The 113,909-nt window shown below is 72.2% G+C and carries 107 protein-coding genes (1 of these 107 cut by a window edge); 47 read left to right on the top strand and 60 right to left on the bottom strand.

Translation table 11 applies throughout. The annotated features are described in order from the left end of the window. From ACFP1K_RS09915 to ACFP1K_RS09905, 3 genes are all read right to left on the bottom strand, one after another. Nucleotides 1-37: the beginning of a YlbL family protein gene (locus tag ACFP1K_RS09915; protein ID WP_380749421.1), read on the bottom strand. Its footprint begins 1,007 nt before the window's first position; the window shows 37 of its 1,044 coding nt (coding positions 1-37); its start codon is at nt 35-37; its stop codon lies beyond the left edge, outside the window. Between the two features lie 69 nt (nt 38-106). Next, on the bottom strand, nt 107-532 hold the full coding sequence (locus ACFP1K_RS09910; protein ID WP_380749418.1) for a molybdenum cofactor biosynthesis protein MoaE: 426 nt from the start codon (nt 530-532) through the stop codon (nt 107-109). Nucleotides 533-646: 114 nt separating this feature from the next. After that, the gene (locus ACFP1K_RS09905) at nt 647-1,717 is read right to left on the bottom strand and encodes an NAD-dependent epimerase/dehydratase family protein (protein WP_380749415.1); all 1,071 of its coding nucleotides are present in this window, start codon (nt 1,715-1,717) and stop codon (nt 647-649) included. Between the two features lie 82 nt (nt 1,718-1,799). Here ACFP1K_RS09905 and ACFP1K_RS09900 point away from each other — a divergent pair, with 82 nt between their 5' ends. From ACFP1K_RS09900 to ACFP1K_RS09890, 3 genes are all read left to right on the top strand, one after another. Continuing rightward, complete coding sequence (locus tag ACFP1K_RS09900) at nt 1,800-3,086, top strand: zinc-dependent metalloprotease (RefSeq protein WP_380749412.1); 1,287 nt, start codon at nt 1,800-1,802, stop codon at nt 3,084-3,086. A gap of 26 nt (nt 3,087-3,112) precedes the next feature. Beyond that, nucleotides 3,113-3,655 (top strand): NUDIX hydrolase, encoded by a 543-nt coding sequence (locus ACFP1K_RS09895; protein WP_380749471.1) that lies wholly within the window; start codon nt 3,113-3,115, stop codon nt 3,653-3,655. 119 nt (nt 3,656-3,774) lie between these two features. Continuing rightward, the gene (locus ACFP1K_RS09890) at nt 3,775-4,791 is read left to right on the top strand and encodes an endonuclease/exonuclease/phosphatase family protein (RefSeq protein ID WP_380749409.1); all 1,017 of its coding nucleotides are present in this window, start codon (nt 3,775-3,777) and stop codon (nt 4,789-4,791) included. Here ACFP1K_RS09890 and ACFP1K_RS09885 read toward each other — a convergent pair whose 3' ends face one another. Both ACFP1K_RS09885 and ACFP1K_RS09880 read right to left on the bottom strand, forming a co-directional pair. After that, nucleotides 4,792-5,382 carry a hypothetical protein gene (locus tag ACFP1K_RS09885; protein ID WP_380749406.1) on the bottom strand — a complete coding sequence of 197 codons (591 nt, stop codon included), beginning with the start codon at nt 5,380-5,382 and terminating at the stop codon, nt 4,792-4,794. Further along, nucleotides 5,376-5,891 carry a M48 metallopeptidase family protein gene (locus ACFP1K_RS09880; RefSeq protein WP_380749403.1) on the bottom strand — a complete coding sequence of 172 codons (516 nt, stop codon included), beginning with the start codon at nt 5,889-5,891 and terminating at the stop codon, nt 5,376-5,378. The genes ACFP1K_RS09885 and ACFP1K_RS09880 overlap by 7 nt, the downstream gene beginning before the upstream one ends. 254 nt (nt 5,892-6,145) lie before the next feature. On the opposite strand from ACFP1K_RS09880, the gene ACFP1K_RS09875 reads away from it, so the two are divergent. From ACFP1K_RS09875 to ACFP1K_RS09865, 3 genes are all read left to right on the top strand, one after another. Further along, nucleotides 6,146-7,261, top strand: a complete 1,116-nt coding sequence (locus ACFP1K_RS09875) for a ThiF family adenylyltransferase (protein ID WP_380749400.1) — start codon at nt 6,146-6,148, stop codon at nt 7,259-7,261. Next, nucleotides 7,258-8,601 carry an ABC1 kinase family protein gene (locus ACFP1K_RS09870; RefSeq protein WP_380749397.1) on the top strand — a complete coding sequence of 448 codons (1,344 nt, stop codon included), beginning with the start codon at nt 7,258-7,260 and terminating at the stop codon, nt 8,599-8,601. The genes ACFP1K_RS09875 and ACFP1K_RS09870 overlap by 4 nt, the downstream gene beginning before the upstream one ends. 390 nt (nt 8,602-8,991) lie before the next feature. After that, complete coding sequence (locus tag ACFP1K_RS09865) at nt 8,992-9,177, top strand: hypothetical protein (RefSeq protein WP_380749394.1); 186 nt, start codon at nt 8,992-8,994, stop codon at nt 9,175-9,177. A gap of 1,185 nt (nt 9,178-10,362) precedes the next feature. On the opposite strand, the gene ACFP1K_RS09860 is transcribed toward ACFP1K_RS09865, so the two are convergent. The 4 genes from ACFP1K_RS09860 to ACFP1K_RS09845 form a co-directional block, all read right to left on the bottom strand. After that, nucleotides 10,363-10,632 carry a WhiB family transcriptional regulator gene (locus ACFP1K_RS09860; RefSeq protein WP_347637101.1) on the bottom strand — a complete coding sequence of 90 codons (270 nt, stop codon included), beginning with the start codon at nt 10,630-10,632 and terminating at the stop codon, nt 10,363-10,365. Nucleotides 10,633-10,757: 125 nt separating this feature from the next. Beyond that, the gene (locus tag ACFP1K_RS09855) at nt 10,758-11,096 is read right to left on the bottom strand and encodes a hypothetical protein (protein WP_380749390.1); all 339 of its coding nucleotides are present in this window, start codon (nt 11,094-11,096) and stop codon (nt 10,758-10,760) included. Nucleotides 11,097-11,213: 117 nt separating this feature from the next. Further along, a complete protein-coding gene (locus tag ACFP1K_RS09850; RefSeq protein WP_380749387.1) occupies nt 11,214-12,089 on the bottom strand; it encodes an acyl-CoA thioesterase in 876 nt (291 codons plus the stop codon). After that, nucleotides 12,086-14,143, bottom strand: a complete 2,058-nt coding sequence (locus ACFP1K_RS09845; RefSeq protein ID WP_380749384.1) for an ATP-dependent DNA helicase UvrD2 — start codon at nt 14,141-14,143, stop codon at nt 12,086-12,088. The genes ACFP1K_RS09850 and ACFP1K_RS09845 overlap by 4 nt, the downstream gene beginning before the upstream one ends. Before the next feature lie 138 nt (nt 14,144-14,281). Here ACFP1K_RS09845 and ACFP1K_RS09840 point away from each other — a divergent pair, with 138 nt between their 5' ends. Both ACFP1K_RS09840 and ACFP1K_RS09835 read left to right on the top strand, forming a co-directional pair. Then, on the top strand, nt 14,282-15,265 hold the full coding sequence (locus tag ACFP1K_RS09840; protein ID WP_380749381.1) for an alpha/beta hydrolase: 984 nt from the start codon (nt 14,282-14,284) through the stop codon (nt 15,263-15,265). A gap of 92 nt (nt 15,266-15,357) precedes the next feature. Continuing rightward, entirely contained in the window at nt 15,358-15,597 is a 240-nt protein-coding gene (locus tag ACFP1K_RS09835; RefSeq protein WP_380749378.1) for a mycoredoxin, read from the top strand. Nucleotides 15,598-15,627: 30 nt separating this feature from the next. Here the strand turns inward: ACFP1K_RS09835 and nudC are convergent, their stop codons facing one another. After that, nucleotides 15,628-16,608, bottom strand: coding sequence for an NAD(+) diphosphatase (gene nudC / locus ACFP1K_RS09830; RefSeq protein WP_380749375.1), 981 nt, complete (start codon nt 16,606-16,608; stop codon nt 15,628-15,630). A gap of 201 nt (nt 16,609-16,809) precedes the next feature. On the opposite strand from nudC, the gene ACFP1K_RS09825 reads away from it, so the two are divergent. From ACFP1K_RS09825 to ACFP1K_RS09810, 4 genes are read left to right on the top strand one after another with little or no spacing between them, the layout of a single operon-like run. Next, on the top strand, nt 16,810-17,979 hold the full coding sequence (locus tag ACFP1K_RS09825) for a siderophore biosynthesis protein (RefSeq protein WP_380749372.1): 1,170 nt from the start codon (nt 16,810-16,812) through the stop codon (nt 17,977-17,979). Further along, a complete protein-coding gene (locus ACFP1K_RS09820; protein WP_380749369.1) occupies nt 17,976-19,529 on the top strand; it encodes an IucA/IucC family protein in 1,554 nt (517 codons plus the stop codon). Before ACFP1K_RS09825 ends, ACFP1K_RS09820 begins: the two co-directional genes overlap by 4 nt. Further along, a complete protein-coding gene (locus ACFP1K_RS09815) occupies nt 19,526-21,235 on the top strand; it encodes an IucA/IucC family protein (RefSeq protein ID WP_380749366.1) in 1,710 nt (569 codons plus the stop codon). The genes ACFP1K_RS09820 and ACFP1K_RS09815 overlap by 4 nt, the downstream gene beginning before the upstream one ends. Continuing rightward, a complete protein-coding gene (locus ACFP1K_RS09810; protein WP_380749363.1) occupies nt 21,232-22,383 on the top strand; it encodes a type III PLP-dependent enzyme in 1,152 nt (383 codons plus the stop codon). The genes ACFP1K_RS09815 and ACFP1K_RS09810 overlap by 4 nt, the downstream gene beginning before the upstream one ends. Nucleotides 22,384-22,452: 69 nt before the next feature. On the opposite strand, the gene ACFP1K_RS09805 is transcribed toward ACFP1K_RS09810, so the two are convergent. Together ACFP1K_RS09805 and ACFP1K_RS09800 are read right to left on the bottom strand one after the other, a co-directional pair. Then, the gene (locus ACFP1K_RS09805) at nt 22,453-23,571 is read right to left on the bottom strand and encodes an NAD(P)/FAD-dependent oxidoreductase (protein WP_380749360.1); all 1,119 of its coding nucleotides are present in this window, start codon (nt 23,569-23,571) and stop codon (nt 22,453-22,455) included. Between the two features lie 50 nt (nt 23,572-23,621). Beyond that, complete coding sequence (locus ACFP1K_RS09800; protein WP_380749357.1) at nt 23,622-24,146, bottom strand: hemerythrin domain-containing protein; 525 nt, start codon at nt 24,144-24,146, stop codon at nt 23,622-23,624. A gap of 113 nt (nt 24,147-24,259) precedes the next feature. Here ACFP1K_RS09800 and ACFP1K_RS09795 point away from each other — a divergent pair, with 113 nt between their 5' ends. Further along, nucleotides 24,260-24,724: a MarR family winged helix-turn-helix transcriptional regulator gene (locus ACFP1K_RS09795; RefSeq protein WP_380749354.1), complete on the top strand. Its 465-nt coding sequence runs from the start codon at nt 24,260-24,262 to the stop codon at nt 24,722-24,724. 410 nt (nt 24,725-25,134) lie between these two features. Beyond that, complete coding sequence (locus ACFP1K_RS09790; protein WP_380749351.1) at nt 25,135-26,748, top strand: sulfatase-like hydrolase/transferase; 1,614 nt, start codon at nt 25,135-25,137, stop codon at nt 26,746-26,748. Between the two features lie 151 nt (nt 26,749-26,899). Here ACFP1K_RS09790 and ACFP1K_RS09785 read toward each other — a convergent pair whose 3' ends face one another. The 3 genes from ACFP1K_RS09785 to ACFP1K_RS09775 all read right to left on the bottom strand — a co-directional run bounded on the left by ACFP1K_RS09785 (nt 26,900) and on the right by ACFP1K_RS09775 (nt 34,416). Further along, complete coding sequence (locus ACFP1K_RS09785) at nt 26,900-27,469, bottom strand: hypothetical protein (RefSeq protein WP_380749348.1); 570 nt, start codon at nt 27,467-27,469, stop codon at nt 26,900-26,902. Nucleotides 27,470-27,563: 94 nt separating this feature from the next. Further along, on the bottom strand, nt 27,564-30,857 hold the full coding sequence (locus tag ACFP1K_RS09780; protein WP_380749468.1) for a UvrD-helicase domain-containing protein: 3,294 nt from the start codon (nt 30,855-30,857) through the stop codon (nt 27,564-27,566). A 151-nt stretch (nt 30,858-31,008) separates the two neighbouring features. Continuing rightward, nucleotides 31,009-34,416, bottom strand: a complete 3,408-nt coding sequence (locus tag ACFP1K_RS09775; protein ID WP_380749345.1) for an ATP-dependent helicase — start codon at nt 34,414-34,416, stop codon at nt 31,009-31,011. Nucleotides 34,417-34,664: 248 nt separating this feature from the next. Here ACFP1K_RS09775 and ACFP1K_RS09770 point away from each other — a divergent pair, with 248 nt between their 5' ends. Then, nucleotides 34,665-35,597, top strand: coding sequence for a DMT family transporter (locus ACFP1K_RS09770; RefSeq protein ID WP_380749342.1), 933 nt, complete (start codon nt 34,665-34,667; stop codon nt 35,595-35,597). Nucleotides 35,598-35,601: 4 nt separating this feature from the next. On the opposite strand, the gene ACFP1K_RS09765 is transcribed toward ACFP1K_RS09770, so the two are convergent. The 10 genes from ACFP1K_RS09765 to ACFP1K_RS09720 form a co-directional block, all read right to left on the bottom strand. Then, nucleotides 35,602-36,447, bottom strand: coding sequence for a GNAT family N-acetyltransferase (locus tag ACFP1K_RS09765; RefSeq protein WP_380749339.1), 846 nt, complete (start codon nt 36,445-36,447; stop codon nt 35,602-35,604). Nucleotides 36,448-36,598: 151 nt separating this feature from the next. Beyond that, entirely contained in the window at nt 36,599-39,565 is a 2,967-nt protein-coding gene (locus tag ACFP1K_RS09760) for a CDP-glycerol glycerophosphotransferase family protein (protein ID WP_380749336.1), read from the bottom strand. A 72-nt stretch (nt 39,566-39,637) separates the two neighbouring features. Continuing rightward, nucleotides 39,638-39,940 (bottom strand): MGMT family protein, encoded by a 303-nt coding sequence (locus ACFP1K_RS09755; protein ID WP_380749333.1) that lies wholly within the window; start codon nt 39,938-39,940, stop codon nt 39,638-39,640. A gap of 15 nt (nt 39,941-39,955) precedes the next feature. Beyond that, nucleotides 39,956-40,327, bottom strand: a complete 372-nt coding sequence (locus ACFP1K_RS09750) for a hypothetical protein (protein ID WP_380749330.1) — start codon at nt 40,325-40,327, stop codon at nt 39,956-39,958. Nucleotides 40,328-40,422: 95 nt separating this feature from the next. Then, nucleotides 40,423-41,607, bottom strand: coding sequence for a S8 family peptidase (locus ACFP1K_RS09745; RefSeq protein ID WP_380749327.1), 1,185 nt, complete (start codon nt 41,605-41,607; stop codon nt 40,423-40,425). 8 nt (nt 41,608-41,615) lie between these two features. After that, the gene (locus ACFP1K_RS09740; RefSeq protein ID WP_380749323.1) at nt 41,616-42,533 is read right to left on the bottom strand and encodes a hypothetical protein; all 918 of its coding nucleotides are present in this window, start codon (nt 42,531-42,533) and stop codon (nt 41,616-41,618) included. A gap of 9 nt (nt 42,534-42,542) precedes the next feature. Next, entirely contained in the window at nt 42,543-43,820 is a 1,278-nt protein-coding gene (locus tag ACFP1K_RS09735; protein ID WP_380749320.1) for a S8 family serine peptidase, read from the bottom strand. After that, nucleotides 43,814-44,458, bottom strand: coding sequence for a hypothetical protein (locus ACFP1K_RS09730; RefSeq protein WP_380749317.1), 645 nt, complete (start codon nt 44,456-44,458; stop codon nt 43,814-43,816). The genes ACFP1K_RS09735 and ACFP1K_RS09730 overlap by 7 nt, the downstream gene beginning before the upstream one ends. Before the next feature lie 252 nt (nt 44,459-44,710). After that, nucleotides 44,711-45,889, bottom strand: coding sequence for an adenylyltransferase/sulfurtransferase MoeZ (gene moeZ, locus ACFP1K_RS09725; RefSeq protein ID WP_380749314.1), 1,179 nt, complete (start codon nt 45,887-45,889; stop codon nt 44,711-44,713). A gap of 118 nt (nt 45,890-46,007) precedes the next feature. Next, nucleotides 46,008-46,988, bottom strand: a complete 981-nt coding sequence (locus ACFP1K_RS09720) for an alpha/beta fold hydrolase (RefSeq protein WP_380749311.1) — start codon at nt 46,986-46,988, stop codon at nt 46,008-46,010. A gap of 323 nt (nt 46,989-47,311) precedes the next feature. On the opposite strand from ACFP1K_RS09720, the gene ACFP1K_RS09715 reads away from it, so the two are divergent. Next, nucleotides 47,312-47,800, top strand: coding sequence for a hypothetical protein (locus ACFP1K_RS09715; protein ID WP_380749308.1), 489 nt, complete (start codon nt 47,312-47,314; stop codon nt 47,798-47,800). A gap of 306 nt (nt 47,801-48,106) precedes the next feature. Here ACFP1K_RS09715 and ku read toward each other — a convergent pair whose 3' ends face one another. Beyond that, nucleotides 48,107-49,003 (bottom strand): non-homologous end joining protein Ku, encoded by an 897-nt coding sequence (gene ku / locus ACFP1K_RS09710; RefSeq protein ID WP_380749305.1) that lies wholly within the window; start codon nt 49,001-49,003, stop codon nt 48,107-48,109. 172 nt (nt 49,004-49,175) lie between these two features. Between ku and ligD the strand changes: the two genes are divergently transcribed. The 4 genes from ligD (at nt 49,176) to ACFP1K_RS09690 (ending at nt 51,524) form a co-directional block, all read left to right on the top strand. Continuing rightward, nucleotides 49,176-50,054 carry a non-homologous end-joining DNA ligase gene (gene ligD / locus ACFP1K_RS09705; RefSeq protein WP_380749298.1) on the top strand — a complete coding sequence of 293 codons (879 nt, stop codon included), beginning with the start codon at nt 49,176-49,178 and terminating at the stop codon, nt 50,052-50,054. Nucleotides 50,055-50,157: 103 nt separating this feature from the next. Further along, nucleotides 50,158-50,391 carry a hypothetical protein gene (locus tag ACFP1K_RS09700; protein WP_380749295.1) on the top strand — a complete coding sequence of 78 codons (234 nt, stop codon included), beginning with the start codon at nt 50,158-50,160 and terminating at the stop codon, nt 50,389-50,391. 165 nt (nt 50,392-50,556) lie between these two features. Next, the gene (locus ACFP1K_RS09695) at nt 50,557-51,177 is read left to right on the top strand and encodes a TetR/AcrR family transcriptional regulator (RefSeq protein ID WP_380749291.1); all 621 of its coding nucleotides are present in this window, start codon (nt 50,557-50,559) and stop codon (nt 51,175-51,177) included. 116 nt (nt 51,178-51,293) lie between these two features. Next, complete coding sequence (locus ACFP1K_RS09690) at nt 51,294-51,524, top strand: DUF3107 domain-containing protein (protein WP_380749288.1); 231 nt, start codon at nt 51,294-51,296, stop codon at nt 51,522-51,524. A 337-nt stretch (nt 51,525-51,861) separates the two neighbouring features. On the opposite strand, the gene ACFP1K_RS09685 is transcribed toward ACFP1K_RS09690, so the two are convergent. Continuing rightward, nucleotides 51,862-52,542, bottom strand: coding sequence for a ferritin-like fold-containing protein (locus ACFP1K_RS09685; protein ID WP_380749285.1), 681 nt, complete (start codon nt 52,540-52,542; stop codon nt 51,862-51,864). Nucleotides 52,543-52,936: 394 nt separating this feature from the next. Between ACFP1K_RS09685 and ACFP1K_RS09680 the strand changes: the two genes are divergently transcribed. The 3 genes from ACFP1K_RS09680 to ACFP1K_RS09670 all read left to right on the top strand — a co-directional run bounded on the left by ACFP1K_RS09680 (nt 52,937) and on the right by ACFP1K_RS09670 (nt 57,170). Further along, nucleotides 52,937-54,814 carry a DEAD/DEAH box helicase gene (locus tag ACFP1K_RS09680; protein WP_380749282.1) on the top strand — a complete coding sequence of 626 codons (1,878 nt, stop codon included), beginning with the start codon at nt 52,937-52,939 and terminating at the stop codon, nt 54,812-54,814. Nucleotides 54,815-54,979: 165 nt separating this feature from the next. Further along, nucleotides 54,980-55,858 (top strand): alpha/beta fold hydrolase, encoded by an 879-nt coding sequence (locus ACFP1K_RS09675; protein WP_380749280.1) that lies wholly within the window; start codon nt 54,980-54,982, stop codon nt 55,856-55,858. Between the two features lie 73 nt (nt 55,859-55,931). Further along, on the top strand, nt 55,932-57,170 hold the full coding sequence (locus ACFP1K_RS09670; RefSeq protein WP_380749277.1) for a Fic family protein: 1,239 nt from the start codon (nt 55,932-55,934) through the stop codon (nt 57,168-57,170). Here the strand turns inward: ACFP1K_RS09670 and ACFP1K_RS09665 are convergent. From ACFP1K_RS09665 to ACFP1K_RS09640, 6 genes are all read right to left on the bottom strand, one after another. After that, nucleotides 57,112-57,459: a type II toxin-antitoxin system PemK/MazF family toxin gene (locus ACFP1K_RS09665; RefSeq protein WP_380749274.1), complete on the bottom strand. Its 348-nt coding sequence runs from the start codon at nt 57,457-57,459 to the stop codon at nt 57,112-57,114. The two genes, ACFP1K_RS09670 and ACFP1K_RS09665, sit on opposite strands and share 59 nt — an antisense overlap. Then, a complete protein-coding gene (locus tag ACFP1K_RS09660; protein ID WP_380749271.1) occupies nt 57,446-57,676 on the bottom strand; it encodes a ribbon-helix-helix domain-containing protein in 231 nt (76 codons plus the stop codon). Before ACFP1K_RS09660 ends, ACFP1K_RS09665 begins: the two co-directional genes overlap by 14 nt. A gap of 67 nt (nt 57,677-57,743) precedes the next feature. Next, nucleotides 57,744-58,031 (bottom strand): ArsR/SmtB family transcription factor, encoded by a 288-nt coding sequence (locus ACFP1K_RS09655; RefSeq protein WP_380749268.1) that lies wholly within the window; start codon nt 58,029-58,031, stop codon nt 57,744-57,746. Nucleotides 58,032-58,375: 344 nt separating this feature from the next. Continuing rightward, nucleotides 58,376-58,621, bottom strand: coding sequence for a type B 50S ribosomal protein L31 (locus tag ACFP1K_RS09650; RefSeq protein WP_380749265.1), 246 nt, complete (start codon nt 58,619-58,621; stop codon nt 58,376-58,378). Next, complete coding sequence (gene rpmG / locus ACFP1K_RS09645) at nt 58,618-58,782, bottom strand: 50S ribosomal protein L33 (protein ID WP_380749262.1); 165 nt, start codon at nt 58,780-58,782, stop codon at nt 58,618-58,620. Before rpmG ends, ACFP1K_RS09650 begins: the two co-directional genes overlap by 4 nt. An 86-nt stretch (nt 58,783-58,868) precedes the next feature. Further along, nucleotides 58,869-59,405, bottom strand: coding sequence for a DUF6879 family protein (locus ACFP1K_RS09640; protein ID WP_380749259.1), 537 nt, complete (start codon nt 59,403-59,405; stop codon nt 58,869-58,871). 404 nt (nt 59,406-59,809) lie between these two features. Between ACFP1K_RS09640 and ACFP1K_RS09635 the strand changes: the two genes are divergently transcribed. Both ACFP1K_RS09635 and ACFP1K_RS09630 read left to right on the top strand, forming a co-directional pair. Then, a complete protein-coding gene (locus ACFP1K_RS09635) occupies nt 59,810-60,289 on the top strand; it encodes an ATP-binding protein (protein ID WP_380749256.1) in 480 nt (159 codons plus the stop codon). 173 nt (nt 60,290-60,462) lie between these two features. Then, on the top strand, nt 60,463-61,377 hold the full coding sequence (locus tag ACFP1K_RS09630; RefSeq protein ID WP_380749253.1) for an oxygenase MpaB family protein: 915 nt from the start codon (nt 60,463-60,465) through the stop codon (nt 61,375-61,377). Here ACFP1K_RS09630 and ACFP1K_RS09625 read toward each other — a convergent pair. The 3 genes from ACFP1K_RS09625 to ACFP1K_RS09615 form a co-directional block, all read right to left on the bottom strand. Further along, nucleotides 61,322-62,458, bottom strand: coding sequence for a RecB family exonuclease (locus tag ACFP1K_RS09625; RefSeq protein ID WP_380749250.1), 1,137 nt, complete (start codon nt 62,456-62,458; stop codon nt 61,322-61,324). The genes ACFP1K_RS09630 and ACFP1K_RS09625 overlap by 56 nt on opposite strands. 75 nt (nt 62,459-62,533) lie before the next feature. Continuing rightward, entirely contained in the window at nt 62,534-63,250 is a 717-nt protein-coding gene (locus ACFP1K_RS09620; protein WP_380749248.1) for an MBL fold metallo-hydrolase, read from the bottom strand. 76 nt (nt 63,251-63,326) lie between these two features. Next, entirely contained in the window at nt 63,327-63,962 is a 636-nt protein-coding gene (locus ACFP1K_RS09615; RefSeq protein WP_380749246.1) for a DUF6758 family protein, read from the bottom strand. Between the two features lie 72 nt (nt 63,963-64,034). On the opposite strand from ACFP1K_RS09615, the gene ACFP1K_RS09610 reads away from it, so the two are divergent. Beyond that, a complete protein-coding gene (locus tag ACFP1K_RS09610) occupies nt 64,035-64,436 on the top strand; it encodes an NUDIX hydrolase (protein WP_380749243.1) in 402 nt (133 codons plus the stop codon). A 99-nt stretch (nt 64,437-64,535) separates the two neighbouring features. Here ACFP1K_RS09610 and ACFP1K_RS09605 read toward each other — a convergent pair whose 3' ends face one another. Both ACFP1K_RS09605 and ACFP1K_RS09600 read right to left on the bottom strand, forming a co-directional pair. Next, nucleotides 64,536-68,117, bottom strand: a complete 3,582-nt coding sequence (locus tag ACFP1K_RS09605; protein ID WP_380749240.1) for a hypothetical protein — start codon at nt 68,115-68,117, stop codon at nt 64,536-64,538. A gap of 271 nt (nt 68,118-68,388) precedes the next feature. Next, nucleotides 68,389-69,279, bottom strand: coding sequence for a CPBP family intramembrane glutamic endopeptidase (locus tag ACFP1K_RS09600; RefSeq protein ID WP_380749236.1), 891 nt, complete (start codon nt 69,277-69,279; stop codon nt 68,389-68,391). Between the two features lie 534 nt (nt 69,280-69,813). Here ACFP1K_RS09600 and ACFP1K_RS09595 point away from each other — a divergent pair. Next, nucleotides 69,814-70,485 (top strand): hypothetical protein, encoded by a 672-nt coding sequence (locus ACFP1K_RS09595; protein ID WP_380749233.1) that lies wholly within the window; start codon nt 69,814-69,816, stop codon nt 70,483-70,485. A gap of 15 nt (nt 70,486-70,500) precedes the next feature. Further along, nucleotides 70,501-71,118 carry a DUF6529 family protein gene (locus tag ACFP1K_RS09590; RefSeq protein ID WP_380749230.1) on the top strand — a complete coding sequence of 206 codons (618 nt, stop codon included), beginning with the start codon at nt 70,501-70,503 and terminating at the stop codon, nt 71,116-71,118. Nucleotides 71,119-71,125: 7 nt separating this feature from the next. On the opposite strand, the gene ACFP1K_RS09585 is transcribed toward ACFP1K_RS09590, so the two are convergent. Continuing rightward, nucleotides 71,126-72,058 carry an HpcH/HpaI aldolase/citrate lyase family protein gene (locus tag ACFP1K_RS09585; protein WP_380749227.1) on the bottom strand — a complete coding sequence of 311 codons (933 nt, stop codon included), beginning with the start codon at nt 72,056-72,058 and terminating at the stop codon, nt 71,126-71,128. Nucleotides 72,059-72,204: 146 nt separating this feature from the next. On the opposite strand from ACFP1K_RS09585, the gene ACFP1K_RS09580 reads away from it, so the two are divergent. Continuing rightward, a complete protein-coding gene (locus ACFP1K_RS09580; RefSeq protein ID WP_380749224.1) occupies nt 72,205-72,774 on the top strand; it encodes a biotin transporter BioY in 570 nt (189 codons plus the stop codon). A gap of 296 nt (nt 72,775-73,070) precedes the next feature. Here the strand turns inward: ACFP1K_RS09580 and ACFP1K_RS09575 are convergent, their stop codons facing one another. Further along, nucleotides 73,071-74,084, bottom strand: coding sequence for an EamA family transporter (locus ACFP1K_RS09575; protein WP_380749221.1), 1,014 nt, complete (start codon nt 74,082-74,084; stop codon nt 73,071-73,073). Between the two features lie 154 nt (nt 74,085-74,238). Here ACFP1K_RS09575 and ACFP1K_RS09570 point away from each other — a divergent pair, with 154 nt between their 5' ends. The 3 genes from ACFP1K_RS09570 to ACFP1K_RS09560 all read left to right on the top strand — a co-directional run bounded on the left by ACFP1K_RS09570 (nt 74,239) and on the right by ACFP1K_RS09560 (nt 77,217). Then, the gene (locus ACFP1K_RS09570) at nt 74,239-75,510 is read left to right on the top strand and encodes a magnesium transporter MgtE N-terminal domain-containing protein (protein WP_380749218.1); all 1,272 of its coding nucleotides are present in this window, start codon (nt 74,239-74,241) and stop codon (nt 75,508-75,510) included. Further along, nucleotides 75,503-75,985, top strand: coding sequence for a DUF1003 domain-containing protein (locus ACFP1K_RS09565; protein ID WP_449329149.1), 483 nt, complete (start codon nt 75,503-75,505; stop codon nt 75,983-75,985). The genes ACFP1K_RS09570 and ACFP1K_RS09565 overlap by 8 nt, the downstream gene beginning before the upstream one ends. 92 nt (nt 75,986-76,077) lie before the next feature. Next, entirely contained in the window at nt 76,078-77,217 is a 1,140-nt protein-coding gene (locus ACFP1K_RS09560; RefSeq protein ID WP_380749212.1) for an Mrp/NBP35 family ATP-binding protein, read from the top strand. Between the two features lie 60 nt (nt 77,218-77,277). Here ACFP1K_RS09560 and ACFP1K_RS09555 read toward each other — a convergent pair whose 3' ends face one another. The 6 genes from ACFP1K_RS09555 to sigE all read right to left on the bottom strand — a co-directional run bounded on the left by ACFP1K_RS09555 (nt 77,278) and on the right by sigE (nt 82,837). Further along, nucleotides 77,278-77,595 carry an ATP-binding protein gene (locus ACFP1K_RS09555; RefSeq protein WP_380749465.1) on the bottom strand — a complete coding sequence of 106 codons (318 nt, stop codon included), beginning with the start codon at nt 77,593-77,595 and terminating at the stop codon, nt 77,278-77,280. Nucleotides 77,596-78,233: 638 nt separating this feature from the next. Continuing rightward, entirely contained in the window at nt 78,234-78,881 is a 648-nt protein-coding gene (locus ACFP1K_RS09550; RefSeq protein ID WP_380749209.1) for a hypothetical protein, read from the bottom strand. Between the two features lie 343 nt (nt 78,882-79,224). Next, nucleotides 79,225-79,590 carry a sec-independent translocase gene (locus ACFP1K_RS09545; RefSeq protein ID WP_380749206.1) on the bottom strand — a complete coding sequence of 122 codons (366 nt, stop codon included), beginning with the start codon at nt 79,588-79,590 and terminating at the stop codon, nt 79,225-79,227. 123 nt (nt 79,591-79,713) lie between these two features. Then, entirely contained in the window at nt 79,714-81,492 is a 1,779-nt protein-coding gene (locus tag ACFP1K_RS09540; protein WP_380749203.1) for a trypsin-like peptidase domain-containing protein, read from the bottom strand. A gap of 155 nt (nt 81,493-81,647) precedes the next feature. Continuing rightward, nucleotides 81,648-82,181: an anti-sigma factor family protein gene (locus ACFP1K_RS09535; RefSeq protein WP_380749200.1), complete on the bottom strand. Its 534-nt coding sequence runs from the start codon at nt 82,179-82,181 to the stop codon at nt 81,648-81,650. Continuing rightward, nucleotides 82,178-82,837: an RNA polymerase sigma factor SigE gene (sigE, locus tag ACFP1K_RS09530; protein WP_380749197.1), complete on the bottom strand. Its 660-nt coding sequence runs from the start codon at nt 82,835-82,837 to the stop codon at nt 82,178-82,180. Before sigE ends, ACFP1K_RS09535 begins: the two co-directional genes overlap by 4 nt. A gap of 190 nt (nt 82,838-83,027) precedes the next feature. On the opposite strand from sigE, the gene ACFP1K_RS09525 reads away from it, so the two are divergent. After that, a complete protein-coding gene (locus tag ACFP1K_RS09525; RefSeq protein ID WP_380749194.1) occupies nt 83,028-83,678 on the top strand; it encodes an O-methyltransferase in 651 nt (216 codons plus the stop codon). A gap of 12 nt (nt 83,679-83,690) precedes the next feature. On the opposite strand, the gene ACFP1K_RS09520 is transcribed toward ACFP1K_RS09525, so the two are convergent. Both ACFP1K_RS09520 and ACFP1K_RS09515 read right to left on the bottom strand, forming a co-directional pair. Next, nucleotides 83,691-85,127, bottom strand: a complete 1,437-nt coding sequence (locus tag ACFP1K_RS09520; protein WP_380749191.1) for a leucyl aminopeptidase — start codon at nt 85,125-85,127, stop codon at nt 83,691-83,693. Nucleotides 85,128-85,232: 105 nt separating this feature from the next. Then, nucleotides 85,233-85,400, bottom strand: a complete 168-nt coding sequence (locus tag ACFP1K_RS09515; RefSeq protein ID WP_114033903.1) for a DUF3117 domain-containing protein — start codon at nt 85,398-85,400, stop codon at nt 85,233-85,235. A gap of 179 nt (nt 85,401-85,579) precedes the next feature. Between ACFP1K_RS09515 and ACFP1K_RS09510 the strand changes: the two genes are divergently transcribed. Together ACFP1K_RS09510 and ACFP1K_RS09505 are read left to right on the top strand one after the other, a co-directional pair. Further along, entirely contained in the window at nt 85,580-86,368 is a 789-nt protein-coding gene (locus tag ACFP1K_RS09510) for a PaaX family transcriptional regulator (protein ID WP_380749188.1), read from the top strand. Continuing rightward, complete coding sequence (locus tag ACFP1K_RS09505) at nt 86,368-87,210, top strand: enoyl-CoA hydratase-related protein (RefSeq protein ID WP_380749185.1); 843 nt, start codon at nt 86,368-86,370, stop codon at nt 87,208-87,210. The genes ACFP1K_RS09510 and ACFP1K_RS09505 overlap by 1 nt, the downstream gene beginning before the upstream one ends. A gap of 34 nt (nt 87,211-87,244) precedes the next feature. On the opposite strand, the gene ACFP1K_RS09500 is transcribed toward ACFP1K_RS09505, so the two are convergent. The 3 genes from ACFP1K_RS09500 to ACFP1K_RS09490 all read right to left on the bottom strand — a co-directional run bounded on the left by ACFP1K_RS09500 (nt 87,245) and on the right by ACFP1K_RS09490 (nt 88,985). Continuing rightward, complete coding sequence (locus tag ACFP1K_RS09500; RefSeq protein ID WP_380749182.1) at nt 87,245-87,622, bottom strand: VOC family protein; 378 nt, start codon at nt 87,620-87,622, stop codon at nt 87,245-87,247. 146 nt (nt 87,623-87,768) lie between these two features. Beyond that, entirely contained in the window at nt 87,769-88,332 is a 564-nt protein-coding gene (locus tag ACFP1K_RS09495) for a DNA-3-methyladenine glycosylase I (protein WP_380749179.1), read from the bottom strand. Nucleotides 88,333-88,370: 38 nt separating this feature from the next. Continuing rightward, nucleotides 88,371-88,985, bottom strand: coding sequence for a hypothetical protein (locus ACFP1K_RS09490; protein WP_380749176.1), 615 nt, complete (start codon nt 88,983-88,985; stop codon nt 88,371-88,373). 119 nt (nt 88,986-89,104) lie between these two features. Here ACFP1K_RS09490 and ACFP1K_RS09485 point away from each other — a divergent pair, with 119 nt between their 5' ends. From ACFP1K_RS09485 to ACFP1K_RS09470, 4 genes are all read left to right on the top strand, one after another. After that, nucleotides 89,105-89,389 carry a hypothetical protein gene (locus ACFP1K_RS09485; protein ID WP_380749173.1) on the top strand — a complete coding sequence of 95 codons (285 nt, stop codon included), beginning with the start codon at nt 89,105-89,107 and terminating at the stop codon, nt 89,387-89,389. 171 nt (nt 89,390-89,560) lie between these two features. After that, nucleotides 89,561-90,202: a GOLPH3/VPS74 family protein gene (locus tag ACFP1K_RS09480; protein WP_380749170.1), complete on the top strand. Its 642-nt coding sequence runs from the start codon at nt 89,561-89,563 to the stop codon at nt 90,200-90,202. Nucleotides 90,203-90,234: 32 nt separating this feature from the next. Further along, nucleotides 90,235-91,704: an APC family permease gene (locus ACFP1K_RS09475; RefSeq protein ID WP_380749167.1), complete on the top strand. Its 1,470-nt coding sequence runs from the start codon at nt 90,235-90,237 to the stop codon at nt 91,702-91,704. Continuing rightward, nucleotides 91,701-92,288: a GNAT family N-acetyltransferase gene (locus ACFP1K_RS09470; protein WP_380749163.1), complete on the top strand. Its 588-nt coding sequence runs from the start codon at nt 91,701-91,703 to the stop codon at nt 92,286-92,288. Before ACFP1K_RS09475 ends, ACFP1K_RS09470 begins: the two co-directional genes overlap by 4 nt. Nucleotides 92,289-92,350: 62 nt before the next feature. Here the strand turns inward: ACFP1K_RS09470 and ACFP1K_RS09465 are convergent, their stop codons facing one another. The 6 genes from ACFP1K_RS09465 to ACFP1K_RS09440 all read right to left on the bottom strand — a co-directional run bounded on the left by ACFP1K_RS09465 (nt 92,351) and on the right by ACFP1K_RS09440 (nt 100,413). Further along, entirely contained in the window at nt 92,351-92,944 is a 594-nt protein-coding gene (locus tag ACFP1K_RS09465; protein ID WP_449329148.1) for an LOG family protein, read from the bottom strand. A 28-nt stretch (nt 92,945-92,972) separates the two neighbouring features. Beyond that, nucleotides 92,973-94,643: a sulfatase-like hydrolase/transferase gene (locus ACFP1K_RS09460; protein ID WP_380749160.1), complete on the bottom strand. Its 1,671-nt coding sequence runs from the start codon at nt 94,641-94,643 to the stop codon at nt 92,973-92,975. 229 nt (nt 94,644-94,872) lie between these two features. Continuing rightward, complete coding sequence (locus tag ACFP1K_RS09455; RefSeq protein ID WP_380749157.1) at nt 94,873-97,245, bottom strand: discoidin domain-containing protein; 2,373 nt, start codon at nt 97,243-97,245, stop codon at nt 94,873-94,875. 197 nt (nt 97,246-97,442) lie between these two features. Beyond that, nucleotides 97,443-98,240, bottom strand: coding sequence for an LOG family protein (locus ACFP1K_RS09450; RefSeq protein WP_380749154.1), 798 nt, complete (start codon nt 98,238-98,240; stop codon nt 97,443-97,445). Nucleotides 98,241-98,513: 273 nt separating this feature from the next. After that, nucleotides 98,514-99,584: a succinyl-diaminopimelate desuccinylase gene (gene dapE, locus ACFP1K_RS09445; protein ID WP_380749151.1), complete on the bottom strand. Its 1,071-nt coding sequence runs from the start codon at nt 99,582-99,584 to the stop codon at nt 98,514-98,516. Continuing rightward, complete coding sequence (locus ACFP1K_RS09440) at nt 99,577-100,413, bottom strand: 2,3,4,5-tetrahydropyridine-2,6-dicarboxylate N-succinyltransferase (RefSeq protein WP_380749148.1); 837 nt, start codon at nt 100,411-100,413, stop codon at nt 99,577-99,579. The genes dapE and ACFP1K_RS09440 overlap by 8 nt, the downstream gene beginning before the upstream one ends. 56 nt (nt 100,414-100,469) lie before the next feature. On the opposite strand from ACFP1K_RS09440, the gene ACFP1K_RS09435 reads away from it, so the two are divergent. Continuing rightward, nucleotides 100,470-101,300, top strand: a complete 831-nt coding sequence (locus ACFP1K_RS09435) for a hypothetical protein (protein WP_380749145.1) — start codon at nt 100,470-100,472, stop codon at nt 101,298-101,300. A gap of 42 nt (nt 101,301-101,342) precedes the next feature. Here ACFP1K_RS09435 and ACFP1K_RS09430 read toward each other — a convergent pair whose 3' ends face one another. The 3 genes from ACFP1K_RS09430 to fdxA form a co-directional block, all read right to left on the bottom strand. After that, complete coding sequence (locus tag ACFP1K_RS09430; protein WP_380749142.1) at nt 101,343-101,990, bottom strand: DUF4178 domain-containing protein; 648 nt, start codon at nt 101,988-101,990, stop codon at nt 101,343-101,345. A gap of 11 nt (nt 101,991-102,001) precedes the next feature. Next, nucleotides 102,002-103,081, bottom strand: a complete 1,080-nt coding sequence (gene dapC, locus ACFP1K_RS09425; protein ID WP_380749139.1) for a succinyldiaminopimelate transaminase — start codon at nt 103,079-103,081, stop codon at nt 102,002-102,004. 123 nt (nt 103,082-103,204) lie between these two features. After that, the gene (gene fdxA, locus ACFP1K_RS09420; protein ID WP_380749136.1) at nt 103,205-103,531 is read right to left on the bottom strand and encodes a ferredoxin; all 327 of its coding nucleotides are present in this window, start codon (nt 103,529-103,531) and stop codon (nt 103,205-103,207) included. A gap of 97 nt (nt 103,532-103,628) precedes the next feature. Here fdxA and ACFP1K_RS09415 point away from each other — a divergent pair, with 97 nt between their 5' ends. The 7 genes from ACFP1K_RS09415 to cysS all read left to right on the top strand — a co-directional run bounded on the left by ACFP1K_RS09415 (nt 103,629) and on the right by cysS (nt 113,785). Further along, complete coding sequence (locus tag ACFP1K_RS09415) at nt 103,629-103,850, top strand: putative acetyltransferase (RefSeq protein ID WP_380749134.1); 222 nt, start codon at nt 103,629-103,631, stop codon at nt 103,848-103,850. 88 nt (nt 103,851-103,938) lie between these two features. Then, nucleotides 103,939-105,024, top strand: coding sequence for an ABC transporter substrate-binding protein (locus ACFP1K_RS09410; RefSeq protein WP_380749132.1), 1,086 nt, complete (start codon nt 103,939-103,941; stop codon nt 105,022-105,024). A 157-nt stretch (nt 105,025-105,181) separates the two neighbouring features. Further along, nucleotides 105,182-105,964 carry a class I SAM-dependent methyltransferase gene (locus tag ACFP1K_RS09405; RefSeq protein ID WP_380749130.1) on the top strand — a complete coding sequence of 261 codons (783 nt, stop codon included), beginning with the start codon at nt 105,182-105,184 and terminating at the stop codon, nt 105,962-105,964. A gap of 67 nt (nt 105,965-106,031) precedes the next feature. Further along, nucleotides 106,032-108,251 carry a hypothetical protein gene (locus ACFP1K_RS09400; protein WP_380749128.1) on the top strand — a complete coding sequence of 740 codons (2,220 nt, stop codon included), beginning with the start codon at nt 106,032-106,034 and terminating at the stop codon, nt 108,249-108,251. 11 nt (nt 108,252-108,262) lie between these two features. Further along, nucleotides 108,263-110,332: a UvrD-helicase domain-containing protein gene (locus ACFP1K_RS09395; protein WP_380749126.1), complete on the top strand. Its 2,070-nt coding sequence runs from the start codon at nt 108,263-108,265 to the stop codon at nt 110,330-110,332. 71 nt (nt 110,333-110,403) lie between these two features. Continuing rightward, on the top strand, nt 110,404-112,266 hold the full coding sequence (locus ACFP1K_RS09390) for a sigma factor-like helix-turn-helix DNA-binding protein (protein ID WP_380749124.1): 1,863 nt from the start codon (nt 110,404-110,406) through the stop codon (nt 112,264-112,266). Nucleotides 112,267-112,393: 127 nt separating this feature from the next. Further along, the gene (cysS, locus tag ACFP1K_RS09385; protein ID WP_380749122.1) at nt 112,394-113,785 is read left to right on the top strand and encodes a cysteine--tRNA ligase; all 1,392 of its coding nucleotides are present in this window, start codon (nt 112,394-112,396) and stop codon (nt 113,783-113,785) included. Nucleotides 113,786-113,909: the final 124 nt, after the last annotated feature.

The raw sequence follows: 113,909 nt of genomic DNA, 5'->3' as shown, positions 1-113,909 counted from the left end.
AGCCGGCGACGACCAGCGTCAGACCTCGTCGGGACATGTAGGAACTCTATGCGCTCCGGGCGACGGTGCAGCAGCGGACACTCATCGGACGATCATCGGCCCGGGGTCAGTCGCAGGCGCCGACCCACTCGGTGGTCCCGTCGTCGAACGCCTGGTTCTTCCAGATCGGGACCTCCTTCTTGAGGTCGTCGATGAGGCGCCTCGCGGCCTGGAACGCCTCGTCGCGGTGCGGGGCCGCCGCGGCCACGATCACCGCGGCGTCGCCCAGCCGCAGGTCGCCGACCCGGTGGACGGCGGCGAGGGCGGTCAGCGCGAAGTCGGCGGCGACCTTCTCGGCGACCCGGCGCAGCTCCGCCTCGGCGCTCGGATGCGCGGAGTAGGACAGCGAGGTGACCGGCCGGCCGTGGTCGTGATCGCGCACGGTGCCCACGAACAGCGTGGTGCCCCCGGCGGACCGGTCGGCGACGGCGGCGAGCACCTCGTCGGCGGACAGCGGAGTGTCACGGATGGCGAGCAGACGAATCACGTTCACTCCACGAGATTACTCGGCACCTCGATCGCGCACCGGTGCCGGTCCACAAGCTGTGGACAACCCCGTCCCCCGTCCTCCCCGTGAGCCCCCGCGTCCCCGTGCTTTCCGGCCGTGCTAGGTGCGCCGCTTGCGGCGGGCCCTGCGCACGATGGCGGCGGTGCCGATGACCGCGACGGTCGCCCCCGCGGCCGTGATCGTGGCCTCCTTGCCCGACAGCCTGCGTCCCACCACGGCGTGCCGGCCCTCGCGCAGCTCCAGGAGCTGCTCCAGCGCGCTCTCGTTGGTCCAGGCCGGCTTCCACCCGGCGGCGCGCAGCGCGGAGCAGTCGACCACCCAGGGGTACACCACGTAGTGCAGGTCGGTGGCGGGGCCGGGGGTGACGCCGAGCCGGTGCAGGCGCTGGGCGGTGCCGAAGGTCAGCCCGGCGGGCAGCTCGAAACGCCGCAGGCCGGACAGCTCCTCGACCTGCTCCATCTCCAGCCAGCCGTCGCAGCCGACGCTGACCACCCCGGACACCGTGCCGAGCGCCGCCATGTGGAGCGCGGACAGCAGGTCGTCCACATGGCAGAACTGGAAGCGCGGCTCGGAGCCCTTGACGGCCAGCAGGCGCGGGGCCTCGAAGTGGCGGGTGACCACGGTGTCCATCCCCGGCCCGACCACGGCGGCCGGCCGCAGCACGGTGACCTCCAGCCCGGGATGGCTGCGCGTGGCCCGGCGGGCGAGCGCCTCGACCTCCAGGTGGTCGCCGACGATCCCGGAGTCGGGCTCGGCGGCCACCGGGGAGTCCTCCGGGAGCGGCACGGGGTTGTCGGGCGCGGCGCCGTAGACCATGGCGCTCGTCACGAGCACCGTGCGGCGCACCCGGGCGGCGGCCGAGGCGGTGAGCACGGTCTGTGCCGCGCGGACGTTGTAGGCCCGGCGGGCGCCGGGCTCGGAATCGAGCCCGCAGTCGGTGCCGAGATGGACCAGGACGTCCACATCGGAGATGCGGTTCGCCAAGAGCGGATCTCGGACGTCGAGCACCCGCCAGGTGACGTCGGGGACGTCGCCCCGTTGGTCGTCGATGGCCACCACACGGCGGAAATCCGCAGACGAGGCGACCCGGGAGACGAACTCCCTCCCGAGGCCCGAGGCCGCGCCGGTGACGGCGACGACCGGGGGCCTGGGGCGTTTCGAGGTAGTCACGAGGTCCTCACTTTGCACTGATCCGCCCTACGACGGATAACGTGGCGGATGTGGACTCCTCCATCCTGCACGAGGTAGAGCGGTGACTGACCTGCCAGGTCGCGAAAACGACCCCAACGAGAATCCGTTCGCGATGTTCGGGGATCCCGAGCAGATGGCGGCCGCCATGCGGCAGTTCGCCGACATGCTCTCGACCCCTCAGGGCTCCGGACCGGTCAACTGGGACATGGCCAAGAACATCGCGCGCCACGCCGTGGTCGCCGAGGGTGATCCGAGCGTGATGGAGGGTGAGCGACGCCAGATCGTCGAAGCCCTGCGCCTGGCCGACCTGTGGCTGAACGAGGCCACCGCGCTGCCGAGCGGGCTGAGCGCGCCGGAGGCGTGGAGCCGTTCGGAATGGATCGAAAAGACCGTCCCGGTCTGGAAGCAGCTGTGCGACCCCATCGCCGAGCGCATGGTCGAGACCATGAGCGGCACCCTCGGCGGGCTCGGCGGGGAGAGCGGCGCGGCGATGGCCCAGCTCGGGCCGCTGGTCGGCATGATGCGCCAGATGGGCGGCATGATGGTCGGCAGCCAGATCGGCCAGGCCCTCGGCGCGCTCGCCCCCGAGGTGATCGGCTCCACCGACATCGGGTTGCCGCTGTCGCCCACGGCCGCGCTGCTCCCCGCGGGCATCGCGGCGTTCAGCCACGGCCTGGAGATCCCGTCCGAGGAGATCCGGCTGTACCTCGCGCTGCGGGAGGCCGCACACCACCGGCTGTTCCAGCACGTCCCGTGGCTGCGGTCGCAGCTGCTCGGCGCGGTCGAAGAGTACGCCAAGGGGATCACCGTGGACGTCTCCGCGCTCGAGGAGCAGATCCGCGGCCTGGACGTCAACAACATGGAGCAGATCCAGGAGGCGCTGAGCGGCAGCGCGCTGCTCAAGCCCGAGGAGAGCGAGCGCCAGAAGGCCGCGCTGACCCGGCTGGAGACCCTGCTCGCGCTGGTCGAAGGCTGGGTCGGCACGGTCACCGACACCGCGGCCTCCGGCAAGCTGCCGTCCGCTGCCGCGCTGTCGGAGACCGTACGGCGGCGGCGCGCGACCGGCGGCCCGGCGGAGCGCACCTTCGCCACGCTCGTCGGCCTGGAGCTGCGCCCGCGGCGGCTGCGCGAGGCCGCGGCGCTGTGGCAGGCCCTCGCGGCCGGCCGGGGCGTCGAGGGGCGGGACGCGGTGTGGTCCCACCCCGACCTCATGCCCGACGCCACCGACCTGGACGACCCCGAGGCGTTCGTCCAGGGGGACACCGGTGACCCGGGGCTGAACATGTCGGCGTTCGAGGACTCCGAGGACGGTAAGAAGCCCGGCGACGACGGTCCCGGCGCCGGATGACGTCACGCCCCGCCCCGCCGCGTCACATGCGGTTGCGCGAGGACGCGGTGGCGTCGCTGACCGGCTGGACCGCGCCGACCGGGCCCGAGGAGGCGCTGCGGGCCGAGTTCCTCACCCACCTGGCCGCGTACGACGACGCGATGTGGCGGTCGTGCGCGCCGGGGCACCTGACGGCGACCACCGCGGTGTTGTCGCACGACGGGGCCCTGGTGCTGCTCACCCACCACCCCAAGGCGCGCATGTGGCTGCCGATGGGGGGCCACTGCGAGCCGTCCGACGACTCCCTGGCCTCGGCCGCGCTGCGCGAGGCCACCGAGGAGTCCGGCATCCCCGGGCTGCGGCTGCTGCCCGGGCCACTCGCCCTGGACCGGCACCGGGTGTGGTGCCATCCCCCGCACAGCTGGCATCTCGACGTGGAGTACGGGGCGGTGGCGCCCCCCGGGGCCGAGTTCGTACGCAGCGACGAGTCGCTGGAGCTTCGGTGGGTGCCGGTGGACGACATCCCCGAGCCCACCGACGAGGCCACCCGCCGCCTGGCGCGGCGGGCCCGGGCCGTCCTGCTCGGCTGACCCGCGCATACCGTCGTCCGGTCCGGGAAGATCGACCCCGGTCAGGGGCGTTTTCTCACGCCCGCCCTATCAGGCGGTGGATAGGGTCGATGGCGTACGACCTAGGCACGTGGAGTCAGGTGGACACTTCGACCGACACACCGGTGGGCGGGGTCATCACGACGCCGCCGTCGTTCCGCTGGCGGAAGGTGCGCGTGCCGGGCACGCTCGCCTGGCTGGCGGTGACCCCGTTCGCGGCCTGGGCCGTCGCGCGGGTCGCGGGGCTGGAACGTGGATCGTTCCTGGCGCAGATCATCACGGCGACGCCCTACGCCGCGGCGGGCTCGCTGCTGCCGGTGCTGTTGTCGTTGCTGTCGCGCCGGAAGGCGGCGACGGCCGTGGCGCTGGCGACGACCGCGGCGCTCGGCGTCAGCGTGCTGCCCCGGGCGTTCGGGGACACCCCGGCGTCCGCGGGCGGGGAGCCGTTCACGGTGCTCACCTCCAACCTGCTGTTCGGGCACGCCGACACCCAGGCGCTGGTCGACCTGGTGCGACGGCACCGGCCCGACGTACTGAGCACCCAGGAGCTGACGCCCGAGGCGGTGCAGGAGCTGGACGCGGCGGGACTGAAGGAGCTGATGCCGTACCGCGTCCTCGAGGACGAGTGGAGCGCGGCCGGCAGTGGCATCTTCTCCAGCCATCCGCTCACCCGGGTGGACGGGATGTTCCAGGTGATCGGGCACAACATGCCGGCGGCCGAGCTGACCACGCCCGGCGGCGCCCGCCTGCAGATCGTCGACGTGCACACCCTGCCCCCGCTCGGCCGCCAGACCGTGCTGTGGACCGCCGGGCTCCGGGCGCTGCCCTCGGCGCCGTCCTCCGGCCCGTTCCGCGTCCTGGCCGGCGACTTCAACGCGAGCCTGGACCACGCCGAGATGCGCCGCCTGGTCGGCCGGGGCTACCACGACGCCGGTGACATCACCGGCAAGGGACTCATCCCGACGTGGCCCGCCAACAAGCGCGTCCCGCCGCTGATCACCATCGACCACGTCCTCACCGACCAGCGCGTCGCCGTACGGCATTACAACGTCTACGACATCCCCGGCACCGACCACCGCGCCGTCCTCGCCGAGTTGTCCGTCCCGCCCGCCGGCTGATCAGGCGCTGAGCAGGGCGCGGGTGTTGTCCCAGCCCTCCAGGCCGGGGTCCAGGCGGACGAGGTCGGCGGGGGTGCGCAGGCGGTGCCAGCCGGGGGCGGTGGCGACCATGCGGGGGCCTGGGGCCTCGGCGCGCAGGCGGGCGACGACGCCGGGGGTGTCCAGGCCGGCGGTGGCCCAGTCCGGGTAGGGCAGGTGGGCCGCGACGGCGACGGCGGTGCCGTCCTCGGCCGGGGTGACGGCGAGTGCGGAGCGGCCGAGTTCGCGGAAGAGCTTGCCGATGAGCAGGGGCGGCAGGTCGGGGGCGTCGCCGCTGATCACCACGGCCTGCTCCCCGTACGGGCGCAGCGCGGCGAAGACCTCGGCCAGGGTCGCCCCGTGGGGCAGCTCGACGACGCGGGTGCCCGGCCAGGCGATGTCGTGCAGGCCCTCGACGCCGGCGCCGACGATCACGGGTTCCACCAGGTCCAGGCCGGCGACGATCTCGTAGGTGTCCTCGGCGAGGGCACGCGAGAACTCACCGGGGTCGACGCCGGGTGGTGCCCCACCACCCAGATCCGGCGTGACCAGGACGGCCGCGAGTCTCAGCACTCGTCCGTGGTGCCGTTGGCGGCCATGGAGTATCCCTCCAGGAAGCCGCGGGCGCGCTCGGCCTTCGGGTAACGCTCCACCAGGGCCCAGAAGCGCGGGCCGTGGCTCGGTACCAGCAGGTGAACCAGCTCGTGCATGATGACGTAGTCGACCACCCAGGACGGCATGCCCTTCAGGCGGGTGGACAGCCTGATGGTGCCGTGGTCGGGGGTGCACGAACCCCAGCGGTGCCGCTGGTTGTCGACCCAGCGCACGCTGGTGGGCAGGGCCTCGTCGCCGAGGTAGCGTGCCGACAGGTCTTTGGCGCGTTCGAGAAGGTCGTCGTCGCTCGGGCGTCTGCGCTGCTCCTTGGCCGCGAGCCGGTCGAGCATGCGGCGCACCCATTGTTCCTCGTCCGTGCTGCTCAAACCGGCAGGTAGAAGCACGATGGTCTTGTCGCCATCGCGGTACGCGGATACGGTTCGCCGTCGGCGTGCACTCCGACGGACCTCCACTGTCTCGGGGGGCACATAAGCACGGTAGCCGAGAGCGCCCGGATTCCACAGGGGGTGGTCCGCGTTTTCGCTGGTCAATCAGTGTTCGCCAGGTGTTCAGCAACCACACCCCTAACTTGCGACACATCGCCCGGTGAGCTTGCCGTCACATACCCCGGCCGGGGCGCGGGATCGGGGTCGTCCACAGGGGTGCGCTTCCGCGGGGAGGTTATCCACAGCCGGGACCTGACTCGCTCCGCGCCGTGCGCGGCTGTGCGAGGCTCGCGCACATGACCCAGACGCGACCTTCCACCAGGCCACAGCCGGTGCGGCCCCGCCTCAAGCCCGCGCTGCGCCGTGTCGACCGCGACGACCACAACCTGCAGCTCGGCGTCCATCCGCTGCGCGCGGTGGTGCTCACCGGCCTGGAACCGCCGATGCGCGGATTCGTGGAGAGCCTCGACGGCACCCGCACGCTGGACGAGCTGATCGCCGCCAGCGACCTCGGCGAGCAGGCGGTCCGCGAGGTCGTGCGGCTGCTCGCCGACGGTGGCCTGCTGGACGACGCGGCGGTGCGGCCCGACGCGTTGCGCGGGCTGCCTCCCCCCGAGCGCGAGCGGCTCGGCCCCGATCTCGACGATCTCTCGTTGTCGCGGGCCGACGCTGGCGACGGCGGGCTGAGCGCGTTCGACCGGCGGCGCCGGGCCCAGGTCCGCGTGTACGGCGCGGGGCGGGTCGGCGCGCAGATCGCCGTGCTGCTCGCCGCCTCGGGCATCGGGCATCTGTGCGTCGTCGATCCCGAGCCCGCCCGGCACGAGCACGTGGTGCCCGGCGGGCTGACGTACGCGGACGTCGGACGGCCCCGGGAGGAGGGCGCGGCGGCCGCGGCGCGCCGGATCGCGCCCGGGGTCAACGCGTGGACCGGGCGCACCGCCTCACGTCCCGCCGACGGCGGGGCCCGGCCGGCCCTGGTGATCCTGGCGCCGGTGGGGCCGCTGGACGCGCTGATCGCCCTGGAGCTGGTGTCGCAGGGCATCCCCCACCTTCTGGTGAGCGCGGGCGAGGGGGTGGGGTCGGTGGGCCCGCTGGTGCTGCCCGGCCGCACGCCGTGCCTGCGCTGCCTGGAGCTGATCCGGCGGGACCGCGACCCCACGTGGCCCACCGTCGGCCGCCGGCTCGGGGGCTATCCGGCGGGCGAGATCGCGTGCGGCACCACGCTGGCGGCGCTGGTCGCGGCGCAGGCGACCGGGCACGCGCTGGCCCATGTCGACGGTCTGGAGCCCGTTGTGACGAACCGCACAGTGGACGTAACCCCTGACTGGCAGTGGAAAAAGCGCTCCTGGGCTGCTCATCCGCGCTGTGCGTGTAGTCGGGAACGTGAGGATCCGTTAACAATGGTCGCGTGACTGAGTTCCCCCGAAATGCCGTGACGCGCTCCGCCAAGCTGGCGACGCTCCCTCTCGGGTTCGCCGGCCGCACCGCCCTCGGAGTGGGCAAGAGGCTCGGGGGGAAATCCGCCGAGATCGTCGCCCAGGAGATACAGCAGCGCACGTCCGAACAGATCTTCAAGGTCCTCGGGGAGCTGAAGGGCGGCGCGATGAAGGTCGGGCAGGCTCTGTCGATCTTCGAGGCGGCGCTGCCGCCGGAGATCGTGGGGCCGTACCGCGCGGCGCTCACCAAGTTGCAGGACGCGGCGCCGCCGTTGCCCGTCGCCACCGTGCACGCGGTGCTCGGTGAGCAGCTCGGCGACGACTGGCGGGAGAACTTCCTCGAGTTCGAGGACACCCCCGCCGCCGCGGCCTCGATCGGGCAGGTGCACAAAGCCGTCTGGCACGACGGTCGCCAGGTGGCCGTGAAGATCCAGTATCCCGGCGCGGGCAAGGCCCTGCTCGGGGACTTCAACCAGCTGGCCAGGCTCGGCAAGCTCTTCGGGATGCTGATGCCCGGCCTGGACATCAACGCCGTGATCGGCGAGCTGCGCGAGCGGGTCGCCGAGGAACTCGACTACCTGAAGGAGGCGGAGGCCCAGCACGGTTTCGCCGTGGCGTACCGCGACGATCCCGACTTCCGCGTGCCGGAGGTCATCGCGGCCAACGAGCAGATCCTGGTCACCGAGTGGATCGACGGCACCCCCCTGTCGAAGATCATCACCTCCGGCACCACAGAGGAACGGGATCAAGCCGGCCTGCGGTTCGTGCGGTTCCTTTTCAGCTCCCCCGCCCGCGCCGGGATGCTGCACGCCGACCCCCATCCCGGCAACTTCCGCGTCCTGCCGGACGGACGGCTCGGCGTGCTCGACTTCGGCGCGGTCAACCACATGCCCGACGGCTACCCCGAGGTGTTCGGCACCCTCACCCGGATCTTCATCAAGGGCGACATGGACACCGTGATCCAAGGCCTACGCGACGAGGGCTTCATCCGCCCCCACATAGACGTCGACCCCGAAGCCCTGCGCGCCTTCCTGGCCCCCTACGTCGAACCGACCCGCGTCGAAGAGTTCACCTTCAGCCGCGAGTGGCTCCAACGCCAAGCCGCCACCGTAACCGACCTCCGCCCCACCAACGTCGTACGCCAGCTCAACCTCCCCCCGTCCTACGTCCTGATCAACCGCGTCCACATCGCCGGCATCGGCGTCCTCTGCCAGTTGGGCACCACCGCCCGCTTCCGCGACGAGATAATCCACTGGGTCCCCGGCTTCGCCGACGACCCCCCCGAAGACCCCACCCCCGCCCTAGCCACCACCTGACCCGCCCCCCTCGCGCGCCAAGGAACACGACGGCACCCACCCCCCTTCCCCGCGAGGCTTCGCAGTGGGTTTATCGCCGTACGCTGGCGCCGATTTCGCTATATCCCGCCTCACCGTCACGGCGCCGGAGAAGACCCGCCTGGACGAACCGATCGTGCGCCCGAGCCGTCCGGCCATGACGGCCATGACGGCACCCGAGCCGTCCGGCCATGACGGCACCCGAGCTGTACAGCCATGGCGGGAGCACCCGGGTTGTGCGGCAATGGCAAGGGCGCCCCGAGGTGAGCGGCCACGGCTGGAGCACCCGAACTGTACGGCCATAGCAGGGGCGCCCGAGTTGTGCGGCCCGCCCCCGCTCCCGCGCCCGCCCCCGCTCCCGCTCCCGCGCCCGTGCCCGCTCCCGTGCCCGTCCCCGCGCCCGTGCCCGTCCCCGCGCCCGTGCCCGTCCCCGCGCCCGTCCTCGTGCCCGCGCCCGTCCTCGTGCCCGCGCCCGTCCTCGTGCCCGCGCTCGTGCCCGCGCTCGTGCCCACGCTCGTGCCCACGCTCGTGCCCACCCGCGCCCACTCTCGCGGGTGACGTCCGCGTGCGGTGGTGGATATCCCCGGAATCGGGTGGGCTGTGCTCGACATGGTGGGAATCGACAACGGGTGGGGCCATCCACCCCAACCGCAGAAGGGTTTGACGTTGTTGATCCCTTAACGTCAGCCCCCTGGTGAGCCATGGTGGGTTTCTCACCGTACGACGGCGCCGATTTCGCCGTACCACGTCTCACCGTCGCGGCGCCGGAGAGGAGCACCAGGTATACCGCCACAGCCGGAGCGCACGAGCTGTATCGCTTTGCGGGCGCCCACGCTCGCGGGGTGACGTCCGCTTGCGGTGCTGGATATCCCTGGAATCGGGTGGGCTGTGCTCGACATGGTGGGAATCGACAAGGGGTGGGGTCATCCACCCCGGCCGGAGAAGGGTTTGAGGTCGTTGATCCCTTGACGTCGGCTGTCCCTGGTGAGCCATGGTGGGTTTCTCGCCGTATGACGGCGCCGATTTCGCCGTACCGCGTCTCACCGTCGCGGCGCCGGAGAAGAGAACCGCCTGGACGAACCGATCGTGCGCCCGAGATGTACGGCCATGGCGGAGCGCCCGAGCCGTGCGGCCATGACGGCACCCGAGCATGGCGGAGCGCCCGAGCCGTGCGGCCATGACGGCACCCGAGCATGGCGGAGCGCCCGAGCTGTACGGCCTTGCGGGTGCCTGCGCTCGTGGGGTGACGTCCGCTTGCGGTGGTGGATATCACCGGAATCGGGTGGGCTGTGCTCGACATGGTGGGAATTGATAACGGGTGGGGCCATCCACCCCAACCGCAGAAGGGGTTGACGTTGTTGATCCCTTAACGTCAGCCACCCCTGGCGACCCATGCCGGGTTTCTCCCCCGTGGGGTGTCGGGTGGGATGGGGAAAGGCGGCCCCCGGGGAGGGGCCGCCTTTGGGTTGTCGGGAATGGGCCGGTGTGGCTGCCGGGGGTTAGACCAGGCGGGCTATGGCGTGGCGGAGGCGGGTTGAGGCGCGTTCTGCCTGCTTGCGGGCGCGGTTTACTCGGCGGAGGCCGGATACGAGGCGTTGGTGCTCGGCCTCGCGGTGGAGGGTTCGTATTCGGTCTCGAACCAGTTCTTCATGCATAAAGGGTGTGTCGACGTTCCAAGTCGGCAGGAAACTCATCGGAATCGGGTCCTTTCGAGGTGCCAGGAAGTGGCTTCGGGTGTGTTTGTCAGGCCGCGACAGGAGTCTTACGGGGACGCCCGCGGGGGCGCTTCTTCGGGACGACGACTCCCCGGAGGACCAGTTCGCCGCCCCAGACACCCCAGGGCTCCTCGCGCTCAAGCGCGCGCGCCAGGCAGGCCTTCTGGATGGGGCACCCTCCGCAGAGGGCCTTCGCGAACTCGACGTCGTCAGGGGACTCGGCGAACCACAGGTCGGGATCGGTACGACACGGGATATCGGCTTCGTCGACCAGGTCCATGGTCGTCCAAACCGCCATCTGCGTCACCTTTCTATGCTGGACTTGATCTTGGTGGTTACCTCGTGGCGGTGATCAGCGGCGGTACATCAAAAAGGCCGCGGATCCCGGTGCGGATCCGCGGCCTGAAGGCTGGTATTAACCGGTCAGGTTATGACCGGATGCCTCCAGGGTGGCGGACCCTGCACCACGCCATTAGCGGTGCTCGTGGTCTGCGGGTCGACGACCGGACGACGCCCAAGGGCGTCGGCGTAGCCGAAGACCATGTCGATGGTGGTGCTGCGGTGGCCGAAGGCGGCCTCACCCAGGCGGGCCTGGATCAGGGCAGTCTTCTCCTGGCGGAGTTTGGCCGAGGCTCCGGCGGTGATGCCGGCGGTGCCCCGCCAATCGGCCGGGGCGATGACGGTCCGGATGCCGGTGGCGACAGCGGAGTCAGCGCACGAGAGGGCGAGCCACGGCGTGGTGGTCTGCTTCGTGATCTCCACTGTGGTCACCTCCCTCTCGGATGTTGACGGTAGGTCGGACAGGGCTCGTCCGACCGGCTTGAGCATGACTCTAAACGTGGACCGGGGACCCCGGCAACAGATTTTCTACCTGCGATTTCACGAATTCGAGACACGAATCATGACCTCCTGCACGACCGATACCGCGAGGTCGCCAGTCGGAGTGAACATCTGCCCCCGCGCGAGCCCGCGAGCGCCGCCTGACCACGGCGACTCCTGGGCGTACAGCACCCAGTCGTCGACCCGCAGCGGGCGGTGGAACCACATGGCGTGGTCGAGCGAGGCACCGGTCATGTTGGTGGCGCCCCACGCCAGCCCGTTGGCGAGCAGCACGGTGTCCACCAGCGTGTAGTCCGAGGCGTAGGCGGCCAGCACGACGTGCAGTATCGGGTCGTCCGGCAGGTCGGCGTCGTAGCGGAACCACACCTGCGTCTCCGAGCTGCGCAGCGAGGGGTCGGCGACGGCCTCCCAGGTGAGCGGCGTGACGTACCGCGAGTCGACCGGCCGGGGCCGCGACAGCCACTCGCGCCACGGCTCCTTGTCCCCGACGGCCGCGCGCATGCGGTCCTGGAACAGCGGCAGCGTCTCGGGCGCGGGCACCTGCGGCATGACGACCGCCTGGTGCGTGACGCCCTGCTCGGCGATGTGGAAGGACGCGGACATGGTGAAGATCGCCTTGCCGTGCTGGATGGCGGTCACCCGCCGGGTCGTGAAGGACCGCCCGTCCCGGACGCGCTCGACGTTGTAGACGATCGGGATGGCCGGGTCGCCGGGGCGGATGAAGTAGGCGTGCAAGGAGTGGACCGACCGGTCGTCGGCGGGGAGCGTGCGGCCCGCGGCGACCAGTGCCTGCGCCGCCACCTGCCCGCCGAAAACTCTCTGGATGCGCTCCTCCGGGCTGCGTCCCCGGAAGATGTCGTTCTCGATCTGCTCCAGGTCGAGTAGGTCGAGGACCTCCTTGAGCGCCTCGTTCACGTAATTTCTCCTCCGCGGCAGATGTTGAGCACGGCTTCGCCGTATCGCTCTAGTTTGACCCGCCCGATGCCCGCGATGGCGAGCAGGTCGTCCTCGGAGGTGGGAACGCGCTCGGCCATCGCCTGAAGGGTGACGTCGGTGAAGACCACATAGGCCGGCACCTTGGCCTCCTTGGCGGCCGTGGCACGCCAGTCCTTGAGCCGCCCGAGCAGCTCGACGTCGAAGTCCGCCGGGCAGGTGGCGCAGCGGCCGAGCTTCTGCTCGGTGGCGGCGGTGAGAGTCTTGGCGCAGATCCGGCAGTGGATCGCCGGGGACTGCCGCGGCGTGACGGCGGTCCGCTCGCGGGGCGCGGACACCCGGGTGGGGGCGACGCCGGTGAGGCCGTCCAGGAACCGGGACGGCCGCCGGGCCTTGCGGCCGCCGGGCGAGCGGGCGAGCGCCCACGACAGGTGGAGGTGCGCGCGGGCCCGGGTGATGCCGACGTACAGCAGGCGCCGTTCCTCCTCGACCTGCTCGGGGGTCTCGGCGTAGATGATCGGCAGCATGCCCTCGGTGAGGCCGATCAGGAAGACCGCGTCCCACTCCAGGCCCTTGGCGGCGTGCAGCGACGCCAGGGTGACGCCGTCGATCGGCGGGGCGTGCTGCTCGGTGGCCCGGCGCTCCAGCTCGGCGACGAAGCGGGACAGGTCGCCGCCCTCCGCCGCGATGTCCTCGGCCAGCTCGGCGAGCGCCCGCAGCGACTCCCACTTCTCCCGCGCGGTGCCGCCGCCGGGCGGCTCCGGGGTGAACCCGATGCCGCCGAGGACGTCGTGCACGGTATGCGCCAGCGGCTGGTCCTGGTTGGCCGAGCGGGCGGCGCCGCGCAGCAGCACCACCGCCTGGCGCACCTCGGGCCGTTCGAAGAACCGCTCGGCGCCGCGCAGGAGGTACGGCACGCCGGCCTGGGCGAACGCCTGCTCGTACGCCTCGGACTGGGCGTTCACCCGGAACAGCACGGCGATCTCGCGGCTCGGCGTGCCGCGCGAGATCAGCTCCTTGACCCGCCGGGCCACGAGCGCCGCCTCGGCCGCCTCGTCGTCGCACTCGGCGAACACCGGCTTCGGTCCCTCGGGGCGCTGGGCCACCAGCTCCAGCCGGTGCGGGCCGCGGGAGCGGGCGAGCACGCGGTTGGCGAGGTCGACCACCTGCGGCGTGGAGCGGTAGTCGCGCACCAGCTTGATCACCGTGGCGGAGGGGTGTTCGACGGCGAAGTTGGTGAGGTAGCGCGGTGTGGCCCCGCTGAACGAGTAGATCGTCTGGTTGGGGTCGCCGACCACGCACAGGTCGTCCCGGCCGCCGAGCCAGGTGTCGAGCAGCAGCTTCTGCAGCGGGTTGACGTCTTGGTACTCGTCGACGACGAAGTAGCGGTACTGCTGGCGGATCTGCGCGGCAACCTCTCGGTGCTCGGACATGACCGCGGCGGTGAGCTCCAGGATGGTCTCGAAGTCGACCAGGTGGCGCTCGCGGCGCAGCGTCTCGTACGCGTCGAACAGGTGGGCGACCTGGTCGGGCGGGATCGGCGGGGTGCGGCCGGCCTTCACGGCGGCGGCGGGGTAGTCCTCGGGCGCGATCTGGGTGACCTTGGCCCATTCGATCTCGGCGGCGACGTCGCGCAGCTCCGCGCGGTCGGAGCCGCGGCGCAGCGTACGGGCGGCCTCCATGAGCACGGGCAGCTTGGACTCGATCACCCGGGGCGGGTCGCCGCCGATGACGCGGGGCCAGAAGTAGGTGAGCTGGCGCAGCGCGGCGGCGTGGAAGGTGCGCGCCTGGACGCCGTGCGCGCCGAGCACCCGCAGGCGCTGCTTGAGCTCACCGGCGGCGCGTGTGGTGAAGGTCACAGCGAGCACGCTCTGCGCGTCCGCGGCTCCGGTACGTACGGCGTGGGCGATACGGTGCGTGATCGCCCTGGTCTTCCCGGTGCCGGCCCCTGCCAGAACGCATACCGGACCGCGCACGGCCTCGGCCACCTGGCGTTGTTCCGGGTCGAGATCCGCGAGGGCGTCGTCGCGCTCCAAGTCGCCTCCTGGCATCCGATCGGGGCAGGTGTGCCATCATCCTTCCAGTAGCGCCTGCCACACGTGGCATCAGGCGTGCACAACGACGGCGTTTTGCCCCACAATGAGGGCCATGATTGCGGGGAAGGAAAGATCGAAGTGAGAAGTTCGGTGACCCTGGGAGCGCTCGCTCTGGCCGCCGCCCTCCTCATCCCGGCCACCGCGTCGCCCGCCGGGGCCCAGATCGCGCCGACGCCCACGCCGACGCCGAGCTCGCTGCCCCAGCCGGACGTGCTGGCCTCCACGGTCATCCAGACCTTCTCGTACGGCAAGCACCGCCGCCAGCGCATGGACGTGTGGTGGCAGCCGGACGGCGCCCGGCGCCCCGCGGTGTTCCTGCTGCACGGCGGCTGGTGGAGCGGCGGCGACAAGAAGTACATGACCGCGGTCAGCCAGTCGTACGCCGAGCTGGGATACACCGTCTTCAACATCAACTACCGGCTGTCCCAGGACGCCGCGTGGCCCGCGCAGCGCACCGACGCGCTGGACGCCATCGCCACCGCGCGCAGGCACGCCGCGCGTTTCTCCTTCGACCCCGACCGGTACGTCGTCATCGGGTTCTCCGCGGGCGGCCACATCGCGACCGCCGTCGGCACCTACCGCGACGGCGTGCCCGGCCTGCGCGGGGTGGTCGGCATCTCGCCGGTGGTCTCGCCGCTCACCGCGTACTCCGACGGCGACGAGGGCGCCGACCCCGACCAGCGCAAGCTGCGCCAGGCCGCCATCGCGCTCGCGGGCGGCTGCCGCCCGACCGGCGCCTGCGCGCGGGTGTGGTCGAGCATGGAGGTGCCCTGGCACGCCAGCCCGCACGACGCCCCGGTGATGAGCGTGCACTCCTCCGACGAGTTCGTCCCGGCGTACCACAGCGAGCTGCTGAAGGAGCAGCTCAACCAGGTGGGCGTGGCGATGAACATCCGGGTGGTGCCGGGGTATTTCCACAGCTCGCCGCTGTACCGCGAGCCCGGCGTGGCCGAGGCCGTGCAGGAGTGGGTGGCCGGCAAGGTGGCCCTCCCCGTCCGGACGGCGCAGAAGAAGCGGACGGCCCACGCCCTGCCCTCCCTGCGCAAGGTCGAAATCCGCTGACCCCGCGCGGACGGGCCGGGAACAACCGGCACGGACCGGGATGTTGCAGGCTGATGCCGATGGTGCTCAGTGGGAAGGGAACAGGTCATCTCATGGCCCTCAAGGTGTACACCACCAGTTGGTGCGGCCCCTGTAAGCGACTGAAGAGCCAGCTCACCAGGGAAGGCATCGCCTACGACGAGATCGACATCGAGGCGGACGACGACGCCGCCCGGTTCGTGATGAGCGTCAACGGCGGCAACCAGGTGGTGCCGACCGTCGTCCTGCCCGACGGCAGCGCGTTGACCAACCCCTCCGTCATTCAGCTCAAGGCCCGGCTCGCCGCCGTCTGACGCGTCCGGCGTTCGCCCGCCGTCCGGGAATCACCAGTCCCCGGGAAGGTAGGAGCCGTACCACGTCTCGATGAGGCGGCGGGCGATCGAGACACCCGGCGGGAGCCGGATCTCGCCGTTCTCGACGGCGGCGCCGAGTTCGGTGCGGGTCAGCCAGCGGGCCTCGACGATCTCTTCGGTGTCGGGGATGAGGTCGGTGGTGGTGGCGCGGGCGAAGAACCCCAGCATCAGGCTGCGGGGGAACGGCCACGGCTGGCTGCCGAGGTAGCGCGGGGCCGTGACGGTGATGCCGACCTCTTCCAGCACCTCGCGGGCGACGGCCTGCTCCAGCGACTCGCCCGGCTCGACGAAGCCCGCGAGCACCGAGAACCGCCCCTCCGGCCACTGCGGGCCGCGGGCGAGCAGGCAGCGGTCGTCGCCGTCGTGGACCAGCATGATCACGGCGGGGTCCACCCGGGGGAAGTGCTGGCTGCCGTCCACGGGGCAGACGCGCGTGTGGCCGCCCGCGACGATGGTGGTGCCGGCGCCGCACCGGGGGCAGTGCTCGTGCGCCGAGTGCCACGCCTCCAGGGCGACGGCGTTGACGAGCAGCCCGGCGTCCCGGTCCCCCAGCACCGCGCCGGCCTTGCGCAGGCCCTCGGCGGCGATGTCCGCCCAGTCGGGGACGTCCTGGACGGCCCCGGCGACCTCGGTGCCCCGGGGCAGCTGGACGCCGGTGGGCAGCGGGGCGGTCACCGCGACCGCGAAGTAGGCGATGCCGTCGGAATCGACCCCGAGCAGGTAGCGCTCGCCGGGCGGGGTCTGGTGGGGGGACAGGAAGACGAGCTCGGCGGTGCCGTTCAGCCGGCGCACCAGGGTGTGGCCGTCGCCGATCAGCAGCACGCGGGTGGCGGGGTCGGCCCAGGCGGTCTTCAGCCAGGCCTCGTCGTTGCGGTGGACCGCGGATCTGTCGACCCCGCCCCTGGCCAGTAGCAGCGGCCCCAGCAACGCCTCACCGTGCAGGCTGTCCACGCGACGCCTCCTCCCACCTGGTTGCCCATCTTATGCCGCCGCCTTCTGGCGCCTGGAAACGCGGCACCTTTCCGGTCACCGCCGCACCCCCTGCAACACGGACATTTCCTCTAATTAGCATGTCCGGCAGCAGGCTGATCTTGTGGGGGGCTACCATTCTTCGGGTTGTTAGGTAAGCCTTACCTGCTTTAGCATCCGGGGGTGCCTCGCGTGCGGCTCTACCTCACCGCGCTCAACCCGACCGACTCGGTGACCGGCGGATTCCTCCCGGCGGCCCGCGCGCTCGGATACGAGGTGACTCTCCTCACCGACCAGCCCGAGCGGTACAGCGACGTCGACACCCTGCGCACCGACGTCCGCGACGCCCGCGCCGTGATCGACACCATCGCCCGCCACCACCCCCCGGACGCGATCTTCTCCGACTCCGACCACATCCAGCCCGAGACCGCTCTGGCCGCCGCCTACTTCGGCCTCCCCGGCAAGGACTGGCGAGCCTGCCTCACCACCAAGAACAAGTACCTGACCCGCCGCGCCCTGGCCGCCGCCGGCGTCGAACAGGTCCGCACGACCCTCCTGACCCCCGGCGCCCCGCCACCCCCCGGCCTCCCCTACCCGGTGGTGGTCAAGCCCCGCGAGGGCGTCGCCAGCGAGGACGTCGTCCTCGTCCACACCCCCGGGGAACTCGGCCGGGTGACGTCCGCCATAGCCCGGCGCCGCCCCGGCGCCCCCCTGATCGCCGAGGAGTACCTGCGCGGCCCTCTCCACACCTTGGAGACCCTCGGCGACGGCCACGACCTACGGGTCCTCGGCGGCTTCCGCACCACCCTCGGCCCGTTGCCCCACTTCGTGGAGGAACGACTCGACTGGCACGCCGAGCCGGGGCGGGACAGGGATGTGGAGCATGTGTTGCGGGCGCTCGGAGGGGTGGGGGTCGGGTTCGGGGCGTGTCATACGGAGTATGTGCGGACCGAGGAGGGGCCGCGGATCGTTGAGATCAACTATCGGCTGATCGGGGACACGTGTGACTTTCTGCTGGCCGAGATCCTCGGGGTGCCGCTGTTCGAGTGGGTGTTGCGGGTGCACCTCGGGGAGCGGGTGCCCGAGGTGCCGGCGTCCGGGAGGCATGGGGCCGCGGTGAGCCTGGTGGCGGCGCGGCCGGGGGTGATCACGCGGACGCCGGGGGACGTGGCCGAGACGATCGGCGGGGCGCGGCTGCGGCACCGGCCGTTGCGGGCGGCCGGGGAGAAGGTGGAGCTCACCCACACCAACCGCGACTACTTGGGGGTGGTCCGGGCGGTGGGGCCGGACCCGGCGGCGGTGGACCAGGCCATCGAGACCTTCCGTGCCCGTACGCCGTGGGTGGTCGAGTGACCGCGCGGGACGGCGGCACGGGGCTCGCGGCCCGCGTGCTCGACGCCCTGCTGCGCGAGGACTTCGGCGGGCTGGCCTCCCGGGTGACCCGTTCCAAGAACGGCGTGCTGCTGGTGCTGCCCTCCGGTCGCCAGGTGCCCCTCGGGCCCGGCGGCCTGTTCCAGGACTTCGCGGTGCTGCCGGGCACGGCGCCGCCGCTGACGGAGGTGCTGTCGGCGGTCGCCGAGATCGCCGGGCCGGGCGGCGCGCGGCGGGCCGCCGCGTTCGCGCAGGAGTGCCGGGCGGCGTGGCGGGCGCGGGAGCTGCACGACACGTACCGGGACGGGGTGCTGACCCGGCTGCGCGCGGAAGGATCAGGCACGCTGATCGCCCGCGAGACGGTGGCGGCGTTCCTCGACCACCCGGTCCACCCCACCTCAAGGGCCAGACCCGGTCTGTCGGACGAGCAGCTCACGGCGTACGCCCCCGAGTTCGCGCCGCGCTTCACGCTGCGCTGGGCCGCCGTCCCCCGCGACCGGGTGGCCGCGCACGGCGAGGAGCCCGCCTGGTGGCCCGAGCCGGGCCTGTTCCCCGTGCACCCGCTGGCGCTCCCCGAGGTGCGCCGCGTCCCCGGCGTCGAGATCAGGGACACGCGGCCGGTCACCGTACGGCCCACGCTGTCGATGCGGACGGTCGAGGTGGCCCCGCGCGTCCATCTCAAGCTTCCCCTGCCCACCAGCACCCTCGGCGCGCGCAACCGCCGGTCGATCAAGCCGGGCACCCTGGCCGACGCCGCCAGGGCCGAGCTGCTGCTGCGTCAGGTGCTGGCCAGGGAACCCGGCCTGCCCGTGCTGGTCGCCGACGAGCAGACCTACGCCGACGGCGGGCACGAGTACCTGGGATGGATGGTGCGGCGCCTGCCCGAGGGCGAGATCGTGCCGGTCGCGGCCCTGCTCGCGCCGTCCCCCGGCCCCGGTCCCCGGGTGCTGGACGAGGTGGCCGCCCGGTACCGCGGCGGGGACGCCAGGGCGCTGCTCGCCGACTACCTGCGGGTGCTGCTCGGGTGGAACGTGCTGCTGTTCGTGCGGTACGGCATCGCGCTGGAGGCCCACCAGCAGAACCTCGCCCTGGTGTTCGGCCCAGGCGGCGGGCCGTCCCTGCTGGTCAAGGACAACGACGGGCTGCTGTGCTCGCCGGACCGGCTGGCCGGATCGGGCCTCGCGGCGCCGGAGTTCGCCGACCGGCGGCTGCTGACCGACGACCCGCACCGGCTCGCGGACGTGTTCGTGACGATCACGCTGCACCTGGCCGCCGCCGCGGTCGCGTTCGGCGCCGGGTACGGCGGGCTGGTCGCCGAGATCCTCGGGGCGGCGCTGGCCGAGCACGGCGACCACCCGATGGCCCGCCTGCTGCGGGCGCGCACCCTGGACGCGGCCCGGCTGGTCGGGAAGTCGATGGTGGGCGCCGGGACGCTGCTGGACCGCTCGCGGGTCGCCGCGGACGTCAACAAGCATTACGGCACCAGCGGCCCCAACTACCTGCGCCACCTGAACGGAGAGGCGGTCCGATGAGCGGCGTCGCGGTCGACCCCCCGGCGGAAATGGCCGGGACACCCGGCTCCGTGGACGAGGTCGTCCCGTCCTGCGCGGACGCCGAGGAGATCGCGGAGGGAGCGGCACTGGCCGCGCTGCTGCGCTGCTGCGTGCGGGAGGTCGCCGGGCCGCGTGGCCAGGTGTGGACGGCCGGGCCGTACCTGCTGCTGCGTCTCGCGGACGGCCTGATCCGCGTGCCCGCCTCCGGCGGCCCGGCCCTGCGCTTCGACGCCCCGCCCAGCCTGCGCGACCAGGGCACCTGGCGTCCCCTCACGCTCGAACGGCTCATCCGGCTGGTCCAGGCGCAGCTGGGCGGTCCGGAGGCGGGGAACGACGAGTTCGCCGGGCAGGTGCTCGGCAGCCGGGCGGTGGTGGCGGCCGTGGTGCGGCGGCGGGCGGTGACCGTGCCGCCGGAGGACGAGTGGCTGGCGTCCGAGCAGGCTCTGGTGTTCGGGCATCCGTTCCATCCCTCGCCGAAGGCGCGCGGCGGGCGGGGGTGGCTGCGGTACGCCCCCGAGGCGCACGCCAGGTTCCCGCTGCGGCTGCTCGGCGTGCGGGACGACCTGGTGGCGACCGGTGGCGACGCCGGGGCGCTGGACGGGCTCGGGGTCGCACCGCCGGGGTACACCCTGCTGCCTGTCCACCCCTGGCAGCTCGGCCTGCTCGGCGCGGAGCTGGCCGGGCCGCTGGCGGACGGACGGCTGGTGGACCTCGGGGAGACCGGCGAGCCCGCCGTGCCGACGTCCTCGGTGCGCACGGTGTACGAGCCGCAGACCGGCCGGTGCCTGAAGTTCAGCCTGGACGTGCGGATCACCAACTGCGTGCGCAAGAACGCGTGGTACGAGCTGGTCGCGTCCGCCGAGCTGAGCGGGCGCCTGGAACCGGTGTTCGCCGACCTCGCGCTGCGCTTTCCCGGCACCCGCTGGCTGCCCGAGCCGGGGTGGCGCTCGGCGTCGCTCGGCACGCGCCTGCTGGAAGGCCTCGGGGTGATCGTCCGCGCGTCCCCCTGGCAGGTCGCGGGGCCCGGCGTCACACCCGTCCTCGCCGGGGCCCTCGCCGCGCCCGGCCCGCTCACCGGGCTCGGCGCGCAGGGACGGATCGGGGCGGCGCTGCGGGCCGTGCGGGCGGACCCGGCGGCCTGGTGGGCGGCGTACGTGGACCGGGTCGCGCCGCCCGTGCTGGAGGCGTACTTCCGGCACGGTGTGGTGCTGGAGCCGCACCTGCAGAACGTGCTGATCGGGCTGGACTCCGGCGGCATGCCGGTGCGGGCGGTGTTCCGGGACCTGGAGGGCACCAAGCTCGTCGCCGGGCGGCACGACCTGTCCGCGCTGCCCGGCCTGGTCGCCAGGACGTCCACCTATGACCCCGCGCGCGGCTGGGACCGTGTGATCTACTGCCTCATGGTGAACCACCTGCCCGAGATCGCCGCCACCGTGGCCGAGACCGCCTGCGACGGCCCCGCCGCCCCGCGCGCCACCGCCGAGCTGCTGCGGGAACTGTGGGCGGTCGCGCGTTCCCGCCTCGCGCGGTACGCCGCCGGGCACCACCGGCCACGCCTCGCCGCCCTGCTGGCCGGCGCCCCGCTGCCCGCCAAGGCCAACCTCTCGGTCCGCTGGACCCGCTCCGCCGACCGCGACGCCTCCTACGTCCCGGTGGCGAGCCCGTTCACGGGGATGACGGCGTGACCACGCCCGGGGACGCCTCGCCCGAGCTCCGGGCCGCTCACATGGACCTCCCCGATCGGGTGCGGGAGCGGGCCGAGCGTCTCGGTGAGGCCCTGCCGGCCTACGTGTACGACCTGGCGGGGCTGGACGCGCACGCGGCGGCCGTGCGGCGGGCGTTGCCGGACGTCGAGCTGTACTACGCGGTGAAGGCCAACCCCGATCCCGCCCTGCTGCACACGCTCGCGCCGTACACCGACGGGTTCGAGGTGTCCTCCGGCGGTGAGGCCGCACACGTGGGTTCGGTGCTGCCCGGGGCGCGGATGGGGTTCGGCGGGCCGGGGAAGACCGACGCCGAGCTGGCGCTGCACGTGCACCGCATGCACGTCGAGAGCCCGGGGGAGCTGCGCCGCCTGATCGGCGTCGGCGGGCCGGTCGACGCGCTGCTGCGGGTCAACCTGGACGTCCCGGTGGAGGGCGCGTCGCTGACCATGGGCGGCGGCGCGACGCCGTTCGGCATGGACCCGGGCGGGGTCGCCGAGTGCCTGGGGCTGCTGCGCGGCCAGAACCGCGTCCGTTCGCGGGGCTTCCACGCCCACCTGGCCAGTGGCCTGGACGCCCCCGAGCTGCTGCGGCTGGCAAGCGCCGTGCTGGAGTTCGCCAGGGAGCACGGCGGCGGGGAGGTCAACGTCGGCGGCGGGATGGCCGTGTCGTACCGGCGGCCGGGCGAGAGGTTCGACTGGGACGCCTACGGCAAGGGGCTCGCGGCCCTGCGCGGGCCGGGCGAGACGCTGCGCGTGGAGCCGGGCCGCGCGCTCACCGCGTACTGCGGCTGGTATCTCACCCGGGTGCTGGACGTGAAGCGGGTGCACGGCGAGGTGTTCGCCGTGGTCACCGGCGGCACCCACCACCTGCGCACACCCGCCGCCAAGGGCCACGACCAGCCCTTCGCCGTGCTGCCCACCGGGGACGGCACGACCGGCGTGAGCGAGGAGCCGGTGACCGTGGTGGGCCAGCTCTGCACGCCCAAGGACGTGTTCGCCCGCCGGGCCGTCACCACGGTGCGGGTGGGCGACATCGTGGCGTTCGGCATGGCGGGGGCTTACGCCTGGACCATCTCCCACCACGACTTCCTGATGCACCCCCGGCCCGGTTTCCACTACCTCACCTGAGGACGGGGGCCGCTCACGCCGGTGAGCGGCCGCCTGCCTCAACCTCGGACCGGGCCGGGGCTGCTCGCGTCAGCGGGTGGCCGCCTCCGGCAGGCCGAGGGTCTCGGCGAGGCGGCCCACCATCAGGTCGCGGCCCTTGATCTCGGCGATGGTCTCGCCCTCGACGACGCCCTCCACACCCGGGAGCTGGCCCGCGCCGCGGCGCGGGCCGATCGGCACCGCGATGACCGGGGGCATCGGGACGTACGCCACCTGCTCGCCCTCGCCGGTGATGGCCGCGCGGATGTTGCCCGCGACGACCTCGGCCTGCATGCCGGCCCGCCCGGCCATCGGGCTGTCGCGCGCGACGATGTCACCGACCGCGAAGACGTTCTTCCCGCCGGTCACCCGCATCTCGGCCGTGACGTCGATGCGGTTCCCGGGGGTGCGGGCCGGCGCCAGGTCGCCCGTGAGGTAGCCGGTCACGGGCGTGACGCCGTAGCAGCGGAACCAGATGTCGGCGGTGAACTCACCGCCGTCCTTGGTGGCGACGCCGAAGGTCTTGGCCGTGCCGGGCTCCACCGGCGGCTCCTCGCTCAGCTGTCCTCCGAACAGGAGCTCGACGCCCAGCTCGTCCAGGTGGCGGCGCAGCGCGACGCGCAGCTCGGGCATGAACGGGCCGGGGAGGATGTCGTCGCCGAGCTCGGCGATGGTGACCTTTTTGTCCGGCCAGACCTCCTTGATCTCACCGGCCAGCTCGATGCCGACCGGGCCCGAGCCGAGCAGCAGCACCCGGTCGGCGGTGGCGAGGGCCTCGTGCGAGATGCGGTACAGCTCGTGGGCGGCCTCGGTGTCGAAGACGCCGGCCTTGCCGGGGAAGGGATAGCGCGAGCCGGTCGCCAGCACGATGTAGTCGGCGGCGATCTCCTGGCCGGAGCCGAGGACGACGCGCCCGCTCTCGACGGCGACGGCGTGGTCGCGGACCACCCGGCCGTGGGTCAGCAGGTTGTCGTACGGCAGGTAGACCTTGGTCAGCCAGGACGGGTCCACCAGGGCACGCAGGCCCGCGATGCTGTGCTCGAAGGATTCCTTGGGCTCGACGAGCACGACGTCTGCCACGTCGTCGAGCTTCTTGGCGACGGCGACGCCGCCGTACCCGCCGCCGATCACCGCCACTGTGGGCCTGCGCGGCGGCATGGAGTTGCTCATAACGGTCCCCGATCTGGGTCGGTCTATTGGTTGGGGTTCGACGGGCCGGGTCAGAACGGCCAGCTGTGCCAGCCGCGCAGCGTGGGGCCGATCGCCTCTTCCTCGAAGTCGAGGTGGGTGAGGAGGTGGGTGCGCAGGTCGGTCAGCGCCCCGACGAGGTCGTGCCGGGTCGTGGCGGAGGAGTCGCCCGCCTCGCTCAGGTGGTCGGCCAGCGTTTCGATCCGGGTGAGGAGGTCCGCCACCTCGCGGTGGTCGGACTCCAGCCTGTCGACGGTCGCCGACAGCGCCGGGTCGGCGCGGCGCAGCGCGGGGAACAGGGTGCTGCTCTCCAGGCTGTGATGGAGGTGGACCACATGGCAGTAGCGCAGGCAGTTGACCTTGAGCTGCCAGAGCGGGCCGTTGGTCTGGAGTGACCGCACGGCGGCGCCGATGTCGTGAACGGGGGCACCCTCGTCGACCTGCTGGGCGAGCTGGTGCACGAACCGCAGGTCCCTGCGGATCATGTCGTGGATCCACTTCAGCTCGGCCACCAGATGTTCGCCGGGAGCCTCGCTCACATGCCCGGTTTCCGTCATACCGTGGAGGCTAGCATATCGTTGAGAGGCGTCAATCATTTGGTGATACAGGTGATTGAAGAGCATCGGCCATTGAAGCCTGTTGGTGATTGGGAGCGTGTTATGGTATGAGCATGGTGGCCGGATACACGCAGACCCCGAGGACCCTCGATCGGCTCGGGCTGCTCCTGGCGCATCACGGCGCGCACACCAACGCGCGGATCCGCCAGGCACTCACCGCCACCGGGCTCCCGCTACGGCACGCCGTGGCGCTCATGCACCTCTCCGAGGGCCCGATGGGCCAGCAGGCGCTCATCGAGACGCTGGCCGTGGACCCGAGTGTGCTGGTCTCCATCCTCAACGACCTGGAACGCGACGGGCTCGCCGTGCGGCGCCGCGACCCCGCCGACCGCCGCCGCCACATCGTCGAGGTCACCCCGCTGGGCTGCACGACGATGGCCGAGGTGGACCTCGCGTTCTCGGTCGTCGAGAGCGAGATCTTCGCCGGCCTCGACAGCGACGACCTCGCCGCCCTGCGCCGCATCCTCGACCGCATGAAAGAGGGCACGGACGCCGCTCCCTGCACGGCCGCGGACTGACGCCGGCCTCAGGCAGCCCCGCCGCGTCACCCCTCGGGGGCGATCCCGGCGCTCCGAACACCCTCGCCGCGCTCACCAATCGGTGGAAGCCGGCCCGCTCGTGCTCGGCATCCCACCAGAATTCCCTTCAGGAATCCTCCGCGCCCCATCCCGGCGGGGGGAACCGCCGCGTTGGCCCTGTCCACCACCTCTGAACCGGCGGCCGCCGCCACCCGTAGACCAAGTAGGTGCCGCCGACCCCCCGCGACCGGCACCACCCGACCACCCACGAAAGGGCTCTCGGTTTGCCGTTCTTCACGGGCTTTCGCCGGCCGCCATCCACAGGAGGAGCCACCCCGGAGGACGACGCGGCGGCGACCGGCCCCATGGAACCCGCCGGAGCCGCACGCCGCCCCAGAGGATGGCGCGCCGTGGCGAACCCGCTGGTCACCGTCCTGGCCTTCCTCCTGCTGGCGTTCGCCCTGGTCGCGCCGAACCAGCTCGACCTGCTCACGCCGGGAGCGTTCCTGCGCATCCCCGTGGAGGGGCTCCTCGGCGCCGTCCTCGTCCTGGTCCTGCCCGGCCGGGCGCGCCGGGTGGCGGCGGTGCTCGCGGGGGTGGTCCTCGGCCTGCTGGCGATCCTCAAGGTCTTCGACATGGGCTTCTTCACCGTCCTGGACCGCCCGTTCGACCCGCTGCACGACTGGAGCTTCGTCGACGCCGCCGTGGAGTTCCTGAACGGCTCCGTCGGCCACGCGGGCGCGATCGGCGCCATGGCCGCCGCCGCCCTGCTCGCCGTCGCCGTCCTGGCCGGCATGACCTTCTCGGCCCTGCGCCTGAGCCGTGTCGTCGCCCGCCACGGCACCGCGGCCACCGGCACCGCCGCCGTCCTCGGCGCCGCCTGGGTCGTCTGCACCCTGCTCGGCGCGCAGATCGTCCCCGGGGTCCCGGTCGCGGCCCTCGCCAGCGGGCGCCTGCTCCAGATCCCCGCGAGCCTGCGGGACCAGAAGAACTTCGCCGCCGAACTCGCCGTCGACCCCTTCCGCGACGCCCCCGCCGACAAGCTGCTCACCGCCCTGCGCGGCAAGGACGTCGTCCTCGCCTTCGTGGAGAGCTACGGCCGCTCCGCCGTCGCCGACCCCCGCTACGCCCCGAAGGTCGGCGCCGTCCTTTCCGAGGGAACCCGCCGCCTGTCCGCCGCGGGCTTCTCCTCCCGCAGCGCCTTCCTCACCTCCCCCACCGCCGGCGGCGGCAGCTGGCTCGCCCACAGCACCTTGCTGTCCGGCCTGTGGGTCGACAACCAGCAGCGCTACGAGAACCTCGTCAAGACCGGCCGCCTCACCCTCAACCGCGCCTTCCAGCGCGCCGACTGGCGCACCGTGGGAGTGATGCCCGGCGTGACCCGAGCCTGGCCCGAAGGAAAGTTCTTCGGCTACGACCAGGTCTACTCCGCCGAGAACCTCGGCTACCGGGGCCCCCGCTTCAACTGGGGCACCATGCCCGACCAGTACACCCTGAACACCTTCCAGCGCACCGAGCGGACCAAGAAGACCCGCTCCCCCGTGATGGCCGAGATCCCCCTGGTCTCCAGCCACGCCCCCTGGGCCCCCGTCCCCACCCTCGCCGACTGGTCCACCGTCGGCGACGGCTCGGACTTCAAGGCCACCGGCGACTCCCCCGACGTCGTCTGGCGCGACCCCGACCGCGTCCGCAACGAGTACCGCCGCTCCATCGAGTACTCCCTGAACACCCTGATCTCCTACGTGGAGACCTACGGCGACGACGACCTGGTGGTCATCTTCCTGGGCGACCACCAGCCGGCCCCCATAATCACCGGCCCCAACGCCTCCCGCGACGTCCCCATCACGATCATCGCCCACGACCCCGCCGTCATCCACCAGATCACCGACTGGCACTGGCAGCCCGGCATGACCCCCGGCCCCCAGGCCCCCGTCTGGAAAATGAACACCTTCCGCGACCACTTCCTGACCACCTTCAGCCCCGACCTCCACCCCACCCACCTGAAGGCCCACGCGGCCCCGTGACCGCAGGCCTCATCGCGAATCGCCGTGTGACGCGATGGCCGACGGGTAAGATACGACTGCCGCCCCCTGCTAGGGGGAGAGGAAGTGAGCCCGGGTTTACTGCCGGAATTGACAGGACCCCGGGCTTTGCGCTTTCCCCAGGCTGTCCGCTTCACGCGCAGCCGAGCCGGTCGATGACCAGACCGTCGCTAAGGATCTCCAGCAACTCTCCGTGCCCGGTCACCCCGCTCGCGACGACACCGGCGATGATGTCCGGCAGCCAGAGGAGTGCTTCCTTCCGGGGATCCCCCCAGGCCACATGAAGATCGTTCGCCAGCATCCGCCGCGCCCGCAGAGCGTTCACCATGTCCAGATCCTCTTTGTTTCCGGCCGCCCCACGACTTTCCATGATCACGCGATGGACGTCCCGACGGCCGAGCCGCCAGTAAAGCCTCTCCATGCATTTGCGGCGGGCCCGCTTCTGTTTGGATGCCGGCATTTCCGTACCCACGACCGCGATCGTGTCGAGCGACAGGTCGGTGAGGGCGTACGCGATCTCCAGTCGTCGCTTCGGTCCTTCGTCTCGCCAGTGCAGGCGTGGTTGCCTGCCCATCAGCAGTCCCTGAAGCGCCGCGCGGTATGGGGCGGCAGACCGGTCGGGAACCAGAACGGCGGCCAGTACGTAGATTCCGGCTTCTGGACGCATGGACTCGTCGAGATACGCACATGACCCGGAGTTCACGCTCAGTCACGTTAAGCCATCGAAACCGTTGCGTGGGCGGGATTCAACGATGGTGCGGCCCAGGCGCCGCGGTCGGTGTCGCGCCGGTCCTCGATCAGGTGTCGGGGATGAGGGGGACGGATTCGATCAGGTGGGTCAGGGATTGGGCGTCCAGGAGGTCTACGGGGCGGATGGTTTCGTTGGTTCGGACGTAGTGGAAGGCGGCGCTTACCTTGGAGAGGGGGACGGCGGCTAGGTGGGACCAGGCGAGGCGGTACGCGGCTAGTTGGATTGAGGCGGTTTGGGCTGACTTGCCCTTGGGGCGGTGGCCGGTTTTCCAGTCGACTACCACGTAGCCGTCTTCTTCTTTGAAGACGGCGTCCATGCGGCCTCGGATCAGGCGGTCGGCGATCATGGTTTCGAAGGGGATCTCCAGGTCGAGGGGGCGTTTGGTGGCCCAGGGGCTTTCCTCGAAGCGGGTCTGGAGTTCGGTCAGTTCGGTGTCGGCGTCGGTGAGGTCGTCGGAGGCGCCGGGGAGGGACAGGTCGTCGATCAGGCGTTGTTGTTGCCAGCGGCCTTCCAGCCAGCGGTGGAAGGCGGTGCCGCGGCGGGCGAGGGGGGCGGGGCGGTGCGGGAGGGGGCGGCGGATCTGGCGGGCCAGGGCGGCGGGGTCGGCGGCCAGGGTGACCAGGGACGAGACGGTCAGGCGGGCGGGGAGTTCCACGGTGGTGCGGCCTTGGCGGTGGTACTGGTCGCGTTCGCGGAGGAGCAGCTCGGTGTCGCGGGCCCAGGCGCGGACGCGGTCGCGTTCCCAGTCCTTCAGGGGGGGCTGGTCGTCCGGGGCGGTGGCGGTGCCGTCGATGGCGTCCAGGACGAAGTCGGCGCCGCCGCGTATGGCCTCGTAGCGCTCCCCGGCGGGGGCGGCGGGCCACTGCGCGGTGGCGGGCTCGACGAGGAGGGGGTTCACGTCGCCCTCTTCGAGGTCGGGTGCCCAGTGGGCGATCTGGCCCGAGGTCTCGCTGATCTCCAGCAGGAACTCCGACGGCTCCAGCGGACGGGCGGCGGTTCCCCAGCGATAGCCGGAGGCGATCAGCAGGTAGTGCGCCCGGGTGACCGCCACGTACGCCAGGCGCCGTTCCTCCAGCAGGTCGCGGTCCCGGCAGAGCTCCTCGAACTCGGCGAGGTCGTCCTTCTCCAGCCCGGCGAGCCGCGGCAGGTCGGCGTGGTCGCCGCGCAGGGAGTACGGCAGTTTGCGGGGGTTCTCGGTCCAGCGGGAGTTGGTCATGGGGGTGGCGGGGAACATGCTGCCCCTGGCCAGGCCGCCCTTCTGGGTGGTCACCTGGGACAGGCCGGGGATGACGACCACCGGCCACTCCAGGCCCTTGGAGGCGTGCACGGTCATCAGCTTCACGCTGTTGGTCTCGCCGACCCGCCCGGCCTCCAGCCCGAACTCCTCGCTCTCCGCGGCCTGCAGGTAGGCGATGAACGCCCCGAGGGTGGGGTCCTCGGCGTCGCCCGCGAAACGGGAGGCCGCGTCCAGGAAGGCGTCCAGGTCGGCGCGGGCGGTCAGCGGGCCGCCGCCGCGGGCGGCGACCTCGACGTCCAGGCCGGTGCGCCGTTCGATCTCGGTGATCAGGTCGGGCAGCGGCTGGCCCGTGTGGGCCCGCAGCACGCGCAGCTCCTGGGCCATGCGGGGCAGCCGGGTGCGGGCCTTCGGGGAGAAGCGCTCCAGCAGCTCGGGACGGTCCGGCAGCTCGTCGAGGGCGTCGATGAGGCTGCCGCGTTCCTGCGCCATGTCGGCGACGACCTGTTCCAGGGGGTCCTCGGGGCCTGAGCCGCCGCGGTCGGCCACGGTCAGCTCGCGGGCGAGGTCGCCGAGGGCCTTGAGGTCGGCGGGGCCGATGCGCCAGCGCGGCCCGGCGAGCAGGCGGACCAGCGCGTCCCCGGCCGTCGGGTCGTACACCACGCGCAGGGTGGCCACCAGGTCGGCGACCTCGGGCACGGTGAGCAGGCCGCCGAGGCCGACCACCTCGACCGGGATCCCCCTCGCCGCCAGCGCCCGCCGCAGCACGGGGAACTGGGCCCGTTTGCGGGCCAGGATCGCGACGTCCTGCGGCTGGATCGCGGTCACGCCGCCCCAGACGCCGGTCCTGACCTTGTCGCGCAGCCGGTCGCGTTCCCCCTCGCCCCACGGCAGGCCGTCGGGGGCGAACTCGCGGCCCAGCATGCGGGCGACGCCCTCGGCGATCCACTCGGCCTCGTCCTCGGCGGTCTCGTGGAAGGCCGCCACCACGCGGCCCCGGCCGGTGCGGTTGTCGCCGGGCACCAGCACCGGCACCTCGCGGGCCTGCTCGCGCAGCGGCGCCTGCACGCGGGCGGCGACCTCCAGCACGCCCTCGCCGTTGCGGAAGCTGACCGCGAGCCTGCGTACGGCGGCGGGCTCGCCGGACGCCTTGGGGAAGTCGGTGGCGAAGCGGCTCAGGTTGCCCGAGGACGCGCCGCGCCAGCCGTAGATGGACTGGCAGGGGTCGCCTACGGCGGTCACCGGGTGGCCGTCGCCGAACAAGGCCCGCAGCAGGACGAGCTGGGCGTGGCTGGTGTCCTGGTACTCGTCGAGCAGCACGACGGAGAACCGGCCGCGCTCTATGGCGCCGACCTCCGGGTGGCGGTCGGCGATCCGCGCGGCGAGGGCCATCTGGTCGCCGTAGTCGATGACCTCGCGACGGCGTTTGAGCCCTTCGTACTCCTTGACCAGCGGGAGCAGCTGCTCGCGGATCTCCTGGGTGCGGACGGGCCTGCCCTGGGCGAGGGTGGGGCGGGCGGTCAGGCCGTCGAACCGCTGCGCGAGCCACCGGCCGACCTCGCGCACCTCCTCGGGGGTGCGCAGGTGCTCGGCCAGCTCACCGGCCAGCTCCAGGACGGCGGCCGTCACCGAGGGCGGCGCCAGGTCGACGCGGTCCATCGGCCCGTCGTACCCGCCGACGATCCGGGAGGCCATCTGCCAGGCCACGGCCGGGCTGACCAGGCGCATGGTCGGCTCCATCGCCTCGCGCACCGCGTGGTCGGTGACCAGCCGCGCGGCGTACGCGTGGTAGGTGGACACGGAGGGCTCGGCCTCCAGCAGCTCCGCCGGCGCCCGGTCGGTCTCGGCGAGCTGGGTGAGCCGCTTGCGCACCCGCGCGGCCAGCTCGGCGGCGGCCTTGCGGGTGAACGTCAGCCCGAGCACCCGCTCCGGCCGCACCAGCCCGTTGGCGACGAGCCACACCACCCGCCCCGCCATGGTCTCGCTCTTCCCCGACCCCGCCCCGGCCACGACGACCATGGGCTCCAGCGGCGCCTCGATCACCTCCGCCTGCTCCGGGGTGGGCGCCGGTATCTTGAGCAGCTCCGCCAGCTCATCGGCCCCTATGAGCGCGGGCCGCGCGCTGTTGCTCGGCGAAACCTCCTCGTCCCCGGCCTCCGTCGGGCCTAGCAAAGCCCGCTCCCCGCCGTACGACGGCGCCGGCCTCGCCGTGCCGGGTGCTCGACGATGCGGTGCGGTGTCGCGGTAGGGGAGGCGGTCAGCACACCTGGCCTCCGGATTCGTTCACCGGGCAGCTGACCCTGGCGACGCAGGTGCGGCAGCCGTCGTTCACCTGGGCCACGAAGACGCCGGCGGCCATGCCGGTGGCCACGGTCTCGACCATCTCTTCGGCCCACTGGGGCTCGGGGTCGTCGGACAGCGCCTGCTGGCGTTGTTCGCGGGGGTCCTTGCCCGCGGCCTTGCCCACCTGGACCAGCGCGGCGCCGCCCGGCTCGGTCAGGCCGTGGCGTTCGAAGGCCCCCAGCAGGGTGGCCAGCTGGTAGACGCCCAGCTGGGGGTGGCGGTCCAGGTCGGCGTCGGAGGGCTTGGTGGTGCCGGTCTTGATGTCGATGATCACGGCGCGGCCTTCGCCGTCGCGTTCCACGCGGTCCACCCGGCCGCGGATCTGGACGCCCTCCGACAGGACGGCGGTGAAGGACTCCTCCACGCCGACCAGTTCCCGGGGGTTGTTCTCGTGCCAGGTCAGGAAGCGGCCCACCATCTGCTCGGCGACGACCCGCTGTTTGCGGTTGAACCACACGCCGCCGAAGTCGAGCTCGTCCCAGACCTCGTCGAGCCGCTTGCCGAGCTCGTCGGCGGCCCGGCCGGCGGTGGCGAGTGCCGCGAGGGCGTGGATGACGCTGCCCAGGCTGCGGGACATGTCGGTGCCAGACGCCCCGACGGCGGTCTCCAGCAGCCAGCGCAGGCCGCACTTGCTGAAGTTCTCCACCGCCGAGGGCGACACCCGCACGATGTTCTCCGGCCAGCTCAGCGGCCGGTCGTCGGACAGGGTGGTGAGGGCGTACCACTCGTCGGGGTGCGCGCCGGGCACGCCGGCCCGGGCGAGGCGGGCCAGGTGGCCGGCCGCCGCCCTGCGCACCGGCTCGGGGCGGGTGCCGTCGCACACGGCGGCCCGCAGGTCGGCCACCAGGGCGGACATGCTGAGCCACCGGGCACGCTCGTCGATCGCGGCCTCCTCGACGGCGCCGGGCAGCAGCTCGCCCAGGAACCGCGACGGCCGTTCGTCGGTGTCCTCGCCGCCGACCGCGGTGACCACCAGGCGCCGTCCGGCCCGGGTGGCGGCGACGTAGAACAGGCGCCGCTCCTCGGCCAGGAGCTTGGAGGCGAGCGACGCGGCGGCGGCGTCGGTGGCGTCGGGCACCGAGCCGTGCGCCACCTCGACGAGTTCGTCGATGCCGAGCAGCGAGCCGCGCAGCCGCAGGTCGGGCCACACCCCCTCCTGCACGCCGGCGACCACGACCACCTCCCACTCCAGCCCCTTGGACCGGTGGGCGGTCAGGACGCGCACGGCCTCGGCGTCCGGGGCGTGCGCGGCCAGGGTGTTCGCGGCGATCTCCTGGGACGCCAGGTCGTCCAGGAAGACGCCGGGCCCGGCGTGCGGGAGGCGGTCCACGAAGCGGGCCGCCTCGTCGAACAGCGTCACCACGGCGTCGAGGTCGCGGTCGGCCTGCGCCCCCCGGTGGCCGCCCGCCACGCTGGCGTCGGTCCACCGGTCGGCCAGCCCGGACGCCTGCCAGATCTCCCACAGCACCTCTTCCGGGGAGTCGCCCCGGCGCAGGGACTCGCGGGCCACGCCGATGAGCTTGGCGACCCGCTCGGCGGGCACCGCGATGTGCGGCTCGACGGGGACCAGCTCACGGACGTCGCGGACGGCGGCCACCAGCAGCTCGTCGGACGTGCGGGCGGGCAGCGGCAGCGTGCCGTCGTCGGCCGCCGCGGCCTCCAGCTCGGCGGCGCGCAGCGCCCGGCGCAGCCGCCGCACCCCGATGGTGTCGGTGCCGCCGACGGCGCCGGTGAGCAGTTCCTCGGCCGTGACGACGTCCAGGGTGGACGGGCGCAGCGCCACGCGCAGCACGGTGATCAGCGGCCGGACGCCGGGCTCCTGGCTCAGCGGCACCTCGTCGCCGTTGACGATGACCGGCACGCCCGCGGTGATCAGGGCACGGCGCAGCATCGGCACCTGGCGCTCGGCCGAGCGCACCAGGACGGCCATGCGCGACCAGGGCACGCCTTCGAGCAGGTGGGCCCGCCGCAGCGTGTCCGCCACCACGGCGGCCTCCTGCGTCTCGCTGTCGGCCAGCAGCACCCGCACCTCACCGGGATCGGCGTCCGGCACGGCCACGAGCCCCCGGTGGTTCTCCCCGCTGAAACGCCCGGAACCGCCGGCCCCGTTCGCGCCACCGGCACGACCCACGCCGCCGGAGGGGCCCGCGCCACCGGTCCCGTTCGTCCCCGCGGGCCCTTCCGTGCCGCCCGGAGTGCCCGTACCGGTCTCGGTGCCCGGGGTCGCCCAGTCGAGCAACGGCCAGTCGGGCTCGCCGAGGACGCCGGCACCGGCCGTGCCCGCCGGTTCGGGGGTGGCGGACGGCATGGGCGGGACGGGGAGGCGGGCGGCGACGCGGCGGGAGGCGGTGAGCAGGTCGGGGCCGCTGCGGCGGCAGACGCGCAGGGCGATGACGGGGGCCTCGCCGCCGCCGGCGGTGCGGAAACGGCGGGGGAAGTCGAGGATGCCGCGCACGTCGGCGCCGCGGAAGCCGTAGATCGACTGGTCGGGGTCGCCGACCGCGACCAGGTCGCGGCCGTCGCCGGCGAGGTGGCGCAGCATGGCCTCCTGCGCCGGGTCGGTGTCCTGGTACTCGTCCACGAACACCACGTCGTACGCCGCGCGCTCGCGCCGCCGCACCTCGCTCCCGGCGAGCAGGCTCGCGGCGGCGCGGATCAGCTCGGCGTAGTCGAGGGTCGGGGTGGGGTCCAGGTCGAACCGGTCGGCGTAGCGGTGGGCGAAGTGCCCCGCCGCCACCCAGTCGAGCCTGCCGTGCTGCCGGCCGAGTGCTTCGAGGTCGTCGCCGTCCAGCCCGCGTTCGGCGGCCCTCGCCAGCAGGTCGCGCAGCTCCTCGGCGAACGCCCGGGTCTTCAGCGGCTCGCGCATGGGGGACGGCCAGTGGGGCGCGCCGTCCTCAAGCTCGCCGTGCAGCAGGCGCCGGATCTCCAGCAGCTGCTCGGGGCCGGTCAGCAGGCGCGGCGGCTGCTCGCCCGCGAGCACGGCCTCGCGGCGCAGCAGCGCGTAGGCGTACGCGTGGAAGGTGAGCGCGAGGGGCGTTCTCGTGGTGCGCCGCATGCGGCCGGTGATACGCTCGCGCAACTCCTGAGCCGCCTTGCGGCTGAAGGTGAGCACGAGCACCCGCTCGGGGTCGGCGCCGCGCCGCTCCACGCGGTCGACGACGCTCTCGACGATCGTGGTGGTCTTGCCGGTGCCGGGGCCCGCCAGCACGAGCAGCGGCCCGCCCTCATGGGCCACCACCGCCCGCTGGTGCTCGTCCAGCGCGGGAGGCGACGTGCGCCTCTCAACTCCCCGCCGCACCAGCCGGTAGGTCTGACCACTCACAGCACGCTATTCCACCAGACCACACCCGAAGATCGTGCCGACTCGACCGGTCCGGCGCGTCACGAGTCTCCCTCCGAGGCCGTTTCCGGATGCTTTGGACCTCAGGGGCGCGCCTCTTTTGGACCTGTCTCGGCTCGGCCCGGCGCTGTCAGCATGCCTACTGACGAGCGGAAACAGCGGAGGGGACGACGGTGGGCGCACGAGCGGCGGGTCGGGCGGGCGGGGTCGTGGTGAGCACGCCGGGAGAAGTGGAAGTCACATCGGCGGCCGGGGTGTCCGGACGGGCGCGCGGGGTGCCGGAGGGGGTGCGCGGGGCGCTCGGGGCGGGCACGGCGATGTTCCTGATGGGCACCCTGCCCGCGGTGTCGCTGGTGCTGCACGAGTACCCGGTGTACGGCGGGCAGGCGCTCCGGTACGCGGGGGCGGCGGTGCTGCTGCTGGCGTTCATGCGGGCCCGCGGGATCGCCCACCTGCGGCTGAGCGCGCGGGAGCTGGGGCTGATCGCGCTGCTGGCCGCCACCGGGCTCGCGGCGTTCAACGTCTTCGTCATCGAGTCGACCCGGTACGCCGACCCGACCACCGCGGGCACCGTCGTGGCGACCGTGCCCATCGTGCTCGCCCTGCTCGGCCCGCTCCTGGCCCGGCGGCGGCCCACCCCGCACATCGTGGCGGCGGCCGTCCTGGTGGCGGGCGGCGCGGCCGTGGTCACCGGCCTCGGCGGCGGCTCCGCGCTCGGGATGCTGCTCGCGGCGGGGGCGCTGGCCTGCGAGGTGGGGTTCTCGCTGCTGGCCGTGCCGCTGCTGCCCCGGCTCGGCGCGATCCGCGTGTCGGCGTACACGACGGCGGCGGCGGTGCCGATCCTGCTGGCCGCCGGGCTGGTGGCCGACGGCGGCGGCGTGCTGCGCGTGCCGGACGCCGTGGAGGCGACCGCGCTGATCTACCAGGCGGTGGTGGTGACGGCGTTCGCGTTCTTCTGCTGGTACGACGCGCTGCCCCGCCTCGGCCCCGAGCGCGCCGGCCTGTTCTCCGGCTTCCTGCCGGTCGGTACGATCCTGTGCGGCCTGGCGCTCGGCCTCGGCGGCCCCACCTGGCCGGACCTCGCCGGCACGGCCCTGGTCGTGGCGGGCCTGCTGCTCGGTCTGCGCCGCGGCACGCGGTCAGCCGGCCGCGGCGCGCCGTGAAGGCTCAGCCGAGGGCGACCATCACCGGGGCGAACAGGTGGTGCCGGTCGCCCGGGAGGGAGCCGCCGTGCACCATGAGCGCCGTGGAGAACGCCGGGATCAGGCCCCTGCGCTGGGCCCAGGCGGTCAGTTCGGTGTGGCGCGCGTCCAGGTCCAGCCGGACGGGGCCGTGCAGGCCGGAGGCCAGTTCGGCGATCAGCGCGACGGCCGCGGGGGTGCTGTCGGCGAGGATCGGGCCGAGCACGTGGTTCTCGACGTTGCGCCAGACGGCGCCGAAGCCGGTGATCCGCCCGCCGCGCTCCACCACCCGGGTCCGCGCCGCGAAGCCGGGCAGCCGTCTCATCAGGTGATCGCGGGGCGCGCCGCTGGTCCGCGTGTCCAGCCGCATGATGCCGGGAAGGTCGGCCTCGCTCGCCGGCCGCAGCCCCTCCAGCTTGACATCGTCCGGCACCGGCGTCAGGTGCCCGGTGTGCGAGACGACCTGGCCGACCGTGGTGAACCCCACCCGTTCGTACACCGGCCGCCCGTAGGGAGTGGCGGTGAGGAAGAGGGTCGCCCCGGCGGCCCGCTCGATGACGTGCAGCATCAGCCGCCGTCCGAGCCCCTTGCGGCCGTGGCGGGTGGCCACCAGCACCATGCTGACCGCGGCGAGACCGGGCCCGTACCGGGCGAGCACCACCGTGCCCGCGAGGCCACCCGAGGGGTCGTCCACCCCGTAGACCTCACCGATCTCGAACAGCAGCCGCCACTTGGCCTCTTCCGGCAGCCACCGGCGGTCGATGGCCAGCATCAGGCACTCGCGCAGATCTTCCGGCCCGAGCCGCCGGACCGGCAGATCCGTGACGCTCACTTCGCCCACAGGCGTGGAAACCACGTACACCCCCCCGCTGACGTCCCCGGGCCGAGTCGGCCCCGTCCACGTCCCGCATCATCAACCACATTTACCGATATATCCAATGGATTTCGGTGTCGGTGAACACCGGAGGCCGCCCCGGCGGGGATCAGCGACCGGCGGTGTCGGTGAAGACGTGGTCCACGAGGCGCGCGGTGGCCTTCCCGTCGTCGCGCGGCGTGTAGGTGCGGACGAAGGACTCGTAGCGGTCGGCGTAGTCGCCGGACAGCGCGTCGATGAGGCGCACCGCCTCGATCACGTCCCCGGCGTCGGACAGCACCGGCCCGGGCGCCTGGGTCCGCAGGTCGAGGTACATCCCCCGGGCGTTGCGGTAGCGCTCGGCGTCGTAGCCGAAGAACACCATGGGACGGCGGGTCACCGCGAAGTCGAACATCACCGAGGAGTAGTCGGTGACCAGCACGTCCGCGATCAGCAGCAGATCGGCCATGTCGGGATACGTGGTGACGTCGATGGCGAACACCGACTCGCGCGCCATCGGCCCCGGCCGCACCACCGACGCGGGCCCCGGCACCGTCAGCCCGGCCGCCACCGGGGCGGCCTGCATCATGTGGCCGCGCACCAGCAGCACGTGGTCGCGCCCGAGCACCCGCCGGGCCTCGGCGAGGTCCAGCTTCACCGAGGAGTTGCGGCGGTCGTAGTCGCGCCAGGTGGGGGCGTACAGCACCACGCGCTTGCCCGCGGGCACGCCGAGGGCGCGCCGCACGGCCGTGGCGAGGTCGGCGCGTTCGCGGTGGGCGAGCACGTCGTTGCGGGGGTACCCCGACTCAAGGATCTCCCCGCCGTACCCGAAGGCCCGGCACAGCACCTCGGACGCCCACGGGCTCTGCGTCACCAGCAGGTCCCAGTTGGCCACCTCGGCTGCCTGCCGGTACCACGCGGGCGGTCGCGGGTCGCGGGACATGTGCCGCTGGTCGCCGCCGACCTTCTTCAGCGGCGAGCCGTGCCACATCTGCACGCAGATCTGGTCCTCGCGGGCGCGGAACCACTGCGGCAGCAGGGTGTTGGTGATGATGTGGCGGGACCGGGCCATCGCGGTGTAGTGCTCGCGGCTGCCCTCGCGCACCACCGTGGGCACGATGCCGGAGCCGAGGCCGAGCGCGGCGGCGTCCGGCGGGACGAACGCGCCGTCCCGCACCACCCAGATGTGCTCGCGGTCGTCGCCGCGCCGCAGCCGCTCCTCGTAGACCGCGCGGGCGCTGTCGGAGTAGGACCGGCCGTCGAAGGAGACGTACACCGTCGCGTCCCGTAGCGCCTCGCGCCGCTGCGCGGGGTAGTGCACCCGGCGCATCGACCAAAGGCCGCCGGCGCCCTTCTCGTCGTCGGGGCGCTCCTCGGCGGCGACCAGCACCGGTACGTCGAACCTGGTGGCCACCAGGCGGTACGACCGGCCGTCCACGACGCGGGGGTCCTCGTCCAGGGCGGCGAGCAGCTCGTGACCGACCCGCAGCGGCGCGGTGGTGCCCTTGCCGCCCGCCAGCGACAGGCTCCAGGTGCCGGACGCCAGCGGCACCGCGCCGCCGAAGCGGTACATGGCGCCCGGTGACAGCCGCACCGTGAACTCGGGGCCCGACCGCTTGACCGGCACGCGGTAGGTCTGGCCGGTGCGCTGGCGCAGCACCAGCTCGCGCTGGCCGGGGTCGGTGTCGGGATAGGAACCGGCCAGGCTCAGCGAGCCGTCCTCCTCCCACACGGCGGAGGTGATCACCGGCCACACCCGGTGCGCCGACAGCACCAGCCGGTCGCGCCGGTCGCGCAGCACGGTGACCTCGCTGCGGCCGATCGGCACATGGATCTCGGCGGCGTCCTCCATCAGCACCGGCGCCGCGGGGTCGCCCTTGGGCTCGATCCACAGGCGCCGCGCGTCCCGTTCCTTCAGCAACGCGGTGACGGCGAGCTGGACGGTGAACCGCGTGCCGCCCTCCACCGGGGTGAAGTCCGCGGCCATGCGGTGCCCGCCGAGCCGCGCCCGCCCCTTGGTCGCCTTGGCGCCGGGCAGCAGGCCTTCCAGCTCGACCTGGTCGCCCACGTGGCGCACGGCCGTCAGCGCGGCCCTGGTCGGCTGGAGCACGATCTGGAAGACGCGGTCGGAGGTCCACGTGGGCCGCATCCAGAGCCCCGGCCTGACCCGCAGGCCCTCCGGGCGCTCGGTGCGGCCGATCACCGGGCCGCGCACCGCGCCGGTGGCCCGCGCGCCCCGGCTCCAGATCACGATGTCGGCGTGCCACGTGGTGGTGTCGCGGACCACGGGACGGCCGCGCACCAGCCGCTTGACGCCGTGCCCGAAGGCGCGCAGGCCCGCGCGCCAGCGCAGCGACCACGGCCGGACCTCGGCGACGAACCCGGCCCAGTCGTAGTTGCAGCCCGGCTCGGCGGCCTCGTGGGTGGCCTCGGGACGGTGGACGCGCCGGGTGCGCACGGAGATCGGCGGCACCCAGCGGGGGCCCCGCAGCACCACGGTGGCGCGGTTGAGCCTGCGGCTGCGCACCGACAGCCCGACGAGATAGGCGTGCCCGCTGAGGACCAGCCGCCCGTCCCGCCAGGAGACGTCGGAGACCTCGGTGACCGGCACCAGGTCGGAGCGGCGCAGCCGGAACAGCTCGGGCGGCGCGTCGACCGGGAGGTCGGCGTACCAGGCGAGGCCGCGGCGCACCCGCTTGGACGGCTCGGAGGCGGCGGCGACCAGCCCGGCCAGCTCGTCTCCCTGGGCGAGCGCGGCGGGGTCGCGGTGCTCGACGAGGTGGAACTCCAGCCGCCTGGCCACCGGCAGGCGGCGCTTCACCTGGTCGTCCACCCCGGCGAGGTAGTCGCGCAGCAGGTCGATGGCGTGGCGCAACCGGGTGGCGTCCCGCCGCGCGGCGGCCTCCAGGCGCAGGCCGAGCGGACCGCTCAGCACCTCGGCGTGCATGCGCCGCCGCTGCGCGCGCGAGAGACCGCCCGGGTGGACGGCCGCGATCACGGCGTCGAGCGGCTCACCCCGGTCGTGAAGGTCCTGGGCGGCCCGCAGCCGGTCGGCGACGATGTCGCCGGTGGGCGCGGGCGTGGCTCCGGTGGCCATCGGGGAGGCACCGCCTTTCCAGTCCGACCGCAAAGGGCGTTAGCTGGAATGGTAATGCGCCTTACTGAGAAATCACTGGTGATCACCATGCCACCGCGCGTTGCGCATGTCGGCGCGCTCCCCCCGCATCGGGGTTCCCTCCGCGCGCCACCTGGCCAGGCACCGGCTCTCGTGGCCGATCACCGGCGCGCCGTCCGCGCGCACGACCCGCCACCAGGGAACGCCGCCGCCCCAGGTCGACATCACCCTGCCGACCTGCCGGGGACCGCCCTCGGCGAGGTATTCGGCGACGTCGCCGTAGGACATCACCCTGCCCGGCGGGATGCGCTCGACGAGGTCGAGCACCCGCTCGGCGAAAGGCGTCGGATCGTTCAACCCGTCTTCTCCCGGTCAGGTGCTCCACTGGGCGGGGCCGAAGCCGAGGATCTCCTCGAGCTTGCCGAACTCGTACGTCGCGTCGCCGTTGACCTGCTCGACGATACCGTCCCTGACGCCGTACGACTCGCCGTCCTCGCCGACCAGGCCCGCGCCGAGCAGCCCGGCGAGCCGGGCCAGCTGGGCCACCTCCCAGTCGGAGGCGGGGTGCCCGAACAGGCGGCCCTGCCACGTCGCGACGGCGTGCTCGCCGTCGCCGTGCCGGGCGAGGACCTCACCGGCCTCCGCCGTGCCCCGCAGCGTGAAGCCGGCGTCGCCGCCGGTCGCCTCGGTGAGCTCGGCGTAGGCGAGCGGTGGTTCGCGGTGTACACGCAACTCGTATCCCACGAGACGGGTACCATAGCGAACCTTTACCGGTCATCGGGACAAGAAATACCAATATCTGTCGGACCTCGGTCGAAAGGACACAGGAGAGCGTCCCGTCAGCGGCCCGCCGTCTGGCGCTCCGACCTGCGGGTCAGCACGATCACGCCCGCGCCGAAACCGATCAGGCCGAGGACCACGCCCCCGCCGAACACCCACATGCGCAGCGGGTCGGGACCTGGCGGCGTGGGCGGCGGGGCGGTGGTGCCGTTGCCGAAGTGGAGGTCGTCGCGCACCGGCAGCGAGACGCGGTACCCGGCCAGCCGGCCGGCCCGGTCGAGGGCGGCGGCGGCGTCCACGACGCCGAAGCCGACCTTGTCGTTGTAGCGGGCGGCAGGCTTGCCCCGGGTCGTGGAGGTCAGCGCCTGCGCCACCAGCTCGGGCCGCAGCGTGGGGTATTTGGACTTGATCAGCGCGGCCACCCCGGCGACCAGGGCCGTCGACACGCTGGTGCCCTCGATCCGCCCGTACGACCCGCCGGGGAACACGGCGGGCACGCCGTCGCCGGGCGCAGCCACCATGACCGACAGGTTGTCGCTGCTGAAGCCGGTGGGCTTGCCCTTCTTGTCCACCGACCCCACGCCGATCACGCCGGGGAAGCCCGCGGGGAAGGTCCAGAACGAGGTGCCGTGCTCGCGGGCGTACACGCTGTCGCCGTCGTTGCCGGACGCCGCGACCAGCACCACGCCGCGCGACAGGGCGTACGCGACGGCCTCGCGGTCGGCGCGCTCGCTGCCGTACGCGCCGAGTGACATGCTGATGACCCGGGCGCCCTGGTCGGTGGCGTAACGCAGCCCTCGCGACAGCGGGCTCTCGCCGGCCTGGCCGAAGCCGTCGTCCGGCTCGACCTTCTCCTCGTCGCGCTCGTCGTCCGCGATCACCGGCACGGACAGGATGCGCGCGTCGGGCGCCACGCCGCGCAGGCCGCCGTCGCGGCCGGAGCCCGCGATCACCGAGGCCATCGCCGTGCCGTGCGACCCGTTGCGCGGCGCGTCGTCGAACATGCTCGACTGCATGTCCGGCGCGACGGTCACCTTGCCGCGCAGCTCGGGCACCGAGGGGTCGACACCGCTGTCCAGCACCGCGACGGTCACCCCGGCACCCCGGGTGACCTCCCACGCCTTCTCGGCGTTCAGCGCGTCCAGCACCCACTGCTGGTCGCCGCGCACGTCCAGGGCGGACGCCGGCCCGGCCACCAGGCAGGCGAGCGCCAGCGCCGACCCCGCGGCACCCAGCCGCGTCACGGTGCGCCTCAACACACGTTGCCCTGGGTGCAGCGAGGGATCTCGGGGGGTTCGGCCAGCACGCGGGCGATGCGCCCGGCGACGGTCTGCGCGGTGGACCACAGCTCGCTGTGCAGGGTCTCCTCCAGGGGGATGGATTCGCGGGTGCGGCCGTCGGTGTACCCGGCGGTGGAGAATACGATGTAGGGGCCCGCGCCGACCCAGCCGGTGCGCTGGCGCTGCGCCGCGCCGAACCGCTCGGTCACGGTGCCGGGGAACGCGACGGGGCGCACCCCCACGCGGTCGTCCACCGGGAGATCGCTCCCGGTGCCGACGCGGGTCTCCTCGTCGGGGAAGACCGCCACCCCGACGGTCACCACGAACGCCGAGGACTGGTCGACGTAGGTGGCGCGCAGCATGGTGCGGCAGCGGTGCTCCCGCAGCACCGTGGCGACCGGGGCGTCCACGACGGACGGGCACGGCGCCTCGGCGGCGATGCCGACCCGGCGGGCGAGCTGCCGGGTGCGGTTGAGGCCGGCGTACTCGACCTCGGCGGGGAAGACCGAACCGGCGCGCAGGGCGTGCCAGCGGCGGGCGATGTCCTGTGCGGCGTAGTGGTCGCGCTCGGCGACGGTGAGGGGGCGGGAGCGGGTCTCCTGGAGCACCCCGACCACACCGAGCAGGACGTCGGTGGCGGCCAGGGCGAGGATCGTGCCCATGATCAGCAGGAAGTAGGTCCGAAAGCGGATCCCGCGTTCCAGGCGGACGCGTTCCCGCGCGGCGTCGGCCTCTCCGGCGCGCTCGCGGGCGCCGGCCCACGGCCGCCCGACCCGGGGACCGCGGCGGGGGGCGGAACCACCCGAGGGAGACAGACCTGTGCCCCGCGCGGTCCGCGCACGCGCGGGCCAGGGCGACCCCGGCCGCGCCCGTGGCTCTTCAGGCGACATACCTTGATGCTACGTCGGCGCCCGGCGGCGTCGGTCCGCTTGGGGATTTTCGATCATCACGTGTTCGCGCCTGCGCCTGGCCCGGCGCACAAGGACGATCAGCACGACGAGGCACCCGGCCGAGCACCCGGCCGCCCCCAGCGCGACCGCCCCGTACATCGTGACCAGACCGGTGTCCCTGGCCACCACCTGCACCGGAGCAAGCTGGGGACGCCCGTCCGCGCCCCCGGCGGCGATCGGCAGATCGGGGTCCTGCACGCCCGCCCCGGAGGCGGTGTGACGGTATCCGGCCAGCCGGGCGGCCTCGGCCAGGGCGCGGGCCGCGTTCACCACACCGAATCCCATTCCAGGGTCGTAGCCGCGCGCCGTCCGGCGCCGCGCGCTGGACGTCAGGGCCTGGGCGACCAGGGCTGGGGTCATCCTGGGGTACTTGGCCTTGATCAGCGCGGCGACCCCGGAGACCAGGGCCGTGGCCTGGGAGGTGCCGCGGCCCACCCAGTACTGGTCGCCGGGGCCGGCGCCGAAGACGTCCACGCCGGGCGCCGCGACCAGCACCAGGGAGTTGCGGTTGGAGAACGACGCCTTGTGCAGGGCACGATCGGCCGCCGCCACCGAGATCACGCCGGGCAGCGAGGCCGGGTAGGAGTACGGGCCGTCCGCCTTGCCCGCGCCGTCGTTCCCGGCCGCCGCGACCAGCACGACGCCCTTGGAGATCGCGTACCTGATGGCCGCGCGCTCCTGCCGGGTGGGCCTGTCCTTGGAGATCGACATGTTGATGACGTCGGCGCCCTTGTCGACGGCGTAGCGGATGCCGCGCGCGACGACGTTCTCGAATCTCGCCTCGGAGTTGAAGTGCCGGAACCCCGGCTCGTCGTCCTCCAGGATGACCCGCACCGAGAGGATCCTGGCGGCCGGGGCGACCCCGATCACCCCGTCGGCGCGCCCCGGGCCGTGGCCGTGCCCGGCGATCAGGGAGGCCATGTAGGTGCCGTGCAGGCGGCCCGGCCTCACGCCCCGGGGGTTGGCGCCCCTGGTGAGGTCGGGCCCGGTCACCACCGACCCGGCCAGGTCATGGTGGCGGGGATCGACCCCGGAGTCCAGCACGGCCACCACCACCCCGGCCCCCCGGGTGACCCGCCACGCCGCGTCGACCCCGAGGGTGCGCAGCACCCGGCTCTGACTCCCCCGCACCTGGTCGGCGGACGCCGGCGGCGCGGACGGCACCAGCACGGCCATCGCGGCCAGCAGCCCGGCCAGGCCCCGTACGACGACGCGAGTGGTCAGCACTGCCAGTCCTTGCCCGCGCAGTCCGGGTGGGCGGGGGTGGCCATGGTGGTGAGGACGCGCTCGCGCAGGTCGGCGGTGAAGGTGAAGATCGAGGCGCGCTGGTGGCCGACGGAGCGGGCCGGGCGGCCGTCCACCTGGCCCGCCGTGGTGAGCACGAGGTAGGGCCCGGCCTGGCCGAGTGAGGCCGACTGGCGGGCGGCGGCGGTGAAGCGGTCGGCGACGGTGCGCGGGAAGGCCAGGGCGCGCAGGCCGGGCGACGGCGCCCCCGCGCGGGGGAACGCCTCGCGCGCGCCGGACGCCGACGCGGTGTCGGGGAAGGCCGCCACCCCGATGGTCACCACCACGCCCTGCAGCGCGTCGAGGTAGGTGGCCCGCAGCACGGCACGGCAGCCCGCGGTACGGAACGCGGGCCGCAGCGCGGCGTCCACCGCGGCCGAGCAGTCGGTGCGGGTGGAGACGCCGACCCGGCGGGCGTACTCCTTGCCGCCCTGCTCGGCGACGTAGGGGAGCCGCTCGGGGAAGATCTTGCCGGCCGGCCAGGACTGCCAGCGCCGGGCCAGCTCGACGGCCGAGGCCTGCCGCAGCTCGGCCGGGGTCGGGCCGCGCGTCAGCTCGCCGCCGGCGGAGCCCGCGGCCACCCCGGCCACCACGGCGCAGAGCAAGGTAAGCGCCGAGGCCGCCACCAGGGACGGCCAGACACGCGACTCACTCACGAGCCGACCTTAACGCCCCAGACCGGGAGACATCCGGCGTTCCATCAGGACCGATCCGATCGCGGCGGTGCCCGGAACCCCTTCCCGGCTGTTCCGCGGCGCCGGAACGCCCGCGGCCGGCGCCCTCCGGAGAGGACGCCGGCCGCGGGACAGCCGAAGCACGGACCGGCGGGCCGGTCAGTAGGTGGGCAGCGAGGGGTCGACGGTCCTGATCCAGCTCAGCACCCCGCCGCCGACGTGCACGGCGTCGGAGAACCCGGCGCTCTTCAGCACCGCGAGCGCCTCGGCCGAGCGGGCGCCGGACTTGCAGTGGAGCACGATCTTCCGGTCGTGCGGCAGCCGCTCCAGCGCGGTGCCCCGCAGGAAGTCGCCCTTCGGGATGAGCACCGCGCCCGGGATGCTGACGATCTCGTACTCGTTCTGCTCGCGCACGTCGACCAGGAAGATGTCGTCGCCGCGGTCCTGCATCTCCTTGAGCTCCTGGGCCGTGATGGTGGAGCCGGTGGCCGCCTGCTGGGCCTCCTCGGAGATCGTGCCGCAGAACGCCTCGTAGTCGATCAGCTCGGTGATCGAGGGGTTCTTGCCGCACAGCGGGCACTCGGGGTCCTTGCGGACCTTGACGTCGCGGTACTTCATCTCGAGCGCGTCGTAGATCATCAGGCGGCCGACCAGAGGGTCGCCGATGCCGGTGATCAGCTTGATGGCCTCGTTGACCTGGATCGAGCCGATCGACGCGCACAGCACGCCGAGCACGCCGCCCTCGGCGCAGGACGGCACCATGCCGGGGGGCGGGGGCTCGGGGTACAGGCAGCGGTAGCAGGGGCCGTGCTCGGTCCAGAACACGCTCGCCTGGCCGTCGAAGCGGTAGATGGAGCCCCAGATGTAGGGCTTGCCCAGCAGGACGGCCGCGTCGTTGACCATGTAGCGGGTCGCGAAGTTGTCCGTGCCGTCGACGATCAGGTCGTACCCGGCGAAGATGTCCATCACGTTGTCCGTCGTCAGCGCGACGTTGTGGATGATCACCTCGACGTACGGGTTGATCTCGCGCACGCTCGCGGCGGCGCTCTCGGCCTTGAGGCGGCCGATGTCCGATTGGCCGTGGATGATCTGACGCTGCAGGTTGGACTCGTCGACGACGTCGAAGTCCACGATGCCGAGCGTGCCCACCCCGGCGGCGGCGAGGTACATGAGGGCTGGGGAACCGAGGCCGCCGGCGCCTACACAGAGCACCTTGGCGTTCTTCAGCCGCTTCTGCCCTGCCATGCCCACGTCGGGAATGATCAGGTGGCGAGAGTAGCGGCGCACCTCGTCAACGGTCAGCTCGTCGGCCGGCTCTACCAGCGGTGGCAACGACACAGTTCTACGCTCCCGTTTCAGGGCCTGCTCCCGGATTGGCGGCTCGCCGTCAGGCCTTGCGACCCCGCCGTCCTTCACAACCTAACCCGGTCTCCCCCGCATTCCCGAATCGGCGATCTTACCCGACCGAGGTGGAATCGACCTGATTCTTCGCACTATGCAGGACGCTTCGCCCCCGCGCATCATCCGAAAGGGGCAACATCGCCGCCGCGTCCCGGATCAGCACGCGCACGTGGTGGGCGACCACGGCCGGGTACTCCATCTGGGCCACGTGACCGGCGTCGGGCAGCAGCGCCAGCCGCACGTCGGGGAAGGTGCGCCCGGCCCGGCTCGCCATCCGGGGGTCCACCAGGCGGTCGTGGCGGCCGTGGACCACCAGGGTGGGCGCCGCCACCCGGGCGGCCTGGCGCCAGAGGTTCTCCTCGCCGCGGCGGAAGTATTCGTTGACCAGGGCCCGCGCGGAGCGCAGCAGCGCCGGGCCCGCGTACGGCAGCGCGTCGCGGCGGCGCAGCTCGGCCACGGCGTCCTCCAGCCGCAGCGGGTGGACCCGGCCGGTGTCGGCGTAGCACATGGCCATGGTGGCCCTGATGCGCCGCTCGGGGGGCAGGGTGCGCAGCCGGTCGACGGCCCACTCGCCGAGGCGGGGGGTGGCCGAGAACGCCACCCGGGCGGGGCCGTACCGGGGGAACAGGTCGGGCAGCGCGGGCGAGACCAGTGTGAGGGTGCGCACGAGGTCCGGTCTGGTGGCGGCGACGCGGACCGAGACGGCGCCGCCGAGGGAGTTGCCGAGGAGGTGGACCGGGCCGCCGACGTGCTCGATCAGCGCGGTGACGGCGGCGGCGTGCGCGTCGACGGAGTAGTCGCCGCCGGACGGGGCGGGGGAGTACCCGGCGCCGGGCAGGTCGAGGGCGTAGCCGCGCGCCGAGGGGCGCAGCTCGGACATCAGGTCGGTCCAGTTGGTGGCGGAGCCGGCCAGGCCGTGCACGTAGACGGCCTTATCGTCCGGGTCGCCGGGGCCGGAGGGGGTCGCGCGGACGTGGAGCGTGTGCCCGTCCAGCTCGACGAGTTCCCCCGGCCAGTGCGGTATCGGTTCCTCCACGGTCGCGCCCCTTCCGTTAACCGTCCGTTCCGACGATAACCCCCCGCCGTACTCCCGCACCTCCGGCACCCGCCATGGCAGGGGATGGCTGGGGACACTGCACAAGATCACTCGAAAAATCGGACAAATAGGGAAATATCGAACTGAAAGACATAAGGGCGGGTTAAGGAGCTGCCAAAAGGGAGTGATCCTCGTTTGTCGTATGGGTCGCCAGGATAACTAGACAAGTGGGAACGCTCTTACTGAGCAATCCCCGGCATTTACCGGGAAATTCCGGTAAATGCCTCCGCTGGGCAACCCGATGCGTCAAGGGGGAAAACGCAATGCCCGACGTTAAGAAATACGCCGCAATGCTGACCATCACCGCGGCACTCACCGGTGGCATGGCCGGCGTGGGGGCGATCACCGCCACCAGCGCCAGCGCTTCCGCGGCCGTCACCACCAACTTCGGCTGGGGCGACGACTTCGGCGGCTTCGGCGACTTCGGCGGCGGCGGCGAGGGCGGCGGGGGCCACCACTGCCATCACCACCACCACGGCCACCACCACCACGGGGACCACGACTACGGCTACGGCGACGACGACGACTGGGGCGGCAAGGGCTTCAAGAAGCACCGCAAGCACCACCGGAGCCACGGCGGCCACCACCGCAACTGCTACTTCAAGATCGTCGAGGCCCGGTTCTTCCGCGCCATCATCGGTCACCACGACCACCACGGCGGACACCACAACTACTTCCGCGACGACAAGCGCTTCATCCCGCACTTCCACCACCACAAGAAGCACCACCACGGTGGCAAGCACGAGCGCTGATCTCGTCTCGCCGGGCGGCCCTTCACAGCCGTCGCCGGCCCGGTGAACCCGGTCGCCCGGCGGTGAGATGTCACACCGGAGGCCCCGGAGCGGAACCCGCTCTGGGGCCTCCTCCCACTATTTCCACTCATTTACTGTATTTCCCCGCCGGGGGCCGTAATTTCCGCAGCGCGGCGCCCGGCGTTCACCCGTGTCCGCGTTTCTCCCGCCCGGCCACCCCGCCTCGCACGGCCGATTCCACGACGCCTCCCACGGCCGATTCCGCGACGCCGTGAAACCGGCCCCCGCGCACCCGGGAAATCGGCGTCACGCCGTTTTCCTGGTACGCCGCTTCTTCTCCGGCTTCTCGGCCTTCTCCGCCTTCTCGGCCGCCGCGCCGGCCTCCGCACCCGCCTTGGCGGCCGGCTTCCGCGCCCGCGGGGCGCCCTCGCGTTCCTTCTTGGCCGCGTCGACGCTCGCGCGCAGCGCCGCCATCAGGTCGACGGCCGGCTTGGCCTCCTCGGGCGCCTCCGGCCGGACGATCTCCTTGCCCGCCACCTTGGCCTCGATGACCTGCTGGAGCGCCTCGCGGTAGGCGTCGTGGTAGTCGGCGGGGTCGAACTCCCCCGCCATCGTCTGGATCAGCGACTCGGCCATCTGCAGTTCCTGGGGACGGACCTCGACGTCCTCGTCCTTGAACTCGAACCCGGGCTCGCGCACCTCGTCCGGCCACAACATGGTCTCCAGCACGAAGACGCCGTCGCGGACGCGCAGCGCGGCGAGCGACTCCCGCTGCCGCATCGCGATCTTCACGATGGCCACCTGCCCGGTGCGCTCCAGCGCGTCGCGCAGCAGGATGTACGGCTTGACGCCGGTGGTCTCCGGCTCCAGGTAGTAGGACTTGTTGAACATGATGGGGTCGAGCTGGTCGGCCGGGGTGAACTGCAACACGTCGATGCGGCGCGAGGTGGACAGCGGCAGGTCGGCGAAGTCCTCGTCGGTGAGCACCACGATCTCGCCGCCGGGCAGCTCGTAGCCCTTGGCGATGTCGGCGTAGGAGACCTCCTCGCCGTCCACGGTGCACACCCGCTTGTACTTGATGCGGCCGGCGTCCTCCCGGTGCACCTGGTGAAAGGTCACGTCCTTCTGCTCGGTCGCCGAGTAGAGCTTCACCGGGATCGTGACGAGCCCGAACGAGATGGCACCTTTCCAGATGCTGCGCATGGCCTCTCCTCACCTCAAGCACCACTATCGAACACATGTTCGGTAGCGACAAGGGCGCAATGCGGTATCTAAATGGGCAGATACCCACTGTGGATTGCCGTATCCGGTCACAGCCATGCCGGACCGAAGGCATAGGGGTGAACCGGCGGCGGACGGGCGCGGAGGGACACAGGTGGCGGAGAAGGTCCGGGTGCGGGTCGGGGACCGTGAGCTGACGCTGACCAACCTCGGCAAGGTGCTGTACCCCGCGCAGGGGTTCACCAAGGCCGAGGTCATCGACTACTACAGCCGGATCGCGCCGGTGATGCTGCCGCATCTGCGCGGACGGCCGCTCACCGTCAAGCGCTACCCCGGGGGAGTCGCCGCGCCGTTCTTCTTCGAGAAGAACCGCCCCGCGCACACCCCCGCCTGGGTGCGCACCGTACGGCTGCCAGCGCCGGGCAGCACCAAGAACCGCTCGACCATCGACTACGCCGTCGTGGACGACCTGCCGACCCTGGTGTACTTCGCCGGGCTCGCCGCCCTGGAGTTCCACACGCCGATGTGGCGCGTGGACGAGGAGGGCCGGCCGCTCCCCCCGGACATCATGGTCTTCGACCTGGACCCCGGCCCCCCGGCGACCGTCGTCGAGTGCTGCCGGGTCGCCGTCCGCCTGCGCGAGGTGCTGCGCGACCACGGCCTCGAAGGTCACCCGAAGACCAGCGGCAACAAGGGGATGCAGGTCTACGTCCCCTGGGCGGGCCGCGCCGAGGACCCCTCGGACGTCGCGAAGGCGGTCGCCGAGCTGCTGGAGTCCCAGCGCCCCGGCGAGATCGTGAGCAAGATGGCCAGAAAGCTGCGCCCCGGGAAGGTCTTCATCGACTGGAGCCAGAACAACCCGGCCAAGACCACCGTCACGCCGTACTCCCTGCGCGCCAACCCGGCGCCGACGGTGTCCACACCGCTGACCTGGGCGGAGGTGGAGGCGTGCACCGACCCTCGCGAGCTGGTCCTCACCCCCGAGGACGCGCTGGAACGCGCCGCCGCGCACGGCGATCTGATGGGGCCGTAGGCGGTGCCGGAACCGGGCGCGGCAAAGGAGGGGCCTTAGGCTTGACCCAGCGGGGTATGGAGGCGGCGAGCCCGGCTCGCCAGCTATTCGGAGGGGACGCACCATGTCGGAGATGGACGTGACCGGGGACGGCCGCCCGCTGGACGCGCTCGACCCCCTGGACGAAGTGGCGGACGAGCTCGAGATCGAGGTCCCCGAGGCCGACGCCGTCGAGCAGCACCGGGTCATCCGCGCCGACCAGCGGGAATGGCCCCTGGAGATCCGCTACGACGTGGATCCCGCCGACGCCGTCGACCAGGAACGCGAGGTCGACCTCGGTGACGACGACTATCGCTGAGCTGGTTACCGGTGCGTAGGATGTGTACCCCCGGACCCGGATCCGCGGGGAGACAAGGGGCAGGCGACGGCCTGGCCGGCAACGGGCCGGCGGCAACTCGACCAGCATGAACCGCCAGCGCGCCTACCGAGGGCGTGGCGCGTGAACCGTCCCAAGGAGAATCCCGTGACCGCTACTCCGGACGCGAAGCCCCGGGGCACCCGGCTGCCCCGGATGGCCCGACGCCGACAGTTGCTCAACGCGGCACAAGAGGTCTTCGTGGAGAACGGCTACCACGCGGCCGCCATGGACGAGATCGCCGAGCGGGCCGGCGTCAGCAAGCCGGTGCTCTACCAGCACTTCCCCGGCAAGCTCGAGCTCTACCTCGCCCTGCTCGACCTCCACGTCGAGGACATGACGACCCGCTGCCGCGAGGCCCTGGCCTCCACGACCGACAACAAGCAGCGCGTGCAGGCGGCCATCGGCGCGTTCTTCGACTTCGTCTCCAGCCAGGGCGAGGCGTTCCGCCTGGTCTTCGAGTCCGACCTGCGCAACGTCGCGCCGGTGCGCCAGCGCGTGGAGCGCTCGCTCCAGGAGAGCGCCGAGATGATCAGTCAGGTCATCCAGGAGGACACCGGCTGCTCCAGCGACGAGGCCCACCTGCTCGGCGTCGGCCTGGTCGGCATGGCCGAGGTCAGCGCCCGGTACTGGCTGACCCAGCACGGCTCCATCCCCAAGGACACGGCGACACAGCTCATGGCGCGCCTGGCCTGGCGGGGCATCAGCGGCTTCCCCCGCACCACCTGACGCCTCACGAAAGGCCCGCCCGCGTTGTTCGCTTGACGCGATCAGTGCGGGCACGGGAGCCCACATGGGGACACGATGGGATCGACACCCCATGTCGAGGCTCGAAGGGAACCCCGATGGAAATCAAGATCGCCGTACGTTCCGTGCTCCGCGAGCTCGTCGTCGAGACCGATCTGTCCGCCGAAGAGGTGGAACAGGAGCTGCGCAACGCGCTCGCCGCCGACCGCGGGGTCTTCACCCTCACCGACGTCAAGGGACGACGCGTGATCGTGCCCGTGCTGTCCCTCGGCTTCGTGGAGATCGGCGAGGACGAGAACCGCGTCGTCGGCTTCGGAGGCACCATCTGAGCTGACCCCCACCCGGCCTCAGGATCTTGAGAGCCGGGGCGGACGGATCACGATGTCACAGGCCGGTACAGTCGTCCCGCCCGCCTAGTGAACACCCGCAGGGGCGCCGGAATCTCCTCCCGCCGTCCCGCTTGCGGGCGGCGGCGGGACAGTCCGCGCACTCCCTGCGCAGCACGGGCCGCGAGGTCCAGCGATTGGGTCCACATCTCATCAAGGAACTGCCATAGCGGCGCGAGGCCCTCATGCCTCGACGCTACAACCGCCGGGGGCGTTCGCGCCGCTCGATCAGCCGGTCAATCGCCGGCAATCCCCTCCGGACGGGCCCGCGCCGCGTCTTTCAGGGCGCCGGGACGAGACCGAGCGCCGACATGCGCTTGCCGTGCTCCTCGGTGAGCCGGGAGAAGAGCCGCCCGATGCCCACCAGCCCGGCGTCCCCGGCGCCCTCCGCCGCGGGGTCGGCGGCCACCAGCAGCAGGGCCAGCTCGGGCCGGGTCGCGGCGAGCCTGTGCGCCTGGCTCAGCGCCTCGCCGACCAGGCGCCGCGACCACAGCGCCAGCCGCCCGGCGTCCTTGGGGTTCTCCGCCAGCGCCGCGCGCACCCTGTCGACGGCGAACTCCGACCTGTTCTCCTCGCCCAGCACCTCGTCGACGAGCTTGCGGGTCTCCGGCTCCACGTGCCGCGCCGCCTCCCGGTAGAAGTCGCCGGCGATCCCCGTGCCGACGTACGCCTTCACCAGGGCCTCCAGCCAGTCCCCCGGCTTGGTCTGGGCGTGCCAGTCGTCCAGGGGCGCCACGAACGGCGCCATGGCCGCCTCGGGGTCGACGCCGAGCCATGCGAGCCGGTCGCGCAGGAGACGGAAATGGGCGTACTCGGCCGCGGCCAGGTCGCTGAGCGCGGCGCGGTCGGTGAGCGAGGGGGCGAGGGCCGCGGCGTCCTCGGCGAGCTTGAGGAAAGCGGTCAGCTCCGCGTAGGCGAGCACGCCGAGCAGGTCGACGACACCGGGAGGGGAATCACTCATGAGGGCAGCGTAGTCCGGGGCGGAGCCGCCGCACCTCGGCCGAAGACACGCCGGACGACGACCCCGTACCATGTGGAACACGAAGAAATCGGCTCGCAGTTGTGGTATCGAGTACACTGCTCTGTAAGAGTGCGACCGCAGTATGTTATCCAGGGCGAATTCGCCCGCTTGATAGCCCCCCGCGAGATGTCCGCGGCGGTCGCCCAGACGAGATGAGGGTTGGCTTGTCCGCGCGGACCGGCCCGGAGACACTCCGGCCTGCGGTCCCGGAGCCCGCCTTCGCAGGAGACTTAGGCAGGCTGAGCTGACCACGTTCCGAGACCTTGGAGTCATTCCCGAGATTGCCGATGCCCTGGAGACAGAAGGCATCGTCTCTCCCTTCCCCATTCAAGAGATGTCCCTGCCGATCGCGCTCGGCGGCCACGACGTCATCGGCCAGGCACGCACCGGCACGGGGAAGACCTACGCCTTCGGTGTGGCGATGCTGCAGCGGGTGGGCAAGCCACGCAAGAACCGCAAGAAGCCCCGCGGACTGGTCGTCGTGCCGACCCGCGAGCTCGCCCTCCAGGTGACCGAGGACCTCCTCGTCGCCGGTGGCAAGCTGGGCTCTCGCATCCTCACCGTGTACGGCGGTCGCGCCTACGAGCCGCAGATCGAGTCGCTCAAGCAGGGCGTCGACGTGATCGTCGGCACCCCCGGCCGCCTGCTCGACCTCGTGAACCAGAAGCACCTCGACCTCAGCCAGGTGTCCATGCTTGTGCTGGACGAGGCCGACCGCATGCTCGACCTCGGCTTCCTGCCGGACATCGAGCGCATCATGAAGCTCATCCCGGCGGAGCGGCAGACCATGCTGTTCTCCGCGACCATGCCGGGCGAGATCGTCACCCTGTCCCGCCGCTACCTGTCCCGGCCCACGCACGTCCGGGCCGAGAACGCCGACGCCGACAGCGACAGCCCGTCCAAGACCACCCAGTTCGTCTGGCGGGTCCACCGGATGGACAAGATCGAGATCCTGGGGCGGGCCCTCCAGTGCGAGGGCCGTGGGCTGACCATGGTCTTCTGCGAGACCAAGCGGGCCTGCGACATGGTGTCCGAGCAGCTCAGGGAGCGCGGCTTCGCGTCGGCCGCCGTGCACGGCGACCTCGGGCAGAGCCAGCGCGAGCAGGCGCTGCGGGCGTTCCGCAACGGCAAGGTCGACGTGCTGGTGGCCACCGACGTGGCGGCCCGCGGCATCGACATCGACGACGTCACCCACGTCGTCAACTACGACTGCCCGCAGGACGACAAGACCTACGTCCACCGCATCGGCCGCACCGGCCGGGCGGGCCGTACCGGCGTCGCGGTGACCTTCGTCGAGTGGGAGGACCTCGCCCGCTGGAAGGTCGCCAACAACGCGCTCGGCCTGGACTTCGCCGAGCCCGTGGAGACCTACTCCACCTCCCCGCACATCTACACCGCCCTCGGCATCCCCGAGGGCACCAAGGGTGTGCTGCCGCGCGCCAACCGGTCCCGGGCGGGCCTCGACGCCGAGCGCATCGAGGACCTCGGCGAGACCGGCCGCCACCGCTCGCGCCGTGGCGACGAGCGCGAGGAGCGCAAGGACCGGGAGGAGCGCAAGGAGCGCCCGTCCCGGGGCCGTCAGCGCCGCCGCACCCGCGGCGGGCAGACCCTCGGCGCGGAGGAGACTCCCCTCGCGCCGGACACGGCTCCGGCCAGGGCCCTGCCCGAGCCCGAGCCCGTCCACGAGGAGCCGGCGCTCGACATGCCGGTGCTCGACATACCCGTTCACGACGTACCGCTTCGTGACGTGCCCGCCCAGGAGGCTCCCGTCCACGACATTCCCGTCCAGCTGGCTCCCGCCGAGGCACCGGTCACCGTCACCCGCCGGGTGGCGCGCCGCCGGGTCGCGCCGGTGGAGGGCGACGTCCTGGCTCCCGGCACCGTGGCGGCCCCGGCCGTCCGCCGGGTCCGCAGGGGCGCCAACCGCGCCGCGCTGTCCGGCGCGCTGTCCGACGTCGCGCCGGACACCCCGGTGGCCGACACGGGCGACTGGGACGACTACGACGAGGGGTACGACGAGATGCCGGAGGCACCCGAGGCGCCGCGAGCCGTGATCCCCCGGCCCGAGCCGGAGCGGATCATCCCGTCCTCCCCCTTCATGGTCGTCTTCCGCTCGCCGGACCTCGCCTCAGAGGACGAGGAGGTCGCGCCGTCCGCCGCCTCCGAGGTCAAGCAGCGCCGCCGTCCGCCGCAGCGGGGCCGCAGAGGGTAACGCGGAATGAGCGAGCACGGCCGGGGCCGTCCGGGCGAGGGGTCCGGCGGGTCCGGCCGTGACGGGTGCCAGCTGATCAGGTGGGAATGTGGAAAGCCAGCCACGCGACCGACGTAGGTCCTTCGACGGTGTTGCCAGCATGAATCCCCAGTATCGTGGTGCCGTGTGAGCACGCCGCGCTTCCTTACGCTGCCTCCCGGTGTCCGTTCCGAGCAGATCGAGACGCCGGTGGGGACCTTCGCGGCGCTCGAAGCCCTGCCGATCCACGGAGTCCCCGAGCGCCTGCCCGCGCTGCTGGTACCCGGCCTCACCGGCAGCAAGGAAGACTTCATCGCCATCCTGCAGACGCTCGCCCAGGCCGGGCGCCGCATCGTGGCCATCGACATGCGCGGCCAGTACGAGACCAAGGGTCCCGACGACCCCGCCGCCTACACCTGTGAGGCCCTCGGCGAGGACATCGACCACGTGGCCGCGGCCGTCGGCGGCGGCGAGCCCGTCCACCTGGTCGGCCACTCCTTCGGCGGCCTCGTCACCCGCGAGGCCGTCATCGGCGGCGCCACCAAACTGGCCTCCAACACCCTCATGAGCAGCGGCCCCGCCGGCATCATGGGCCAACGCGAAAAGCTCTGCCGCGCCCTGCTCCGCACCCTCCCCGAGGTCGGCCTCGACTACCTCTGGACCAACCGCCTGGAGCCGGACGCCATGGCCGCCGGCGTCCCCGACGACATCCTCGCCTTCCTCCGCACAAGGATGTTCGCCAACTCCCTGACCGGCCTCACCACCATGGCCGCACAGGTCCTGGAAGCCGTCGACCGCATAGACGACCTCCGCCAGGTGGACGTCCCCACCCTGGTCCTCTACGGCGAACACGACGACGGCTGGACCCCCATCTCACAGGCGGAAATGGCCGACCGCCTGGAAGCCGACTGCTTCGTGGTCCCCGGCGCCGTCCACTCCCCCGCCGTGGAGGCCCCGGAAACCACGGCCCACACCCTCACCCGCTTCTGGAACCAGTCAGAACGCCACCTCCCGCACAACCTGTGACCCAGGCGCGCGTGCTCTCCGCGCGGCGATGGATGTTTAGTTGAAGTAGCCATCGCGCGGGTAGAATGTTTAGATGAAGCATTCATCGCATCATCGGCCGATCTACGAGACGCCTCCCTTGAGCGGGGACGACCGTGCGGTCCTGGGTGAGATCCACCAGATGCGCAAAGAGCTTCGTCACGTCCTGCGCACACCCAAGCGCTGGGAGGGCGGCCTGCGGCGATCGGCCCTCGCCCGCGCCATCAGGGGGTCCAACAGCATCGAGGGGTACCAGGTCGCCGAGGACGACGCCGCGGCGGCTCTGGACGACGAGGGGCCGATCGGCGCCGACGAACGGACGTTCCTCGAGATCCAGGGATATCGCTTCGCCCTCGGCTACGTGCTGGCGAGGGGCGAGGACGACTACTCGGGCTTCGACGCCACCGAGATCCGCGCGATGCACTACATGATGCTTCGCCACGACCCCGCGAAGTCACCGGGCCGGTACCGCAAGGGCCCCGTGTTCGTGCACGACGAGCGCTCGGACCGGGTGGTCTACGAAGGTCCCGAGGCGGCAGAGGTCCCGGCTCTCGTGGAAGCGCTCGTGGAGAGCCTGCGCTCCGGCTCGGACGTCGATCCCGTCGTCCGTTCGGCGATGGCGCACCTGAACCTCGTGATGATCCATCCCTTCCGCGACGGGAACGGCCGCATGGCACGTGCCCTAGCGACATCCGTGCTGACCAGATCGGACATCGGCGAGCCGGAGTTCTCCAGCATCGAGGAATGGCTCGGCGCCAACACCGAGGACTACTACGCCGCCCTGGCCCTCACCGGCCGCGGTTCATGGCGCCCGAGCGGCGACGCGCGCCTCTGGATCTCGTTCAGCCTGCGCGCGCACCACATGCAGGCCCAGACCGTGGCCCAGCGCGTCCAGCAGGCCGGGGAGACGTGGGCCGAGCTCGACGACCTCATCGCCCGGCACGCACTGCCGGAGCGGGCTATCGACGCGATGTTCGAGGCCGTCCTCGGCTACCGGATCCGGCGGGCCGGCTACCTGAAGCGCACCGGCGTGGAGGACCAGACCGCCACCCGCGACCTGGCCGCGCTCGCCGGCCCCGGAATCCTCGTGCCCCACGGCACCGGAAGGGGCCGCTACTACACGGCCGGCGAACCGCTCCAGCGGATCCAGGACAGCCGTCGCGCCGGCCGTAAGCCCCTGACCGATCCCTACCCATGGATGCGGCCCCGGCTCGCCGAGCCGCCCGGCGACGCGCCTACAGCGCCAGGTGGAGACGGAGGGCCGCGTCGAGGCGGTCGAGGGTCGCCGGGGTGAGACGGCCGGCCCGGGGACCGAGGCGCTCGACGTCGACGGCGCGGAGTTGCTCGGCCTGGGCCTTCGAGTCGTTCTTGAGGCCGCATTCGGCGGCGCGCAGCAGGACCTGGAACGCGTAGACACGGTCGACGGCGGAGGTGACGGGAACCACCGTCACCACGCCGCGGCCGTTACGCGCGGCGCCGCGGTTGGCGGCGTCGTTGCTGACGATGACCGCGGGGCGGATCTTGTTCGTCTCCGAGCCTTTGACGGGGTTGAAGTCGACCCAGTAGATGTCACCGCGCCGCATCGGCGAGACCGTCAGCTGTCGTGGCCTTCCACATCGCGGCGTCCCCTCCGGACTCCCAGTCCGCGAAGGAGGCGGCGTAGTCGTCCTCCAGACTGGCCGACCGGAGCAATTCGATCGCGACGTGCAGCGCGGCGGACCGCGACGGGGCATCCCCCCGCGCGACGGCGCCGTCGAGAAAGTCGACGTCCTCTTCGGGCAGGCTCACGCTCAGTTTCATACTCCCCATGCTACCGGCGGTGCTACCAGAACGTCGACCACGTCCACACCTGACCGATTCCCTGGTATCACTGCGGGGCGGCGGGCTTCTCCCCGAGCACCAGGGCCAGGAGGCCGGGAAAGCGTGCGTCGAATTCGGCACGGCGCAGCCGGTTGAGACGGCGGGGACCGCTGTCGAGCTGTTCCAGAAGACCCGCCGCGCGGAGGACGGCGAAATGGTGGCTGGCGGTGGCCTTGGAGACGGGAAGGTCGAAGGTGCCACAAGCGCGGGAGAAATCCGGCTCGGTGGAGAGTTCGCGCAGGATGGAGCGCCGCACCGGGTCGGCCACGGCGTCCAGCGCGTCCTGAAGGCTCACCTCCGCCGGGTCGGTATGGACCAGCGTGCGGGCACGACGCGCGGGGGGCGGCTTGGCGATGGTGGACCTCCCATCGGCTCGGGGGGCGAGACCGAGATCGTATCCGGCACCGTCGGCCCCTGAAGCGAAGTTCCGGCGACCCACCCGCCCCGTAGCGTAAGGACATCGACGCGGCGGCCGGCACGCCATGAGGCCGCCGGCCGCCCACAGTGCCACGATCACGCCCCCGGCGAGCCGCCGGGCCCCGGATCGCCCACGCTCACCGGCTCGCCTTCGTGACGCCGGGGAGCTCGCCGCGGTGGGCCGTCAGCCCTTCTCTCCCCGCGTGTCGCGGCCGGCGGACGTCAGGACCTTCCGTAGCGCTGGTTGAACCGCTCGACCCGGCCGGCGGTGTCCAGGATCCGGCCACGGCCGGTGTAGAAGGGGTGGCTGGCCGAGGAGACGTCCACGTCGACCACGGGGTAGGTGTTGCCGTCGGCCCACTCGACGGTGCGGTGACTGGCGATCGTGGAGCGGGTGAGGAAGGCGAAGTCCGCACTCGGGTCACGGAAGACGACGGGGCGGTAGTCGGGGTGAATGTTCTTCTTCATCGGTCCTCCCGGAAGGTCACGTGCCGGCGCGCGACCGGGTCGTACTTGCGCAGAGTCAGCCGGTCGGGGTCGTTGCGGCGGTTCTTGGTGGTGACGTAGGTGTAGCCGGTCCCAGCGGCCGAACGAAGCCTGACCACCGGCCGGAGGCCGTTTCCTGCCATCCGAGCTCCTCTCATCTGACGAACTCGTACCACCACAACGACAACCGTTTTCATTTTCTTCCCGAGAATCGCCCGCCAGGCAGGGATCAGGCCGAGCCCAAGTCGGGGGTGTAGAAGCCGTGGTCGCGGGCTCGTCGCCAGACGGCGTCGAATGCTGTGGAGCACAGCTCGCTCAGGGCCGGGTTGTCGTCGATCAGGGTGAAACCGGTCGGTTCTCCGTCTCCGCTCTGGAAGACGAAGCACACGAGTTCGTCGTCGAACTGCCAGAAGTCGCAGCCGGGCAGTGCCAGGTCGTACGCCTGCGTCCGGGGCAGCCACCGCACCTGCTCGCCGGCCCTGAGGTTGGCGGCAGGAGTGATCGCGTGTTCGTAGCGCATGTAGTCGCTGAGCGGTTCGGACACCACCCTGGCACGGCGGAAGGACACCCCTCGCTTGACGTGTCCGCGAACCATCTCCACCCACGGCAGGAGGTGGTCGTACCGCCGGATCTCCTCGATCGGGACGCCGTCCCGCCAGGCCCGGTAGCCGATGCCACTGGTTCCGTAGGTGTCACGCAGCACGAGGTGCGTGACCGAGCGCTGGGTCTTTTCGAAGAGTTCCGTCAAATCGGGGATCAAGGTCACCGCACACCTCTCAGATGCTCCCGCGCATGGTCAATCTCGTGTCCGTTGTGCAGACAGCGAGCCTGTTCGGAGCGGAATTCGTAGGCCGCCGGTTCGAGGAAGCCGGCGCCGGCTGCCCGAAGAGGCCGGGGTCGTACCTGCGAGCGACGCCTGCGAGTCGCCTGGGCATTTCTTGTTGTGTCCAAAACGTGTCATGCCGGGAGGGCGCGAAGGCGTATCGCGCGGGGCGGGACGCCACTCATATACATGCTCCTCGGAGACATGAGAACCGTGGGTCTTCCTCAGTCTCCCGCATTCGCAATGGCAGCGGATGGATACGGAGCGGTGTGATGGCTGGTGCCGCAGGGGGCGGCCGGCACGGGGCTGGGTCCGTGCTGCTGAAGCACACTTCGGAGGTGTGATCCGTGACAAGTGCTGAGAGAGTTCCGCCTCGGTACGGGGGCGACGGGCGTGGGAGTTTGGCCGGGGTCATCGATCTGGTCGCGGTGCCTCGGTCGGTGGCGCGGGCTCGGGAGTACGTCAGGGAGAGGCTTGGGGACGCGCATCCGGTGGTGGGTGATGTGACGCTGCTGGTTTCCGAGGTGGTCACCAATGCCATCGTGCATTCCGACTCGGGGGACGGGGGGTGGGTGACCCTGGTGGTGGTTGATTGCGGTGACCTCGTTCATGTCAATGTCGTGGACGCGGGGGGTGCGGCTGTGCCGCAGGTGCGGGGGGACATGTCGGGGGAGGGTGGGCGAGGGCTTCTGCTCGTGGAGATGATCACGTCACGGTGGGGTGTTCAGGAGAACGACGCGGGTCGCGCCGTCTGGTTTCAGGTCAGGTACAGGACCGACGACGGCGTGGAGGGGCTTTTCTGTCCTCGGCCGCGGGAGGCGATGTGATGGCGAGGCGGACGTTAGCCTGTGCGGCGAGGTCGCCTTGAGAGTAATGCGCCGAAGGCACCGTTTCGAAGGCGGGGAAACCGCGTGCTGCGCCGCGGACCTGGGGATGTGCGGCGAGAGTCGCACTGATAGAACTGCGCCGAAGGCACCATTTCAGGGGGGATGGAGGCGTTATGGGGGAGCTTGGTGGGGTTGTGGTGCAGGGGCCTGGAACGGTGAGTTGGGTGGTGCATGTGGGGAAGGCGATGTGGGTGGGGGGTGTGCGGGGGTTGATGTTGCAGGCTTTGCATCCTCGGGCTATGCGGGGGGTTTGGCAGAATTCGGATTTTCGGGAGGATCCGGTGGGGAGGTTGTTGAGGACGGCGGATTTTGTGGGGCGGGTTACGTTCGGGAGTCCGGACGAGGCGGAGGAGGTTGGACGGCGGGTTCGGCGGGTGCATCGGGGGCTTCGGGTTCGGGAGCCTGGGGGGTTTGTTGGGCGGGTGGATGAGCCGGAGCTTTTGTTGTGGGTGCATTGTGCGGAGGTGTCGTCTTATTTGGAGACGGCTTTGCGGGCGGGGGTGCGGTTGAGCAGGGGGCAGGCTGATCGGTATTTCCTGGAGCAGCGGCGGAGTGCGGCTTATGTGGGGTTGGCTGAGGAGGATGTGCCGGGGTCGGTCGGGGAGATGCGGGAGTATTTCCGGGGGGTCCGGGGGCGGCTTGAGGTGACGCCTGAGGCGGCGGCCGCGGTGCGGTTCCTGATTTCACCCGCGCTGCCGGAGAGGTTGCGGCATCTGCGGGTGGGGAAGCCGTTGTACTGGCCGTTCGGGGCGTTGTGTTACTACACGCTTCCGGGGTGGGCGCGGCGGATGTACGGGGTGTTGCCGGAAGTGCCGGAGGCGTTGGTGACGGCGGGGTTGCGGGGGTTCCGGGGGGCGCTCGAAATGGTGCCTGAGCCGGTGTACGAGCGGGTGTTCATGCCGAGCACGCGGGAGATGCTCGACGGGGCGCGCGAACGGCTGGGGGCGGCTGGGTACGACGTGAGCAAGGGGCTCAGGGGGTTGCGGGACCCCCGCCGGTGGCCCCGCCGTCCCCGGCGGGAGCCTTGAAGCCCTCGTTCCCGGGGGTGGTCTTGAAGTTCTCGTTCCCGGCGGTGGCTCTGTAGTTCTCGTTCCCGGCGGTGGCCTTGAGGTCGCCGTCCTCGCGGAGGTCCACCAGGGCGTCCCAGGGCTGGCGGGGGGTGCCGGCGGCCTGGCCTTCAGGGCAGTGCTGGCGGTAGTCGCACCAGGAGCAGATGGGGCCGGGGTGGGCGGGGAAGCGTTCGTCCAGCTTCGCGCGGAGCTCGCCGCCGCGGGGGCTCGCCGTGGCGGAACCGGTCGCGGAGGGTGTGCCGGGAGCCGGCGGGGCCACGGCGGGTGCCTCTGTCGTGGACGACGTGCTCGAAGCCGTGGTCCGTGTCCTCGCGGGGGCCGTGGAGTCGCGCAGGGCGCGGTAGTCCTCGTCGGCCTGGGAGGCCTCCTGGGCCAGGTCTTCGGCGCGGGACAGGTGGCGTTGGAGGGTGGCGTCGGTGTGCTGCCAGGTGGCTGTCGACGCGGTGGGGAGGTGGTGCAACTCGACCTGGCGGCAGGGGCGGTGGAGGACGCGGGAGGCGCAGATGGCGTAGAGGGCCAGGGCCAGGGAGGAGCGGGCGTCGTCCTCGGTCAGGGGGCGGCGGCCGGTCTTGTAGTCGACGATCACCAGCTCGTCGCCGCGGCGGTCGATGCGGTCCACGCGGCCGGAGACGGCGATGACCGACGTGCGGGTGGCGACGGTGCGTTCGACGCCCACGGGCTCGTCGGAGGGGTCCAGGGTGCTCGTGTATCCCATGACCAGCTCACGGGAGCGGTCGCGCCACTCGGTGGACTGGTCCTGGTCGCGGAAGCCCTCGGTGATCCAGCCACGGGTCAGCAGGATGCCGGCCACGGCGGGCGTGCGGCGGTCGTACGGCTCGCGCCACCACGCGGCGAGGGCGTTGTGCACCGAGGCGCCCACGCTGTTGTGCGCCCACGGCGGGCCCTTGGGCGGTGCGGGCCGGTCGAGGTACGTGAAGCGGTAGCGCCTCGGGCAGTCGAGCCAGGTGTTCAGCCTGGACGGCGTGCACGAGTAGAGCCGCTTGGGCATGCCTTCTAGTTCGAGACCGAGTTGCCGCACAGCGGGCCTGACTCCTCTCCCCGGGGGGGTGGCGGGTACCGCCGGGCCCACGGCACGTGAGGGCCCGGCCGGTGATCAGGGTCGGTCGTCGTCGAGGTCGAGCTTGATTCCGGCGACCTTGGTGCCGTCCGAGAGCGGGCCCTCGGGGGCGGTGGTCTCACCGGTCAGGGACCCGGACAGCCAGTCGTCGAACCGGGGTTCCAGATCGCCGATCGTGGTCTCCTCGCCGTGCGCGGGCAGCACCCTGGTGTCGTGCGGCAGGGTGAACAGCCGCTCGCCGATGGCGGTCAGCTGGTCGGCCAGCGCGGGGTACTCCCCCGCGACCTTGCCGGGGCCGTCCGCCTGCAGCGTCTTGCCGGTGAAGACCACGCCCAAGGCCTCCACGTACAGGCACACGCAGCCCTGGGTGATCCCGGGCGTGGCGATGACCTCGATCTCGACGTCGGCGACGCCGAACAGGCCTTCGTCCTCCATGTCGATGTCGGGATAGGTCTCCTGCCAGGTCTCCCGCCACACGCGGCGGTCCTTGCGGTTGAGGGCGATCACGGCCTCGTCGCGGGCGGCCACCTCGATGGCGCCGCCCACGTGATCGGGCAGGCCGCACGTGCACACGACGGCCAGCACCTCGCGTTCGCCCACGCTGGAAAGGATCGTCTCCGCGTCGCGCGCGGGGTCGATGACGATGACCTCCGCGTCGTCACCGATGATCCAGGTGTTGTTCTCGACCTTGTGCTCGGCGCCGTCGACATTCACGACGCCCTCGGTCACCACTCGCTCGATACGCGCTGTCACGGCCACGACCTTACCGAACACTCGTGCCCGTCAGGGCGGGCAAATCGATGACGTTCCGCGGCGGCAGGTCCCTGCGTCACGGTTCCTCGCCGAGTCGTGGGGAGAAGGCGCCGAACGGAAGATCAAGTTCTTGGTCCCGGTCGGTCAGATCGCGCAGCAGGAACTCGGCGAGCGTGAGCAGCAGTCCCGCCTCGGCGGGCCAGCCGATGATCCACAGCCAGTTGCCCATGGCCTCGCCGACGTACGCCGCGCGGTCCGGCAGGCCCTCCACCCACCACAGCGGGGTGGGGTGGCCGTTCGCTTCGATCTTGGCGTTCGGCGGGCCCTCGTCGAACCCGGGGCCGGGGTCCGGCCCGTCCAGCCCGGCGAAGGCGGCGCCGAGGCCCATCCCGGGCTCCTCGGCCACGATGAGCAGGTCGGCGGGCCCGTGGGTGACGGACGGCCCGGACAGCGCCACCACGCCTCCGCGGGCGCCGGTGCGCTCGTCGCCGGCATCGCCGAAGCCGGTGACCAGCCAGCCGGCCGGCAGCGGCCAGGGCAGCCAGAACGGCACCCTGGCCTGTCTGGTGACCAGGTCGAGCGCCTCCGGAGAGGGGCGTCTCGGCTGGTACGGAAAGACCGATCCGTGGACGGCGCACCGCCACTCGCTGGACCACGCGCTGGGCGGGCGCAGGCCGCCGAAGCAGCGGGGGCAGGTGGGCGCGGCTCTCACAGTTACCCACGGTGCTTCCGCCGGTGCGGTGAAGTCAAGGGCCCACCCGTTATCTCGGCGTAATCTTGGTACATGCGGGTGAGGTGCGTGGGTGGCGTCGTGCTGGACGACGCGGGCAGGTTCCTGCTGGTCCGGCGCGGGCGCCCGCCCGGGGAGGGCCTGTGGTCGCTGCCGGGGGGCCGGGTGGAGGACGGCGAGTCCGACGCCGAGGCGCTGCGGCGCGAGCTCCGCGAGGAGACCGGCGTGCCGGTCACGGTGGGTGCCCTGGCGGGCATGGTCGAGCGGCCCGGTCCCGGCGGCGTGGTGTACGAGATCTACGACTACCTGGCCGCGCCGGGGGACGGCACGCCCCGGCCCGGGGACGACGCGGCCGACGTGGGCTGGTTCACGCCAGCCGAGCTGGCCCGGCTGCCGCTCACCACCGGCCTGCTGGACGCGCTCACGTCCTGGCGCCTGCTGGACGGCGACGGCTGACGGGCCGGTTCCGCGGCGACGCCACCCGGAGCACCGGTACCGCGTTCGCGGTTGATGGCGCCGTGGACGAGGCCGTTCCGGGGCAGCGGCGGGCACCTGTCAGCGGCTGAAGGTGGTGCGCCACAGGGTGAGGTGGTCGGTGGTGTAGGTGGTGGAGCGGCCCACGGCGACGACGCGGTCGTCGATCACGGCGATGGCGCCGAGCCATTGGGCGCCGTCGCCGGTCATGCCGTCGCCGGTCAGCGCGTGCCGCTGCCAGTCCAGGCCGTCGCGGGACGTCCACACGGTGGCGTCCTGGGTGGCCGGCGCGCCGTAGGAGCCCACGGCGACCAGGCCGGACGGCGACGAGGTCATGTCCAGCACGGCGGCGGTGTCGTCGGCGGGCAGCCAGGAGTACTCCCAGCTCTCCCCGTCGTCGCCGGACACCGCGGCGAACGGCCGCTCGACGCCCTTGTCGGTCGTGGCGGCACCCACCGCGATCACGTCGCCGTCGCGGACCACCACCCGGCGCAGGCTCGCCGACCGCGCGCCGTCCGGCACCACCCGCTTGCGGGCGGTCCAGTTCAGGCCGTCCTGCGACACCCACACCACGCCGGACGTACGGCCGGTGCTGCCCGAGCCGCCGACCGCCAGGTAGCCCTCGGCGGTGGCGGTGACGTCCTCGATGTGCACGTCGGCGCCCCCGGCGGGCAGGCTCTGCGGCGCGGAGCGGGAGAAGCGTTTGAGGTCGGCGGTGAACCACAGCGCGGCGACCACCCCGCCGGGGCCGCTGTCGTCGCCCGCCAGCACGTACCCCTTGGGCCCTGCGGTGACCACCCGTGGCACCACGGCGTACCGGCCCGAGGCGCCGAGAGCGGGTGACTGCGGCGCGGGACGCCAGTCCTTCCCGTTGGAGGAAACGGCCAGCAGCGGCCGGATGAACGCCGAGTCGGCCGTGGCGCTGCCCACCGCGAGCCAGCCCTGCGGGCCGTGCGCGACGTCGTTCAGCGACTGCCGTCCCGCGCCGCCGAGGGACGGGGAGCGGGCCGGTGTCCAGTTCTGGCCGGTGGGGCTGGTCCAGATCCCGGCGTCGCCCTTCACCGAGCCGACCGCGACGAACGACTCGCCCGCCGCGACGAGGGCCGCAGTGTCGCGGGCCTGGCGGGTCAGGCCGTCGACGTCGGCCAGGGGGACGGGCGCGGCGGCCTTGCCCTTGCCGGCGGTCATCAGGACCGCCAGGTTGTCCAGGCCGTCGGCCCGCTGGTCCCCGGCGGCGACCAGGGTCCCGGCGTCGGTGATCGCCAGGCCGCGCAGGGTGCCGGGGATCTGGCCGAGGTCGGTGCTCTCGGTCCATTTCTTGCCGTCGTCGCTGGTGAAGACGGCGTACCGCTCCCAGCCGGACTCGGCGACCGCCGCCACGCCCGCCTTGGACGAGGCCAGGCCGCGCACGCCGGTCGCCTCGCGGCCGAGGCCCTCGATCACGCCGCAGTGGCGCCATTCGTCGCCGAGGTCGGAGCAGTACACCTTGACCTCGCCGGCGTCGGACTTCTGCAGGGTGGGCACCAGCACGAAGCCCTTGTCGGCCACGGCGAGCGCGCCGGGCTCGGGCCGTACGCCGGGCAGCGCGGCGGCGGTGCGCAGCCAGGTGCGGCCCCCGTCGGGGGAACGCAGGATGACCGAGGTGCTGTCGCCCTTGCCGGGGTCGGCGAGCGCGACGACGGCGTCGCCGCGGGCGGCCACGGCCCGGATGGCGCGCACCTTGTCGGTGGTGCCGATCTCCCGGGTGTCCACCCGGCTCCAGCTCTGGCCGTCCGGCGAGACCCAGGCGACCGGGCCGTACCCGCCGTCGGGCAGCGCGGTGGACCCCACCGCGACGAAACCGCCGGCGGTGCGGGCCAGGTCGATGATCCGGTCCCCGCTCCAGAACGGCGTGAGTCTGGCGGGGTCGACGGCGGTCCAGGAACGGCCGTCGGTGCTGGTCCACATGCCGCGCGCCGCGGGTCCCGCCGCGCCGGGGGCCTCGGTGCCCGCGGCCAGCCACAGGCCGTTCCCGCCGGCGACCCGGCCCGCCGACCTGGCGGACTGGTATCCGGTGGCCCCGGAGACCCGGCCGAGCTCCCAGGTGGCGCCACCGTCGTCGGACACCAGGAACAGGGGGCGCGGCACGGGGCTGGTGGTGTCGCTGCCGACCGCGACTACGGTCGAGCCGACCGAGGTGACCGCGCTGAGCACCTGGCGGGAGCCGTTCCCGCTGGTGCCCTCCGGGGCCACGAACGCCTGGTCGCCCGAGCCGCCGTCTCCGGCGGCGAGCCGCAGGCCCGAGCCGGTCGGGGAGTTCACCCAGTTGACGATCACCAGGCCGAGCCCGGCCGCCGCCAGCAGCACGACCACGACGAAGACGGGTGTCAGCAGCCCTCGCCCCGAGCGGCGCGGCACGACGGTCCTGCGTGGCGCGCGTGCCGGGCGGGTGGTGGTCTGGTCGCGGTGGTGCCGTCCGCGGCCGCCCCTGGCCGTCCTGGGCGGGCCGGAGGCCACGAGCACGTCGGGGGGCGGGGCGGGCGGACGGGAGCCCAGCGGGCGCCTGGGGGTCGCGGGACGGCCCCCTGGCGGACGGCCGATCCGCTCGCCGGTGGGGGTCTCCTCCAGCGGGTCGCCGTTCCCGTAGGTGATCTCCGGCTCGGCGTTGATGTTCGGCCCGACCCGGATCCCGGACGGCCCGTTCGGATGCCTGGGATCCTCGGCCGCGTATCCGGGTTCCTCGGCCGCGTATCCGGGATCTCCGGCCTGGTATTCGAGGTCCCCGGCCTGGTATCCGGGGTCCTCCGCCGCGTACCCGCCGGCCCCGGGCCGGTATCCGGCTTCCTCCGCCGCGTATCCGGCTTGGTATCCGGTGTCTCCTGCCGCGTACCCGGTGTCTCCTGCCGCGTACCCGGTGTTCCCGGCCGCGTACGCGGCTCCGGCGGCGGGTGCGGCCTCCTCGGCGTGACCCGGCTCCTCGGTCCTCTCCTCCCGGACGGCGCCGCCGGCGTGCCGCGGGGGCTTGCGGGGCGGGCCGGAGGCGACGAGCTTGTCCGGGCGGTCCACGAGGCGGCGGGGAGGCGGCGAGGGCTCGGTGGTCTCCTGGTATGGCTCATAGAGCTCGCCGGCCTCGGAGTACGGCTCCGCGTACGGGTCGGCCGTGTACGGCCCAGGGCCCGCGGAACCCGGACCGAACGGGTCGGACGCCGCGGAACCCGGACCGTACGGGTCGGACGCCGCAGAGCCGGGACCGTACGGGTCGGACGCCGCGGAGCCCGGACCGTACGGGTCGTGGGCCGCGGGATCGAGGCCGTAAGGGTCGGGCGGCGGGGAGTCGGGGGGTAAGGGGGCGCGGGCGGGGTGGTCGGCGCTGTGGCGGGGTTCGGAGTAGGGGCGCGCGTAGGGGTGGCGGCCCGGGGTGGCGGGGCGGGGCGGGTCGGCGGGGGCGCCGGTGTCCGGGGAGCCCTCGCCGGGGGTGGGGGCGCCGAAGGGGGGCAGGGCCCAGGGCGAGTCGAGGGGGGTGCCCCGGGAGTGACCGCCGGGCGGGCCGGGCGGGGAGTGGTGAAGGGTCGGCGGGGATGCCTGGGCCGGGTGGGATCCGGATCGGCGTGACGTGCTCCCATGGTCGGCGGCGTCGTCCGGCGACCATCCTGACGAGCGCGGGTCGTGAGGGCCCGAGGCCACGCTCAGCACCTCCTCGTCGGCAGCCTAACCCAGTTTGATGGGCGTGAATCGGGACCGTTCCACCGAACCTCCGCGCATCCGGTGTGTAGCCCACAGATCCGTTGTGATCGTACCGATACCCACCCATGCCCGGTGATCACACGACCGGAGGGGATCACGGCCCGTCTCGCCCTCGCCGCCAGCGCGCACCTCCCTGGGGCCGACCGCCGACCCGTACACATTCCAGGGCAACACGCCGAGGGCCTTTCTGGCGAGACCTCTCTAGTCAGATTTATCTAGAGAGCGTCGGAATTGCCCGCTTTTGGGCGATTATCACGACACCTACCGCGAAAACCACCAACTGGACGGCCGTCCCGGCGACCGCCTGCCACGGCACCGACCCCTGCCGCAGCGCGTCGCCGAGGTCCCCGGACGCCGCGGAGGGCAGGAAGCTCACGATGTTGTTGAGCACGTGCAGCGCGATCGGCGCCTCCAGCCCGCCGGTCCGCACCGCCAGCCAGCCCATCAGGGCACCGAAGGAGAACACGTCGAGGATGCCCCAGTCGGTGTAGGCGTGCAGGGACGTGAACGCCGCCGCCCCGATCACGATGCCGGGCCACGGGGTGGTGAAGAAAGTGCCGAACGCCTGGAGCAGCCAGCCGCGGAAAAGGTACTCCTCGGCCGCCGCCTGGAACGGCACCAGCACCAGGATCATCACGAGGGCGGGCAGGAACCGCTCCCAGCCGACCCAGCCGAACATCCCGGTGAACCCCTCGCCGGTCAAGCCGAACGCCGCCATCATCGCGAGCTGCCCGAGGATCAGCGACACCAGCGCCACCCCGGAGCACATCAGCAGCCAGCCCCACCGCAGCCGCCCCAGCACCGACGACAGCGTGCCGGGCCTGCGGCGCTGGATCAGCCAGGCGACGCCGAACACCACGGGCAGCACCAGAGCGATGGACAGCAGTGTCACGGCCAGCTCGAACACCGGATCGCCGAACAGCCGCTCCTCCGCCATCACCACCGGGACGCCGACGATCCCCGCCACCACCGCCCCCGCCGTGATCACCAGGACGCCGATCGCCAGGTACGCCACCGCGAGCACCACCGTCCCGAGGACCGGCCGCCACCAGCGATGCCACGGCGTACGCCCCAGATGGTCGTACCGCGTGCCACTCGGCACGGGCGCCGTCCACGGCACCGGCTCCGGCGGCCGTCCCCACGGCGCCGGTCCCGGGTAGTGACCACCGGGCGGCGGCCCGCCCGGCCCGTACGCCGGAGGCCACGCGGCACCGGGCGGCGGAGGCTGCCCGGGACCAGACCCAGAGGACTGCCCGGGACCATACGCGGGGGGCTGCCCGGAACCCTGCGCGGGGGGCTGCCCGGGACCGTCCGCAGGGGGCTGCCCAGGTCCGTGGGCCGGAGGCTGCCCGGGGCCGTGCGCGGAAGGCTGCCCGGGGCCGTGAGCCGGGGGTTGCCCCGCGCCTTGCGCCGGGGGCCGCTCCTGTCCCGGGTGGTCGCCCGGAGGGGTCCACGGCTGGTGCGGCTGAGCCCCGTGTGACGGTTCGTGCATGTCCGTCATTCTCCCCACTCAGACGGTTGACCGCGCCGGTTCGAGCACGCGGAACGGCAGCTCATTGTGCGCATTTCTTCATAGACGGCCGCCCGGCGAAGGCGCACCCTGCAAGGCAGAATCCGAATTCATCAGGAGTAGATCATGAAACGGCTAGGCCCATTCCACACGCTGGCCGCGGGAGTGGTGTTCACGGCCGCCCTCGCCGCCCTCACCGTCGGCACCACCCCGGCGTCCGAGCCCACCGCCGCCAACGTGGAGGCCCCTAGGGCCGAGCCCACCACGGCGAGCACGGACCGCGTCGTGCCGGAGCCCACGGCGACCCCGACGGCCGCCGCCGACCCCACCCCGAAGCGCGCCGACTACGCGGGCGTCGCCCAGCGCAACGGCGGCCTGATCGCGATCTCCGTCAAGAACGGCAAGGCCGTCGCCTACTTCTGCGACGGCCGGATCGAGGCCTGGCTCAAGGGCACGGCACAGGACAACACCATCACGCTGACCGGCAAGAACTCAGTGATCACCGCCGCCCTCGGCGACGGCAAGGCCCAGGGCCGGGTGCAGGTCGGCTCGGGCAAGTGGCGCTTCGCCGCCCCGCTGGTCAAGAAGCCGTCCGGCCTGTACCGCGCCACCGCCGTCGTGCGGGGCGCCCGGGTCGTCGGCGGATGGATCAAGCTTCCCGACGGCCAGCAGGTCGGCGTCGTGAACATCGCGGGCACCCCGTCCCCGGCCCCGACCCTCACCCCCGGCTCCCCGGTCACGGTCGGCGGCGAGCAGATCGTGCCGCAGGACACCGACGCCTTCATCGACGAATTCTGAACGAGGACCCCACCCATGACCATCCCTCAGCCGCACCCCGCCGCCCAGCCCGCCGAAGAACCCGCCGGGCCCGCGCAGCCCGCCGGCCCCGCGGCGGCGAAGCAGTCCGCCGCTCCCTACCTCGTGCCGTTCCTCATCGGCGCCCTGGTGTCCATCGCGCTCGGCGTGTACGGCCGCGCGCACACCCCCACGGGCTACGCCGTCGGCCTGGCCGGTTTCTCCGGCGCCCAGGCCATGAAGTCATGGCTGACGACCGGCACCCTGCTCCTGGTGATCGTGCAGATCGTCTCGGCGCTGGTGATGTACGGCAAGATCCCGGGCGTGCGGGGGCCGTCCTGGATCGGCGGCCTGCACAGGTGGTCGGGCCGTGCCGCGTTCCTGCTGTCGGTCCCGATCGCGTTCCACTGCCTGTACGCCCTCGGCGCGCAGTTCGACGTGCCCCGGGTGATGATCCACTCGCTGCTCGGGACGTTCTTCTACGGCGTGTTCGTCGCCAAGATGCTCTCGCTGCCCAAGAAGAACCTGCCCGGCTGGGTGCTGCCGGTCCTCGGCGGCCTGGCGTTCACCGCGCTCGTCGGCCTCTGGCTGACCTCGTCGTTCTGGTTCTTCACGACGTTCGGCATCACGCTGTGACCAGGGGTCAGGGCGGTGGGGCGGCGGCCGGCCGCATGCCCGCCGCCCGGCCCTTGGCCGCCACGACCAGCGCCATCTTGCGGGACGCCTCGTCGATCATCTCGTCCCCCAGCATCACCGCGCCCCGGCCGTCCACCGTGGTGGCGCGCTCGTAGGCGGCCAGGATGCGCTCGGCGTGGTCGTAGTCGTCCTGGTCGGGGGAGTACACGTCGTTGGCGGCGTCGATCTGGGACGGGTGCAGCACCCACTTGCCGTCGTAGCCGAGCGCGGCCGACCTGCGCGCCACCTCGGTGAAGCCGTCGAGGTCCCTGATCTGGAGGTACGGCCCGTCGATGGCCTGCAGCCCGAACGCCCTGGCGGCCATGAGGATGCGCATCAGCACGTAGTGGTAGGCGTCGCCCTCGGTGTACCCGGGCGGCTGGCGGCCCACCACGAGGGTCTTCATGTTGATTGAGGCCATGAAGTCGGCGGGCCCGAACACCAGGGCCTCCAGCCGCGGCGACGCGGCGGCGATGGCGTCGACCTCGACCAGGCCGCGGGCGCTCTCGATCTGCGCCTCGACGCCGATGCGGCCGGCGGGCAGCCCGTTGGCGCGTTCGATCTGGGTGAGCAGCGTGTCCAGCCAGGCGACCTGCCGGGCGTCCTCGACCTTGGGCAGCATCAGGCAGTCCAGGGCGTCCCCGGCCCCCTCCACGACCTCGATCACGTCGCGGTAGGTCCACTGCGTCGACAGGTCGTTCACCCGTACGACGCGGGTGCGGCCGGTCCAGTCGCCGTCCCGCAGGGCCGCGACGACGTTCTTCCTGGCCTGCTCCTTGGCGCCGGGCGCCACCGAGTCCTCCAGGTCGAGGAACACCTCGTCCACGGGCAGTCCCTGGGCCTTCTCGATGAACCGGGGGTTGCTGCCGGGCACCGCGAGGCAGGAGCGACGGGAACGCATGCGATCACCGTAACCCCTTCGCGCGGACGGGCCGGTCTGTGGGTGCGTCACAAAGCCTGTGCCCGGTTCTTGGCGCGGACCGCGCAGGGATTTATCAGTACATGTCCGGACAATGGAAGTCTGAATCTGCCATAGAGAAGAGATAGATGATGAGCAACGCGCACGTGGTGGCCAGGCCCGCCGTACTGTCCGATCTCATCCCCGGCAAGCTGGTCAGGGACATCGCCCTGGTGGTGGGCTTCGTGGGGCTGACCGGTGTGGCGGCGCAGGTGAGCCTCCCGTTGCCGGGCACTCCCGTGCCGTTCACCCTGCAGACCTTCGCGGTGCTGCTCGGCGGCGCCGCGCTCGGCCTGCCGAGGGCCTTCACCGGCATGGCGCTCTACCTCCTGGTGGGGCAGCTTGGGGTGCCGTGGTTCGCCCCGTCGGGCGGCAACGCGACGCTCGGATACGTCGTGGGGTTCGTGCTGGCCGCCTCGGTGACCGGCGTCCTGGCGAGCCGGGGAGGTGACCGCACGCCGCTGCGCACCGTCGCGACGATGACCTTCGGCACCCTGCTGATCTACGTGGTCGGCGTGCCATGGCTGATGGTGGCCACCGGCATGGACCTGCCCGCCGCGATCGGCGCCGGGGTCGTGCCGTTCCTGATCGGGGACGGCCTCAAGGTGCTGGTCGCCGCCGGGCTGCTCCCGGCCGCCTGGAAGCTCTCCGGGCGCTGATCGCCTCGCCCCGGCCGGAGGCTCCGGCCGGGGCGGCCCGAGGCGTACATTGCTCTTGTGAGCCTCGCACTGATCGAAGAGGGGGCCCGCAAGTCGGGCATCCTGTGGATCTCCGTGGCCGGCCGCGACCTGGCCGCCTGGCACGTCTGGCACGAGGGCGCGATCTACGTGGTGACCGGCGGCGGCGAGCAGTCGCTCCCCGGCCTGGCGGACGCGTCCAGGGTGCGGGTGACGCTGCGCAGCAAGGACAACGGCGCCCGGCTGGTGGTGTTCGACGCCGACGCCGAGGTGGTCGATCAGGCGTCGCCCTCGGTGGCCGCCGCGCGGGCCCTGCTGGCCAAGGAGCGGCTCAACGCCGTCGACTCGGCCGGGCTGCTCGCCCGCTGGGCCGCGGGCACCTCGGTCGTCCGGCTGACGCCCGCCGTGGCCGACTGAGCCAGCAGCGCCCCGCCGAGCACGATGGCGCCACCCACGATCTGCGGCACGCCGAGGTGCTCGCGCAGCAGGAACCACGCGACCACCGACCCGGTGACCACCTCCAGGGACGCGAAGGTGGACCCGATGGCGGCCGACAGGCGCCGCACCGCGTAGACGCCGGTGACGTACGCCACCACGGTGGCGACCGCGATCAGCACCACCGTGGGCAGCATGGCCGGGACCGTGAGGCCGGACAGGGTGACGGCGTCGCCGAACGAGGCCCAGGGGATCTGCCACGGCGAGGCGAGCGGCGTGAGCACCAGCGCGGCGCCGGCGAGGCCCCAGGTGATGAGGCCCACCGGCTCGACGTCCGCCGAGTAGGCATCGCTCATCAGGAAATATCCGGCGCAGCACGCCGCCGCGACCAGCCCGAGCGTCAGCCCGATCCCGTCCAGCGCCAGCCCGTGCCACACCTCCACGACGACGCAGAGCCCGGCCACGACGATCGCGGCCCCGCCGTAGGCCGCGCGCGGCAGCCGCAGCCGCCGGACGAACCGCACCCACAGCACCACCATGACCGGCGAGCTGTACTCCAGCAACAGCACGACGCCGACCGGCAGCCGGGTGATGGCCAGGAAGAACAGCGCCTGCACGCCCGCCACCGCGACCAGCGCGTAGACGGCGAAGAAGGGGCCCTGGCCGCGCGGGACGCGCAGCGCGGAGGGCCGTACCACGGCGAGGATCACCGCGAGCAGCACGGCCGCGCCCGCCATGCGCACCCACACGGCCTGCAACGGGGTCAGGCCGATCTCCCCCACGAACTTCGCCGCCGTCCCGGAGAAGCCGAAGCACCACGCCGAGACGACCGCCGCCGCCAGTGCCGCGCCCCGCATGCGCCACCTCCAGGTAATTACCGTTCAAGGCTTTTGATGCTGTCACAGTCCGTCAGAAGGCGGCAACCGACTTCCGAGGGCTGAGACGGCAGGTTGATACGGCTTTTAGGAGGGTCCGTGGCGCGCGATCCACCCCGCCTCGTACGCTGCCAAGGTGAGGATCTTCATCGCCCGGCTGGCGGGGACCGCGGTGTTCGATCCCGCCGGCGACCGGATCGGCCGGGTCCGGGACGTGGTCGTGGCCATGCGGCCCAACGACCCGCCGCGCGTGCACGGCCTGGTCGTGGAGGTACAGCCGCGCCGCAGAGTCTTCCTGCCCATCACCCGGGTGCGCGGCATCGAGGCCGACGCCGTGGTGTTCACCGGCGCGCTCAACGTGCGGCGCTTCGAGAAACGGGCCATCGAGACCCTGGCCCTCGGCGAGATCCTCGACCTGGCCGTCGAGGTCGGCGGGGAGAAGGTGACCGTCCTCGACCTCGCCATGGAGCAGACCAGGACCGGCGAGTGGCTGATCACCAAGGTGGCCGTGCGGCGCGGCGGCCGGGGCCTGCGGCGGCGCGGGGAGACGTTGGTGGTCGACTGGGCCGAGGTGCGGGGGTTCGAATCGGTGCAGGCAGACCAGGGGGCCGCCAACCTGCTCGCCGCGTTCGAGGAGACCCGCCCCGCAGACCTGGCCAACGCGCTACGCCACCTGCCGGACAAGCGGCGGGCCGAGGTCGCCGCCGCCCTGGACGACGAGCGGCTCGCCGACGTGCTGGAGGAGATGCCCGAGCGGGACCAGATCGGCATCCTCAGCAAGCTGGACGCCGACCGCGCGGCCGACGTGCTCGGCGAGATGGACCCCGACGACGCGGCCGACCTGCTCCAGGACCTGCCGCCCACCCAGGCCGAGGCCCTGCTCGCCCGGATGAAGCCGGACGAGGCGGCCCCGGTGCGGCGGCTGCTCACCTACCCGGAGAACACCGCCGGCGGCATGATGACCAGCGAGCCGATCATCATGCCGCCGCACGCCACCATCGCCGAGGCCCTCGCCGCGATCCGGCGGCAGGACCTCACCCCGGCGGTCGCGGCCGTCGTGTACGTCACCCGGCCGCCGGTCGAGACGCCGACCGGCAAGTTCCTCGGGGTGGCGCACTTCCAGCGGCTGCTGCGCGAACCGCCGTCCTCGCTGCTCGGCGGCGCCATCGACACCAGCATCGACCCGATACGCCCGGAACTTCCGCTGCGCGGGGTGACGTTCTACCTCGCCACCTACAACCTGGTGGCGGTGCCCGTGGTGGACGAGAACGGCCGCCTGGTCGGGGCGGTCACGGTGGACGACGTGCTCGACCACCTGCTGCCGGAGGACTGGCGCGAGCACGACGAGCAGGCCCCCGAGGGCGAGACATCCGGCCACGCCGGGCCGGAGGTGCGCGGTGGTGGTTAACCGGCTCGACCAGCCGAGGGAGCTGCGCCGCACCTTCCGCCCGCACTACGACCCCGAGGCGTTCGGACGGCTGTCCGAGCAGTTCGCCCGGTTCCTCGGCACCGCCAGGTTCCTGGTGTACATGACCGTGTTCATCACCGTCTGGGTGGCCTGGAACTGGACGGCCCCGCCCCACCTGGTGTTCGACCACTACCCCTTCATCTTCCTCACCCTGATCCTGTCGCTGCAGGCGTCGTACGCCGCCCCGCTGATCCTGCTCGCGCAGAACCGCCAGGCCGACCGGGACCGGGTGCAGGCCGAGCGGGACCGGCTGGCGTCCGAGCGCAACCAGGCGGAGGTCGAGTACCTCACCCGGGAGATCGCCGGGCTGCGGCACGCCCTGGGTGAGCTGGCGACCCGCGAATTCATCCGGGACGAGCTGGAGCATTTGCTGGAGGATCTGCGCCGCCCCGGCGAACGCGGGCCGGACCGGTGAGTTTCGCGGCACACCGCCACAATGGTGTCTCTTGAGCGTCACGAGAGGAGCCACGGTTCGTCGGATCGGCCCTGGGTTCGTAGCATGGATCCATGGCACCAACCCCAGATTTGGTGACGGCCGCCCTGGCGACGGTCAACGACCCGGAGATCCGCCGGCCGATCACCGACCTTGACATGGTCAAGAGCATCGATATCTCCCCCGATGGGGTGGTGCGGGTCGGTGTGTACCTCACCGTCGCGGGCTGTCCCATGCGCGACACCATCATCCGTGACGTCACCGCCGCAGTCGGCAAGGTCGAGGGCGTCAGCCGCGTCGAGGTGGACCTCGACGTGATGAGCACCGACCAGCGCAAGAACCTCCAGACCAAGCTGCGCGGCAACCGCGGGCCGGAGAAGGAGATCCCCTTCGCCAAGCCCGGTTCGCTCACCCGCGTCTTCGCGGTCGCCAGCGGCAAGGGCGGGGTCGGCAAGTCGTCGGTCACCGTCAACCTCGCGGCGGCGATGACGGCGAACGGCCTCAAGGTGGGGGTGCTGGACGCCGACATCTACGGCCACTCGATCCCCCGCATGCTGGGCGTGGCCGACCGGCCCACCAAGGTCGAAGAAATGATCATGCCCCCCGTGGCGCATGACATCAAGGTCATCTCGGTCGGCATGTTCAAGCCGCCGGGCAACAACGCCGTGGTGTGGCGCGGCCCCATGCTGGACCGCGCGCTGCACCAGTTCCTCGCCGACGTCTTCTGGGGCGACCTCGACGTCCTGCTGATGGACCTCCCCCCCGGCACCGGCGACATCGCCATCTCGGTGGCCCAGCGCATGCCCACCGCCGAGATCCTGGTCGTCACCACCCCCCAGCAGGCCGCCGCCGAGGTGGCCGAACGCGCCGGCTCCATCGCCTCCCAGACCCACCAGCAGATCGCCGGCGTCATCGAGAACATGGCCTGGCTCCCCTGCCCCCACTGCGACGAACGCATAGCCGTCTTCGGCGAGGGCGGCGGCCAAGCCGTGGCCGACGGCCTCACCCGCACCCTGGGCACCCGGGTCCCCCTCCTCGGCCAGGTCCCCATCGACCTCCGCCTCCGCGAAGGCGGCGACAACGGCAAGCCACTGGTCCTCACCGACCCCGACGCCCCCGCCGCCGCCGAACTCCGCCGCATAGCCGCCACCCTCAGCAAAAAACCCGGCACCCTCAAAGGCATGCGCCTGAACCTCTCCCCCACCGCCCACTGACCCCACCCGCCCGCGCCGCCCCCATCCCGGCGGCGCGGACACCTCGGGTCCCCACCACCTTCACCAACGCCTGACGAACCACACGCCCTTGCCACCGTCCGGCTGGGGGTCCATGCCCCAGTGGGAGCTCAAGGCCGCCACGATCCGCAGGCCACGGCCGCATTCAAGGTCTTCGAGGACGCGTTGCTGAGGGACGAATAGCGGCCCGGGATCTCTGATGTCACCGCCCAGGCAGCGGCCGGCCAGGCGGAGCCGCAGAGTTATCGGGCCAGGGGGAGCGTGTTCGATCGCGTTGGTGTAAATCTCGCTGACGATCAGGACGACCTCATCGACGAGGCCGGAGACCCCCCACCCGCAGAATGTCCGCGACCATGTCACGGGCTTGGCGACCGCCTCGGGAACCTTCCTCCGTGCAGCCACATTGCAGTCACAGGTCAATCGGCGCCCCCCTCCCTCGGGAGGTCCTTGCCCTCACCCGCCGGCTGCCTGACGAGCAGATGCCGGACCAGGCGCCGATCCCCACGGCTCAGGCGAGCCGTAGGTGGAGGTTTCGGGGGGCGAGGGGGGCGAAGCCCCTGGGAAGTACAGCCCGAGCCGGAATGCGCTCTGCGCATGGAGGTGAGGACCACCTCCCGGTGCCGCCACGCCTGCCCCGTCTCGCCCAGCCTGGCCGCGGTGTACGCCAGCTCGAAGTTGAGTGCCCCCCACATGGCCAGCAGATCGGCCCCCGCGTCTCCATGTGCGGCCGTATGGCTGCGATGCCCTGCGTGTGACGGCCTTTGCGGCGTCGGAGTCGCCGGTGTCCCGGTGAGCCTGGGCCAGCGGTCGGGGTCGGGCGAGACGTGGGTGGGGGTTTCGGGGGGCGAGGGGGGCGAAGCCCCCTGGGAAGTACAGCCCGAGCCGGAATGCGCTCTGCGCATGGAGGTGAGGACCACGGCGTGGGGGGCGAGATGCGTCTTGTGCGTGCTTGGGGTGTCCCCGCGCCGTCCCCTCCGGCGGCGCGGGGGTGGGGGGTGTCAGTCGGTTGGGGGGGTTGTGACGTGGTGGTAGCGGTGGGTGGTGGTTATGGTGCCGCCTGCTTTTTCGATGCGGGCGCGGTTGCCTGGGCGGAGGGTCGGGGAGGGGAAGGAGCCTATGGCGGCGATTATGTACTCGACTCTGCCGGGGACGATGCTGTCGTCGCGGGTCCAGAAGGCGGCTTCGGCGTTGTTGACGCGGGAGGGGATGCTGATCTCGTCCTGTAGGGCGAGGACCAGCTCCTGTTCGAAGATTTCCTGGATCATCCGGAGGGGGAGGTGGACGGTGACCAGCAGCAGCGAGTGGGAGGGGCGTAGCCGCAGTACGTCCAGGGCCGCCTCGTCGTACGGCAGGGCGCCTGCGACGGAACGGAAGCGCGGGTCCGTCGTGTCGGCGCCGAGTTGCTGGATGCGGGGGCGCATGGCGAAGAATCCGGAATCGCTGACCAGGACCGAGTTCACGACGCACAGGTAGGCCGGTGGGAAGCCGTCGCCCGCCTCGCGGTAGAGGCTGCGGACGAACAGGGTGCCGGGCGGGTGGGGCAGGTCGCCGGCGCCGGGCATCACGTCCGTGGTCATGGCCTTCTCGAACGTGGACGTCACGGTCGAGGGGTGCAGCCGGATGTCGCAGAAAGTCAGGTTCCGCATGACTCAGGTCACCACCCTGGTCGTGCCGGGCCGCGTGTGCGGGGCTTTGCTCATGGTTCGTGCGGGATCGCTCACGACGCCGCTCCCTCCGGTGCGCGTCGTCGCCGACGCGGTGGATCCGTCACATACCAGAGGCGGAGAGCGGGCCGCTGATACACCCGTGGCGCGGCGGATCCGGATGAGCCCGGTTCCCGCCGGCGGTCACGGCCGAGGAGCCGTCCGGGCCCCGGCGCGGGTGCCTAGGCGCGGGACCCCGTCCGGACGCCGACGCGGGACCCCGTCCGGGCCCCGGCGCGGGTACCCGGCCCGGCGCCTGGTCGGAAACGGGGTGCCAGCGGGGTGGTCAGGTGGCTTCGGAGTCGTAGGGGGGGACTTCGCCGTAGCCGAGTTCGCTTGTGGGGGTGGTGACGTACTCGGGGGAGTCGCCGGGGGTGGGGTCGGGGGTGGTGGGGCGGTTCCAGTCGTCTTCCAGGTCGGAGAGGAGGTGTTTGCGGACGAAGTTCTTGGGGTGGAGGTCGGTGGGGTCGAAGTTGGCGAATTCCGGGCCCAGGTTGTCCTGGAGGTCGGTGCGGGCGTTGTTGGCCATCTGGCGCAGCTGGCGCAGGGCGCGGCCCGCTTGGGCGGCGGCCTGCGGCAGCTTCTCGGGGCCCAGCACCAGCAGGGCGATGACCACGAGTGCCAAAACCTCAGCCCAGCCGAGTCCGAACACCGCAATCTCCTCAATCTCCGCACCGGCGTCTCGCCGGCACGTCTGGCCGCCCCCGGCGGCCTGGCAACAACCAGACTAATGTCCCTGTCCGGCTGAGGCACCACACGGTGCGGAGGGGAACACTCAGGACGGCTGGGGGGTCGGCACGGCGACGGCGTCGACGGTCACCGTCGCGGTGCGCACCTGGCCGTCCCGCTGGTACTTGACGGCCACCTTGCTGCCCGGTGCCTTGCTGCGGATGGTGACGATCAGCTCCGACGGCTGGGTCATGGGGGTGCCGTCGATCTCAAGAATGATGTCGCCCGCCTTCAGGCCCGCCTTGTCGGCCGGGCCGCCGGGGATCACCGGCTCCAGGCCCTGCGACGCCTCGGTGGCGATGCGCACGCCCTCGCCCTGGTAGTTCTCGTCCAGGGAGATGCCGATGCGCGACTTCTTGGCGGTGCCGGTGGCGATGAGCTCTTCGGCGATGCGGCGCACGTGGTTGATCGGGATGGAGAAGCCGAGGCCGATGCTGCCGCTCTGGCCGCCGCCGACGGAGCCGCCGAGCGTCGCGATCGCGGAGTTCACGCCGATCACCTCGCCCGCGCCGTTCACCAGGGGGCCGCCGGAGTTGCCGGGGTTGATCGCGGCGTCGGTCTGGATGGCGTTGATGAACGACGACTCCGAGCCGCCCTCGCCGCCGGCGGTGACCGGACGGTTGAGCGAGCTGACGATGCCGGTGGTCACGGTGCCGGTCAGGCCGAGGGGCGAGCCGATCGCGATCACCGGGTCGCCCACGACGACCTTGTCGGAGTCGCCGAGCGAGATCTCCGGCGAGCCGTAGGTCGTGTCCGGCTTGACCACCGCGATGTCCGAGCTCGGGTCCCGGCCGACGATCCGGCCTTGGGACGACTTCTTGTTGCTGAAGGTGACCTTGATGGTGCCGTTCGCGGAGGCGGAGGCCACCACGTGGTTGTTGGTGACGATGTAGCCACCCTTGATCAGGAAGCCGGAGCCGGTACCCGCCTCGCTGTTGCCCCGCACGTCCAGGGACACCACGCTCGGCAGCACCTTGGCCGCGACGCCCGCCACCGAGTCAGGCGCCCGGTTGATGATCGCTCCGGTGGGCGAGCCCAGGGAGTACGTCGGGTCGAGACCGGCGCCGGCGGGCCTGGTCAGCAGGTAGGTGCCGACGCTGCCGGCCGCGGAGGCGACCAGCGCGATCACCACGGCCAGCACGGTCAGGGTGCCGGTGCGCGGGCCGCGGCCGCCGGGGCTCCCCGGCTCGCCGGGGCCCGGCCGCCCCGGGCCGATCCCGCCCGGCTCGGCGAACGGCCGTCCCGGCGGGGGCGGCGGCGCCCAGCCGCGTCCCATGCCGTACGCCGCGCGCGGCGGAGGCGGGGAGAAGGAGTCGGAGGGGGAGGCGAAGGTGTCGGACGGCGAGCCGTACGAGTCGGTGCGCGTCCCGTACGACTCGGTGCGGGCGCTGTAGGACTCCGTGCGGGCCCCGTAGGCGTCGCTGCGCGGAGGGTACGGCTCGGCGGGCACGTGGTAGGCGCCGGTGGTGTAGGCGGCGTAGGGGTCCGCGGAACGGCCGTAGGAGTCCTGGCCGCCGCTCGGGTAGGCGGGCAACGGGCCGCCGGCCGGGTTGCCCCAGGCGCCGCGGTCGTCCGAGCTCGCCAGGATCTCGGGCGCGGCGTACGTCCCGCGCGCGGTGAAGGGGTCCTCACGCGCCGGATCGGCGGAGTACGCGTCGTGGCCCGCACCGGACGCCCGCTCGGGCACCGCCTGCTGATCGGCGGGCAGGAAGCCCGGCCGCCCGGTTCGATCGCCGTCCCCGGCGGGCCGCGCTTCGCCACCCCCCGAGCGGTGCGATGGACCGGCCACGTCCTCGTCCTCGAAGGCACGTGTGTCGTCGCTCATCGATCGCTCACTCCCGGAACACAGTCGACTCGGCTACGCCAGATTGTCCGTGTGTCCTTATACGCGGGGCGTAAACGGGGACCTGACGCGGCCCCCCCGATGGTATGCCCGCGTGGGAACGAGCGCGTCCCCGCCCGTGGACGGGGACCGCCGAATCATTGACGGGGAGTGGGAACGCCCGCCTTGCTCTGCCAGACGCCGCCCGTCGGGGTCACCGTGACGCGGTGCTGGTTGGCGAACATCTCGACCGGCGGCGCCGAGGGGCGGTTCTCCGGTCCGCCCACCATGAACAGCGTGCCGAGGGCGACGGCCGCCGAGGCCACCCCGACCGCGACGTAGCCCGCCCGGCGTCCCGGGCCTGTGCGCGCCGGGCCCCGCTGCGCCGCCCCGCGCCGCGGACGGTTGTCCGCCGGGGAGCCGGTCAGAGCATAAGAGGCAGGTGCCGGAAAAGGACGCACCCTCGGCGGGAGCGGCCCCCCAGGCTCGGCCATGCGCAGCAGTGATGTGGTGAGATCGGCCGGCATGCCGGGCGGAGGCAGGGAACGCAGGCGGCTCTTCAACGCCCGGATCGCATCCAGCTCCGCACGGCAGTCGGCGCAGAAGGTCAGGTGCGCGAGTGCCCGCTCGCGCTCGGCGTGCCCGAGTTCACCGTCTACGAGCGCTGACGCGCGCTCTCCGAGATGGCTCATGCTCCCTCCCTGGTAACGGTCGGGGGGAGTTCGTCGCGGCGGGGCGCCCGGTGTTCGAGCGCCTCGCGCAACTGACTGCGACCGCGATGGATTCGGCTGCGAACAGTGCCCAGCTTCACGCCCAGCGTCGCCGCGATCTCCTCGTAGGACAGGCCCTCGATGTCGCACAACACCACCGCGGCCCGGAACTCCGGGGCGAGCGCGTCGAGCGCCGCCTGGATGTCCGGCTCCATCTGGGCGTCGTCGAACACCTGGGCCGGCGACGGCTCCCGCCCGCGCAGCCGCTCGGCGGCGTCGTCGGCGAGGCCCTCGAACCTGATGCGCTGCTTTCGCCGCGCCATGTCCAGGAAGAGGTTGGTCGTGATCCGGTGCAGCCAGCCCTCGAAGGTGCCGGGGGTGTAGCTGGACAGGGATCGGAAGACCCTGACGAAGACCTCTTGGGTGAGGTCCTCGGCGTCGTGGACGTTGCCGGTCAGGCGGTACGCGAGGCGGTAGACGCGCGCCGAATGCTCGCGGACGACCTCCTCCCACGTGGGAGGAATCCAGTCCGCGCCTGGCAGCCGGGGGTCACCCCCTGGGAACGCACTGTCGGGAGTATCGGTCTGGTGGTAATCGTCCACCAGGACTCCTCTCTCCGGGACCACCGCTACAGCCATAGTGCCTGCTTTCGTCCCTTCGCGCGTACCTGGGGGCCAATGACATCCGGACCGCGTCCGTGGCTGGCCTTGAACAAAGGTCGTTCAAAGCGTGCAACGTACCCGTTGTGGCGTGAGTTCCCGTTCGGCCCCGTCTCCCCTAGGCTGCGACCAAAACGTGTCGCATGGTGAGAGCGGGAAGGAGAGGCCGATGGCCCCGACACCGACCAGTCCGGTGCAGGCCACGCTGGCCTACGCCGAGGAGTTCCATACCGAGGACGAGATCCTGACGGCCGCCAGGCGGAACGGCGCCGAGGTGGGGGCGGTCCCCATCCTGCCGGGCGGCGGCGCCGCCCTGTGCTTCCTCGCGACGGCGATCAGCGCCAGGTCCGTGGTCGAGGTCGGCACGGGCTGCGGGGTCTCCGGGCTGTGGCTTCTGCGCGGCATGCGGCCGGACGGCACGCTGACCAGCGTCGACGCCGAGCCCGAGCACCAGCGCCTGGCGCGCCAGGCGTTCGCGGCGGCGGGGTTCTCCGGCAGCCGCATCCGGCTCATCAGCGGACGTGCCCTGGACGTGCTGCCCCGCCTGGCCGACGGCGGCTACGACCTGGTGTTCTGCGACGCCGCCAAGCAGGAGTACGGCGACTACCTCGCCGAGGCGGTGCGCCTGCTGCGGCCGGGCGGCATCGTCGCCTTCGACAACGCGCTCTGGCACAACCGCGTCGCCGACCCGGCGCAGCGCGACCCCGACACGGTGGCGATCCGCGAGCTCGGCAAGCTCGTCCGCTCCGACGACCGCCTGCGCGCCCTGATGATCCCTCTCGGCGACGGCCTGCTCGCCGCCGTGAAGACCTCCGACTGACCCCGCGCCCCGCTAGGCCAGCCACTCCAGCAGCAGCCGGGTGCCGAAGCCGGTGGCGCCCTTGGTGTACACGCCGTCGTCGGCGGCGCTGCGGGCGACGCCCGCGATGTCCAGGTGGGCCCATCGCCTGCCGCCGGTGAACTCCCGCAGGAACAGCGCCGCGGTGATCGCGCCGCCGCCGTACTTGCCCTCGGCGTCGATGTTGGCGAGGTCGGCCACCGAGGAGTTCAGCGCCGGGCGGTACTCGTCGATCAACGGCATCCGCCACAGCGGGTCGCCGCTGGCCGCGCCCGCGGAGGTCAGCTCCGCGACCAGGTCGTCGTGCGCGGAGAACACCGCGCCGAGGTCGCGCCCGAGCGCGATGCTGATCGCGCCGGTCAGCGTGGCCAGGTCGATCACGGTGTCCGGCTGGAGGACCTCGTGGGCGTACGCCAGGGCGTCGGCCAGCACGAGCCTGCCCTCGGCGTCGGTGTTCAGCACCTCGACCGTCTTGCCGCCGTAGTGCCTGATCACGTCCCCGGGGCGCTGCGCGGAGCCGGACGGCATGTTCTCGGCCGCGGCGACCAGGCCCGTCACCCGGGCGCGGACGCCGAGGTCGCGCAGGGCGCCGAGCACCGAGATGACCACGGCGCCGCCCGCCATGTCGGTCTTCATGAACTTCATGCCCTCGGTGGGCTTGAGCGACAGCCCGCCGCTGTCGAACGTGATGCCCTTGCCCACCAGCACGACGTGCGTGCCGTCGGGGTCCTCGGGCACGTAGGACAACTCGATCAGCCGCGGCGGGCTCGCCGATCCACGGCCGACGGCGAGGATGCCGCCGAAACCACCGGCCGCGAGCTCCTCGGGCACCCACACCCGGGAGGTCAGGCCCGAGCGGGCGGCCACCTCGACGGCGCGTTCGGCCAGCCACTCGGGGTTCTTCTCCGAGGCCGGCGTGTTGGCGAGGTCGCGGGTGAGGGCCGTGGCGTGCGCCTTCACCTCGGCCCGGCGCAGCGAGAGGTCCGCCTGCTCGGGGCCGAGGACACGGATCTCGCCCACCGCCTTGGAGCGCTCCGCCCCGATGCGGAAGGTGTAGCAGGCGAGCAGGGCCCCTTCGAGCAGCGCCGTCCACCCCTCGTCGCCGGCGCCGCGCGGGAGCGTGAGTTCCAGCGCCCGGCGGCCCTTGGCCCGGCGCGCGACCGCGGCACCGGCCTTGCGCAGCGCGGCGGCCGAGCGGTCCCCCACGCCGTAGAGCAGTACCCGGCGCACGACGTCACCGTGCGTGACCGGGACTTCCACGATCTCCCCGGCCTCCCCCTTGGCGTCGTGGTGCGCCAGCAGGGCGGGCACCGGGACGGGGAGCGGCAGGTCGACGGTCAGGTCACCCCCGAAGGGGACGGCGGCGAACTCGGCGTCGTCCTTCGAGTCGGCCGGTGACCCGGTTAAGTGGAGCGCGGTCTCGATGGGCATGGTCCTCCCCCTGCCTGGATATGCGACGGCCCCGGCGTGGGGGCGCGCGGCCCGGCCGCCGGGGCCGTCAACTCGCCTGTATCGAATGGTTGTGTCAGGGGTATGTCAGCCGACGACGTTCTTCAGAGCGTCGCCAAGGGCTCTGGCCTCATCCGGTGAAAGTTCGACGACGAGCCGGCCGCCACCCTCCAGAGGGACCCGCATGACAATGCCCCGTCCTTCCTTGGTGACCTCCAGCGGACCATCGCCAGTCCGCGGCTTCATCGCCGCCATGCGTCTGTTCCCTTCCTGCCTCGGCCTGCGCGACGCCGAACGCGCTCCTCGCATCCGACCGCTCGCCGCTTTCACGTCTTCTGTGACGTCCTATTATCCCGCCTCGCGAGCGCACATGGGTAACGATCTCCTCCCAGAATGCGTTGTCCGGGGACCGCGCGCGGAAGAGACTGGACTACGTGAACGCCCGTGCCGCGCTATTCGATCTTTACGGGGACCACTTGCGGATCCGCGCCGGACGCGCGTCCGTGGCCGCGCTGGTGCGGCTGCTGGCGCCGCTCGACATCGCCCCGCCGGCCGTCAGGACCGCGATCTCCCGCATGGTGCGGCAGGACTGGCTGGCGCCGGTCCGCCTGCCCCAGGGCCCCGGGTACGCGCTGACGCCGAAGTGCGCGCGGCGGCTGGACGAGACGGCGCTCCGGGTCTACCGGAGCGGGTTCGCCCCCTGGTCGGGGCGCTGGCACGTGCTGGTGTTCCAGCCGGTGCGCGACCGCGGGCGGCGGGAGCGGCTGCGTGCCGACCTGTCGTTCCTAGGCTACGCCTCCCTCTCGGAGAACACCTGGATCGGCCCTCGGCCCTCCCCCGAGCTGGACGCGCTGCTGGAGGGCCAGACCCTGCCCGCCGACCGGTTCGACAGCACGCTCGACGGGGACCCGAGGTCGCTGGTCGCCCGCGCGTGGGACCTGCACGCCATCGCCCACGCGTACGAGGAGTGGATCACGCACGCCGCCTGCCTGGTGGGCGGGCTGGCCGCCGACGCCCCCGACGACCGTGTGTTCGCCGCGCGTAGCAGACTTGTGCACGGGTGGCGGAACTTCCTGTTCCGCGACCCCGGCCTGCCGCAGGAGCTGCTGCCGCCGGGGTGGCCGGGCGACAGGGCCCGCGCGTACTTCGAGCAGGAGGCGGCCCGGCTGCTGCCCGCGGCTGCCGCCTTCGTCGACCGTAACCTGGACAAGGGAGTCCATTGATGGATCAGCCATCCGCCACGGCGCCCGGAGCCCCGTCGAGCACCGCCGACGTGCACGGCCACGACCACGTGCTGACCGCCGTGGCGGATCAGGTGGCCACGATCACCCTGAACCGCCCGGACGCGATGAACTCGCTGACCCTGGTGATGAAGGCCGGCCTGCTCGAAGCACTGGAGCGGGTGCGGGACGACGCCGACGTGCGCGCCGTGCTGCTGACCGGCGCGGGGCGGGCGTTCTGCGGGGGCCAGGACCTGCGCGAGCACGCCGCCAACCTGAAGGCGGGAGCCGGGCTGGACGACACCGTGCGCGCGCACTACAACCCGATCATCATGACCATCATGGGCATGGGCAAGCCGGTGGTGGCCGCGGTGAACGGCGTCGCCGCCGGCGCCGGCGCCTCCCTGGCCTTCGCCTGCGACTTCCGCGTGGCCGCCGAGGAGGCCCGCTTCGCGACCGCCTTCGCCGCCATCGGCCTGGCCCCCGACTCCGGCGCGTCCTGGACCCTCCCCCGCCTGGTCGGCCCCGCCAAGGCCCGCGAGCTGCTGCTGCTCGGCGACCACGTGGACGCCGCCCACGCCCTGGAACTGGGCCTGGTCACCTCCGTCGTCCCCGCCGCCGAGCTGGCCGAGAGCGCCCGCGCCCTGGCCCTCCGCCTGGCCCAGGGCCCGACCTTCGCCTACGGCGCCATCAAGCAGGCCCTGGACTACTCGGCCGCCCACCCCCTGGAGGACTCCCTGGCCATGGAGGCCGACCTGCAGGACGCCTGCGCCAAGACCACCGACCACACCCGCGCCACCGAGGCCTTCCTCGCAAGACGCACCCCGGAGTTCGAGGGCCGCTAGGGCCCGTGCCGAAAGCAGCGCGTCTTCGGTGATGTCAGGAAGATGTCAGGCAGAAGGGGTGGCCGGCCGGGTCCAGGAGTACCCGCCAGCGTCCGTCGCCGGGCTGATGGTCCGGTTTGGCCGCGCCGAGTTCCAGGGCCAGCTCTTCCATCGCATCGAGGTCGTCGGCGCGGAAATCCAGGTGGAACTGTTGTGGCACGTCCTGACCCGGCCACTGCGGGGCCCGGTATCCGTCAACCCTCTGGAACCCGAGATCACAGCCGGAGTCGTCCGTCAGAGCGACGAACTCGTCCGTACCAAATAGTTCGCGCATCCCGGTCAGTGCACCGTAGAAGCCCGCCAGCGTCCGTGGGTCGGCACAGTCCAGAGTCACCCCTCGCAGTACGGCGCCTGGCACCATTCGCTCCTTCACGTCCGCGCGTCTGTCTCCGTGAGCCGCCGCCGCACGCGATCACCGGTCACAGCCACACCGTACTCGCCACATGCACCGCTGAAGTAGCGGTTTATCCCTGCCTCAGAGCAAACGGGTGGCTGTGACCGGCGCTTTCGGCACACGCCCTAGCCGCGGCGGGCGCAGCAGTCGGCCAGGTGGTCGTTGACCAGGCCGATGGCCTGCATCATCGCGTAGGCGGTGGTGGGGCCGATGAAGCGGAAGCCGTTTCGCTTCAGGTCCTTGCTCAGGGCCGTGGAGGCCGGGGTCGTGGCGGGCACGTCGGCCAGGGTGCGGGGTACGGGGGAGGCGGGGTCGGCGTATCGCCAGACGAGGTCGGACAGGCCGCCGGGCAGTTCGGCGGCGGCGCGGGCGTTGGCGACGGCGGCCTCGATCTTGGCGCGGTTGCGGACGATGCCCGGGTCGGCGAGCAGGCGCGCCACGTCGGCCTCGCCGAAGGCGGCCACGGCGGGGATGGAGAAGCGGGCGAACGCGGCGCGGAAGTTCTCCCGTTTACGCAGGATGGTCAGCCAGGACAGGCCCGACTGGAAGCCCTCCAGGGTGAGCCGCTCGAAGACCTGGTCGTCCCCGCGCACCGGCCGACCCCACTCTTCGTCGTGGTAGCGGATGTACTCGGGGGACGACCCGTCGGCCCATCCGCAGCGGACGACCTCCAGAGCACCTTCCGTCATCGGGCAACACCTTCACCGTCGTCGAACAAGCCGTGTGTTCAGGCTTCCTTCGACGCGGGACGCTCACCGGCGGGCACATCGGATCCGTTGGCCCCGGCCTTCGCGTCCCCCGGCTGCGCCTTGACGTCGTCCACCGGGTCGTCGGACGCCTTCTCGGGAACGCTACCCGACGGCTCCGACACTTCCGGCGCGGCGGCCGGGCCGGAGGCCAGGGGCCCGGCGGCCGGGGGCGAGACGGCCAGGGGCTCGGCGGCCGGAGGAGGCGCGGAGGCCAGGAGCTCGGCGGCCGGAGGCGCGGAGGCCAGGGGGGCCCAGGCCGGGCGGCTGAAGGTCTCCTTGTCCTTGCGGGCCTGGACGCGGTCGGCGAGCAGCTCGGCGAGCCGCTGCTCCAGGACAGCGATGTGGGTGTCGCGCTCGCCGAGGGCGGTGGCGGCGCGATGCAGGGTCTCGTCGACGCTGCGCGTGTTGTAGCCCACGAGGCTCACCGGCAGCTGCAACGCCATGACGTCGACCGCCGTGAGCTGCCCGGGGTCGGGCAGGTCCAGTGGAGGCACGTCGGGGGCGAACTCGGCGAGTTGCCCGCCACGTCCCTGGGAGACCATCACCACGCAGTACAGAACCGCCAGCGCGGCGATCGCTAGAAGGACCAGCACATACGAATCGTGCCACATCGCGGCCTTTGACCGCGCGCCGTTGTCCCTCAAGATAGATCTCCGCCCACTCTGGACAGCGCGGAATTCCTCGCCAGCGGCGATGTGACAGCATCGGGACCATGACCCCGGTGACGGTGATCGGCCTGGAAGAGCCCCTCGACCCCTCGTGGACGCAGGCGCGCTCCCCCGCCGAGGCCGAGCGCCACGTCGCCGCCGGCCGCACCGTCGTGGTCACCCTGGAGGGCGACGAGCCCACCCAGCTGGCCACCGCGTCCGTCTACGCGTGGCTGGGGGCCCGCGTCTTCCGCACCTCCCACGGCGCGCAGGTCCGCACCGCCCTCGACATGGTCGAGTCCCTGGCCGGCCGCCGCCCGCCCACCCTCACCCGCCGCGGCCTGGCCTGACCCGAGGACGGACCAGACCGGAGGATTCGGCTATTGCGGATTTAATGCATTAAACCGACAGAATCATGTTCCGCCCCATATCTACTGACGAGTATCGGAACACGCTTTCTCATAACAATCAGAACTGTCTCCGATGACAGATTTGACAATTCGCCTATATCATCACGGCTCGTGGCTAAAGCTGATCTTTCGCGCCCGTCGCTGGCCGACGATCTGTACTTTGTCATGCACGACGACGTCACCGGCCGCGCCCGACTACACACCCGGCTAGCGAGCCTGGGCCTGGCGGGCGCTGTCATCGGGGAGTTGATGCTCGCCGAGCGCGTCACCGTCGAACTCGCCTCCGGCCAGGACCGCCTCTACGTGACCTCGCGGCAGGCCACCGGAGATCCTCTCACGCAAGGCGTGCTCGACCACATCGTCGCCGAACCGCAACATCCGGTGGTCACCTGGCTGCTGTTCTTCGCCCGCACCGTCTACGCCGATATCACCGCCAGGATGATCGCCGCGAAACTGCTCAACCCGCCGGGGCGGCACCTATTGAAAAATCAACCAGCCACCCCGGTGAACGCGAACACGGCCGCGTGGCCCCTCGCACGGCTCAACCTCGCCGTCCGGCATCGCACGCCGCCCGTGCTGGAGGACTCCGTCCTCTACGGGCTCTTCGCCGCCACCGGCGGCGCCCAGCGGACCCTGTGGGAGCACGACCCCGCGTTCGTGGCCACCACGCTCGCCACGCTCCCCGTGCCGCTGCGCAGACTCGTCGTCCAGACCGAGGTCACCGTCGGCAAAGCGGTCATCAGCCGCCGGTGACCCACCCTTCCCCCACCTCACGGAGTTTCCGGATGTCAGTCACAGGGCAAAGGCCGAGCGCCGTCTCCGCGGCGCTGGCCAAGGATCGGCTCGGTGTGCCGTCGGTCGTGTTCTTCGTCGTCTCGGCGGCGGCGCCGCTGATGGTCGTCGCGGGCTCGGTCCCGACCGCGTACACGGTGACGGGAGTCATCGGAGTGCCGTTCGGGTTCCTGCTGCTGGGCGCGATCTTCGCGCTCTTCGCCGTCGGCTACGTGACGATGGCCAGGCACGTCGTGAACGCGGGCGCGTTCTACGCCTACGCCGCCCAAGGGCTCGGCAAGACGGCGGGCGTGGCCACCGCGTGGGTGGCATTACTGGCCTACAACGCGCTGCAACTCGGCCTCTACGGCATCATCGGGTCGGCGGCCGAGCCGCTGCTCGCCGACTGGTTCGGCGCCTCGCCGCCGTGGTGGGTGATCGGGCTCGCCGCGTGGGCGGTGACGGGTGCGCTCGGCCTGCTGCGGGTGGACGTCAACGGCAAGATCCTCTCGGTCCTGCTGGTCAGCGAGATCGCCGTCGTGCTGCTGTTCGACCTCGGCGACCTCACCCACGCCGCCCCGAGCGGCATCAGCTTCGAGGGCTTCAGCCCCGCCGCGCTGTTCGTGCCCGGCGTGGGCGCCGCGCTCGCCACCGTGGTCGCCGGGTTCGCCGGCATCGAGTCGTCGGTGGTCTTCGCCGAGGAGTCCAAGGACCGCGACAGGACCGTGCCCACCGCCACCTACCTCGGCATCGCGATCATCGCGATCCTGTACTCGTTCTCCGCCTGGGCCCAGATGGTGCCGACCGGCCCGGACGGCATCGTCAAGGCCGCCACCGAGCAGGGCCCGCTGCTCGTCTTCAACCAGGCCGCCACGCACATGGGTTCCGCCATCGCGACGATCGGCTCGGTCCTGTTCGTGACCAGTAGCATCGCCTGCATGATCGCCTTCCACAACACGACGGCGCGCTACATCTTCGCCCTGGGCCGCGAGAACGTGCTCCCCTCGGTGTTCGGGCGCACCTCGGCCCGCACCGCCGCCCCGGTCGCCGGATCCCTGCTGCAGACGGCGCTCGGGCTCATCGTGATCAGCGTCTACGCGATCTCCGGCCTCGACCCGGTCACGAAGCTGTTCTTCACCTTCGGCGCGTTCGGCGGGCTCGGGCTGCTGACCCTGCTCACCGTCACCTCGATCGCGGTGATCGTGTTCTTCTCCCGCAACCCCGCGCGGGAGACGACATGGCGCACGCGTGTCGCCCCGGCCCTGTCGACGGTCGCGCTGAGCGTGATCATCGGGATGACGCTGATCAACTTCGACACCGTGCTCGGGGTCGCGCCCGACTCGCCCATCCGCTGGATCCTGCCCGGCATCTTCGTGGTCGCGATCGTCTTCGGCGTCATCTGGGCCCGCGTGCTGAAGGGCACCAGGCCCGAGGTGTACGCCAACATCGGTCTCGGCGCGCAGGCGGTCGGGGGCTCCAAGTGAAGGTCGAGATCACCCGGCTGACGGACGCCACCGAGGCCGGCGAGATCATCGCCGGCACGTTCAGCACCGACGAGATCAGCGCGTGGCTCGTCCCCCCGCGGGCCGAGCGGCTGCCGATCCAGCGGCGGTTCTTCACCATGCACACCGCGCACGCCATCGACCACGGCGTCGTCTACGGCATCCAGGTGGCGGGCGAGCTCATCGGGGCCGCGGTGTGGTTCGCCGCGCCGTATCCCGACATCCCGGGCGAGGAGGAAGAGATCGCCGCCTTCGCCGGGGAGCACGCCGAGCGTTACGGCATCCTCGGCGGGCTGATGGAGAAGCTCCACCCGCACGAGCCGCACCACTATCTGTCGTTCATCGCCCTGAAGCCGGAGCGGACCGGGCGCGGCCTCGGCACCCTGCTGCTGAAGGAGCACCACCGGCAGCTCGACGCCGAGGGCATCCCGGCGTACCTGGAGGCCAGCAGCGAGGCGAGCCGGCGGCTCTACCTGCGGCACGGCTACGTGGACATGCCCGAGCTGCTCCGGCTCCCGGGCGGCCCGGTCATGTACCCCATGTGGCGGGCACCGGTGGCCAGCTAGCGACGCCGCCGGCCGTGCCGACGAGGGACACGGCCGGGTCTCCTCCCCTCCCCGGCCCGGGGTCAGCCCGCGGCGGACTCGCCGATCTCCTCGGGGGCCGGGGAGAGGGAACGGGTGGGTGCCTCCAGGTGCGAGAGGGCCTCGCCGACGGTGGTGGTCCAGGTGATGGCGTCGAAGACGTCGGGCCGGGTGAAGCCCGCGTCGTAGAGGTCGGTGACCAGGTGGCGCAGGGCGGTGTACAGGCCCCAGGGGTCCAGGATGACCAGGGGCTTGTCGTGGAGGCCGAGGACGCGGGACGTCCAGATCTCGAACAGCTCCTCCAGGGTGCCTATGCCGCCCGGCAGCACGAGGAAGGCGTCCGAGCGCGCGTCCATCAGGCCTTTGCGCTCGCGCATGTCGGTCGTGATGATCAGCTCGTCGGAGTCGGTGTCCGCGATCTCCAGGTCCACCAGGGCCTGGGGCATCACACCGACGGTGCGGCCGCCGGCCTGGCGGGCGGCGCGGGTGACCGCGCCCATGCTGGAGACGACGGCGCCGCCGCTGACCAGGGTGTGGCCGCGCCGGGCGATCTCGGTGCCGACGTCGGCGGCCAGTTTCAGGTATCGAGGGTCGATCTTCTGGCTGGACGAGCAGAAGACGCAGATTGCCAATGCCACGATGTCACCTTATCGACCGTTTTCACGATCAATCCGGATTTATCGTCAGCGGCGCCCCCTGCCAGAAGGGCTCGACCGCGATGCTGGTGTCGTACGGTCTCGCCCGGAACGCCACCGCGCGGCCGTCCACGGTGAACCGGGCCCGGCCGATGTGGCGGGCGGTGTCCCCGGCCACGGCGAACGTCTCCGTCAGGAAGTCCCCGGGTTCGAGGACGTCCGCGTGCTCGCGGGTCCGCACGGTCCGCCCGCCGGGCGCGTGCAGGCTCAGGCGTACGTCCCGCCACGGCGTCGTGGAGCCGTTCAGCAGCGTCACCACCACCTCGCCCGTTTCCTGCGTGACCTCCAGGCCGTACGGCCGGCGCGGGTCGGGGCCGATGGCCCCGTCCAGGAGCTCGTTCAGCTCGGCGACGAGCCCCGGACGGCTCGCGGCGAGGTTCTTCCGCTCACCGCGATCGTCACGCAGGTCGTAGAGCTCGACGCGGCCCTCGGGACCGGCGCCCGCGATGTGCGGCGCGAAGCGGATCATCTTCCAGTGGCCGCGCCTGATCGCCTGCATCTTGCGCGGCCGGTTCCACAACAGGAACTCGTGCCCGGTGTACCGTCCACCGGTCAGCAGCCCCCGGAACGACTTCCCGTCCGTCCCCTCCGGGACGGGGACCTCCACGAAGTCGGCCACCGTCGGCAGGACGTCCCACAACGCCACCGGCTCGTGGACGACCTTCGGGGCGAACGACGGCGACCAGGCGATCATGGGCACCCGGATGCCGCCCTCGTAGAGCTGGCGCTTGACGCCCCGGAACGGCCCGTTGGAGTTGAAGGTCTCCGGGGTGACGCCCTTCTCGTGGTGCGGCCCGTTGTCCGCGGCGAACAGCACCACCGTGGAGTCCGCCACCCCGGCCTCGTGCAGCGCCTGGAGGATGTCGCCGACGTGGGAGTCCATCCGGGTCACCTGGGCTGCGTGGCGGCGGTTGGCGCGGCTCCACGGCTCGTCCTCGTACCGGCCGCTGGAGCCGGGGATCTGGCTCGGGGCGTGCGGCAGGTTGGTCGCGAAGTGCAGCAGGAAAGGGCGGTCCGCGGACTTCTCGATGAACGAGACGGCCCGGTCGCGCAGCAGGTCGGGCGCGTACGTCCCTTCGCCGATCGCCACCTTCTCGCCGTTGTGCCAGAGGTAGGACGGCCAGTACTGGTGAGCGTGGGCGTGGGTGATGTAGCCGAAGAACTCGTCGAATCCCCTGGCGTTGGGATGGGAGTCCTGGCTCGGCTGCTCGGGGCCGAAGCCCCACTTGCCGATGCAGGCCGTCCGGTACCCGGCCAGCCTGGCCAGCTCCCCGAACGTGACGTCGGCGGCGCTGAGGGAGCGCTGCGGCCCGCCCTCGGGGTTCTCGCGCACGGTGCCGTGCCCGGTGTGCAGGCCGGTCATCAGCGCGCAGCGGGACGGGGCGCACAGCGACGACCCGGCGTACGCGCCGGTGAAGCGCACCCCTTCCGCCGCCAGACGATCGAGGTGCGGGGTGACGATCTTTCGTTGCCCGTAGCATCCGATCTCACCCCAGCCGAGGTCGTCGGCGAGGATGAGGACGAAGTTGCGCGGACCGCGGCCGGCCGCCGCCGCGCCCTCGGCGGTGGCCGCGGAGGTGAGCCCGGCTGCGAGCAGGCTTCCGGTGCCCGCGAGGAATCCGCGTCTGGTGGTGGGCGGCATCGATCCTTGGCTTCTGCTGGGGGGAGGTCCGGTGCGCGGCGTCACGCGTCGCACCCGGACGGTCACGTCGCCGGTGGCCGGAAACCGGCCACCGAGCTGGACGGTACCTAATTCGATCTTCTGCCGCCAGTCACCCGCGCGCGCCTGTACGGACGGCGACGGCGGCACCCCGCTCGTGAAGGTGCCGCCGTCGCACGGCGCTACAGCTCGGCGCCGAGGCTTCACCGGTTCAGGAGGTGTACGCCTCCAGCGCCGACAGCTGGGCGGCCGGCCAGCCGGTGTTGGCGGTGACGTTGAGCCGTACGTAGCGGGCGGTCGTCTGGGGGAACGTGACGGTCACGGTGTTGCCCGACGACGGGTTGAACGTGTGGCCCTGGGAGCCGACGACCGTGGTGAGCGCCGAGGCGGTGGTGCCCGCCTGCACCGACAGGGTCTGGGTGCGGGTCTGCCAGGCGGAGGACGGCGGGAGCTTGAGGACGAGGCGCGCGACGGCCGTGGCGGCGCCGAGGTCCACCTGGATCCACTGGGGGAAGGCGTTGTTGGGGCTCTCCCAGTAGGTGTCGGCGTTGCCGTCGACGGCGTTGGCGGGGCCGTAGTTCTGGGTCTGGCCGCTGGCCGTCACCGGCTTGCCGCGGGCCAGGTCCGTGCTGGGGGCGGCGTCGGTGGTGACCGTGACGGAGTTGGAGGCGGGTGACGTGTTGCCCGCGGCGTCCTGGGCGACGACGGTGAAGGTGTAGGAGGTCGCGGGGGTGAGGGAGGAGACGGTGGCGGTGGTGCCGGTCACGGTCGCCGCCACGGTCGCGGACTGGCGTACCTGATAGCCGCTCACCGCGGTGTTGTCGGTGGCGGGCGACCAGGAGAGGGAGACGCTGGTGGCGGTCTTGGCCGTCACGGCGAGGTTGGCGGGGGCGGTGGGGGGTTGCGTGTCGCCGGGGGCGGTCGTGCCGTACACCTCCAGCTCGGAGAGCTGCGCGGCGGGCCAGCCGGTGTTGGCGGTGAACGTCAGGCGTACGTATCTGGCCTGCGTGGACGGCAGGGTGATCGTCACGGTGTTGCCGGTGGCGGGGTTGAAGGTGTGGCCCTGGCCGGCCACGACGGTGGTGAAGGCCGACCCGTTGGTGCTCGCCTGGACCGACAGGGTCTGCGTGCGGGACTGCCAGGCCGCGGCCGGAGGCAGTCTGAGCACGGCGCGGCCGATCGTGGCGGTGGCGCCGAGGTCGACCTGGAACCACTGGGGGAAGGCGTTGTTGGCGCTCTCCCAGTACGTGTCGGCGTTGCCGTCCACGGCGTTGGCGGGGACGAAGCTCTGGGAGGTGCTGCTGGCCGAGGTGGCCTTGCCGCGGGCCAGGTTGCCGTCGCCTGGTGGGGTGCCCGTCGTCGGCGGAGTGGGCCTCACGGCGGTGAGCGGGAGCTGGCCCTTGAGCATGCGGCCGCCGTCGTTGGTGAGGCGCAGGTAGTAGTCGGCGGAGCAGGCGGTGCCGTCCTCGTCGAGGGCGCGGATGCCGGAGCCGGCCGGGACCCAGGCCGCGGTCTCGGCGGTGTTGGCGATCTGGTTGCCCTCGTTGTACTCGTCGAACATCGAGATGTAGACGCCGTGCGAACCCGCGCGGATCACGTTGTAGAACATCCGCCACATGAAGTCGCCGTGCCTGCGGTGGCCGGACTGCAGGTCACCCGGCATCACACAGGGCTGGTAGTCGATCCCCCGCGCGTTGCACTCGGCGACGTCGGGGACGGTGAGGTTGGCGTGGAACCAGTCGAGGCCGTCCAGCGTGCCGGTGCGGCCGACCATCCACGGCGAGATCATGTGGAACGCGCGGTACACGTCGCCGAACCCGGCACGGGAGTCGTTGATGCCCTGCCGCCAGTAGGTGGGCACGCCGCCGATGACGTAGCAGCCCTGGTTCTTGAACCAGTTGATCACGTCCAGGCAGGCGGCCGGGGCGAAGGGGCGGCCGTCGTCGCTGAAGCCGAAGCCCCAAATGCACACGACGGGCTTGCCGTTCTGCCTGGCGTAGGCGGAGGAGGCGGTGTGCGCGGACATCTTCGACGTCCAGTCGGCCTTGGTCTCCGACTGCATGTTCGCCCAGTTGGTGACGTCGTACATGATGTAGAACTTCCGGCCGTTCGCCTCGGCGGCGGCCCGTACCTTCGCCGCCATGGCGTCCCTGGTCGCCCCCTCGCCGCCGTTGGGGTTGAACCGCTGTAACGCGGCCGTGTCGCACCCGTTGTCGCGCATCCACCGGAAGTGCGTGTCGACGGTCTGCTGGTCGTAGGACGAGAACAGCGTGGCGGGGCGGCCGTTCCCGAGGTTCGGGTAGGCGGTCTGGTAGGTCCTGGTGTAGTCGCGCGTGTCGGGCCAGGACACGATCGCGTTGTTGCCGGGCGACGGCGGCTGGCCCCAGTTGTTCGACCAGTGCCACCACCCGTTGATCGGCGCACCGTCCCCGGTGCAGGCGAACCATCCCTGGTACCCCACGGTGATCTTGCCGACCACGTCACCCGGCGGGCTGGCCGCGAAGGCGGCCCCCTCGGTGAGCTGAGTTCCCGCGATGCCGGCCAGAACGGAGGCGGCGAGGAACGTACGTCGGGAGACTGCCACGAGTGCTCCTTGCGTCGAAGGACATCGGCGACCAGCCCCGCATCGTCCCCCCATTGCGAGACGGCTGACATCATCCTGACAGCACTCGTCACATCAATGCAATACTCTGGCAACGCACTGGAATTACCAGAGCAACAACCGCATCTTCGTCCCACGGAACGGCAACGGTCTCCCTGTACGCGCGGACGACCCGCGGGTCATGTTCCGTTCTGCTGCGCGCTGGCGGCCTGGACGCGGGACTCCAGGGCCACCTGGTCGGCCTGGCGGCGGCTGTCGACGATGTGCTGGACGGCCTCGTCGGGGTCGTCGGTGATGTAGAGGAGCTTGGGGTCCTCGGGGGAGATCATGCCGTTGGCCAGGAGGGATTCGGTGATCCACTCGATGAGGGGGCGCCAGAACGCGGTGCCGAGCAGGACGATGGGGAACTTCGTGATCTTGCCGGTCTGCACCAGGGTGACGGCCTCGAAGAGTTCGTCGAGGGTGCCGAAGCCGCCGGGGAGGACGACGAAGGCGTCGGCGTACTTCACGAACATCGTCTTGCGGACGAAGAAATAGCGGAACTCGATGCCGAGGTCCACGTAGTCGTTCAGTTTCTGTTCGAAGGGGAGCTCGATGCCGAGGCCCACCGAGACGCCGCCGGCCTCGCGGGCGCCCTTGTTGGCGGCCTCCATGCAGCCGGGGCCGCCGCCGGTGATCACGGCGTAGCCGGCGCGGGCCAAAGCGCCGCCCAGGCGGACGCCGAGGGCGTAGTCGGGGCTGTCGGGGTGCGTGCGGGCGGAACCGAAGACGGTCACGGCGGACGGCAGGTCGGCCAGCTGGCCGAAGCCCTCCACGAACTCCGCCTGGATGCGCAGGACCCGCCAGGGATCCATGTGCAGCCACTCGGTGGAGCCCCGCTGGTCGAGGAGCCGCTCGTCGTACGTGGAGTCGGGGAGGAACTTGCCCCGGACGAGGGCGGGACCCTGCCGGCGTTCCTCACGTGCGCGTTCGCTCATGCCGCTCACGCTAACGGCCCCGGACGACGCGCGGGACGTCCCCAGGTTGCCCAGCCCATGAAAGAATCTTGAAAAATCCGCGAAGCAGGGGGGAACCGATTGTTCGCGACCTCACGTCTAAGAGACGAGGGTGCTGCTCGGGACTGAAAGTGGCTTTCCCCGCCAAATGGCCGGCGAGGAAAGCCACTTTCTTTTGTGCCGTGCCCCGCCGGCCCCTCCTGGGACATATGCGCGCTACAGGCTCTATAAGGCTTATTGGGCCCTATGTCGTGATCAGCCGGCCAGCCAGCGCGTCATGCGCCGCTCGCAGTCCACGATCTTCTCCAGCTCGACGTACTCGCCCCGCTGGTGCGCCACGTGTGGGTCGCCGGGGCCGTAGTTGACGGCCGGGACGCCGAGCCGGGAGAACAGCGACACGTCGGTCCAGCCCAGCTTGGCCCGGGGCGTGCCGCCGATCATCTCGGCGAACGCGGCGGCCACCGGATGCGTCAGGCCCGGCCGCGCGCCGGGGGCGCCGTCGGTGAAACGCACGGCGTACCCGTCGAACAGCTCCCTGATGTGCTCCTGCGCCTCTTCCAGGGACCGGTCGGGCGCGAAGCGGTAGTTCACCGTGACCACGCACTCGTCGGGGATGACGTTGCCCGCCACCCCGCCGGTGACGCCGACGGCGTTCAGCCCCTCGTGGTACGCGAGGCCGTCCACCACCGGCTCCCTGGCCCGGTAGGAGTTCAGCCGGTCGAGCACCGGGGCGACGGCGTGGATGGCGTTCACGCCGAGCCACGAGCGGGCGCTGTGCGCGCGGCGGCCGGTGGTGACGATCTCGGCGCGCAGCGTGCCCTGGCAGCCGCCCTCGATCTCGCCGTCGGTCGGCTCCATCAGCACGGCGAAGTCGCCCGCGAGCAGCTCGGGACGGGTGCGGGCGAGCCGCGCCAGGCCGTTGCGGGCCGCGTCGACCTCTTCGCACTCGTAGAACACGTAGGTGACGTCGCGGCTCGGCCGGGCGAGCCCGGCGGCGAGCTTCAGCGCGACCGCGACGCCGCTCTTCATGTCCGAGGTCCCGCAGCCGTACATCAGGCCGTCCTCGACCCGGGACGGGAGGTTGCCCGCGATCGGCACGGTGTCGATGTGCCCGGCCACGACCACCCGCTCGGCGTGGCCGCCCTCGGTGCGGGCCACGACCGCGTCGCCGTCCCGCACGACCGCCAGGTGCGGCAGCGGGGCGAGGGCCGCCTCGACGGCGTCCGCCAGGGCCTTCTCGCCGCCGCTGACCGACTCGACGTCCACCAGGGCCGCGGTCAGCTCCCGGACGTCCGCGGACAGGTCCAGCGGCGGCGCGTCAGGCATTGACGCCGTGCTGGCGCAGCACGTCGTTCAGCTCGGACTTGCTGTGGCGCTGCCCGGGCTCCAGGCGCTTGAGCACCAGCACGCACGGCAGGCCGAAGGTGCCGCCGGGGAACTCCTTCTGCCGGGTGCCGCCGACCGCCACGCACCAGTCGGGGATGTGGCCCCGGCTGATCTCTTCGCCGGTCTCGACGTCGATCACCGGCACGGACGCCGAGAGGATCGTGCCCGCGCCGACCATGGCGCCCTTGCCGACCCTGGCGCCCTCCACGATCATCGAGCGGCTGCCGATCATCGCCTCGTCCTCGATCACCACCGGCACGGCGTTCGGCGGCTCCAGCACGCCGCCGATGCCGACCCCGCCGGACAGGTGGACGTTCTTGCCGATCTGGGCGCAGGAGCCGACCGTGGCCCAGGTGTCGACCATGGTGCCGCTGTCGACGTACGCGCCGATGTTGGTGAAGGACGGCATGAGCACCACGCCGGGCGCGAGGTAGGCGCCCCACCGGGCGATGGCCCCCGGCACCACGCGCACGCCCTCCAGAGTGGTCTTCAGCGGCACACGGTCGTGGTGCTGGAAGTCGCCCACCTGGCTCCTGACCATGCCGAGCACGCGGAAGCCGAGCAGGATGGCGCGCTTGGCGCGCTCGTCCACGACCACCTGGCCGGAGGCGTCGTCCACGAAGGCGACCCGGGCCTGGCCGGTGTCCAGCATGTCCACCGCGCCGACGATGACGCCACGCGCCTCGGCGTCGTCCGGCGACAGCTCGTCACGGCGCTTCCACAGGTCCTCGACGGCTGCGGGCAAGGGGCTCTCGAAGGTCTCGCTCATGGAAGGCGAGCTTAGTGCCGTACGCGCACGCCGATCGGGCCGGTAGGTTCTTCTGCGTGGCACGGCGTTTCTCCCGAGTGGCTCTGACGATCATCGCCATCGTCGTCGTCCTCAGCGTGGCCATATTTTTCGGCATTTATCACCTTTTGAACAGAGCCAAGCCTTTTGCCCTCGGTGAGCACTGCCAGGTGACCACCCCCCTCGGCACCCTCGACCTCGAGATCGAGCAGGCCCAGATCGCCGCCACCATCGCCGCGGTGGCCGCGCGGCGCAGGCTGCCCGAGCGGGCCGTCGAGATCGCGTACGTCACCGCGATCCAGGAGTCCAAGCTGCTCAACCTCCCCTTCGGCGACCGCGACTCGGTGGGGGTCTTCCAGCAGCGGCCCTCGCAGGGCTGGGGCACCGTCAAGCAACTCCAGGACCCCGTCTACGCCACCGGCAAGTTCTTCTCCGCGCTGGTCAAGGTCAAGCGCTACCTGAAGCTGCCGCTGCACGACGCCGCGCAGGCCGTGCAGCGCTCGGCGGACGGCTCGGCGTACGCACAGCACGAGGCGGACGCCGAGATCCTCGCCGGGGCGTTCACCGGCCGGGTGCCGAAGGCCGTCCACTGCTGGTACCCCCAGCCGGAGAAGCCCGCCGCCTTCCAGCCCGCCAAGGCCCGCAAGGAGCTCGGCCGGGCCCTCGGGGGCGGTGCCCCGCAGAGCAACCAGATCGACGCGGCCTCCCAGCGCCGCGGCTGGCTGATCGCCGCCTGGTCGGTGAGCCACGCGCAGAAGTACGGCCTCCACCAGGTCCGCTACGCGGGCCTGTCCTGGACCGCCGTCGCCGGCCACGACGGCTGGCTGGCCGACGCCAAGGCAGGCCAGGGCGAGGTAGAGATCGCCTGACCCCCGGCCGATCGCCTGACCCCCGGCCGCGGGCCCACGCGGTCAGATCAGGCGTTCCACCCGGATCGACCCCGGGGACAGCGGCTGGGCGTGCGCGGCGGTCCACGACTGGCCCTGGACGCGGTTGAAGGTGAGCAGGCGGCCGTCCCCCGCGCGGTAGTCGGCGAAGTCCATCAGGCCGCGCTCGGGGTAGCCGGTCATGCCCTCGGAGCGGAAGGCGGCCGTGCCGCGCTCGATGGGGAAGAACTCGACGCCCTGCATGATCAGCATGCTCTTGGCGGGCACCATGCCCTCGGTGGGCACCGGTGTCCACAGGTGGACCTCCAGGTGCGACAGGTCCCCGTGCGCGTCGCCCCGCTCGCGGACCGAGAGCCACTGGTAGTGGCGCATGCCCTCCTCCAGGAGGTATTCGATCCACTGGTCGCCCTGCCAGGACAGATGGAGCGCGCCGATGACCCGGGCCCGCACCCCGCGCCGGTCGACGGTGTCGCCCACCTTGATGGTCCGCGGGTCGAGGTAGTCGGAGTCCAGCCGGGGTTCGGCCACCCGCTGAACCGGTTCAGTGAACGGTGCGGGCGGACGCCGGGCCGGACGGCGATCCCGGCGTACGGGCCGCCGGGTGCCGAGATATGTGCCCAGCACGACGACCAAGATGGCTGCGCCCACGGCGAGCACGACCGCAACGGTCATGCCGCGGGATATTACTGGAGCCGGAGCACGGCCGCATTGATCCGCTCGTCACTCGCCGTCATCGCGAGCCGGATGTGCGAACCGCCGCCGGGGCCGTAGAAGTCGCCGGGGGCCACCAGGATGCCGAGGTCTGCCAGCGCACGGGCCTGATCCCAGCAGGGACGGCCGTCGCTCGCCCACAGGTAGAGGCCCGCCGTGGAGTGGTCGATCCGCCATCCGGCCTTTTCCAGCGCGGGTCGCAGCAGGGCGCGCCGGGCGGCGTACCGCTCGCGCTGCACGGCCGCGTGGGCGTCGTCGTCCAGCACGGCGGCCATCGCGGCCTGCACCGGCGCCGGCACGATCATGCCCGCGTGCTTGCGGACCTCCAGCAGCCGCGCGACCAGCGCGGGGTCGCCGGTGACGAACCCGGCGCGGTACCCGGCCAGGTTGGAGCGCTTGGACATGGAGTGGACCGCGAGCAACCCCTCGTGGGAGCCGCCGCTCACCTCGGGGTGCAGGACCGAGACGGGGTTCTCCTCCCAGCCGAGCTCGATGTAGCACTCGTCGGACGCCACGACCGCGCCGTGCTCACGCGCCCAGTCGACGACCTTGCGCAGGTGCTCGGGCGGCAGCACGCGGCCGGTGGGGTTGGACGGGGAGTTCACCCAGACCAGCGGCACACGCTCGGGCCCGAGGCCGAGCAGCCCGTCGGCGGCGTACGGCGTGGCGCCGGCGAGCCGGGCGCCGACGTCGTAGGTCGGGTAGGCGAGCGCGGGGTGGACCACGCGGTCGCCGGGGCCCGCGCCGAGCAGCGTGGGCAGCCACGCGACCAGCTCTTTGGTGCCGATCGTGGGCAGGACGGCCTCGGGGGCGACGGTGACGCCGTGGCGGCGGGCCAGCCATCCGGCGGCGGCACGCCGCAGGCGCTCGGTGCCGTAGGTGAGGGGGTAGCCAGGGCTGTCCGCCGCGCCGGTGAGCGCCTCGCGCGCCACCTCGGGCACCGGGTCCACCGGTGTGCCGATCGACAGGTCGACTATGCCGCCGGGGTGCGCGAGCGCGCGCTCCTTGTACGACGCCAGCCGGTCCCACGGGAAATCTGGCAGGCCGTTCACCGAATCACTCCTGTGGTGCGAACGTTCGGGTGGCGCCGGGCCCGGGGCGTGACGGGACAAGGACGGGTGGTACCGCGACCGGGGTCACGGTACCCGTGGCACCACGTGCAGACGGGCAGGTGCTCAGTGTTCCTCGGCCTGCGGGGGGAGAGCGGCCACGACGGGGTGGTCCTTGTCGATTTTGCCGACCTTGGACGCACCGCCGGGTGAACCGAGGTCGTCGAAGAACTCCACGTTGGCCTTGTAGAAGTCCTTCCATTGGTCGGGCGTGTCGTCCTCGTAGAAGATCGCCTCAACCGGGCAGACGGGCTCGCACGCGCCGCAGTCCACACACTCATCCGGGTGGATGTAGAGCATGCGGTTGCCCTCGTAGATGCAATCGACGGGGCACTCTTCGATGCACGCCTTGTCCAGCACATCCACGCAAGGCTGCGCGATGACGTAGGTCACCTCGGACTCCTTCTTTTCCGCACGACGACGACCGCGGGTTGCTAGACCTAGTATTGCCGTGACGACCACGTGTCCGAAACGGAGGGGGGCAAAGCCGTTGACGCCACGCTTCGCGGGCAGGCTGGTCATCGCGGTGTCCCCGTCCGACATCGGCCGCCGCGTCACGATCCGCCGCGCCGACCCCGACGGTTTCCGCGACACCATAGGGGTGCTCACATCGTGGCACGAAGGGGTTCTCGGGGTGCGCAGGCGTGACGGCACGCTCGTCGACATCCCCGAATCCGCCGTCGTGGCCGCCCGCGTGATCCCCGAGCGCTGACCAGGGCCCGGCACGCCCCGCCCCAACACCGGTCAAAGCCCCGCGTGCCTCCTCGACCCGCGCGGCGGTGACGCCGAGTATTTCCCCTGTGACCAAACGTGCCGCCGTAGCCTCCCTCGCGCTCCTCGCCGCCGCCGTCGCCGGATGCTCGTCCGCGCCCGGCGAGCCGAAGAAGGAGCAGCCGATCGACCCGCGCGCCGCAGGCATGGCCGAGGGCTTCGGCACCATGGACCGCCTGGTCGAGGCGGCCAGGCGCGAGGGCACGCTGAACCTCGTCGGCGTGCCGCGCGAGTGGGTCAACTTCGGCGCCGTCATGGACCGCTTCACCGGCCAGTACGGCATCAGGATCCACATGGCCGAGCCCAAGGCGAGCAGCCGCAGGGAGATCGACATCGCCAAGGCCGCGCCGCCGCAGGACGCGCCGGACGTGTTCGACCTGAGCATGGAGGTGGCCGTCGCCAACGCCGAGCGGTTCTCCCCGTACCGCGTGACCGCGTGGCAGGACGTGCCGGACGGCGTCAAGGACCCCCGGGGGCGGTGGTACGGCGTCTACGGCGGCTACATGTCCATCGGCTACGACCCCCGCAAGGTGAAGGCCCCGAAGGCGTTCAGCGACCTTCTGCGGCCCGGGTACGCCGTGGCGCTGGCCGGGGACCCGCTGCGCACGGCGGCGGCGTTCAACGGCGTGATGGCGGCCTCGCTCCAGCAGGGGCGGCCCGAGGCCAGGCGCGGCGTCGAGCTGTTCGCCAAGCTGAAGAAGTCGGGCGGGCTCAGCAAGCCGTCCAAGGCCAACACGCTGGTCGACTGGGACTACGTGAACGCCGCCAAGGCCGCGCAGACCGCCGGCGACGACACCCCGGCCTGGAAGGTCGTGATCCCCTCCGGCGCCGTGCTGGCGTCGTACTACGTGCAGGCGATCAACAAGAAGGCGCCGCATCCCGCCGCCGCCCGGCTGTGGGAGGAGTTCCTCTACGGCGACGAGGCGCAGAACCTGCTGCTGAAGGGCTTCGCCCGCCCCGCGCGCATGGAGGCGCTGGAGATGAAGGGCACCCTGGACCGGCAGGCCGCGGCCAAGCTGCCCGCCGTGCCCGGCAGGCCGGTGATGCTGACGATCCCGCAGTCGGACGAGGCCAAGAACTACCTCAAGGCCAACTGGACCACCTCGGTAGGCTGAGGCCGCACAGGCGGGGACAATGGTCCCCGGGCGCTCGCCGGGCGCTGTCACGACGGCCGGGAGCAAGCCTCCCGACCGATGTGTGGCACGGACATCAAGGCTCTAAAGTGTCTTTACCCCAAAGGACACAGACAGCGATGTCGGAGAATGCGAGCTGATGGCCTTGCGATACGACACGCCGAGTTTGATGCGGTGGAACGCTCGCGCCTACGACAGCTCCTTCGGCTACGTCTCGGCGCACGGCGCGCCGCTGATCGAACTGCTGGACCCCCAGCCCGGCGAGCGCATCCTCGATCTCGGATGCGGCACCGGCGTGCTCACCGCGGACATCGCGGCCCGGGGCACCGCGGTCCTCGGCATGGACGGCTCGGCCGCGATGATCGACGTGGCGGTCGCGCATCACCCGGGGCTCGACTTCATCGTCGGCGACGGCGCCAACTTCCGGGTCCACGAGCCCTACGACGCGGTGTTCTCCAACGCGGCGCTGCACTGGATGGGCCGCGACCCCGACGCGGTGATCCGCTGCGTCCGCGCCGCCCTGGCCCCCGGGGGGCGTTTCGTGGCCGAGATGGGCGGCGCGGGCAACTGCGCCGCGCTGACCTCCGCGATGATGACCGCGTGGCGCGAGTACGGCCTGCACGAGCCGGAGCTGCCGTGGTACTTCCCGACCCCGGCCGAGTACGCGCTGCGCCTGGAGCAGGGCGGGTTCACCGTGCGGCTGCTGGAGTACTTCGACCGGCCGACGCCGCTGGACGAGTGCCCGAACGGCGCCGCGGACTGGGTGCGGATGTTCGCGGGCTACCTGCTGGACGGCGTGCCGCCCGCCACGGTGGAGCCGCTGCTGCGGCGGGTGAACGAGCTCGCGGCACCGGCGCTGCGCCGGGAGTCGGGGTGGGTGGCCGACTACGTGCGGTTGCGCTTCGCCGCCGTACGGGCGTAACGGCGTCTACGATCGTGCGATTTGCCAGACTATGTTCTGGTCCTGACATCACCGGAGAGGAAACGGGATGAACTTCTGCCTGAGTGATCTCGTGCCTCCGCTTCGCTGGAGTGACGCGGCGGGGTTCTCGCAGCTGCGCGACCTGCCAGGGCTGCCGGACGCCTGGTGGCGTTCGCTGCCCGTCACCCAGGTGTTCGCCGTACTCGGACCCGAGGCGATCGGTGAGCTTCTGACGGAGCTGGCGCTGGAACACTGGCCGGCGGCGGCGGTGGGCGACGTGCTGCCCGCGCTGCACGTGATGGACCCCGAGGAGGCCGACGAGCCGCAGGTCTCCATCGCGCTGGACCGGGTGGGCTCCTGGCCCGGCCTGCTGGCGATGACCGGCCGCGAGCTGACCGACCAGCCGTTCATCCGGGCCCGCCCGGTGCTCGCCGCCCTGTACACCGCGGTCTTCACCCGGCTGACCGCCGGCGCCAAGGCCTCGGCCGCGCCGGGGAAGCCGGCCGACACCAAGAAGGCCCCCGCGGCCGAGACCTCCCGCGCCGCGCGCGAGAAGGCCCCGGCCGCCGCCGCGCCGGTGCCGCCGCCTCCGGTGCGGGAGCCGCTCCCGGTGCGGCGCCCCGCGCTGCCCAAGCGGCAGACGAAGGCCGCCATCGACCCGGGCGACCCGCTCGGCCTGGCCGCGGCCCGCATGGCCGCCGCCGCGCTGGAGCAGCGGCTGTTCGGGGACGCCGTGGCGGGCAGCCAGGCGACGTCCCGCACCTCGATGTTCACGCCTCCCCCCCGTCCCGAGCGCCCGGCCCGCATCCCCCGGCAGGACCCGCCCCCGGTGCCCGCTCCCCCGCCGCCGCCCGTCGCGAGCGAGCCCGACCCCGATCCGTTCGGCAGCGACCGCACCTCCCGCGAGCCCGCGGCCGACCCCTTCGGCCCCGAGCAGGCCTCGCGCGAGCCCGACTCCGACCCGCTCGGCACCGACCGGACCGCGCGCGAGCCCGCCCCCGAGCCCGGGGACCAGGACGAGCAGCCGCGGGACGAGGCGTCCGGCGAGGGGACCCCGGCGGGCACCGAGCCGGGCGCGGTGGGCACCAGCACCGACGAGATCGGCACGACGGACCAGGACCGCGACATCATCGCGCTCATCGACTCGGCCTTCGCCGACCTGGACGACAAGGCGTGGGCGGTCGCGCAGAACCACGTCTTCACCGACGCCCCCGCCGCGCCCGAGGAGCTCGCCAAGCTGTTCGCCGTCCCCACCGAAGAGATCCTGGAGCTGGAGCAGGGACTGCGCCTGCGCCTGGCCGAGTGGATGGAGAGCCCGGACGCGGTCCCCTACACGCAGTACCTGGAGAAGCTGCCCGGCACCCTCGGCGTCGCGGCCCCGAAGGCGCGCCTGACGGCCGCCACGGGCTGGCACACCGCGGAGCTGAGGTCGCTGGACGTGCCCGCCTGGCAGTTCGTGCTGACCACCCTGCCCGGCTACACCGTCCAGGAGGGCTGGCTGGTCTCCGAGGACATCGCCGACCTCCGCGAGCGCACCTGCGCGCTGATCCTCAACGCCGACCGCCCCCCCACGGTGGCCCGCGCCCTTGAGCTCGTGTCCACCCTCGGCATCCACCCCGAGGTGGCCAAGGAGTGGCTGGAGAGCGTGCCGCAGCTGCGCATCCAGAGCCCCAAGCCCGGGGCCGGCCAGGAGGGCGCGCAGGGGGCACAGGGAGCGCAGGGAGCACAGGGAGCACAGGCCAAGGAGGTCGCGCCCGCGACCAGCGGCCAGCTCAAGGACGTGTCGATGACCCGCAGGTGCTTCCGGCACCCGGACGGCCTGTGGTGGCTGCGGGTCGACGTGGCTCCCGAGCAGATCAACGGCGGGGAGTGCCCGCTGCCGAGCGGGTTCGCCGCCTACCTCGGGATGTCCCCCGGCGAGAGCCGGACGGTGAGCAGCGGGGCGGGCGACCTCACCCTGAGCTGGCAGACCCGTCCGGTCATCGAGTCCCTCGGCGGCCTGCTCACCGACATGGAGGCCACACCGGGCGCCCATCTGTTCCTCACCGTCGCCGAGGAGGAAGAGGTGCTGCGCACCCGGCTCGTGCCCGCGGCCTCCGGTGACGCCGACAAGGGCGCGATGGCGCTGCGGCTGGCCGGGCACACCTCGGGCGGCACCGAATCCCTGGAGGAGACGATCAGGGTGCTGGCGACCCGGATCGGCATGACCGGCCCCGTGGGGCTGCCCGAGCTGATGAACCGGCTGCGGGAGCGCGGGGACCGCGACCTGCTGTCCCTGATGGTCTGACAGGAGGCTCGGTGCCCCGGCTCGCCATCGCCCCCGAGGTCCACAGGGATCTCGGCGCGCTGGCGCCATCGGCGCGCCAGGAGGCGGTGGTCGCGCTGCGCCGGTTCCTGCGGGGCGCCACCTCGGCCCCGCACCCCGAGCGGGTGCGCAACACCCGGGACACCCGGGTGGCGACGCTGAGGCTGGCCGAGCGGCACCGGGCGGTGGTGGTGCGGCAGCGCGAGGTGTTCTGGATGCTGGCCGTGCTGCCGGACGCCGAGGCGTGGTCGTACGCCCAGCGGCACCGCTTCGCGGTGAACGCCGCCGCCGGGATGGCGGAGATCTGGGACGCCGCGGCGCTGGAGGCCGTCGAGCCCGCGCTGCGCCGGGCCGCGGAGTCGGCGGGCCTGCGGCTGTTCGCGCACGTCTGCGACACCGACCTGCTCGGGCTCGGCATCGACACCTGGCTGCTGCCGCTGGCGCGGCTGATGACCAGCGAGGCCACCCTGGAGGCGCTGGAGCCGCTGATCCCCGAGAGCCAGTACGCCCCGCTGTCGGTGCTCGCGCAGGGCGGGTCGCTCGCCGAGGCGTGGCGGGCCCTCGACGGGTGCGCGGCCGTGCCCGCCTCGTCGGTGGACGTGAGCGACCTGGCCGGCGCGCTCGAACGCACCCCGGGCCGCGCGGTGTTCGTCGCGGACGCCGAGGAGCTGGACCGCCTGCTGGACCGTCCGCGCTGGTGCGGCTTCCCGCACGCCACCCAGTACCGCATCGTCTACCAGGACGTCCACGACGGCCCGGTGCTGGTGACCGGCGGCGCGGGCACCGGCAAGACCGTGATCGCCGTGCACCGCGCGGCGCACCTCGCCACCACCGGCGGCGGGCGGGTGCTGCTGGTGACCTTCTCCCAGGCGACGGCCGGGGACGTGACCGCCAAGCTGGACGTGCTGGTGGACGACGAGCGGGTGCGGGCCCGCATCGAGGTCGGCAACGTCGAGCGCCTGGCGCACCGCATCGTCGCCGAGGCCGAGGGACGACCGCCGCTGCTCGTCGGCGGCCCCGACCTCGCCACGCTGTGGCAGGAGGCCGCCGGGCTGTACGGTGGCCCGCACAGCCCCGCGTTCCTGCTGCGCGAGTGGGAGCAGGTGATCCTGGCGCAGAACCTGTGCACTTTGCAGGAGTACCTCGGCGCGGCCCGCCCCGGCCGCAGCGTCGAGCTGGACCGGCGCGAGCGGACCGCCGTCTGGCAGGCCATCGAGCACGTGACGGGCCGCCTGCGCGACAGCGGCAGGCGCACCCTGTTGCAGCTCGCCACGCAGGCCTCCACCCTGCTCGGCCGCACCACCGGGGACCTGCTCGGCGACGACGCGCCGGGCCACGAGCCGTACCGTCACATCGTGGTGGACGAGGCGCAGGACCTGCACCCGGCGCAGTGGCGGCTGCTGCGCGCCGCCGTGCCCCCCGGCCCGGACGACCTGTTCATCGTGGGCGACCCGCACCAGCGGGTGTTCGACACCCGGATCGCGCTCAGCACCCTCGGCGTGAAGGCCGAGACCTACCGCCTCACCGTGTCGCGCCGCCTGTCCCAGGAGACGCTGACCTGGGCGGTGCGGCTGCGCGGCGGCGGCCCGGCCGACGGGCTGGTGGACGGCGTCACCGAGCTGGCCGGGTACCGCGCCGACCACGGCGGGATGCGTCCGGCCGTACGGGAGTACACCTCGTACGACGCCGAGCTGGCCGGCCTGGTCGCCCAGATCAGGGACTGGCTCGCCGAGGGGGTGCCCGCGAACACCGTCGCCGTCGCGGCCCGCTCGGCCGGTACGGTCAGGGACGCCAAGTCGGCGCTCGGCGGCGCGGGCCTGAAGATCAGGGTCACCTCGCTGCACGGCCTGAAGGGCCTGGAGTTCCGCAGGGTCGCCCTGATCGGCGTCGCGGAGGGCCTCGTCCCCGCCCCCGGCGCGCTCACCCCCGCCGAGGAGGACCCCACGGCCCGCGCCCATGACCTGCAACGGGAGCGGGGGTTGCTGTACATGGCGTGCACCCGGGCCACGGAGCGGCTATACGTGTCCTATTCCGGGCGGGCAAGTCCCTTTCTCCCGCCCTGACCCAATAACCTGAATCCGCGGAACGGACCCCGTCTGATCCCACCTCTCGCCCCATGCCGGTTTGGACCTCCATGAATCTGAGCCTTAGCGACATCGTGCCTCCCCTGCGCTGGACCGCACCCAGCCAGGTGGAGCCGATCGCGAGCGACCCTCGTCTGCCGGACGCGTGGTGGCAGGCGCTCCCCATCGACCGGGCCTGCCTGATCGCCGGAACCGCTCAGGTGGCGACGCGGCTGGCCGACCTCGCCATGGCCTGCTGGGGGCATTTACCTCTCGGCGACATCCTGCCGCTGCTCCGGATGATCGACCCCGAGCGCAGCGCCCGCCCCCCGGAGTCCAGGGAGACCGCGCGCACCCTGTTCGCGGACGTGCTGGACCGGCTGATCGCCACGTCGGCACCCGCCGCCGGACGTGACGCTCCCGCCGCGCCCGCGCCGCCGGTGCGGCAGGACCGCCCGATCCCCGAGCTGATCGACGGCGTCTTCGCCGCGCTCGACGAGCGGCAGCGCGCCATCGCCAGGGACCGGGTGTACGCCGAGCGGCGGGTCACGCTGGACGAGCTGGCGCAGCGGTTCTCGGTGACCCGGGAGCGCATCCGGCAGATCGAGCGGGACCTGCGCGACCACGTGCAGGCCCGGCTGGCGGGCCCGGAGGCCGCGCCGCTGGCCGCCCACCTGTCGTGGCTGCGCGGGCGGCTCGGCTCGGCGGTGCCCGCGGACGACCTGGCGGCGGCGGTCCCCTGGCACCGCACCGAACTGGCCACCCTCGGCGTGCCGGCCTGGCGGTTCGTGCGCACCCTGCTCACCGGGTACGACCAGGTGGACGGCTGGCTGGTCACCGGCGGCGCCGACGAGCTGAAGGAGAAGACGCGCCAGCTGTTCACCGACGGCCCGGTGAAGCTGCCCGAGGCGGTCACCATGGTCGCCCAGCTCGGCGTGCGCGAGGACGTCGCCGAGCGGTGGCTGGCGGCCGTGCCGAACCTCCGCGTCCTGGAGGGGCACGTCGTGCCGTGGCCGCGCAGCGTCAACGAGAAGGCCGAGGCGGTGCTGGCCGTCGCCGAGGGGCCGCTCAGCCCCGAGGAGATCCAGGCCAGGATCGGCGAGGACTACAGCCTGGTCGGCATCCGCAACCAGCTCACCGCCGACAGCCGCTTCCTGCGGGTCGACCGCAACCGGTACGGGCTGACCCGCTGGGGCGGCGAGGAGTACATCGGCATCCGCGAGATGATCGTCCGCGAGATCGAGCGGGCCGGCGGCGAGGCGTCGGTGAGCAACATCGTCACCGCGCTCACCTCCAGGTACGAGGTCAGCGAGAGCTCGGTGCGCGCGTACGCGGGCGGGCCGGGCTTCGAGCGCACCCAGCGCGGGTGGATCCGGGTGGCCGCGCCCGAGCAGGCCGAGCCGTACAGCCCGCGCCGGGACGTGTCGATGACCCGCCGCTCGTTCCGCAGCCGCGACGGGCGCTGGTGGCACCGGGTCGACGTCAACTCCGAGCACCTGCGTGGCTCGGGCTCGCCGCTGCCCACCGGCTTCGCCGCGCACCTCGGCATGGCGCCGGGCGGGCAGCTCACCACGTCCACCCCGTCCGGCGACGTCGTGATCAGCTGGCACAACCAGCCGACCATGGGGTCGATCCGGGCGATCCTCGCCGACTACAGCGCCGGGGAGGGCGACTCGATCTTCCTGACCGTGTCGGACGGCGGGGAACTGCTCACGCGCTACCTGCCGCAGGCCGCGACGGGGCTGCCGCCGATCAACATGGCGCTGCACCTCATCGGGTACACCGCGCCGGTGGCCTCGGAGGCCGAGGCGCTGCGGCTGATCGGCGCGCGGATCGGGCTGCCGGACGGGGCCGCCCGCGACGAGATCCTCGTCCGGTTGCGCGAGCGCGGCGACCGCGACATCCTCGCCTTCCTGGACCCCGAGACGATCTGACCACATCCGGCCACACCGGGGCACGGGCGTCCCCCCGGCCCGCCCACCTGGACGGACCCGCCGCGGGTCGTCCACAGGGCACGGCTGCCCCGGGAAAGTCGATGGCGCATGTCCTAAGCTCGTGGTCATGTTGCGGCTGTACGACACCCGGACCAGGCAGCTCGAATCGATCGTTCCAGCGGGAGCGCGCGTGCTGCGCGACTACACCTGCGGACCGACGGTGTACCGCTACGCCCACGTGGGCAACCTGCGGTCCTACCTGCTGCCCGACCTCATGCGGCGGGTGCTGGGGCGGCGCAACGTGCGGGTGGTCGTCTGCCAGAACGTCACCGATGTGGGCCACCTCGTCGACGACGACCAGATCGACGCCACCGGCGAGGACAAGATGCTCCAGCAGGCCCGCCGCGAGGGCCGGTCCCCCCTGGACATCGCCCGCTTCTACGAGGACGCCTTCCGCCGCGACACCGCCGCGCTGAACATCCGGCCGCCCGATCACACGCCGCGCGCCTCCGAGAGCATCGACCTCATGATCGAGATGATCGCCAAGCTGATCGAGCGGGGACACGCCTACCCCGCCTCCGACGGCTCGGTCTTCTTCGACGCCGCGAGCTTCCCCTCGTACGGCGAGATCTCCGGCAACCGGCTGGACGCCCTCAAGCCCGGCCACCGCATCGAGCCCGACGAGCGCAAGCGCTTCCACGCCGACTGGGCACTGTGGAAGGGCTCGGACACCGCCGGCGAGCTCACCTGGGACACCCCCTGGGGCCACGGCTTCCCCGGGTGGCACATCGAGTGCTCCGCCATGTCGCTGCGCTTCCTCGGCGAGCACATCGACGTCCACACCGGCGGCAAGGACCTCCGCTTCCCCCACCACGAGGACGAGCGGGCCCAGTCCAACTCCACCGTCGGCCACGACGTGGTGTCCCACTGGGTGCACGGCGAGCACCTGCTGTTCGACGGCCGCAAGATGTCCAAGTCCACCGGCAACGTGGTCCTGCTCTCCGACATCGAGGCCGCCGGCCTTGACCCCCTGGCCGTGCGCCTGGCCCTGCTGGAGCACCGCTACCGCCAGCAGATGAACCTCACCTGGGACACCCTGAACGCCGCCGACCGCACCCTCCGCCGCTGGCGCCAGCAGGTCGCCACTTGGGCCGAGTCCCCCAGCGCCGCCCTGAGCACCGCCTACGCCGACCGCGCCATGGCCGCCTTCGACGACGACCTCGACACCCCCCAGGCCCTGCGCGTGCTCCGCGAGCTGGAAAAAGACGACTCCGTCCCCCCCGGCTCCCGCTTCGAGACCTTCCTCCACCTCGACCACATCCTCGGCCTGGACCTCGCCTCCGACATCGGCAAGCCCCCCGTGGTCGCCGTCCTCCCCGAAGGCGCCGCCGAACTCCTGGAGTCCCGCGCCAAGGCCCGCGAATCCAAGGACTGGCCCGCCTCCGACCGCCTCCGCGACGAACTGGCCGCCCTCGGCGTAAAGGTGGTGGACACCCCCGAAGGCCAAACCTGGTCCTGACGGAGTCGACCACCGTCTCCCCCGGTCAAAGCCGGAGCTGTCCAGGGGCACGCCGTGGAAGGTGTCCACGGGCACGCCGTGGAAGGTGTCCACGGGCACGCCGTGGAAGGTGTCCACGGGCACG

Source organism: Sphaerisporangium aureirubrum (genome assembly GCF_042658925.1).
Taxonomy (GTDB): domain Bacteria; phylum Actinomycetota; class Actinomycetes; order Streptosporangiales; family Streptosporangiaceae; genus Sphaerisporangium; species Sphaerisporangium aureirubrum.
Note: the sequence above shows the minus strand (reverse complement) of the source record. Positions and strands in the feature narration are given on the sequence as shown.

Excerpts from the sequence above, each read along its gene's own strand:
- ACFP1K_RS09680 (WP_380749282.1), top strand. The coding sequence starts at position 52,937 with ATGTCCCTGCCGATCGCGCTCGGCGGCCACGACGTCATCGGCCAGGCA.
- ACFP1K_RS09595 (WP_380749233.1), top strand. The coding sequence starts at position 69,814 with ATGAAACGGCTAGGCCCATTCCACACGCTGGCCGCGGGAGTGGTGTTC.
- ACFP1K_RS09450 (WP_380749154.1), bottom strand. The coding sequence starts at position 98,240 with ATGAGCGAACGCGCACGTGAGGAACGCCGGCAGGGTCCCGCCCTCGTC.
- ACFP1K_RS09860 (WP_347637101.1), bottom strand. The coding sequence starts at position 10,632 with ATGGCGGTTTGGACGACCATGGACCTGGTCGACGAAGCCGATATCCCG.
- ACFP1K_RS09430 (WP_380749142.1), bottom strand. The coding sequence starts at position 101,990 with ATGACCGTTGCGGTCGTGCTCGCCGTGGGCGCAGCCATCTTGGTCGTC.
- ACFP1K_RS09485 (WP_380749173.1), top strand. The coding sequence starts at position 89,105 with ATGACCCCGGTGACGGTGATCGGCCTGGAAGAGCCCCTCGACCCCTCG.
- ACFP1K_RS09460 (WP_380749160.1), bottom strand. The coding sequence starts at position 94,643 with ATGCCGCCCACCACCAGACGCGGATTCCTCGCGGGCACCGGAAGCCTG.
- ACFP1K_RS09585 (WP_380749227.1), bottom strand. The coding sequence starts at position 72,058 with ATGCGTTCCCGTCGCTCCTGCCTCGCGGTGCCCGGCAGCAACCCCCGG.
- ACFP1K_RS09835 (WP_380749378.1), top strand. The coding sequence starts at position 15,358 with ATGGCCCTCAAGGTGTACACCACCAGTTGGTGCGGCCCCTGTAAGCGA.
- sigE (WP_380749197.1), bottom strand. The coding sequence starts at position 82,837 with ATGGCTGTAGCGGTGGTCCCGGAGAGAGGAGTCCTGGTGGACGATTAC.
- ACFP1K_RS09805 (WP_380749360.1), bottom strand. The coding sequence starts at position 23,571 with ATGAGCAACTCCATGCCGCCGCGCAGGCCCACAGTGGCGGTGATCGGC.
- ACFP1K_RS09795 (WP_380749354.1), top strand. The coding sequence starts at position 24,260 with ATGGTGGCCGGATACACGCAGACCCCGAGGACCCTCGATCGGCTCGGG.
- ACFP1K_RS09875 (WP_380749400.1), top strand. The coding sequence starts at position 6,146 with ATGACCCAGACGCGACCTTCCACCAGGCCACAGCCGGTGCGGCCCCGC.
- ACFP1K_RS09700 (WP_380749295.1), top strand. The coding sequence starts at position 50,158 with ATGTCGGAGATGGACGTGACCGGGGACGGCCGCCCGCTGGACGCGCTC.
- ACFP1K_RS09590 (WP_380749230.1), top strand. The coding sequence starts at position 70,501 with ATGACCATCCCTCAGCCGCACCCCGCCGCCCAGCCCGCCGAAGAACCC.
- ACFP1K_RS09515 (WP_114033903.1), bottom strand. The coding sequence starts at position 85,400 with ATGGCGGCGATGAAGCCGCGGACTGGCGATGGTCCGCTGGAGGTCACC.
- ACFP1K_RS09685 (WP_380749285.1), bottom strand. The coding sequence starts at position 52,542 with ATGAGTGATTCCCCTCCCGGTGTCGTCGACCTGCTCGGCGTGCTCGCC.
- ACFP1K_RS09535 (WP_380749200.1), bottom strand. The coding sequence starts at position 82,181 with ATGAGCCATCTCGGAGAGCGCGCGTCAGCGCTCGTAGACGGTGAACTC.
- dapE (WP_380749151.1), bottom strand. The coding sequence starts at position 99,584 with ATGCCTGACGCGCCGCCGCTGGACCTGTCCGCGGACGTCCGGGAGCTG.
- ACFP1K_RS09520 (WP_380749191.1), bottom strand. The coding sequence starts at position 85,127 with ATGCCCATCGAGACCGCGCTCCACTTAACCGGGTCACCGGCCGACTCG.
- ACFP1K_RS09665 (WP_380749274.1), bottom strand. The coding sequence starts at position 57,459 with ATGCGGCGCGGTGACATCTACTGGGTCGACTTCAACCCCGTCAAAGGC.
- ACFP1K_RS09405 (WP_380749130.1), top strand. The coding sequence starts at position 105,182 with ATGGCCTTGCGATACGACACGCCGAGTTTGATGCGGTGGAACGCTCGC.
- ACFP1K_RS09495 (WP_380749179.1), bottom strand. The coding sequence starts at position 88,332 with ATGACGGAAGGTGCTCTGGAGGTCGTCCGCTGCGGATGGGCCGACGGG.
- ACFP1K_RS09475 (WP_380749167.1), top strand. The coding sequence starts at position 90,235 with ATGTCAGTCACAGGGCAAAGGCCGAGCGCCGTCTCCGCGGCGCTGGCC.
- ACFP1K_RS09560 (WP_380749212.1), top strand. The coding sequence starts at position 76,078 with ATGGCACCAACCCCAGATTTGGTGACGGCCGCCCTGGCGACGGTCAAC.
- rpmG (WP_380749262.1), bottom strand. The coding sequence starts at position 58,782 with ATGGCAGGAAACGGCCTCCGGCCGGTGGTCAGGCTTCGTTCGGCCGCT.
- ku (WP_380749305.1), bottom strand. The coding sequence starts at position 49,003 with ATGCGCAGCATCTGGAAAGGTGCCATCTCGTTCGGGCTCGTCACGATC.
- ACFP1K_RS09440 (WP_380749148.1), bottom strand. The coding sequence starts at position 100,413 with ATGAGCGAGACCTTCGAGAGCCCCTTGCCCGCAGCCGTCGAGGACCTG.
- ACFP1K_RS09660 (WP_380749271.1), bottom strand. The coding sequence starts at position 57,676 with ATGAAACTGAGCGTGAGCCTGCCCGAAGAGGACGTCGACTTTCTCGAC.
- ACFP1K_RS09550 (WP_380749209.1), bottom strand. The coding sequence starts at position 78,881 with ATGCGGAACCTGACTTTCTGCGACATCCGGCTGCACCCCTCGACCGTG.
- ACFP1K_RS09715 (WP_380749308.1), top strand. The coding sequence starts at position 47,312 with ATGCCCGACGTTAAGAAATACGCCGCAATGCTGACCATCACCGCGGCA.
- cysS (WP_380749122.1), top strand. The coding sequence starts at position 112,394 with ATGTTGCGGCTGTACGACACCCGGACCAGGCAGCTCGAATCGATCGTT.
- ACFP1K_RS09895 (WP_380749471.1), top strand. The coding sequence starts at position 3,113 with ATGCGGTTGCGCGAGGACGCGGTGGCGTCGCTGACCGGCTGGACCGCG.
- ACFP1K_RS09580 (WP_380749224.1), top strand. The coding sequence starts at position 72,205 with ATGATGAGCAACGCGCACGTGGTGGCCAGGCCCGCCGTACTGTCCGAT.
- ACFP1K_RS09815 (WP_380749366.1), top strand. The coding sequence starts at position 19,526 with ATGAGCGGCGTCGCGGTCGACCCCCCGGCGGAAATGGCCGGGACACCC.
- ACFP1K_RS09540 (WP_380749203.1), bottom strand. The coding sequence starts at position 81,492 with ATGAGCGACGACACACGTGCCTTCGAGGACGAGGACGTGGCCGGTCCA.
- ACFP1K_RS09525 (WP_380749194.1), top strand. The coding sequence starts at position 83,028 with ATGGCCCCGACACCGACCAGTCCGGTGCAGGCCACGCTGGCCTACGCC.
- ACFP1K_RS09575 (WP_380749221.1), bottom strand. The coding sequence starts at position 74,084 with ATGCGGGGCGCGGCACTGGCGGCGGCGGTCGTCTCGGCGTGGTGCTTC.
- ACFP1K_RS09390 (WP_380749124.1), top strand. The coding sequence starts at position 110,404 with ATGAATCTGAGCCTTAGCGACATCGTGCCTCCCCTGCGCTGGACCGCA.
- ACFP1K_RS09670 (WP_380749277.1), top strand. The coding sequence starts at position 55,932 with ATGAAGCATTCATCGCATCATCGGCCGATCTACGAGACGCCTCCCTTG.
- ACFP1K_RS09690 (WP_380749288.1), top strand. The coding sequence starts at position 51,294 with ATGGAAATCAAGATCGCCGTACGTTCCGTGCTCCGCGAGCTCGTCGTC.
- ACFP1K_RS09650 (WP_380749265.1), bottom strand. The coding sequence starts at position 58,621 with ATGAAGAAGAACATTCACCCCGACTACCGCCCCGTCGTCTTCCGTGAC.
- ACFP1K_RS09400 (WP_380749128.1), top strand. The coding sequence starts at position 106,032 with ATGAACTTCTGCCTGAGTGATCTCGTGCCTCCGCTTCGCTGGAGTGAC.
- ACFP1K_RS09505 (WP_380749185.1), top strand. The coding sequence starts at position 86,368 with ATGGATCAGCCATCCGCCACGGCGCCCGGAGCCCCGTCGAGCACCGCC.
- ACFP1K_RS09610 (WP_380749243.1), top strand. The coding sequence starts at position 64,035 with ATGCGGGTGAGGTGCGTGGGTGGCGTCGTGCTGGACGACGCGGGCAGG.
- ACFP1K_RS09760 (WP_380749336.1), bottom strand. The coding sequence starts at position 39,565 with ATGGCCACCGGAGCCACGCCCGCGCCCACCGGCGACATCGTCGCCGAC.
- ACFP1K_RS09800 (WP_380749357.1), bottom strand. The coding sequence starts at position 24,146 with ATGACGGAAACCGGGCATGTGAGCGAGGCTCCCGGCGAACATCTGGTG.
- ACFP1K_RS09630 (WP_380749253.1), top strand. The coding sequence starts at position 60,463 with ATGGGGGAGCTTGGTGGGGTTGTGGTGCAGGGGCCTGGAACGGTGAGT.
- ACFP1K_RS09740 (WP_380749323.1), bottom strand. The coding sequence starts at position 42,533 with ATGTCGCCTGAAGAGCCACGGGCGCGGCCGGGGTCGCCCTGGCCCGCG.